This window comes from Halanaerocella petrolearia, assembly GCF_054657875.1.
Window position 1 is genome coordinate 921,124 of record NZ_BAAHXW010000001.1, and the last position, 115,343, is coordinate 1,036,466.

Here is a 115,343-nt window from a genome sequence, read left to right on the forward strand (position 1 = left end):
TTATCCTCCTAACTCCTCTAAAGTATCTCTAATCTTAGTCTCTGGTACATCAGAAGTAATAGTTACTTCTCCAATTTCTGTAGCTAAAATAAATCTAACTACTCCATTCTTTACTTTTTTATCCTTACTCAAAGCTTTAATAATTTTATCATTATCTAAACCTTTATAAGTAATCGGTAATTCAAAACCAGCCACTAGATCTTGTTGTTCTTTTAAATCAGCTTTATCTAGTAAATCTAATTTATAACCTAACTTAGCAGCTGCCACCATACCAATTGCTACTGCTTCTCCATGCCTATAACGTTTATAATCTGTAACTGACTCTAAAGCATGACCAATAGTATGCCCATAATTAAGAATAGCTCGTAACCCTTCTTCAGTCTCATCTTCAGCTACTACTGCTGCTTTAATTTCACAAGACCTTTTAACCATCTTAACTATAGATTCAGTTTCTAAGTCTAAAATTTTATTTTTATTCTTAGCTAAGAAATCAAAGAAGTCTTGATCCCAGATAACACCGTACTTAATTACCTCGGCCAATCCTGCTTTTAATTCTCTCTCTTCTAAAGTAGATAATACCTTTTTATCAGCCACAACTAATTTAGGTTGGTAGAAATCACCAATCAAATTCTTACCTTGAGGATGGTTAACAGCTACTTTCCCTCCTACACTACTATCAACTTGGGCCAACACTGTAGTTGGCACCTGGACAAAATTAATCCCACGCATAAAACTAGCTGCAATAAAACCAGCAATATCTCCTACTACTCCTCCACCTAAAGCAACAATAGTAGAAGTCCTATCTAAACCAGTTTCTACTGCTTGATCATATAAATCTTGTGCCGTATCTAATGACTTATATTCTTCTCCATCAGGAATTAGAGCCTTCTCTACCTTAAAACCAGCCTCTCGAATAGCCTCTTCTACTTCAGAGCCATATAAACTATCAACTAAGGAATTAGAGATAATCAGTACCTTAGAACCTATATCTAGTTCTTGTAGATAGTTGCCTAATTGAGGAAGAATATCTTCACCAATCTTAATTTCATAACTTCTAGCCCCTAAATCAACCTCAACAGTCTCCATACTCTCTCCTCCTAGTAATCAATTTACAGTTTACAATTATCTTTTCCACCACTTCATTAATTGATAATTCAGTAGTATCTATCTGATAAGGTGTACAATCATATTTTTCTTCTCTTACTGCTAACATACTCTTAATTTTAGCTAATGGATCTTCTACATCTAATAATGGTCGATTATCATCATTTTCTGTTCGCTCTAGTATTTCTTCTGGAGTAGCCTCTAGCAGAATAAGAATTCCATTCTGTTTAAGATTAGAAATATTCTCTTCACGTAAGACTACTCCACCTCCAGTAGCAATTACTTGATTAGCATCTTGAGCTACCTTTGCAGTTACCTCTGTCTCTAAATCTCTAAAAAAGTCCTCTCCCTCTTCGGCAAAAATATCAGAAATCTCTCTACCATCCTCTTCTACAATCTTATGATCCAAATCAACAAATTTATAATCTAATCTTGTAGCCAACTTCTGTCCTACAGCACTCTTTCCAGTCCCCATAAAGCCAACTAATACTATATTATTCATCTCCATCTACCTCTGTTCTAATCTCTCTAAATAATTAGTATAGTTATCTTTAACCTCTTCTATACTATCGCCACCAAACTTATCTAAAACAGCCTTAGCTAACTCAAAAGCCACTACTGCTTCTCCTACTACACTGGCTGCTGGCACAGCAGTAACATCAGAACGCTCTACACTAGCTTTAAATTCCTCTTTTGTCTCTATATCTACTGAAGACAATGGTTGATAGAGAGTAGGAATTGGCTTCATAGCTGCTTTAACAACTACTGGTTCACCATTACTCATACCACCTTCAATTCCTCCAGCATTATTAGACTGACGGAAGAAACTATCATCATAACTGATTTCATCATGGACTTGAGAACCTGGTAACTTAGCTGCCTCAAATCCTAAACCAACTTCTACACCTTTAATAGCCTGAATACTCATTAAAGAATGGGCCAACTTCCCATCCAACTTCCGATCCCATTGTACATGACCACCTAGTCCAACTGGTAACTTAGTCGTTCTAACCTCAAAAATACCACCTAAAGAATCTCCTTGTTCCTTACAATCATCTATCTCAGCAATCATCTCTTGTGTGATATCTTCATCTATACAACGTACTTCAGACTGGGTACTCTTACTCTTTATCTCGTCAAAATCAGCCTGATAATCTTCTAGTCCTACACTACCTAATTGAATAACATGACTAGTAACTTCAACTCCTAATTCACCTAACAATACCTTAGCTATAGCTCCAATAGCTACTCTAATTGCTGTCTCTCGAGCGCTGGCTCTTTCTAAGATATTACGCATATCATCTTGATTATACTTTAAAGCTCCTGCTAAGTCAGCATGTCCAGGCCGAGGTTTAGTTACCTTAGGCTCTACTCTCTTAATTTTATTTTCCTTCTTAATCTCTACCTCATCATGGTCATAACCACAATCACCAAAAGGTGCTAATACTTCTTCCCAGTTCTCCCAGTCATCATTTTTGATCTGTAAGGTTATAGGGCTACCTAAAGTCCTCCCCCCTCTAATTCCAGATAAAATATCTATCAAATCATTTTCAATCTTCATTCTTCCTCCTCGACCATAACCACCTTGTCGTCTAGTCAATTCTCTGTTAATATCCTCTGGTGTAATCTCTAAATTAGCTGGTACTCCTTCTAAAATTCCTGTTATTGCTTGTCCATGTGACTCTCCTGCTGTTAAATAACGCATATTTTGCCTCCTCTGCTAGTCTCTACTGCTAATCTTACTTCTTGATTTAACCTATAAAGTCCTGTTTTGATTGGTAATTAATATAAAGTCATACCTTATATCAATTATAATCATCTAACTTAACCTTTAATCTATAATATTTATCTTGTTTCTTAAATTTAATCTTCTCTTTAACTATTTTAATCACTTGATAACCTTTAATTTTATCTCCTCTTTCTATTAAATAACTCCTATTCTTATCTTGCACTACAGCTAAGTAATCATTCTGTCTCTTTAATAATCCAGTAACAATCAAATCTGCCTTTAAATTTATTATTTGAGCTTGTTTATTCTTAAGCTTATCTACTATTTCTTTATCATTCAACTTCTGATAACTAAATTCAGCTTGGTCTTCTTTACTAGTTAGAAAAGGGGACTTTCTATCTTCAGATAGAGTATTATATAACTTACTAGTTGTGAAATCTGAGTTAAAATTATCAATAGTTGGTTGAGACTCTGTTTGGTTTGGAAGTTTCTTATGGGCTATAGTAGATTCTCTATCTTTCTTATTAGGTCCCAAAAAAAGGATGTTGGCCCATAAAGTAATAGCTATCAACAATAAAAACACCATTATAACTTGTTTTAACCAACTAGTCACCTTTAAATTCTGGGAAAAATAGTCTTTAACTTTCTTAAACATTAATATCATTACTCTCATCAAGAGCATAAAGAGAGATCTTTAATTTAGCCTGTAATTTATCTTCATAAACATTTAATTTCATATCTTCTATTCTAATAACCTGCTGTAAACCTTCCAAATCAGTTAAAAATTTAATAAATTTCTGGTAGTGACCTACTAAAGAAAGACTGATAGGTAATTTAACAAATCCGCTTTTTCTCACTTTAGACTGAGGGGCCAACTCCTTTAACTCAACACCTGATTTAGTAATTAGCCTCTCTACATTAGATAAAAAACTGGTTACCTCTATTTGTTCTACTTTCACCTGGTTACTTCTTAACTGCCAACTATCTTCAATCTCTGATTTAGAAACTGAAATAGACCTCTCTATCTTATTTAATTGTTGTTTCTTTTCTTGTAACTGCTGTTGTAGTGATCTAACTTCAATTAATTGAGAAGCAACTAGACAACTACCGATAACTAAAACTAGAACAGGTACTAATTTTAGTAATCTATTTCTCTGCATAACCTAACCTCCCAGACATCTTAAAATTAACTTTCTTATCCTTATTAACAGTAGATAATAGATCAACCTTATTAAAGTAAGGATACTTAGCTAATCGCTCAAGAGTAGATACCACTTTTTGATTATCAGCTCCCCAGCCTATCCAAGATAATTCTTCTCCTCTGATACTAAATTTAGTCAACCAGACTTGATAAGGAATAATAATATTTAAATCATTTATAACTCTAACATAGCTAATTTGATTCTCTACCTTTTTTATCTTTTTTACTTGATCCAACAACTCTACTTTCTGTTGTAGCCTTTTATATTCCACCATTAACTCTTTTTCTTGTTTATTAAACTGATCTAGTCTCTTATTATACCTTCCAATCAACCTATGAAAATAGAATTCAACTCCTACTAGTAAGAGAACTAAAAATACTGTTAACAATAGAATCCACCTTATTATATTATCTCTTTTCTGTTTTAGCTTAATTTCTAATGGTAAAAGTTCAATCATAGCACTCTATCCCTCTTAAAGCTAGCCCCAAACTAACTGATAACTGAGGTAACTTCTGGCGTAATAAATGAGGGCTAATGTCTAATACATCAAACTGAATTAAATCTATAGAATCAAGAATTCCTACTTGAATATCAAGCTCATGGTCTAATCTCTTAACTAACGGATTTAGATTTGCTACTCCACCTGTCATTAATAACTGACTGATTTTTACTGAATTATACCCTAAAGAATGTTTTATTTTCTGCTTTAATCTAGTTGTTGATTGACTAACAGTATCTTCTTTTATCTGTTGATTAGATTTATAGTTCTTTGCTTCATACAAACTAAGCTCTTTCTTCCTACTTACTTCAACTGTAAAATCCCTGCCACCAATATCAAGACCCCTTCTAAATGAAAACTTTCCTTCTTTTAAAACAATGATCTCAGTAACCTTGGCCCCTATATCTATAACTACTAAGTCCTCTTGAGATATTTTCTCACTAGATAATATATGTTTTAAAGTTAGAGGACTAGCAGCTACTGATACCACCTTGAAACCTGCCTCTTCTAAAACTTTAATTTTATCTAATAGTGGTTTTTTCTTAACTGCTACTAGCATGACAACTAATTCTTCTTCTCTTCTCTCTAATATCTCATAATCTAACTCTACTTCCTCAATAGGCAACGGAAGACTATCTTCTGCATTTAAACTAATTACCTGATCTAAATCTTGCTCAGACATAACTGGAAAGGTTACTTGCCTAATAATTAAATCTGATCCCTCTACTCCAATTGTTACTTTATTAGTCTGAAAATCATATTCTGCTTTAATCTCAGCTAACTGCTTAATTAAATCAGATTGAACTTCTCTAATCAGATACTGATTTAACTTAGGTACAGGGTTAGCTGGTACTAACTCTACTATCTTTAGATTAGAACTTCCTAAATCTACTCCTAAAGGAGTTTTAGATGACCAAAGTGATAACATCATTTACCTCCTACTTTAAATTTATAATTTCCTTTTTCACTACCTTTACTTCTCGAGCTGGAATACGAAACTGAATTGAAATTTGAAAAGAATTAGAGTCAACTTGTACTAACTCATCTACTTTTTTATAAGTATCATCACCAATACCTGAAACTTTCTTTAACTGCTCCTTACTACTAAAAGGAACCTGACTAATTATTTTACCTGCTAAAGTCTCTCCTATCCCTGGTAAAGTTTCTAACATCTTTAAAGAAGCTGTATTAATATTAACTTTATTACTTGTTGAACTGATAGTCCCATACTGCTTAATATCTTGATAGGTTGCTGAACCAACTTCCTCTAATTGCTTAAGTTCCACTAAGTAATTATAAGGTCTATTATCTACTATTCGCTGACTTAAAGTTTGACTTAGACTAGGTAATTCTTCTAATCTTTCTTGAGTAACTAAATTAAGATTCAGCTTGCTACTTTCATCTATTATCTCTTTTACCTTATATTCTATTTTAATCTCTTCTGCCACATCAGGCCCTTCTAAACTAAAACTATCTATAACTTCTTCCTTCATAGCTAATTTAGTATCAGTTACATAATCTAGCTCCTCTAATTTAGACTTAACTTCCTGTTTAACTACTTTCATTGCTCCCTGCAATAAATAGTAATCTTTAATCTGTCGATTATAGTTATTATTAATTACCACTTCATTACCTACCATTCTTACTAAACCAGAAATTACAATCCCTAACCCTAATAAAATAATCAGTACCAAAACTAATACATAACCTTTATCTCTTCTAAACATTTCATCACCAACTATGGAAACTGTTTATCAGTTAATTTAACTGCTGTCTTTAAACTTAAATTCATATCCTGATCTGTAATTTTTAGCTCAACAACCAATAAATCATCTCTCACTAATTGACAATTAAAATTAGATATATGATGGCTGATTAGATTCAGATCACTATTAAGACATAATCCCACTCCGGATTGATAAAACAACTCTTTCTCTTCTAAATCTTGATCTATAAATTTAATACGGTTATCTGCTATCTGCTTTATATATAGAGCACGATCTAGATAATTAATAATACTATTCATACTTACTCTAAGCTCTTGTTCTAAATTAGTCTGTAATTTATTATGCTGCCAAACTTTAACTATTGACTGATTAACAGTTACTAATGTACTAAAGATAACCCCTATAATTGCTAGTCCAACCATAACTTCCAATAAAGTAAAACCAGTTTCTTGGTGCAAACTATCCTCCTTCACCTAGAAATAACTGTCACTAACTTGGCCTTTAACTTTCCTTGATAATAGACTTTACTAATTAACTCTTTTAGCTCTGAACTTAATTTATCCACTTCTATCTGATATTTAAAGTCAGCGTACCCACTAGCAAAAGAACGTCTATTGGTATCTTGAATCTGATTAAAATCTCTGCTCTGTTCTAGATTCAACTTCCATCTAGCTAAATTAATAGTTTCTGTCTCTAACCTAGTATCTGCTATCTGTTCAGTACTATCAATCAAATAAGTCAGCATAGGAATTAATACACTACCTAATATTCCAATTACAACAATAACTTCTAGTAAAACATATCCACTTTCTGACCCATTACTCACTGCTATATCACCTACTTTACTGTCAACTCTCCAGCATTAGAAGAAAAGATAAGCTCCCTAGTAGCATAATCTTCTAACTGCAATACTACTCGACCATTAGAACCATCTAAGTTACCTAAACTTTTAAAGAAAACTTCATTACCTGGAAAAGTAACCTCCTTAATGCTAACTTTCTGCAAAACTCTTCTCCTAATCACATGCAAATCTACTTTAGATTTAACTAATAAATATTGATTTAATTCTGGTTTGAAAACAATTCCGTATTTATCTTGTTTAGTAATTGAATACTGTCTAGCTAACTGCAAGTCACTAACCAGTTGATTTATTACAGTAGCCAACCTCATCTTTTTTAAATAATTATCTGCCGAAGGTAATCCTATACCTGCTATAATAGAGATTAATGAAATGACTAATACTATTTCTATTAATGTAAAACCAGCCTCTAGTTTCATACTACTCTCTCTAAATTCCATTCATCAAACTGAATAATGGTAATAAGACTGCAAACACAATTATTGTTACAACTCCAGATAATAATATTACAACAGTTGGTTTTAACATAGAAACTAACCTTTCTAAATCATACTCTAAATCTTGCCTATAATAGTCAGCTACTTCTAATAACATTCCTTCTAAATCACCTGTTTTTTCACCTACTTTAACCATCTGAATCAATAACTGCGGATAAAAATCATCACCTATTAATAATGAACTCAATGATTGTCCTTGTTCTACTCCAGTCTGTAACTTATCTAACCTCTTCTTTAAGACTTGATTATTTGATGCCTTCTGTAGACTCTTTAAACCTGCCAATAAGTCACTTCCTCCTTTAAGTATTACTCCTAAAATCTGACTAAATCTAATGATTAATCTTTTATTCAATAACTTTCCTATTACAGGACAATGTAAAACTATATAATCTAGCTGCCAGTGTCCTTTTTCTGTCTTATAATAGATAGTCAAACTAATTATTATAAATAAATTACTCAGCAATAATAACTCCCAATTTATTTTAATAAAATCTACAATCTTTAATAAACTCCTAGTAACCCAAGGTAACTTTAAACCATAGCTAGCAAATACTGTAGTAAAGGTAGGTACAATAAAAGTAACTAAAAATATAATTATTGCTATACTAGTAACTATTAAAATTAAGGGATAAGTTAAGACTGAACGTAACTGCTGTTTTAATTCTGCTTGCATTTCAAAATAGGTAGCTAACTGCTCTAATATCTTATCTAAAATCCCTCTATCTTCTCCTATAGATATCAGATTAATCATCAACTCTGGAAACAGATTATTATATTGAGATAAAGAGTTTGCTAGTCCTCTACCTGCTTGTACCTCCTGATTCACTTCAGATATAATTTCCTGTAATTGATTATCTATTAACTGCTCTTCTAGTACTGTTAGTATACTTACTAATGGTAAACCAGCATTTAATAAAGTAGCAAATTGCCGACTGAAAAGTGCTAACTCTTGACTACTTACACTCTTTAGACTAGTCAACCAATTACCTGCTCTTAATTTATTATCTTGACCAACCTTAACTACATAATAATTTTTAGCCTTTAACTTTTTGATTACTTCCTTTCTGGTTTCAGCTTTAATCCTTCCTTCTAGCTTATCTCCATTGTCTCTAATAGCTTGATAATGAAAGAACACTATCTACTCCTCCTAATTCAGATTACACTAAAATGTATTATTACCAATATTTATAAATTAATAAGCTGATTATAATTTTGTTAATATTCAAAATGTTTACATATAATACACTTTATATACATCTTTCTTTGTGATATAATAAGTTTTAGAAGGAAAAAAATTACTTTATAATTCAATTTATTTATTTATTGCATAATATTAAATCTAGACACATATAACATAATCATGTATATTATAATCATGTGCCTAATAAGTTAGATTTAGGAAAGGAGTTAGTAACTATGACCTGTCCATTATTATTTATGGCTAATAAAAGCTCTCAAATCAAAGAGAAAACTAACAACTATAATTGTCACCAAGAGGAATGTACTTGGTTTGATAATAAAGAGAGAAGATGTAAGCTAACAGAATCTAAATATATGAGTGATTATGTTAAGAAAACTATGCAATGTATCTAAAGTAATTCATAGAACTATTAAATTATTTAAAACTTTACTATCTGTTGATTTAAATTATAAATTAACATTTATCTTACCAATTAAAAAAAGCCAGGTTCCCCTGGCTTTCTGTTACAAATTATTCTTTTATTCCTTCTATTAACTCCTGTTTCATTACTTGTAAAGGTGGTTGTTGCCCAGTCCAAATTTCAAAGGCAATTACCCCTTGATAGAGTAACATACCTAAGCCACTTATAGTTTCAGCTCCTATCTTCTTAGTTTCCTCTAATAAAACAGTTTCTTCAGGATTATAAACTAAATCTGAAACTAATAAATCTGAATGAAGTAGATCAGCACTAACTACTGGCTCTACATCAATTTTAGGATGCATACCAACAGGAGTAGTATCTACTATCAAATCTAAATCACCAATTATATCAGCTAATTTATCATCTACTAAAGGTATTGGTTGAGCTTGATTTAGATCAAGGCTATTATTAACATCTTTCACTAATTTTTCTGCTTTCTCTATAGTCCGATTGGCAATATATAATTCACTAACCCCTTCTAGGGCCAACTGAAAAGCAACAGCTCTTGCAGCACCTCCAGCTCCAACAATTAATGCCTTCTTTCTTTCAGGATTAAAGTTAGCATCTTCTTTTAAAGATCTAATGTAACCTCTCCCATCTGTATTATGACCAATTAACTTACCATCTCGATTCTCAATAGTATTGACTGCTCCAATCAACTCAGCTTCCTCTGAAAGTTCGTCCAAGTAAGGAATCACCTGCTGTTTATGTGGAATTGTAAGATTAACCCCTTTAATATTTAATCCACGTATACCAGCTACTGCTTCTTCTAAACTGTCTGGTTTAACTGCAAAAGGTAGATAGACATAATTAAGTCCTAAATCTGAAAAAGCTCTATTATGCATAGCAGGTGACAAAGAATGTTCAACTGGATAGCCAAATATGCCTGTAATCTCTGTTTCTGCTAAATTACTATTTAACAACTGCTCCATACTATACTCCTCCTTTTTATTAATACTTATATTATTATGCCTGATATAAGTTATTTAAAGAATTGAAACTAAATCCCTTGTTAAATCTAAAAATATCTTAAACTAAAACCCTGCAATAATTGCAGGGTTAAAATTAGCCCTTAACCTTGAAATCATAAATTATACTTTATTCTTCAGCTTTCATATCTGAAATTTCTTGTTGTAAACTCTTAACTGCACTAGCCAATTCACTAATCTGCTTTCTTTCTTCCTGTAATTCATTATATAACATAGCTACATCTTGATTAGGCTGTTGCTGCTCTGTTGCCATTCCTTGAAACATACCAGCCATACCAGCCATCTTATCTTTACTTTTTCCCATAGCACCAGAGGCCATACCTCCTGCTGACATTGCTCCTTGCATTCCTTTAACTGCAGCCCTTCTAGCATTTCTTTTCAAAGTTGGCCCGAATAGATAAGTTGCAGCAGCAATACCAATTCCTATTACAAAGTTTTGGGTACCAAATGGTTTTAAAAATTTCACTTTTCCCACTCCCTTACTTTTTAAACTAATCTAATATTAATTAGATCTATCTCCTTGCAAATGATCAGTTGTAGTTTCATTATTCCACTCCCACTGGTTATTAACCATCTGCTCTTCCATTTTCACTTCACTGCTTTCTTCCATAAAACCAGTCTTATTTTTCATATTTTCATATTGGGCTTCAGCTACAATATCTTCAATACCTTCTTTTACATTATATCCTGTCTCTTTTGCCTTATCTACAGCACCAAACATTTGACTAACAGTCTTGACAGTTGCACTCCGCATAGGTCTTTTTAGCCTGTTCATTTTTTTCAATCCATAAAAAGTAGCAAAGCCATATATAATTCCTAAGGGAATCATCTGATCACCCCCCTAAATAATAGTATAGACAAGAACTTTTTAAGTATGCAATGTAATAAAGCTTAAGTTTATTATTTATCGTCCAAACATTAGCGTCTTTGTTATAGCCTTAATAATTCCTCTTTCTTTATACTTTTCACTCATTACAGTAAACTCTCTAAATAATCTTTTAATGTATGATTTCCAAAGGTTAATAATTTCATCTCTATCCTGCGGGTTACTTTTAATATGTCTAAAGCTCTCTTGCATATTATCTTTTATCTTAACAAAAGCTTCATTCAGTTCACTTGCTATCTCTTCTTTCTCTTTTAACTTCTCATCTACTTTCACTCTATCACCTCCTTCTATTCTTTAAAGTTCCGATTTAAATAGCCATTAGTGAGCTAATAAGTTGAGAACTAGTTACAAAAACTGCTCCTACTAATAACATTCTTAAAATTGACTTCACTTTATCACTCCTTTTTTAGTCTGTGCCTATGCTTAATAGCTAACAACTTATTGTTCATATAATAGTATTGTCTGAAAAAAAATAAAATATACAAAAATAATTCTTACATACTTAAAAGTCGTAAAACTCATAATATTAAGTAGATAATGCTAAAAATAAAGAAAGGAGGTAAAAAAACTTCAGTGAGAAAACAAGCAATTAATTATCAATTCTCAGTAAAATCAAATTTACCAGGCAGAATACGCTTTAAAATAAATAAACTTTATAAGAATAAAGTCTTGGCTAGACAATTAAAGAGTTCATTAATTAAACTAGATGGTCTATCTAAAATTGAGACAAATATTTATAGTAAGTCTCTTCTTATTTTATATGATAGACAGAAGATTTCAGACTATAATATCAAAAAGAAACTACAACTATTTTTGAATAACTATAAGATTGCTATAAAGCAAAGAAGAGAAACTATTAAATGTACTGCTTCTACTTCAGAAGAAGACTTAGCACTAAAACCTAATAAAGAAAATAAAAAATATAGTAATGATAATCAATGGTATCAACTAACTACCCAGCAAATCGTTGATCTTCTTAATACCAATCCTAAACAAGGATTAAGGGAAGAACAAGCTCAAGCACTTTTACAGAAAGTTGGCCCTAATAAATTTAAAGAAAAAGAAGAAGAAACTTTTATTTCAATCTTTCTATCTCAATTCAATGATTTCATTACTAAAATACTATTAGGTACAGCTGGTATTTCATTCTTTGTAGGCCAAATTGGTGATGCCATAACTATTCTAACTATTACTCTTGTTGAAGCACTACTAGGTACTTGGCAAGAATATAAAGCTGAAAAATCACTAAATAAGTTACAAGAGTATGCTACTTCAAATTCAAAAGTAATTAGAGATGCATCAATCAATCAGATTTCTTCTGAAAAGCTTGTACCTGGAGATATAATTTCTTTTGAAGCAGGCGATCTTATTCCAGCAGATGCTAAATTAATTGAAAGCTCAAATCTAAAGTTAAATGAAGCTAACCTAACAGGAGAATCAGAATCTATCTCTAAATCTCATAAGATAGAATACACTTCTCCCACTCCATTAGCAGATAGAAAGAATATGGTCTTTATGGGAACAACTGTTGTTAAAGGTACAGGAAAAGCTGTAATTGTAGAAACAGGAATGAGAACTCAAATGGGCCAAATAGCAGAAATGATGGAAGAGAGTCAAGATCAGCCAACTCCATTACAAAAAGACCTAAAAAAATTAGGGAAGGTTATTACCTGGTCTTGTTTAGGAATCTGTGGTGGAATTATGATTACTGGCTTATTAACTGGCCAACCTCTGGTTGAAGTTCTTAGAAATGGAGTTAGTCTAGCTATTGGAACTATTCCTGAAGGATTAGCTACAATGCTTACTATTGCTTTAGCTTTTGGAGTAAAACGAATGAGTAAGAAAGGTGCTATTGTAAAAGAGCTACCTACTACGGAAACTTTAAGCTGTGCTGATGTAATCTGTACTGATAAAACAGGAACACTAACTAAAGGGCAAATGACAGTAACAGACATATCAACTATTAATAGTAATTATGAAGTTTCAGGTAGAGGCTATTCTACAGATGGAGACTTCTTATACAATGGCCAAAGAATAGATCCAAACCAGAAAGCAGACTTAAAACAGATCTTAAAAATAGGTTCTCTATGCAACAATGCATCAGTTAATCAGAACTCTTGTACTGACCAATCAGATTCTTTAGAAATAGTTGGGGACCCTACTGAAAGTGCCTTACGTGTTTTAGCTGCCAAAGCAGATTTAACTAGGCAAGATTATGATTGCTATACTAGAGAAAAAGAAATTGCTTTTGATTCAGAAACAAAGAAGATGACTGTAGTCTGTAAAGAACCTTCAAATAAATATTCTATTAATGTAAAGGGAGCCCCAGATGTTATACTCTCAAAATGTACAAAAATTCTAGATGGCGACCAAGTAAGAAAACTAACTAACAAGGATACTAAACAGATTAAAAAATCTATTGATCAGATGGCAGACCAAGCTCTTAGAGTCATGGGCTTTGCCTATAAAGAATTAGATCATAAACCAACTAACGATTATGCTATTGAAGAAAACTTAGTCTTTGTAGGATTAACAGGGATGATAGACCCACCTAGACCAGAAGTCAAATCAGCAATAGAAAGATGTAACACTGCTGGTATAAAAACAGTAATGATTACTGGAGATCATAAAAAGACAGCTAAAGCAATTGGAAGAAAAATTAACCTTTTAGAAGAAGGAGATAAAGTTCTAACTGGTCAAGAATTAAATAAACTCTCTGACGAACAACTATTAGAAGAGATTGATGATATAGCGATATTTGCTAGAACTTCACCAGAACAGAAACTACGTATTGTAAAAAGTTTAAAAGAAAAGAAACATATTATTGCTATGACTGGAGATGGAGTTAATGATGCTCCTGCCATTAAAGAAGCAAATATCGGTATTTCAATGGGACAGAATGGAACAGATGTTACTCGTGATTCTTCAGCAATTATTCTTACAGATGATAATTTTGCAACTATTGTTAAAGCTATTGAAGAAGGACGAGGCATTAGTAGTAATATTAAAAACTTTATTAAATATGTTCTAACAGGTAATCTAGGTGAAGCTCTGGCAATCTTTATAGCATCTATAATAGGAGTGCCTATTCCACTTGCAGCAAGTCAAATTCTATTAATAGATCTTATTACAGAAGGAATTCCTGCTTTATCCCTTGGAGTAGATCCTCCAGCTAAAGAGAATATGACTCAATCACCAAGAGATGCTAATAAAAGCCTCTTTGACAAGCAACTATTACGTAATATCCTATCTAAAGGAGTTATAATGGGACTAAGCACTTTTGGATTATATATTAGTAGCTACCTTTGGACTGGTAACCTTGTCAAAGCTCGTACTATAGCTTTTGCTACTTTAATAGCCAACCAAATGTTTAATGTCTTTGACTGTAGTACTGGATCCTCATCTAAAAACAAATATATACTTCCTTCAGTAGTTACTTCATCTCTAATTCTACTAGGTAGTATATATATTCCTCTACTTAGCGGAATATTTGGTACTTGTCCTTTAAGATTTAGTGATTGGATTATTATTTTGTTTCTTTCTAGTTTCACTGGTAGGCTAAATCATCTAAAAGAAAAAGTGTCTCAGATAACAGTTTCACAACCAAAGCCTGCATTGCCATAAAGTTATCAGTCAACTAAAAATATTATCTAGTAAATACAAAAACCCTGCAGCTTTTACTGCAGGGTTTAAGTTTATAATTTAATAAAAATCAATTTAATTCTTTCTTATTTTGCACAAAAAACTCTTTTTTCTCCTTCTCTAATTGATAAAAGTCTTTTCTTTGTTCATTTGTTTCTAGCATTATCTCTTTTACCACAGGGCCAATTAAATAACCTGCTAAACTAAGTCCCAATGAAAATAACAAGTTCTGTCCTGTAAAAGTCTTTAATAATTTCTTCATAAACTCCCTCCTACTCTAAATCATTATCTTGTGAATCAATCTTTAGAATTGTTGCACTATTTAAGATAGCTATAATAGAGTTTATAGTATTTAATCCTTTAGCCATAAAAGGATTAATGTATCCTAACATAGATAATATACCAAAGACCCAATTATAAGTCTGACAAAACTGTATATTCTGTTCTATTCTTTGGTAACTTTTTTCTGTTAAATCTAATAAATCTGAAATTAAATCCATTCTTTTCTCTAATAATATACAGTCTGAATAGATTATTGCTTGCTTACAAGGATGGTCAAGATAAGAAATGCTTAAATCGGCTACTTCCATAGCTTCTAAATCATTAGTTCCATCTCCAACCATAATCATATTCTGATTCTTCTGTTTAGTATCAATTAACTCTTTCTTTTCTCTACTAGTAAGTTCAGCTCTATAATCTTTAATCCCCAGTTTATTAGCAATATATCTAACATTATTTTCTGAATCTCCACTAACAATTGAAATATCTTCTATCCCACTTGCTCTTAGTTTAGAAATCGCAGCTGGTGCTCTAGAAACTATTGCCTCAGTCAAGTCTATCCTTCCTCTTATCTGCTCATCAACTGCTATATAGATAGAAGAATGATACTCCTCTTTTGGAAACATATCCTGTTCAACAGGAAGAGAATCTTGACTCATCACTTCTCTACTTCCCATTATCATCTGGTAACCATTAGTAGTTGATTTAACAACTTTATCCTCTCTTAAACTTATTTCTTCTCCAGCCGCCTTATAATTTGAAGATAACTTTAGTAATTTTTCTTTAGAATAATTCTCATCAAATGACTCTACATTAACTATCTTTAATCTACCTTCTGTCAAAGTTCCAGTCTTATCAAAAGCAATACTATCTGTATTAATAATCTTCTCAATAGTATTTATATTTCTTAAAATAATCTTATTTCTTAATAATAACTTTAAATATTTATTTAATCCAGTATTTAAAGCTACTTCTGTAGCTAAAGGAGTCATAGCTAATAATACAGCCAAAGGACTAAAGAGAGTACCAGTAATAAAGTAACTACAAATAGCCATAATTGAAGCATTAAACAAAGCCTTTTCTTGATAAACAGATACTTGCTGATAGATTTGAAGATCTTCTAAAGATAGGTCAGGCTTTGATTGCTCTTGAGGAATTTCTGTTACTTTTACCTTTATCTCTCCTGACACTACAACCATACCTTTAGATACTCTATCTCCTGTTTGTAGCTCCTTTGTAACTGGTTTACCAGTATGATACATAGTATTTACTACTACTTCTCCTTGAATAATAATCCCATTTACAATAATTGATTCATTCTGATAAAAAGAAATAATATCTTCTTCTTCTACCTCTGTTAAAGGTAATAAATATTCTTCTTCTTGATGAGGATACCAAACTAATTCTTCTGGATTCTCTTTAGCCTGTAATAAAGAACTCTTGATCTGTAAATTAGAGTGGATATGTAAAGCATCCGTTATAGCCTTTAGAACTAAAAGAAAGACCCCTTTTCCTTCTCTTAATAGAGTAAAGATTAATCCTAATGACAGTAGAAACTTATTCATATCCATAGAGAAATAATTTTCTAACTTACTATAGATTTTATTCAGTGTAGGATAACCTTTTATCAAAGTGATAACAGAAGCAATTACTAAGGTTGTTAAGTTGCTACTAAAGATAGATTTTCCAAATAAAAATGACTTCAATTTATATATGATATATATTCCACCAAATAAAACTATCTTTTCTTTAGTTACTTGTAACTCCTTTTCTTTTTCGAAATAATCTTTATGTTGTTGATGAATGTATTGCAAATAGTTAGCTTTATTCTGGTCAAAATTAGTAATCTCTTGCATTAATATTTCAATATCTATTTTTTTAATATCATAAACTATTAAAATAGTTCCAACTACAGGGTTTACTCTACTATTTCTTACTCCGTGTAACTCTTGTAAATATAATTCCATAACCTGTGATTTATTTTTATCTTTATATATCTTACTATACTTTAATCTAATCCTACCAGGAACAGAACTTAAAACCTGAATCATTTTAATTGCTCCTCTAACCTCTTACCTTAATCTTATTATTCAATTCTAGTTTAAGTAAATGACTACTACACTATACATTGCAGACTTATTTCTAAAAATAAAAAAACATTTACCAGCTCTATAATCACTAGTAAATGCCTTTACTTAAACACAATTTTAATTATTTATTCAACTTTTAACAACAATCTGTTTCAGCCAATTTCTCTACTTCTAATTGATTCTCGTCTACAAAGTATTTAGCATATAAATAAGTAATGATAATTGCTAATACAACTCTCATTCCTAGCATAATCAAGCCGTTGGCCCCTACTGCTACAAATAAAAGAGTATCCTCAATTACAGCATGACAGATAACTAAAAAGATAGCTAAAGTCATTAAATCACTACTAGATAGTTCATCATTCTCTACACTACGTAAGATAACCCCCGCCCCATAGGTTAAACCAAATACTTGGGCTACAATTAATGGGATACTTGCTTCTTTTGGTAACTTAAAATATTTTAATATAGGATTGAACAACTGACAAAATTTATCTAAAATTCCTGTCTCATCAGCTACTTCAACACCAATCAATAAAGGAAAGATAATTAGGGCTATCTTCTTTAACATAGATAAACTTCCCCAAAATGTCTCTGTAACAAAAGCACTCCAGTTCATCTTTATACCTCCTTATAATATCAAATTTAAAATAATCCCTGCTAGAATAGATAAGACAACTCTTAAACTAACTAATGGGATTAATCTTCCTTTAATCTTTTTAATTACTGCTGCCTCAATAATCAAACTATGAGCTACTCCTAACATAGTTCCTAAAATTGTAACCTCTCTAACTCCTAAATCTAAGCTAGCTATTACTGCTAACGCACCATAAATATTCAAGAGATAACCTGTTAATAAAGCTAAAACTGCTTCTCCAGGCAAACCAACCCATTTCATTAAAGGACTAAAAACTTTAGCCAAATAATTAATCCCTCCTGTATAATCAATAAAAGTTACTACTATATAAACTGGAATTATTATCTTAACTAAAGATACATAACTAGATAATGCTTTCTTAAATCCTCGCTTAATAGTTTCTACCATATTTTCTGCCTCCTCAATCTTATCTTTAAAATTTTAGCACATAGCTAAGAAAAGAGACTCTCATTATCACAAGAGAGTCTCTTTTCTTACTTTATAGACAAATAAACTTAAAAAACTATCATTTATTATTACATAACTTCTTTAAGTAATCTTTAAATTGTATCCTATAATATCTTATCAACAATTTAACTTTGAAGCAATAAATAGATTGATCTCTCTTTTTATAATCTAGGGCAAGGTTTCTCATGATAAAATTATTTAAGGAGGCAGAAACTTCACTATTTAATTTAGTAACTGAAACTACAGGATCTTCAATAATTCTATTTTTAGCTTCAACTGGAATTTGTCTAGTAAAAAAGAAGTATAAAATTACAGTTAAACTATAAATATCAGAGTACTCTCCTTGCTCAGTTTTAGTAGAATAAAATTCAATTGGTGAAAAACTAGGAGTTAAGACTCTTTTAGTTTTGTTTGCTTTGTTATAATTTAATTTAAGATTAAATAAAAATTTCTTATTCCATGTTTAATTGAAACTTTTTAATTTTAATCCATTCATCTCATATATAAAAATCCTGGGTCATAAACACCCAGGATTTAACTGACTATTATATATAAATTTACTATCAGGCTTACTCTTTCTGAATCATTATCTGACTTTGTACAACTCCATCTGCTTTCGTAAATAGCTTTCGAGCCATTTGATAATCTTTAGGTATTATCTGATGTTGATCAATCTTTAAGTCAAGTTGAACTTTTATCTCTCTTCCTTGCTGACTATAATCAAGTCTAAGTCTTCCTATCTGATTAGCAAACTTTATATTTTGTGGTAAGTAACCAATTTTATATCCTTTTGGTATTCTTATATTAACTCTCCTGGTTATCTCTCTTTTAAATCCTAAATAAAGCGGATACTTTCTTTCTTCTGTAGCTACAAGTTTACTCAAGTTCAAAGGAAAACGCAATGGTTTAAAAGAAATTATATTACCCATTTTTTGAGCATAATTAGTTACCTTTAAATTAGAAACCTTTATGTTAAATACTGTAGCCAAATCTTCTACTCCACTAAGTTGAACTCCTTCAACTTGGGCATTAGAAAATCCTTTACTGACACTTCGCTTAATAATCTTTTGACGTTGTTGAGGTGTATACTTTTGATAACCTCGCTTATAAAAATACCCAAAAACTCCTGTATTTTTCTCTTGATATACCACCTTAGCATTACCAGTCTGCTTTAATTTTACTTGTTGTTTAACTGCTGATTTACTTTTTTTAGCCTCTCTAACTGGTGTTTTAGCCAACCTATTCTCTTCAGGTAGCAAGACATTCTTTCCTTGGTCACCAGGTAAGACTCCATACATTGTACCACTACTAGTAGGATCTAAATATTTATTATCTTTAGGTAAATATACAATTAAATGATTAAAGAGAGCAGGACTGGCTATATCTAAATCTAGTTTCCCAGAACCACGACGAATTAAGACTGGTTCTGCTTTAACTCCTATTTCTCTTAACATAGCAATTAATAAAGTAGCTTTTTCTTTACAGACACCATATTTGTTGGTAAAAGTTTCTGTAGCTGAATAGGGACGATATCCACTCTCACCAAATTGCAAACCAATATATCTAATCTGAGATGTTACATAATTATATAAATCTTGTATTTTTTCTTCTTTACTACTAGCATCTTTAGTAAGCTCTTTTATTTTAGATCTTAACTTACTATTTACATCATACTGATTATCAATTAAATTCTGATACCAATTACTTACTTCTGTCCAAGAATCTAAAGTGGAAATCTCAACCATAGGTGCAACATTAATTATAGATGCCATATTGTTTTCTTTTATTACTGCTGGTATATCCTTTTTAATCCAAGTATAAACTTTAGTAGTATTTTGTTCCTCAATCTTAGGTTTAAAATCTCCATTTATTACCTTATAATTTATTTCTTTATCTGCTGGAGTTTTTACTACTAACTTTCTTTCTTTAATTGGATCTGTATACTGAAATAATTGATAGTTCCAAAGTTCACCCTCAATAGCATATTGATCTTTAGTCTTAATATATTCACAGACTACAATGCTACCAGGTTCAACTCCTGGCATAGATATTACTTTAATTCGAGCATCAGAATAAATACTGGCATTAGCAGCTTCAGGAGGAGTTATTTCATTAATTGCATCTTTTTTAGGTTTCATTACTGATCCATCAGGCTTGATCGTTTTAACCTCAACTACTTTTATATCTTCACTAGCTTTATTAAATCTAATTTTAAATTCTCCATAATCTTTAACTCCCCGCTTATTGAATACTTTAATTACTTTTCGGCGCCTTATTTTATTTATTTGTCCAGTATAATCTGCTATTGTTTTATCTTCTAAAAAAATTGCTCCTGCATCAGAATAATCTTTTTTAGATGGTGCATCCTTTAACATCTGTTTAGGACTTGTTTCAGCCATTGCTGGTATTATAAATAATAAACTTCCCAATACAATTAAAAGGATTAGACTAAATCTCTTTTTATAACTCACATCAAAACCTCCTATAATTAATTTTATACTTTCCATTAAGTTTATATTACCATATTTATCCTAAAATGTGAACTACACGAAAGTATAGTCTAAAGTGAACATCATACTCAAAAAATAAAAAAGAGAGGCTTTCGCCTCCCTTGCTTTTTATTAATTTTTCATTTTAAATTATCTATTACTCTCTTATCTGTCCATCGCCAAAGACAATAAACTTAGTCGTTGTTAACTCATTGACTCCCATTGGCCCTCTAGCATGTAGCTTTTGCGTACTAATACCAATTTCAGCTCCTAAACCAAACTGACCTCCATCAGTAAATCTAGTAGACGCATTAACATAGACAGCAGCAGAATCAACTACATCTAAGAATTTATGGGCTTTAGTATAGTTTTCAGTTATAATTGCTTCAGAATGGCTAGTACTATACTGATCAATATGATCTAAGGCTTCATCTAAATCTTCTACTACCTTAATAGCCAAAGTATAATCCAAAAACTCTGTTGCCCAGTCTTCTTCTGTAGCCTCCTCTACATTAGAGACAATCTGTTGTACTTTCTCATCACCTTTTACTAAAGTATCTCGCTGCCTTAATTCCTCAATAATAGATGGTAAAAATTCTTCTGCTACATCCTGGTGGACTAATAATGTCTCCATAGCATTACAGACACCAGTCCGTTGTGTCTTAGCATTGATTACAATTGGCCCTGCTTTCTCTAAATCAGCTTGGCTATCAATAAAGGTATGACAATTACCTACTCCAGTCTCAATTACAGGTACAGTAGAGTTATTAACAACAGCCTGAATTAATCCTTCTCCTCCTCGTGGAATTAAAACATCTAAGTAATCATTTAATTCAAACATTACCTCTACTGCTTTACGTTCAGTACTCTGAATCAATTGAATAGAACCTTCAGGTAATCCAGCATCATAAGCAGCTCTAGAAATCACATTCACAATTGCTTTATTAGAGTGAATAGCACTAGAACTACCTCGTAATACAACAGTATTACCAGCCTTTAAACATAAACCAGCTGCATCAACAGTTACATTAGGACGAGCTTCATAAATGATACCAATGACCCCTAAAGGAACCTGTACCTTACCTATCTTCAAACCATTAGGTCTCTTCTTCATTTCTAACATTTCACCAATTGGATCAGAAAATTGGGCTACTTCTCTTAAACCTTGGGCCATCTTAGAAATTCTTTCTTCAGTCAATAATAGACGATCAAGTAATGAATCAGATAATCCATTATCACGACCATATTCCATATCTTTTTCATTAGCTACTAGAATTTCTTCATCTCGCTCTTCTAAAGCATCAGCCATAGCTAATAAAGCCTGATTCTTAACCTCAGCCCCTAAATTTGCTAAATCCTTCTCGGCTTCTTTAGCTTCTTTACACTGCTGAGTAATTTTTTCTCTTAATTCCATCTTCTCTCCTCCTCCTTTTTTATAATAAGACTAAATTATCTCGATGTACTACTTCATCATAAGCCTGATAGCCCAATTGAAACTTAATTTCATCAGAATGTAATCTCTTAATCTCTTCTACCTCTTTACGAGAATAATTAACTAAACCTCTAGCAATTGTTTCATCTGCTGAGTTTATAATATCAACTACATCACCAACTGCAAAATCACCAGTAGTCTTCATAATTCCACAAGACAACAGACTACTTCCATCATTAACTAGTGCATCTTCAGCCCCTTCATCTATAACTATCTGACCTGCTATATCTAAATTAAAGGCTATCCATTGTTCACGACTAGTCATACCTGATTCAGGTAAAAAGAGAGTACCTATCTCTTGACTATCAACAACTTTAGTTACCACTCGATTTAAACTTCCATTAGCTATAATCATTGGAAGTCCTGCTTTAGTAGCAACTTTAGCAGCTTCAATCTTGGTTGCCATCCCTCCTGTACCACGATCAGTACCAGCTCCACCAGCTAAAGATTCTATTTCTTCAGATATTTCATCAACTTCATTGATTATTTGAGCTGAACTATCAGTACGAGGATCAGCAGTATATAAACCATCTATATCAGATAGAATAAGCAATAAATCTGCTCCAATTAAACTACTTACCAAAGCAGAAAGGGTATCATTATCACCAAATTTAATCTCTTGAACAGCTACTGTATCATTTTCATTAATAATAGGAATTGTACCATAATCTAATAACTGTGATAGAGTATTTCTTGAATTTAAATATCTTTTTCTATCTGTTAAATCATTCTGAGTCAATAGAATTTGGGCTACTTGATAGCCATATTCACTAAATAATTTTTGATAGGTCTTCATTAAAACACCTTGACCAACTGCTGCTAAGGCCTGTTTCTCTGGTATTGTTGCTGGATCATCTTCTAGATTTAGCTCACCATATCCAGCAGCGACAGCACCAGAACTGACTAAAACTACTTCTTTACCCTGGTTCTTTAAATCAACAACCTCTCTAATTATTTTTTCAATACGACCTAAATTCAGTTTAGAATTCTGATAAGTTAAAGTACTACTACCAATCTTAATTACTATTCTATTAGCATCCTCAATAAGTTCTCTCATTTTATTCACCTAGTTTCTAAGAAGGTAAATTATATTGTGGTTCTTCATCATTCCGTCTATATAAAACTAAAACATTTCCAATTGTCTGAATCACTTCAGCATCACAAGCTTCAGCTAATTCATAAGCAGCCTCTTTAGCAGTATATAAACTATTGTCTAAAGCTCTTAACTTAATTAATTCTCTTGCTTCTAAAGCATTATCTACCTCTTCAATTACTCCTTCAGTAATTCCATTTTTTCCAATTTGAAATAATGGATTCATTTCATTAGCTTGACCTCTTAAATAAGCTCGTTGTTTTCCTTTCATTTATTGTCCCTCCTAAATAAATTATCCTTCATAATATTCGAATTGTAATCCTGCTAAATCTACTGTCTGACCTTCTTGAATTCCTTTCTCTTTTAAGGCATCCTCGATTCCTAGTCGCTTAAAGGTTTTAAGTAGTTGTTGTAAACCTTCATCAGTAGTTAAGTCAGCCATAGCTACTTCACGTTCAATTCTATTACCTGTTACCTTAAAGATATTATTCTCTCTTTCAATCTCAAAGTCTGGTTCATAATCATCAGGCTGTGGACCTCGAATAACAACTTCTTCTTCCCGTTCTTCTTCTAAAACAGGTTCTGGAGCCTCCTGTACCAATTCATAGACTCGATCCATTAACTCTTCTACACCTTGTCCTGTTGCAGCTGAGATTGCAAAGACTTCATATCCTTCTGCTTCTAATTCAGGTTTCACTTGAGCAAGATTATCTTTAGCATCTGGAAGATCCATCTTATTAGCAGCTACCACCTGTGGCTTATCTAATAACTGACCACTATATTCTTCTAATTCTTGATTTATTCTTTGAAAGTCTTCTAAAGGATCGCGTCCTTCCATAGCTGAAATATCTATTAAATGAACTAAGACTTTAGTCCTTTCTAAGTGACGTAGAAATTGATCACCTAGACCTACTCCTTCATGAGCACCTTCAATTAAACCAGGCACATCAGCAATTACAAAAGAATCAAAACCTTTAGTTTTAACTACACCTAAATTAGGTTCCAAGGTCGTAAAGTGATAAGCTGCTGTCTCAGCTTTAGCAGCAGATACACGAGAGATTAAAGTTGATTTACCTACGCTAGGATAACCAACTAACCCTACATCTGCTAATAATTTAAGTTCTAATTTAACCTCTTTCTTCTCACCTGGCTCCCCATCTTCAGAAAACTTAGGTGCCTGCCGAGTTGAGCTTTTGAATCTAGTATTACCTCGTCCACCTCGACCACCTTTGGCTACTACTAATTCCTGACCATCTTCTTTTAAATCAGCTATCACTTCTTCAGTTTCAGTATCGACTACTGTTGTTCCTGGTGGAACAGTAATTTTTAAGTCTTCAGCATCTTTACCATGCTGATTTTTACTCTTACCATTTTCTCCTGAATTAGCTTCAAATATATTCCGTTCTCTAAAATCAATTAATGTATTCAACCCTTCATCTACAACTAATATAACATCGCCACCTTTTCCACCATCACCACCATCTGGTCCTCCAGCAGCTACAAACTTCTCCCGGCGAAAACTGGTCATACCCGAACCACCATCGCCACCTTTTAGTTTAATCGTTGCTTCATCCACAAACACGAATACCAACTCCTAGCTTATGTAATAATTTACAAAGTACAATTAAATTCTAATTTTATATCAAAACCATATTAAGATTATCTAATAAAGTCTACTACTAGATTATATTACCACAATTTAAATTAATTAATTCAACCATACCTAAATTCAGTCTTTATCTTTAATTGTAAATTGTAAACTATTAATTGTCAATTACATAATATAAATAAAAAACTCCCAGTTAGACTGGGAGTTTTTGGTTAATTAAGTTACGCCATAATTTCAAGTTCTTCTTCTGTATAAACATTAACCATCTTTGTATCTCTACCTTTTCGTTCAAAAGCTACATATCCTTCTTCTTTAGCAAATAGAGTATCATCTCCACCTCGACCTACATTTAATCCAGGATGGAATTGCGTTCCTCTCTGACGAACAAGGATACTACCAGGCTTTACTTTTTGACCGTCATGTCGTTTAACTCCTAAACGTTTAGCAATACTGTCACGACCGTTGTTAGAACTACCAACTGCTTTCTTCTTAGCGAAAAGTTGCAAGTCCATTTTTTTAAGCATTATCTTCACCCCCTATAATTATTTTGAGATATTTAGAATGAACCTTAGCCGTCTCTTTCAGTCCAACTAACATTGTTTCCAAGATAGCCTTAACCTTTTCATCTCGGGCCAACTTAGGATCCAACTGACAACTTAGCCAGCCATTATTAGTATCTACAAGAGGCTCTACATCTAAATAGCTTTGTAGTCCAAAAACAGCAGTCTGCATAATCGCTGATACTGCCGCACAAATAATATCTTCACCCTGGGGGGCATATTCAGCATGGCCCTGAGCAGAAAACTTATATATATTTCCGCGCTTATCGCGTTCAATATTAATCTTTATCATTAAGCATCAATACTCTTAATTCTTACTCGAGTATATGGCTGTCGATGACCTTGCTTCTTACGATAATTTGTCTTTGCTTTATACTTAAAGACAATAATCTTATCGCCTTTTGTCTGTTCTACAACTTCAGCAGTCACCTTAGCATCATCTACATTAGGTTGGCCAACCTGTAGTCCTTCATCAGTAGATACAACCTTAACCTTATCAAATTCAACTGTATCTCCTGCTTGAACGTCTAGCTTTTCAACATCTAACTGCTGACCTTCCTCTACACGATATTGCTTACCACCTGTTTCAACAATTGCGTACATAACTTGCACCTCCTCTACCTTAGACTCGCCGGCAACTAGGCAATCTTAGATAGATTTTTTAAACCCGCACCGTGCGGTTTTGGTAGTGGCGATTAAACCACTTACGAATATAGATTGTAGCATATAATCAATTCAATGTCAAGAAAATGACCACTAAATTCATAGTACCCACAAGTCATACTTAGTGTAGTCTGTATTTAATATAGTGTGACTTAATTGATATAAGGGGGCACTTTTATGACACAGTCATGAGCTATGTGCTATGTGCTATGTGCTATGTGCTAAGTCAAAATCATTTAATTTAAAATCTAAACCAATACAGTTTTTATATTTTAAGTGGTTAAATTGTATTTAACATTTTGATGTTGATTAGGCTGACGACTTATAGCTCATAGCACACGACTCAAAACTCACAACTTGTATTTGATTTCAATTACTCAGTAACTAAATTAACTCAATAACAAGTTCTCGAATATTATATGACCAGTAGAACAAAAAGTCAAGAAAAAAATTATTAAAAACTAACTGTCAAGTGTTCTAATTATCTTAGCCTCAGCATATGTACTACCTAATTTAGTTATCTCTACTTTAACTTTACTATCTATTAACATTGCTCCCTCTAGTACTTTAATCAAATAACCACCAAAGCAGGCCAGCCCATCTGTTTCATTAAATCTTTCCTCGACTTTAACTACTACTTGCTCTCCTACTTCAACAGGCAATAGCTTTTCAATTCCTTTTTTAGCTCCTGCTTCTATTTTCATTGATCTCTGCTCTAACTTAGCATTACCTAGTAAATAAATTTCTGTCTCTAATTCTGTGGCTAACTCTTGTAGCTTTTTTTCTGCTAGGTCAACTAACTTACCTACTATTATTGGATGTAAAGTTAATAAAATAGCTTCCTTATCCTCTTGCCAATACTCTGTCTTCAATTTAGTAAATGCTTGTTGAATAATAGTTTCACTAGTTAATACCTTACCATAACCATGACAACATGGACATTCTTCTTGTAATAGCTGACTAATACTATTCTCTTCTCGTTGTCTAGTTACTTCAACTAAACCTAATCTAGTCATCCCTTCTAAGGAAGTTCTTGTCTTATCTTTGTCCAACTCTTCTTGTAAGACATTTAATAATTTAGCTTCATCTTCATCTCTTTTTAGCCCAATAAAGTCAATAATGATAATTCCACTGATATTTCTTAACCTTAATTGTTTAGCTATCTCTCTAGCAGCAGCCAAATTAGTCTGAAAAACAGTATCAGCAATATTATCCTCACTATAAGCTCCAGTATTAACATCAATAGCGGTTAAAGCTTCAGTATCATCAATAACAATATAACCACCATCATCTAACTCTACTTCTCTATTCAATAACTCTTTTATCTGTTCTTCAATCTTATAATAAGCAAAAACAGGCTCTGGTTGTTGATAATAAGAGATCTTCTCCTTTAAATCAGGAGCTAAATATTCTACAAACTCCATTACCTGCTGATAATCCTGATTAGTATCAACTACTAACTTATCCACATCTTCATTAAATCGATCTCTAATAACCTGATTAATTAAGTCTAATTCTTCATAAATTAAAGTTGGATTAGTAGTAGTTTCAGCCTGTTCTTCAATCTGATCTCTTAAATCTAATAGATAATTTAACTCTCGTTGTATCGCAGATCTAGCTTTATAAGCTGCTTCAGTTCTAATGATTGCTCCATTATCTTCAGGAACCATCTCTCTGGCTAAGACTCTTAAGCGACCTCGCTCTTCTCCATCAATCTTACGTGAAACTCCAATATGTCCTGGTTCATCTAGTAAGATTAGATATCTGCCAGGCAATTCTAACTTACAACTCCCTTTAGGCCCTTTAGTACCTACTGGATCTTTATCAACCTGAATTATAACCTCTTGACCTGATTGCAAAACTTCTTCAATCTTAGCCTCTTGATGATGAAAAATCACACTATTAATTGGTAAAAAGACATTCTGTTCTTCACCTATATCTACAAAAGCAGCTTGAATTCCAGGTACAATATTCTCTACTCGACCTTTATAGATATTACCTACTAACTGAGTAGTAAAGTTTCTTTCAAATAGTAGATCAACTAATTCTCTATCTTCTAAAATAGCAATCCGTTTTTCTAAACTCTGACCATTAATTACAATTTCCTTCCCAAATCAACCACCTCCCTTATTAATTGATAATTTATAATTAACAATCGCTAGTTAACATAAAGAATGAATGGATTTTTAATTATATTTTCTTCTCCTATATTAGTTTATAATTTACAACATAAGTATTTTATATTAAAAAACAAAGAATGAAACTAGTTGTAAGTCATGTATCATGTGCTGTGAGCTAATTCAAAACCATTACATTCAAAATCTAAACCTTTTATGAATTTGATCTAGCTCACGACTCATAGCAGATAGCTAATAACTGTGACACGAAAGTGCCACTTTATCTCAATTATCAATCAGCTCTTTTACTGGTAATTCCAGATTATCATCAAGTAGAGTATTAATCAATTTATCCTCTGTTACTAATCCTAACTGATTAAATTCATCATCAACTACTAATACAGTATGAAACTGGTTAGGTACTAACCGATCAATAATTCTCTTCAGTGGAGTATCAGCAGATGCCACAAGTTGTTGTACTTTAACAACATCTTGCTCTAAAACTTGGCCCTTCTTTTTAGCTATATACTGCATTAAAATATATGGTGTATACTGCCCCTCTTTAAGAGCTGTAAAATAAATAAAGAAACAGATAACCAACAAAGTAATATTTACATATCCATAATAAAGACAGGCGCCTGCTAAAATAAAAATTAATACAGCTATCCTTTTACTCCACTTTAATACTTGATGAGTTGCTTCTTTAAAACCAACTTTAGTTGTTAACTTAGCTCGCAAGATTCGTCCTCCATCTAAAGGAAAAAGAGGTACCAAATTAAATAGACCAATAGTCAAATTTATCCTAAGTAAAAAGAAACCCAACTGGGCATTAATAATTCTATACCTTAATAATAATAGACTAATAGCTACGAAAATTAAATTAAATATTGGCCCAGCTATAGCTATTTGAATCTCTAGTTCAGGAGTTAACTGAATTAAATCACGAAATTTAGCTACACCTCCAAAAGGTAATAACTCAATTTCATTAACTGTAACCCCCTTCTTATAAGCTACTATTGAATGGGCCAACTCATGTAATAAAACAACAATAAAACTCCAGCAAGCCTTAACAAATAATCCTGAAATGGCAAATAAAAAGAGTACAACTAGAAATAATAGATTTAACTTGAATCTAACTCCAGCTATTTTAAACATAGTGCCACCTTCCTTCTAAGACATCTACCACTATAATGGTATTAGTAGCACTAGTTTAATATGTAAAAGATATGAGCTTAAGACTAAGCTTAAGTCTTAAATTTCTAGACTTAAACCTAAGCTTAAACTCAATTAAAACAGTAACTTCTTTCGTCTCATATTAACATTCAATAAGAGACCAATACCAATTAAATTAGTAACTAAAGAACTACCTCCATAACTTAAAAAGGGAAGAGGAATCCCTGTAACTGGCATAATTCCAATTGTCATTCCCACATTCTCTAGAATATGAAACAGAAGCATAGATAGAACTCCTACTACAATAAATCGCCCAAAACTATCTTTAGCCTCTTGAGCTATCTTGATCCCACGCCAGATTAAAATGAAATAACATAATAGAACAACTGACACTCCAATAAATCCAAATTCTTCACCTAAGACTGAAAATATAAAGTCAGTATGGCGTTCAGGTAAAAAATTAAGTTGATTTTGAGTTCCAGCAAACAGTCCTTTTCCTATTAAACCACCTGAACCAATAGCTACTTTAGATTGAATTACATTATAACCAGAACCTTGTGGATCTAACTGAGGATTAATTAGTACTAAAAAACGATTCAGCTGATAATCCTGTAGTGGAATAGGAACTCCTAAATACAGATGAGCTGATATCCAACTAGCAGTAGTTGCAATTACTCCTCCAATACTCCCCACTAAGAACTTAGCATTGGCCCCAGCTACATAAACCATGCCAATAAATATAGCTAGTAAAACTAAAGAGGTTCCTAAATCATTCTGTAATAGAATCAACATAAAAGGGAGCCCAACATATAACCCTGGTGCTATTAACCCTAAGATATACTCTATATTATATTTTTTCTTGGCCAAAAGATCTGCTAAACAGATAATTACTACCAATTTAGTTACCTCGGAAGGTTGAAAATTAAAAGGACCTAAAGAGATCCAACTCTGACCTCCTTTAATAGTCTGTCCTAAAATAAGCACTCCTGCTAATACTAAAACATTACCCCAATAAATAATATTTACATAATCACGTAACACCCTATAATCGAAAAAAAGACTAATAACCGCTATCATACTACCAATTAAAGCTGCTATAACCTGTTTTTTTAAAAAATTATTCTGCCAAATAGAACCATCATTGACATGAGTAGCACTACCAATTAACATTACTCCTATTGCTATCAAAACTAAAATAATCAAAGGGATGCTGTAATCAATATTTTTAACTAACTTCTCCATTAAAATCACCCCTGTTATAAGCTCTACTTAAAAATTATATAACATCAAGAAAAATTAGTCCAATTCAGCTTACTATTTTTTGAATAAAAATAGACCAGGGTCTACTTCCTGGTCTCAACTTACTTACCATTATCATTTTTTGCTTTTCTAATTCCCTTAACTGGAATATTCGCTACTAAAGCCATTGAGTCTTCTTCTTGTTCAAATTCCATTTCTAGGCCTTCATTTTCAATATCTAAATACTTTGAAATAACTTCCATAAGTTCTTCCTTCATATCATCAAGTATTTCTGGAGAGACCCCAATCCGGTCATGAACTAATACTAATCTCAACCTCTCCTTTGCCACATCTTTACTGGAAATATCATCATTACCTAGAATCCCTTTTACTAAATCTAACACCTTTGGTGCCTCCTTCACTAATTAAGTCCAATAAACTTCTTTAAGTGATCTAATAGACTCTCTTCTAGAGAAATATATGGTACCTTTTCCCCTTCAACCCGTCTTGAAACATTCCAGAAAGATTGACCAGCTTTAGTATCATCTAATAAAATAATAGGTTCACCTTTATTAGTAGAGATAACAATTCTTTCATCTTCTGGAACAATCCCTAGTAATTTAATAGCTAGAATATCTTTCATATCTTCAATCTCCATCATATCTCCACGCTTTACCATATCCATTCTAATTCTATTAACAACCAATTTAGGATCAGATAAACCTTCTGCTTCTAACATACCAATAATCCGATCAGCATCTCTGACTGCTGATACTTCAGGAGTAGTTACAACAATAGCTTCATCAGCTCCAGCAATAGCATTCTTAAATCCTTGCTCAATCCCTGCTGGAGAATCAATAATAATATAATCATACTCTTTCTTTAATTGGGTACATAACTTATCCATCTGTTTAGGGGCAATAGCTGTTTTATCTCTAGTTTGAGCTGCCGGTAACAAATGTAAGCTACTATATCTTTTATCACGAATTAATGCTTGTTCTAAGCGACAATTATCTTCTACTACATCCACAATATCATAAACAATTCTATTTTCCAATCCTAAAACTACATCTAAATTTCGCAGTCCAATATCTGCATCTATTAAAGCCACTTTTTTACCTAACTTAGCTAGACCAATACCTAAATTAGCAGTAGTAGTAGTCTTACCAACACCACCCTTACCTGAAGTTACAACATATACTTTACCTACCATGAAAATTCCTCCTTATTTCAAATAATCAATTACAATCTTCTCCTCTTTTACAAAAGCAATCTCAGCCTCATTAGGAGAATGTAGAGATTCATCTGGAGCTCGTCCAATATAATTAGCAATCCTTAACTGCAAAGGGTCTAAACGAAAAGCTGAAATAGTAGAGTCTATATCTCCATTTGATCCAGCATGAGTAATCCCTCTTACTTCTCCCATTACTAATATATCTCCCCCAGCTATTACTTCACCACCTGGATTAATATCTCCTTCAACTACAACATTACCTTCATAATTAATTGACTGTCCGGATCTAATTGTTTTCTTGAGCAATAAAGTATCTATCTCTTCATCATTACTAATATCTGTTTTAAAATTATTATCAAATTCTAGTACAAAGGAGCCAGATTGTCTTTTAAATATCTCTAGCAATTCCTTTTTTTGTTGAATTGATAGGCATCTATTACCTAATTTAACCTTTACAATTACATTTCCAGTAAAAAAATTACCACCTTGCTTTAACTTATCATCCAATTCAGATTTTACTCTCTTAAAATTAGTTTCATCATTTAATAGGATGACCAATCCATCCTGGTCAGCCTTAAATATGACACTCCTTTGCATCTTACCTCCCCCTAAAAATTTAGCCCGTTTCATCATCTAAACTACTTTTCTCTGATTTAGCTTGTATATCAAAATATTCTTCAATAATCCCTTTAGCTATAGGTAATGTATTACCACTTGATACTCCATATTCAATAAAAACTACAATAGAAATCTCTGGTTCATCAACAGGTGCAAAACCAGCAAACCAACCATGATTAGGTCTATTCCCACCTGTTTGAGCAGTTCCTGTCTTACCAGCTACAGTAATAGGTATATTTTTAAAAGAGTCTCGTGCTGTTCCGTAAGTAGTAACCCCTTTCATTCCTTTAGTAATCGTTTTTAAATGAGATTTAGAAACTGGCAATTCATTTAATAGTTTAGGCTTTAAATTTTTGATAACTTTACCTTCTGACTCAACTATTTTATCAACTAATAAAGGTTGATATAACTTTCCTCCATTTGCTACTGCAGATACTAAGTTGACTAACTGAATAGGAGAGGTTCTTAGGTTACCTTGACCGATAGAAAGATTAATTGTATAACCTGGATACCATATCTGATTCTTTCTTTTTTTAAAATAATTCTTTCTCCAAGCAGGACCTGGAACTAACCCTTTAGCTTCGTTAGTCAAATCGATTTTAGTCTTACTTCCTAATCCGAACTGTCTAGCATAGGACTGTAGTAATGTTTTATCTTTCTTATATAGTTTATGACCTAACTCAAAAAAAACTGTATTGTTAGACCAAGCAATTCCATCTAAAAAATCTATCTCACCTTGACCTCCTGGATACCAGTTTCTAAATTTAACTCCACCAGTTTCATAATAACCTGGATCATAAAATTCTGTATCAGCTTCAACCCCTAACTCTTCCATACCAGCAGCTGAAGTTACTAGCTTAAAGATAGATCCAGAAGGAGCACTAGTACTTACTGCTCTATTTAATAAAGGCTGACTATAATTATTATTTAATCTCTGCCATTCTTTATTGGAGATACCAGTTAAAAACTTATTCGGATCATAACTAGGATAACTGGCCATAGCTAAAATGCTACCATCATCTGGATCAGTAATAATAACTGATCCACCTTTAGGGGGCTGATTTATTTCCTCATCCTCTTTAGCCTCTTTAGTCAACTGTTTTATCTTTTTGGCCAATAATTCTTCAGCTGTCTTTTGTAACTCATAATCTAAATTAAGAATCAGATCATAACCAGGAGTTGGTTCTTCGACACCTAGAGTCCTAACTTTCTGTCCGAGATTATTTACTTCTATTAATTTCTTTCCTTTATTCCCACGTAAATAATCCTCATAAACCAACTCTAAGCCTGTCTTCCCAATTAAATCTCCTATTCTATAATCTTTATCTCTTCTTTCCTTTAATTCTATAGCAGATATTTCACCTACATAACCTAATACATGACTGGCTAAATTATGATTTACATACTCTCGCATAGGTGCCTTTTCAATAATTAAACCTGGAATTTCACTTTTATTTTCTTCTAACTGTATTAATTCTTTTCTTGTTATATTTCTTTTAACCATAACTGGTTTGCTAGATTTATTATTCTCAAACTTACTTTTTATCTGCTTAGGATCTAGATTAAGAATTTGACTCAATTTTACTACCTGCTCTTCTAAATTATCGATTTTAGAAGGAATAATGGATACAGTGTAAGTTAATTTATTAGAGACTAAAAGTTCTTTATCTCGATCATAAATTCTTCCTCTAGGAGCGTTAATAGGAATAATAGAGGTTCTATATCCTTCAGATAACTTTTTAAACCTTTGACTACTATAGATCTGTAAATAATAAAGTCTCCCTAATAAAATCAAAAAGATGCATATAATTACAAACCTAAATAAAAAAAGCCTCCTATTCTCTTCTTGTCTTTCTTTCATCACTACTTCCTCCTAGTTTATAAAGTATGGGATGAATAACTACTGATAAGGCTGAATTACAGATTGCTAATGGAATAATTACTACTTGAAAAATCTCTTCTAGTGACATAGCTAATACTAAATAATTAGCAAAAAAGACTATTAAAAGTTGATTAATTATAGTAGCTAAAAAAGAAAGTAAAGGAGGCACCAATAATTTATCCTGATAAATATTATCTTTTAAAAAACCAAAAAAATAGCCTACTATTGCCTTACTGATAGCATTAATCCCAAATAAACCACCTGAAAATAGATCCTGTAAGATACCAATTACAAAACCTGTTATTCCTCCAGTTGTTCTTCCATAATTAACAGCCAAAAAAGTAAGTAAAACTAATAGCAAATCAGGTACAATACCATAAAACATATGCTGAAAAACAGGTAGCCCTTGTATAACAAGAAAGATTAAAATTATAACTATATAACCTAAATAAAGCACTATTCTTCCTCCTGATTGAGCTTAGGATATTTATCTAAAGATGGCAATAGTAGATCAGTTTTTGTATCAAAGTCCTTAATTATTAATACTTCTTCAAGTTTCCTTAAATCTACAAAAGAAGTCAAAGTAGCCTCCTGGGTAAGACCATAATCATCTGGACTAACTGATATAACTTCTCCAATTGGTATCCCTTTGGGATAATGTTGGGATAAACCTGAAGTTGCAATAGTATCTCCTATTTTAATGTCTGCGTCCCAAGCTATATTATCCATTACCAAATTATCTTCTTTAGGTTGGCCTTTAACTATACCTAAATCTCGCGATTCTTCTCTTCTTACTAATCCACCTATTAAAAAATTAGGGTCATTAAGTAAAATAACTTGAGCGGTATATTGACTAGTTCTTTGAACTCGACCAATTAAGTAACCATTTTTAGCTACTACAGCCATTTTAGAACTAAGTCCAGCTTCTTCTCCTTGATTAATTATTATAGAGTTTGACCAATTATCTGTACTATAACTGATAACACTTGCTCCTACCACTTGATAAGAAGTATATTTCTTGAAGTTAAGTAACTTTCTTAACCTTTGGTTTTGTAGCATAACCTTTTCTAACTGTTGCTGATTGTAAAGCAAAGTAGCTACTTTCTTTCTTAACCGTTCATTCTCTTCCTTAACCTGTTTATAACTTAAAACGACTCGTAAACTCTTGCTTGTCCAGTCCTCTACAATATCAGACACTAAAAAAATAGGATTTAAGAGATCTACAACAGTTCCTTCTAATAGGTTATAATCTTCGTCTATCCCCATTAGATTAATAAACAAAATTATCAAAGCAATTAAAACAATGACTGAAATTTTTTTATAATGTTTACGTAATATTTCTAGCACCATTTACCACCTTACCTGAGGCTAAGATAACCGTTTAGGCGTAATCAATACATTCTTTAGATTGTTCAACTCCTCTAATACTTTTCCTGTTCCATTAACAACACAATCTAAAGGGTCATCTGCTAAATAAACTGGCATACCAGTTTCTTCTGCTAACAACTTATCTAAACCAGACAATAAAGAACCTCCACCTGCCATTACTATTCCTCGATCCATTATATCAGCTGATAACTCAGGAGGAGTTCCTTCTAAAGTACTCTTTACAGCTCGAACAATATCATTTACTGGTTCTTCTAAAGCACCTTGAATCTCTTTAGCAGTAACATTTATAGTCTTAGGCAGACCATTTACTAGATCCCGACCTCTAATTTCCATAGAATCTTCTGGAGATACTTCAGTATTACTAGCAAAATAGGCGGATCCAACAGCCATCTTAATCTCTTCGGCCGTTCTTTCTCCTACCATTAAGTTGTATGTATTCTTAATATGGTGTACTATAGATTCATCTAACTCATCTCCACCTACTCTAATTGATTTTTTATTTACTATTCCACCTAGAGAAATAACAGCAACTTCAGTAGTTCCACCACCAATATCTACAACCATATTACCAGTAGCTTCATGAACAGGTAAGCCAGCTCCAATTGCTGCTGCCATTGGTTCTTCAATTAAGTATGCTTCTCTAGCACCAGCATGTAAAGCAGCATCAATTACTGCTCTCTTCTCCACTTCTGTTACTCCTGATGGAACACAGACAATAATTCTAGGTCGTACCAATCTTTTGCGTTTATGAGCCTTAGTAATAAAATAACGTAACATTTTTTCTGTAACCTCAAAATCAGCAATTACTCCATCTTTCATTGGTCGAATAGCAACAATATTACCTGGAGTCCGTCCAATCATCTTTTTCGCTTCATCTCCAACTGCTAAAACATCTTCTGCTGACCCATCTTTAATTGCTACTACAGATGGTTCCCTAATTAAGACACCCTTACCTTTGATATAAACTAAAGTATTAGCTGTACCTAAATCTACTCCCATATCCCGTGAGAAGGGAGCAGTTAAAAAGTCCATTACCATAATTTATTCTCCTTTCTTAAAACAATAATTTCTCTATTTAAAATAAATTTTCATTCTTTAAACTAATATAATCTGTCCCGCCTACAATTAAATGATCCAGTACTTTAATGCCAATAATATTCCCTGCTTTAGATAAACGTTTAGATATCTTAATATCCTCTTGGCTGGGAGTTGTATTTCCACTAGGATGATTATGGGCCAAAATCACTGCTGCACTACTTCTTTTAATAGCTGCCCGAAAGACCTCTCTAGGATGAACGACTGAACTATTTAAACTACCTTTAGATACTTCTTCAACAGCTAAGATTTCGTTTTTAGTATTTAATAATATAACTAAAAACTTTTCTTGATTTTCATATCTTAACTTGGGAATCAAAATATCCGCTACCTCTTCTGGAGAACTAATCCTTGTCAACTGAGAACTAGCAACTACTATCTTCTTACTCAATTCAACTACTGCTTTCAGTTGAGTAGCTTTAGCTATTCCAATCCCATCTAACTCTTGCAACTCAACAGTACTATAATCAACTAGTCCTGTTAACCCATCACAGATACTCAATAATTCATTAGCTAAATCTATAGCCGTCTTTTTTTGTGAACCTGTCCTTAAAATTAAAGCCAACAACTCAGAAGTAGAGAGGCTAGTTGGCCCGTACTTAACCATTTTCTCCCGTGGACGTTCCTCATCAGGTAAGTCCTTAATAGTTAAATAATCAGCCATTAAGGCTAAACTCCTCTCCTACTTCTCTTAACATTTCTATTAGTTTTACTATAGGCAATCCTACTACATTATAAAAATCGCCTTTAATCTGCTCAACAAAGATAGCTCCTTTGCCTTGTATACCATAGGCTCCAGCCTTATCCATCGGTTCTTCAGTAGCAATATAATCATCTATCTCTTTATCAGTCAATTGTCTAAAAGTAACTTCTGTTTCTTGATAATCAGTTAAACTTTTATCTGACATAATAATTGTGATTCCAGTTACTACCTGATGGCTTGTACCACTTAACTGCTGTAACATTTTATATGCTTCGGCTTTATTATTTGGTTTTTCCAAAACTTCTCCTTCTAAAGTCACTACAGTATCAGCAGCAATAATAATCCCTGATTCTTCTCTAGCAACCTCATCAGCCTTCAAATAAGATAGTTTCTGCACTAAACAGATTGAATTTTCTTCTTCTATTTTAGATTCATCAATTCTACTAGGCTGAACTATAAAATCCATATCCAATTGCTCTAATAATCTTCTTCTACGTGGAGAAGAGGAGGCTAAAACAATTTTTTTCATTATTATTCCCCCTAGTAGGCCCTAAAAAAGGCCTCTTATACTCAATTCGTTAATTACTTACAAAATCCTCCCTATTTCAAGAATTTTCATTAGAATAAAAGATACCATCTTTAAAACTATTTAGATATTTCTTTAATTTAAATACAATAACCCCAACAAAAACACCAGTAGGTAATGATAATAATAACAAATAAGGTAAATATATTATAATGCCCCAGTTATTAATCAGAAAATAAGCCGTTAATATTTGACCTAAATTATGAAAAGTAGCTCCTAGAACACTAATTCCAATTATACTAAATTTATTAAAATAATAATAGGTTATAGCCATTATTATTAAGCTAACTAACCCTCCTGCTAAACTAAGCCAGAAACTAGGAGTAAATAAAGTACCTACTAATAGTGAAGAAATTAATATTCTTAATCCTAAGACTTGTAAACTAGCTAAAAAACCATAAGTAACTAATACTAATAAAGTAATAATATTAGCTAAACCCAATTTAGCTCCCGGAAAGATCAATGAGATAGGCAGAGAAGACTCTACAATATGTAATACAATTGCTCCAGCAACTAATAATGATAAAAACAACCGTCTTCTTATCATAATAATCCTCTCTTTCTGTATTATACCAAACAATACCTGTTAATAAACACTAAATTAAAATTAGTCTCTACTGCTGTAAGAATAAAAAATCAGGTGCTAGAATGCACCTGACTTCTACGATACATATTTTATTTTATCATAGATTATTAAATCTACCAACAATATTAATTAGTCAATTTACTTAACAATTTAAAAAGATCTATCTACTACTTTATCTGCTAATTTAAATAATATATCTTGATAAGGATTAGAAGATAACTTAGCTACTCTTTTCTTTGCTTTTGTTATATAGTTGTTGGCTAATTCTAAAGTATAGTCTAAAGCACCAGACTCTGTTACAACCTTTTTAATCTGCTTATTATTCTTTACTGGTTCTTGTAATAATTCTTTTAAATCATCAGCAGATTCAGTCTCATGAATTACATATAGAATTGGTAAGGTATAGATTCCTTGGGTGAAATCATTAACATTTGGTTTACCTAATATATCAATCTCTTGACTAAAATCTAATACATCATCAGTCAGCTGAAAAGCCATTCCTAAATAACGTCCATACTGACCTAAATATCTCATCTTTATTTTACTTAATTCAGCTATTCCTGCTCCTAATAGACAACTGCTTTCAAATAAAAGGGCTGTCTTACCCTTAATTCTATTAAAATACTCTTTATAAGAAACCAATAGATTATATCTACTTTCGTGCTGTTCAATCTCCCCTTCACAAATACTTTTAATTGTTTCAGCAACTTTTTCTAACTGTTTTTGAGTCGCCTCACCAGATAACATACTAAAAGTTAAACTAAATAAATAATCTCCAGTAAAGACTGCTGTATCTTTACCATATTTACTTTGAACACTTTTAGCTCCTCGTCTTAATTTAGATTCATCTATAATATCATCATGAACGAGAGTAGCCATATGTAACATTTCCATTGCTACAGCTATATCCCAGACCTGCCGACGATCATATTCCCCAAAGTGAGCAGAAGTGATTAATAAAGCAGGCCTAATTCTTTTCCCTCCTGCCTTAGCTAAATCAGTAATAGCTTCTTGAATTAGTGATTGTTTACTAGCTAGATTATCAATTAAATAGTCCTCAAATTCAATCATTTCTTCTTTTATATATGGAAATTGATCCCAAAACACTATATCACCTACTTTGCTAATTAATTACTTTATACTCTTTATTCTTAATAATATTTACTTTTTCCTTTAAACCAGGAGTTAAATATAATTGTTGATCATCTGTTATAACTAAAGCTTCCACTTGAGAAAGTTCTCTAATCAATTTTAACCCCTTCTTGATTCCTAGTACATAAATTGCTGTAGATAAAGTATCTGCATCAAAAGAATTATCAGTAACAATAGTAGAACTAATAATTCCTTTTCTAGCAGGTCTTCCAGTCTGAGGATTAAGAATATGATGATATCTCACTCCATCTTTCATAAAATAACGTTCATAATTTCCTGATGTAACTACTGTCTTATCTTTTACTTTTATAGTAGCCATTACATCTCCTCTTGGCTGTTTTGGATCTTGAATTCCAACTTTCCAAGCAGTTCCATCAGTTTTAGATCCTAATACCGATACATTCCCCCCTAAACTGATAAATCCACTTTTTACCCCTTTTTCTTTCCATAACTCAATTATCTTATCAGCTGCATATCCTTTAGCAATCCCACCTACATCCAATATCATATCTGCTTGTGCAAGAAAGATTTCATTACTCTCAGGAAATAACTTAACTTTATTATAATCAACTAAAGCTAATTCGGTTTTTATCTTATTTTTTTTAGGAACCTTGGCCTCTTTAGTACCTATCCCCCATAATTCAACTAAAGGTCCAATAGTAGGGTCAAAAGCCCCTTTAGTCAATCTAGCATACTCTAAACTCTTCTTAAGAACTTGATAAGTATCATCACTTACTTTAACTTTTTCTCGTCCAGCCGCCTTATTAACTTGATTTATTTCACTCTCTCTAATTCTTGAGCTCATCTTTTCTTCCAAATCTTCTATAATAGAAAAAGATTCTTTTATTATTTGATCTGGTTGAGAATGATATACCTTCATCTTAACTACTGTTCCCATCATATAATCTGATTTTAAACTCGATTTTATGTTCCTTTCTCTTTTATCACAGCCTATTGCACTTAATAATAGAATGAAAATTATACTCAATACCAAAATTTTGTGGTATTTTCTCATAATTCCCCCCAATAGTTTAATTATATTCTCTTATTTACTTTCTAATAAATCCTACTCATAATTAACATCGTAATATATTATTTTACTACATTTTGTTTTAGTTGACAAGGAGATATAAATATAATAAGATGATAATGAGAGTACACCCTTATGGTATATTCTTTCTAGTATAAATTGTATTCTCCTGTTTTTATTTTAATCAGCTGTGAAAGATATATCTTTCACCTTATTGCAAAGGAGGGAAATTATGGGAAAAAGAGTTGTTATTCTTGGTGCTGGTTATGCAGGTATCAAAGCTGCTAAAACCCTTAATAAAAAGTTTAAAAAGGATGATACAGTAGAGATTACCTTAATTGACCAGAATAAGCACCATACTCTATTAACAGAGTTACATGAAGTTGCTGGTAATCGAATTGGACCTAATGGAGTTAAAGTTTCTTTAGAGGATGTATTTGCTAAGACTAAGGTAAATCTAGTCCAAGATAAGATTACAGATGTTAATACAGAGCAACAAAAACTAACATCTGAAACTAATGATTATCAATATGACCATCTGGTATTAGGTATTGGTAGCGAACCAACTTACTTTAATATTCCAGGTATGGAAGAAAACGCATTCACCCTTTGGTCTTTAGATGATGCTAAAGACATTAATAATCACATTCGTAACATGTTTAAACTAGCTGCTAATGAAACTGACTTAGACAAAAGAGCTGAAATGTTAACTTTTGTTGTTGGTGGAGGTGGCTTTACAGGAATTGAAACTGTAGGTGAAATTGCAGAGTGGACAGATAACTTATGTGAGCGATATAACATCTCACCTAATGAAGTCAGTATTAAAGTTGTAGAAGCTATGGATAATATCCTACCAGTTCTCAGTGAAAGAAGAATTAATAAGGCTAAGCAATACTTAACTGAAAAATTAGGCGTAGAAATACTTACTGAATCCAGTATTTGTGAGGTTACTGACAATAGTGTAGTCATCAATACTTGCGAAAAAGAAGACGGTTACATTGTTAGTGATGAAAGCTCTAAAGTTGAACAAGAGATTAAAACTCAAACTTTGGTCTGGACTGGTGGCGTAAAAACTAAGAGTCTAGTTAAAAAACTAGGTTTAGATTTAAATCGTAGAGATAGAGTAGAAGTTAATAAATACTTACAGACTTCAATTGATAATATTTATGCTATTGGTGATAATGCTTATTTTGAAAATGAAGATGAATGGGTACTACCACAATTAGTTGAGGCTGCAGTACAGGCTGGTGAATGTGTGGCCTATAATATTCATGCTCAAATTACAGGCTCTGAAATGAAAGAATTTGATCCTCAATTACATGGAGTCATGGTTTCTATTGGCTCTAATTATGCTGTTGCTGAACTTGAACCTATGTCAGGAATTACTATTCCTTTAATTGGCTTTTTAGCAATGATAACCAAACATCTTGTTAATATGCATTATCTCTTTGAAGTTAATGGTTTTAGCTTAATCTGGGACTATATTGAACATCAATTTAAGGATGTTAAAGGAGGGATTGGAATGCTAATCAATCATTTAAGCAAAAAATCAGGTACTTTCTGGTTAGTACTACTGAGAGTCTTCCTTGGTGTTAGATTTTTATTAGAGGGTGTTACTAAATTACAAGAAGGATGGTTGACTGGTTCAGAAGAACATCTTATTTCTGGTGCCTCTTCTATGCTTTGGAGTGACGGCACACCTCAATTATATATTGACCTAATGAAATCTATTGTTGGCCCTAACCAAGTAATATTCCAGAAAATAATGGTATTAACTGAACTAGGAGTCGGCTTAAGTCTAGTCTTTGGCTGTTTAACTATCCTAGGTGCTTTAGGAGCTTTAGGACTGAGTGCCAACTTCATCCTAGGTGGTTTAGGATCAGATGCCGGTATTTGGGAACAAGTCTGGTTATTCCTAATCTCAATTACTATGCTTTCTGGAGCAGGAAAAGCCTTTGGGATTGATTATTATCTAATTCCTTGGCTTTTAAATCTATCTAACAACTCAGTAGACTTTAATCAACGAGATTTATCAGCCTAAATAGAATAATTAATAAGAGCGGTCACTTGATCGCTCTTATCTTATTTATAGCTTAACTCAAATCCCAAAATTCAATCATCTGATCTATTAACTGCTCCCAATTAGCCTGACTAGTATTTAATATCAGACTTGGTAAATTACTTTTAGTTACTAGTTGTTTTTTTCTTTTCTGTCTTCTAATGTAATGTTCAATTATCTCTTCTTCAGTCGAACCATAACGAGAGATATAATTTCTCCATTTTTGACCACGACTATAGATTATTCTTTTACGCATAACTTTTGGCTCTATCTCCAAAAAACATAGCTTAGTATTTAACTGGGCCAACTTCCTATCAATCTCTGCTAGATCATCCCAACACAAGTGATCAAAGTAAGTGGCATGAGTAATATGAAATCGTTCAAGTACAAAAGCATACCGATGTTCTGATTCAGTACCTACCCAACCTCGTTTTTGATAGTAATCTTTATATTTCTCTAATGGTTCTATAATATCAAATAACAACTCTAGGTTATCTTCTTTAGTAAGTTGGCCCTGATTATACTTCTTTTCCAATACTCGTTGAGTAATATCTTCACCATAAGTTAAAAAAGGCATGAATTCTCGCTCTAAAATTTTTGGAGACTTTAATAAACTACGAATAATTGTTGATTTACCAGTAGCAGGAATTCCTTCAAATATAATTCCTGTAGATGGAACTGTCATTCACTTCATCCTTTCTTTGGGCATTTTATATTAATTCTTCTCTACTATCTCATTAACAAAGGTCTCAACTAATTGCGGATCAAATTGACTTCCAGCTCCTGCTTTTATCTCCTCTAAAGCCTCTTCTTTACTCATTGCTTCTTTATAAGACCGTTCATTAACCATTACGTCATAAGCATCTACAATAGAAATTATCCGAGCATTAAGTGGGATCTCTTTTGCTGCTAATCCTTGTGGATATCCCGTGCCATCCCACCACTCATGGTGACTTAAAATACTCTCAGAAATATCTGCCAATTCAGGTGATGATTTAGCAATTTGACTTCCTATTTCACTATGTCTCTTCATTTCTTCCCATTCTTCTTTGATCAAAGGAGTTGGCTTATTAAGTATCTCTTCTGAAATACCTACTTTGCCTAAATCATGTAGTTCGGCTAATAGACTCAAATCAGTCAATTTAGCATCAGATAAATTTAGCTTTTTACCTATTTTTAAGGCAAGTTTTTTCAGCCTATTACCATGTTCTACAGTTTCATTAGTTTTTTCTTTTAATGTTCTTAATAAAGAAGAGAGAACACTATTATGAAAACTCTTACTTTCAGTCAACTTCATCTTATACATCCAATCTTCTGCTTCTTTAAAAATATCATCAATATCTTCAGTAACTTTTCTCTTAGTAGCATAACCTAAACTAATACTAATCTCTAATAATTCTATATTTTGTTCTTCGCAGTTTTCCTTTATTCTAGAATATACTTTTTTAGTATTCTTCTTATTAGTTTTAGGTAATAAGACTACAAATTCATCTCCACCCCAACGTACAACGATATCATCTTCTCGACAAGAATCCTTTATTACTTGAGCCGCTTCAGATAATAATTTATCTCCTAATTGATGACCAAAAGCATCATTAGTTAATTTTAGGCCGTTAATATCTCCTACAATAATACTTAATGGTAACTGATTCTGCTGATCTAATAAATCAAGTTGCTCTTCTAAATATCTTCTATTGTATAGACCAGTTAAACTGTCGTGATAATTCAAATATTCAATCTCTTCTTTAGTCTTTCTCTCTTCAGTTATATCTTTAGCAGTACAGATTAAAGATTCAACTTCATTATCTTTATTTAACTTAGGAACTTTACTAATTAACAATACTCTCTCTTTTCCATGCTGATTTTTAATAGAATACTCAAACTCCTCTTTCTCTTGTTTGCTAAAAACCTTTTTATTATTAGTAATATACTCTTCAGCTACTTGCTGATCAAATAAATCTTCTATATTTGTATTTCTAATATCTTCTTTTTCTAAACCTAAAAAATCAGCATGGGCTTGATTCACTTCTCCATATAGATTAGCATCTTTTAAATACCAAATCTGAGTCTCACTATTATCCAATAACATCTTCTGTTTCATATAAAGGTCTTGATATTTATCCTTACTTCTTTTTAACTTATTCTGAAGATCAATTTTCAAACTATGAGTAATATAAGATAATAAACTAGTTAATATAGTAAATATAATAAATATTATTTTACTTATAGATGGGTTAACAGTAAATAAGAGCGACAAGATAACTAAAGAAATTATAATCAAATTATAATTTCTTAACTGGGGAGTTGTTTTAAATATAAAATTTGTAACTATAATCACTACCAAGATACCAATAGCATAATTAATTGAATAATTATTTAAGTAAGCAAAATAAATAAGATGAATATTAATAGTATATAACACGAAATAAATAATAGTTACTAAATTATTTCTTATCTTCTCACTTATAAAAGATAAAATAAAAAATATCAGAAGTATAACTGCTATAACTAACCTATGCTTAAAAGAAAAAGGATCAATGGCATGATTACTTAGCTTATATATTATTCCAAATGACAGATACAAAAACATAACAATTATTAAAAACCCTCGATAGGCTACTACCTCATAATCTTCATTAAAGAATCTTTTCATAAAATTTATCAATTTAGCCTACACCAACTTTCTTATTATTCAACTAAATATAAAACCCACCTTATTTAAAAATAAGGTGGGTTCACCACTAGCTCCATATAATCCAGGTGACCAATTACAGATTATACTTCACAGCTCTTAATAAATATACATTTTTATTAAAATCACTAATTTAAACTACATTATAATACATACCCTGTAAAATAATTTTAATATAAGACCATAATTTCCTCCTTAAAATTAAATTTTCTCATAAAATTATGTAAATTAAAAAAACTATGTTATAATATTTAAGGAAGGTATAGATAATTATACTATAATTTAATATCTTTGTCGTTAAGTGTGATTTATATCATATTAAATTACAACAAATTATCTTACAATAAAGATAGAATTAAGATTTAAAAATAATAAAGGAGGGATTGTTTATGTCAATGTTTTGTTATCAATGTCAAGAAACAGCAGGAGGCAAAGCTTGTACAGTTAAAGGAGTCTGTGGAAAAGAAGATACAACAGCTAACTTACAAGACCTTTTAATCTATTTACTAAAAGGAGTTTCTACTTATAGTACTAAAGCTAAAGATTTAGGAGTTGCAACGCCTGACATAGATAAGTTTGTCATGAAGAGCTTATTCATGACTATTACTAATGCCAATTTTGATAATGATGCCTTTGTAGAACAGATTAAAGAGGCATTAGAAGTAAGAGCTAAAGCTAAAAAGAAAGCAAAAGAAGCAGGAGCAGAATTTAATGATCTATTTGCAGGAGCTACTTGGACTGCAGGTACTAAAGAAGAATTTATTGCTAAAGGTGAAGAGGTTGGCGTGCTAGATACGGAAGATGAAGATGTTAGATCTTTAAGAGAACTTATTACTTATGGTGTTAAAGGAATGGCTGCTTATGCTGAACATAGCTATAACTTAGATTATGAAAGCCAAGAAGTCTATGACTTTATGCAAGAAGCTTTAGCAGCTACAACTGATGATAGTCTGTCAGCTGATGACTTAGTAAACTTAGCTATGCAGACAGGTGAACATGGTGTTCAGGCTATGGCTCAATTAGATCAAGCCAATACAGACACGTATGGTAATCCTGAAATTACAGAAGTAAATATTGGTACTAAAGATAATCCAGCCATCCTAATTAGTGGTCACGATCTAAAGGATATGGAACAATTACTAGAACAGACTGAAGGTACTGGAGTAGATATTTATACTCATTCTGAAATGTTACCAGCTAACTATTATCCTGCCTTCAAAAAGTATGATCACTTTGTAGGTAATTATGGTAATGCTTGGTGGCAACAGAAAGAGGAGTTCGAAAGTTTCAACGGGCCAATTCTATTTACAACTAACTGTATCGTGCCTCCAAAAGATGATGCTAGCTACAGTGATAAGATCTTCACTACAGGTTCAGCTGGTCTAGATGTAGCTACTCATATTGAAGCAGATAAAGACGGAAATAAAGACTTTAGCCAGCTTATCGAAGTAGCTAAAGAATGTGACGCTCCAGAGCAGATTGAAGACGGTACAATAGTTGGTGGCTTTGCTCATAACCAGGTCTTAGATCTAGCAGATAAAGTAATTGAGGCTGTCAAAGAAGGTGCTATTAAGCAGTTCTTCGTGATGGCAGGTTGTGACGGAAGAATGAATAGTAGAGATTATTATACTGAATTTGCTAAAGAACTACCTGAAGATACAGTAATCTTAACAGCAGGATGTGCTAAATATAAATATAATAAGCTAGACTTAGGCGACATTGGAGGTATTCCAAGAGTCTTAGATGCGGGACAATGTAATGACTCTTATTCTCTAGTAGTTATTGCCCAGGAGTTAGCTAAAGCCTTTGAACTAGAAGATATCAACGATCTACCTATCTCTTATAATATTGCTTGGTATGAACAGAAAGCAGTAATTGTACTACTAGCATTATTATATCTAGGTGTTAAGGATATTCACTTAGGGCCAACATTACCAGCCTTCTTATCTGACAATGTAGCTAATGTATTAGTCGATAAGTTTGGAATTGCAGGTATTGATAATGTTGAAGATGACATTGAACAATTTATGGCTTAAAGCTTAATTAATAAAAAAAAGCTGGCTCCTTAAAGGGCCAGCTTTTTTTATATTACAACTTATTAATTTTTAGTGAAACTTAATCATATACTGTGTCATTACTCATACTCAATTGTCTCCTTAGGACAAACTGAAATACACTGCTCACACTGAATACATTCGTCTTGGTCTATTTCATGCTGTCCGCCCTGTTCTCCAGAGATAGCATCAACAGGACATTCATTAGTACAAAGTGTACAACCTACACATTCATCACCGATTACAATCTGACTTCCTTTATCAGCATCTTTAGTTGGATTATCCTCTACTTCAAATGGAGTATCTACCATAGCATCAGTAGGACAGACCTCTACACATTGACCACAACCAATACATTCTTCTGCATCAACAACTGGTAGGTTATCTTCCATTTCAATAGCATCTACAGGACATTTTTTAGCACATAGAGTACAGCCAATACAACCAACTTCACAGTCATCTTTAACTTCTCCACCTTGTAAGACTGATTTACATCTAGTAAATACTTCTTGCTCTTGACTGAACATAGAAATAATATTGCGAGGACATTCTAAAACACATTTCTCACAACCAGTACATTTATCTGGATCAATTTTAGGAAGCCCATTATCTGTCATCTCTATAGCATCAAAAGCACATACAGCCTCACAATCACCAAAACCTAGACAACCATAGCTACAAGACTTGATATTTGACTCCATATTAGCAGCTTGACAAGTAGCTACTCCTTGATAATCAGCCTTCATACTAGTCTCTTGGTTACCACCTTGACATAGAACTTGAGCTACTTTAACTTCTGTAGAACCTCCAGCATCTACACCCATAATTTCAGCTACTTTATCGGCTACTTCTGCACCACCAACAGGGCAGCCATCGACTGGTGCCTCTCCTTTGACTACTTCACCTGCAAAACTTGAACAACCAGGCTGACCACAAGCACCACAGTTGGCCCCTGGTAATGCCTCTTCTATCTTTTCCTTTCTAGGGTCTTCATCAACTGCAAATTTAACTGAGGCATAAGCTAAGCCACCAGCAAATAAGGCTCCTAAAGCCCCCATACTAGGAACTGCACTTTTAAAAATACTTAAATTCATATTTAGTCGCCTCCTTTAAATTCCCGAGAAGCCCATAAAGGCCATAGCCATCATTCCGGCAATTAATAGAGTAATTGGTGCTCCTTGTAAAGGTTTAGGTACATTAGCAAATTCTAATTTTTCTCTCATACCTGCCATTAAAACTATTGCTATAGTAAATCCAACTCCAGCTCCTAAACCAAAAATAGTACTCTCAATAAAGTTATACCCATTGATAGGAATCTGTAAAGCCAATCCTAAAATAGCACAGTTAGTAGTAATTAAAGGTAAAAAGATACCTAATGCCTTATATAAAGGAGGGCTGATCTTCTTAACAGCCATTTCAGTCAACTGTACAAAAGAAGAAATAACTAAAATAAAAGCTACATATTTCATATACCCTAACCCTAAAGGAATTAAGATAAATGTATTAATAGCCCAGACACAAATTGCAGAAGTTGTCATTACAAAAGTCGTAGCTAAGCCCATACTAAAAGCTGTTGGAATCTCTTTAGAGACTCCCAAGAAAGGACAAATACCTAAAAACTGAGATAAAATAAAGTTATTAGTAATCGATGCAGTTAAAAATATTAAAAACAAATTTCCAATATCATCCATTCTGCAACCTCCTTACATTAAATGCTTTTTGTTCTATCTTGAGTCGTCTGACTATCAGAGCTACCTAATAGATCTGTAAAACTAATAGATTCATCCTGAATTGCATTAAAGATACCTAAAATAAAGCCTAAACTTAAGAAAGCTCCAGCAGGCAAGACCATAATACCCCAAGTCTGGAATGAGTCTCCCATTACCTGTAGAGTGAAACTTGTTCCTTTAAATATAGTTCCAAAACCAAGTACTTCTCGAAAGATACCTAAGAAAGTTAAAGCCCAAGTAAATCCAACTCCCATGCCTAAAGCATCAGCTATTGAACGATGAACAGGCATCTTAGAAGCAAAGGATTCTGAACGTCCTAAAATTAAACAGTTAACTACAATTAATGGAATAAATAACTTTAATGAAGCTGCAATAGCAGGAAAGTAAGCTTTAGCTGTATAATCAACAATTGTTACAAAAGTAGCAATCACAACAATAAAACTAGGAATCCTAACTTCATCAGGAATTATATTCTTTAGTAGAGAGTTGACTATTCCTCCACCTAATAGCACAAAGCTAGTTGCTAATCCCATAGCCAAACCATTAGTTGCCGTATTAGTTACTGCCAAAGTAGGACACATACCTAACAGTGCAACCCAGACTGGATTCTCTTCCCATAAGCCTTTAATAAAATCTTCCCATAATTGTTTCAAATTACTCACCTCCACCATATGCTTGCTCTACTTTATCGATTGCATCACTTAAAACATCACTTAATGCTTGAGAAGAAATCGTAGCACCTGAAATAGCATCAACATCTTCCTTAGCTGTATAGGAATCAGAAAAAGACTTTCCTTTAAACTGAGACTTAAATACTTTCTCAGTTATTCTAGCACCTAAACCTGGTGTTTCTGCTTGTGAAAGTATATTTATCTTAATTATTTTCTTCTTTTCTAAATCCATTCCAATCATCAACTTTAACTTACTTTGAAAACCTTGGCCCGAATTTTGAAATGAATAGCCTACTACATTTCCCGACTCATCAATTCCTTTATATAAAGTTAGGCCATCTTTAGTTACCTTTTCATATTTTTTGGCCCCAGGCAATACTTGCAAAATAGCCTTTTCTTTCTTTTGCTTAGCATGAGCCTCAATTACAGGAAGTGTCATCTGATAAACAAAACTTAAAACTAAAGCAGAAACAATCATGATTGTAGTTAAAACAACAATTAATCGTGGCTTAATCTTATTAGCCATTTGCTTTCACCTCACCAAAAACCTGTGGTTGAGTATACTGATCAATTAATGGTACACACATATTCATAAGCAAAATAGAATACATAACTCCTTCTGGATAACCAGCAAATAATCTAATAATTACAGTCAAAAATCCACAACCAATACCAAAGATTAAACGCCCTCTTTTAGTCACAGGACTAGTTACCATATCTGTAGCCATAAAGAAAGCACCAATCATTAATCCACCTGCTAATAGATGATATACTGGCCCTCTAGAACCTAGAACAGTAGTTAAAATAGCTACTGTACCTAAGAAACTTGCAGGTATTCTCCAATCAATATAACCTTTATATAACAGATATAAGCCACCTGCAACAATAGCTGCTACAGAAGTTTCTCCTAAGGAACCACCAATTCTTCCTAAAAACATATTAGTTATAGATAATGCTTTTTCACTTGCCAAGGGTGTTGCTTGTGAAGTAACATCAACTGGAATCTTCCAAGTTGTCATTGCAACTGGAAAAGAAGCCATTAAAAATGCTCTCCCTACTAAGGCTGGATTAAAGAAATTATATCCTAAACCTCCAAAAACATGTTTTCCAAGTAAAACAGCAATTATAGTTCCCAATACAGCCATCCATAAAGGTAATGCTGGGGGTAAAGTTAGAGATAATAAAAAGCCTGTTAATAAGGCACTATTATCTTTAATTGTAACTGATACACCACGTAATTTCTGCCAAACTGCCTCAGTTACAACTGCTGTTAAAGAACAAGCAACCATTAATAATAAGCCCTCAGAACCAAAGTAATAAATTCCAGCTAAAGCTGCTGGTAATAGAGCCAGAATTACATTGAACATAATTTCAGATGTTGTTTCCTTACTTCTAATATGTGGAGCTGAAGAAACTGTCAACTGCACATCTTTAGCCATAACCTTCCCTCCTAATTAATCTCTATTTTGAGCCTGTAATTTTGCTTTACCTAACTTAATCCACTGTACCATTTCAATATTTGCTGGACAGACATAAGTACAGGAACCACACTGAATACAATCAGAAATATTATAGTCAGCTGCCTCAGTAATCATATCTTCTTTAACTAACTTAACAATATTAGTTGGAATCAATTTAACTGGACAAGCATCAACACAACGAGCACATCTAATACAAGGACTAGCTTCAGGATGCTGCTTAACTTCTTCTTTAGTCAATACTAACACACCAGAAGTCCCTTTAGTAACTGGCATATCTAAGTCACTTTGGGCTTGCCCTGTCATTGGCCCGCCTAAAACAACTTTTCCTGGTCGTCCTCTAAAGCCACCAGCCTGATCAATCAACTCTTCTACTGGAGTACCAATTCTAACTAACAAGTTCTGTGGTTTGTTAACTGCTCCAGTAATTGTAACTGCTCGTTGAATCAAAGGTTTTGCTTCAGTAATTGCTTCTGCAATTGCAGCTGCAGTACCTGTATTATTAACTACTACCCCAATATCCAATGGCAATCCACCTGAAGGTACTTCTCTGCCTAAGATAGCATCAATTAACTGTTTTTCTCCTCCCTGAGGATACTTAGTCTCTAAAGCTACAACTTCAATTTCTGGATAATCTTTAGCTACTTCTTGTAACTTTTTAATAGCATCAGGTTTATTGTCCTCAACACCAATATAACCTTGGTCTGCATCTGACATCTTCATTAAAGCTTGCAAACCTGTTACTACCTTTCTAGCTTCTTCTAACATAATCCGATGATCAATAGTTAAATAAGGTTCACACTCTGCTCCATTTAAAATAACTGTATCCACACTCTTATCATCTGGAATCGACACTTTTACATGGCTAGGAAAAGTAGCTCCCCCTAAACCAACAATTCCTGCTTCCTGAACAATACTTCTCAACTCATCAGCTGTCAAATTATCAACTGTTTCTTCTTCTAATGCAGTAGCTAACCTATCTTGGCCATCATTCTTAATTCGAACTGATAAAGTACCATCAACTCTTTCAATAGCAATTACCTCACCAGAAACACTAGCATGGATATTAGCTGACACAAAACCAGCAGCTTCACCAATTTTTTCTCCTAATGCTACTTGGTCCCCTGACTCAACTAATACTTTAGCTGGAGCACCAATATGTTGTTGAAGAGGAATTACTACTTCTTTAGGTACTTTAGCCACTTTTAACTCTTTATCCTGAGTCAATTCTTTATTGTATCTAGGATGAATTCCCTGTGCAAAAGTTCTAGTTTCCATTTTTTCACCCCTTTGTCAAAAATTATAAGTTGTCAATTTAATTCTATCAAGTCTTAAATAGTCAATTAAGTCATCCTATTTTTAAATATTTTATATTAATTTGTACTCTACTCTATCTACTAATCACCTCCAGACAGTACTAATTATTAATATATAGAAAGTGTTATAATATTATAAAGTCATTACTCTGAACTAATGTTAACATAACTTTTAAACAATTACAATAATTGTTCATTTTATCACAAGGCAACTTTTATATCAAGTCTATTTTCAGAATTTTTAGCTAATTTTTAACTTTTCTGGTTTATTAATATAATAAGATTGAGGCTCTATCTGTTACTGACTCTTGTAATTCTAAAATTCTATTTTCTTTTACCTTTACTTTAATACTTTGGCGGATGTCCTCTATATAATGGGCATCAGAACTAGTTATTATAGCATAATCTTCAAGTTGTTGAAATCTAGCCTCTGCATCTTCTAAATTAATACTTGGAGAAATCTCTATAGTAGATAGGTTCAAATCTGAAGGAATAAATCCTAAGTTAGAAAGTAAACTATAATTCTGTTTATCAACATGGGCTGGAATAACTATCCCATCTAGTTTTTTTACTTGTTTTATTACCTCAGAAACTGTTAATTCAGTAGCAGTTAGTAGTAATCTATCTAACTTTTTTACATATTGATCATTAAGGTCTGTTATTATCTGCGGGCCAAATACCTCTTCATTATTTTTCAAATCAGGTAAAGCATGATAGACTATCTCTTGCCATTCTAAAGCCTGTTCTATATTAGCAAAGAGACAGATTAAATGCACCTCCTCAACTGTAGTAACCTCCATACCAGGAACCACAGTCAAAGGTTTATTCTGGGCCAACTGGACTGCAACCTCTACATTTTCAGCTGAGTTATGATCAGTAATAGCAATTATATCTAAACCAATCTCTAGAGCGTGATCAATAATATTTCCTGGCGTCATTAATAAATCACCACAGGGAGATAAAACAGTATGGAGGTGCAGATCAGCAGTAAGTTCTTCCACTATTATTCAATTCCTAACTGGTATAATTGTCCAGCTAATTCATAGGATGATTGAGAACTCTGTAAGATAGTAACTCCCTTCTCTTTGGCCCTAGCAATAGCATCTTCATCAATCTCTAAATCTTCTACTACTACAATAGCTGCCACTTCTACTAATAAAGAAATTGCTACTATATTCTGGTGACCTTGAATAGTAAACCATAAATCACCTGCTTGAGCTTGAGCCATAACATTACTTAATAAATCACAGACATAACCCCCTGTTACCTCTCTATCTAAATCACCTTCTACAACTACCTCTAACTTTAACTCTTCAATAATCTTATTAAGTTTCATTTTTATCCTCCTTTTGCATAACTGGTGGTAAAGAGTGAGCCAGTGAAGCCATCTGATCAGTTAAATCAGCCAACTTTTGACGTAAAATAAAGACACAATCACTTTCTGAAGCTAACCCATTAACAATATCTTCAGCTAAAGTTTCACAATTAGGTGCTCCACAAGCAGCACAGTCCAGCCCTGGTAAATCATCTCTCTTCTCTTCTAACTGGGTCAGCTTAGCTATTGCAGAGTCAAAATCTTCATCTAAAGAACCAACACTTTTAGGGTTAAAATGACTATCTAACTGAAAATTATATTTAGCTAAATCTTGATTAACAAACTTATTCTTACCACTGATTAATTTCTGCAAATTAAAATTGGCTAAAAAAGGATTCTGAATATTTAAAGCTCCCCCTACACAACCAGGCTCACAAGCCAATAACTCAAAAAACTTAATATGTGATAAATCTCCTCGATCAAGTTCTTCTAAAATAGAGATTACATTATGAATTCCTGCTACAGAGACTGTATCTTCTTCAGTCAGCAAATTACTTTCTCCACCACTATTCCCCCAACCAATACCTAAATAAGGTATATTATCCTCTTTTAATTGATTATGGTCTACTTGTTGTACTTTCTGTAATAATAAACGATAGATCTTATCAACAGCTATAGCTCCAGTAAAAAAACTATCTTCCATACCTAAGGGATTTTTAATTGCTGTCGCTTTAGCAGGACAAGGAGTAATAAAAAAGACTCCTATCTCACTTTCAACTATACCTTCTCTTTTCTTTATCTCCTCTCTAGCTAATTGAGCTACTAACTCTACTGGTGGTTTAAATGGTAATAGATAATCAATCAATTCTGGATATAATACCTTTACTAACCTAACTACAGCTGGACATGCAGAAGAAATTATTGGCCCTTCATTTTTAGATAAATAATCCCTAGTAGCTTTAGTCAAAGCTTCTGCTCCTAAAGCAGCATCTAAAACCTTATCAAATCCTAATTCTTTAAGCCCAGTTACAATCTGAACTGGTTTAATATCTCCTCTAAATTGTCCATAAAAACTAGGAGGTACAACAGCTACTTTATAATTATAATCTTCAATCTCCTTTAACTCATCAGTAATAGCATGCTTAGCATGATGTTCACAACTTCTAATGCATTCTCCACAGTCAATACAATAATCTTCTTTAATCCAAGCTTGCCCTTGATGTACTCTAATTGCCTTAGTTGGACAGTTTTGAACGCAATTTGTACACCCTTCACACTTATCCTCTTTAAGATGGACAGAATGAGACTTACTCACTAATATCCCCCACTTTTGTTAGTAACTTATTAAATAACTATACTCTATAAAGCAATAGTAGTCTCAATAATAGTCCCTACATCTACCTCAGTATCTACCTCTAAACCATCAGAATAGCGCTTTATATTACATAAACCCATACCTGCACCAAAACCCATTTGTCTTACAGAGTCACTAGCAGTAGAAAAACCAGGCTGAAAAGCCTTATCTAAATCTTCAATCCCTGGTCCCTCATCAGCAGCAATAACTCTAACCTGTTTAGGGCTTACTTTAGCTTTTAAGTTTCCTCCTAATGAATGAATTATGATATTCATCTCTAATTCATAAGTTACAATTGCTACTTTCCTAATTTTTTTCGCTGCAATACCTAATTTTCGTAGAATCTCCTTCAAATTACTAGAGGCTTCTCCACCACTACTAAAGTCACCAGCTTCAATTTCAGCATTTAAAATAGTCTGCAACGAATCATTTTTTTCCAAATCAATCCCTCCATTAATAGCTTGTCTATTTATAACTCAGATAACTTCTCAGGAGCCAAACCGGCCGAATATAATAGTCCACAAGCCTCATATAATGGCTTATCAGTAACTAATAAAGGAACTTCTTTCTCTTTAGCAAGATCAATGGTCTCTTGAAGCGGTCTTTTCCCTCTAACAAAGATAACTGCTATTAAATCAATCATTTCTGCTGTTCGAACTACTTGTGGATTAGTCAATCCTGTCAATAATAAAGTTTTCTCCTTAGTAAAAGCTAAAACATCACTCATCAAATCAGCCCCACAAGCAGTTGAAACAACTTGATTTTTCAATTTATCATCTTGTCCAAGATAAATAATCTGGGCAGATAATAAATCTTTTATTTTCTGCAACTTCATTATTATCCTCCCTTATAAATGATAGAAAAGACCCACTTAAAGGTGGGTCTAAAATTAATGTTTAATATATACTGAGAAACCATTCTCTTTAAGCTTAGAACTCAATTCTTGAGCAGCTTTTTCAGTTCTAAAGGCACCTGTCTGAACTCGATAAGGATCATCACTAGTAATATAAGCACTAAAGCCCTTCTGCTGTAATTTACTTACCATTCCTTGAGCATTACTCTTCTTAGCAAAAGCTCCTACCTGCACAACAAATAAGTTCTGATCATTCATTGATTGGGCAATAGTTGGTGAATCAGAGCTAGATTGACTCTTCTCTTCTTTCTTCTGTTCTTGCTCTTTTTGAACTTCCTTCTGTTTTGACTTTGATATCTGCTGAGGTTCCTTAGGTGTCACCTTTTCCTCCTTTACAATTTGATCATTATTAACTTGCTTAAGTTCTTCTTGTGGAGCAGCAGTATAATCAAAGAACCAATTAATAGCTAAATAACCAAGTGAAACAGCAATCCCCCCCATTACAACCAACATGACTAATAAAGAAGCACCACTCTTGAGTTTTCTATTGTTTCTGTTCATAATATCCCCCTCCCAATTTGTTTGTCGGGAGTAAAGGTGACTCTCCTCCTTCCTAGCTAAATTAATTAATTTCATTTCCTATTTTTAGCTCTTTTCTTAATAGATATTATGCAGTTTATTATCTATTTATTAACAAAAATCTGTTTTGATTCAGCTACAGTATATAATGAGCCACTTACTAGAATAAGGTCATCTGTTTTAGCTAATTGATTTACATATTCTAATGCTTCAGCCAATTCAGGCTTTGACTTTACATTAGAGTTATATGGCACTACTTCCTCTTTTATTTTGGTAATATCTGCTACCCGACTATTTTTATTTTGAGATAAAACCACTTCTTCTGCTTGTGGGGTCAATTCTTTGACAATGCCATCAATATTCTTATCAGCTAAAATACTAATTACTAAAAATAGGTTATTATACTCCCATTCTTGTAAAGTATCTTTTATCTTATTAGCTGCTTTTTGATTATGTGCTCCATCAAGAACAACAGTAGGTTTCTTAGATAATACTTCTAACCTTCCTGGCCATTCTACCTGCAATAATCCAGATCTAATCTCTGCTTTAGAAAGAGGAAAGTCATCTAGCAACTCTTCTACTACTGCCACTGCTAGAGCACTATTAACTAACTGATGATTACCTAATAGCGGGAGTTTTAAATCATTATACACCCTCTTATCTCCTTGTAATTTAAAGGACTGATAATTCAAGTCACCTTCATCTTTCTCCCAGTTAAACTTATTATGAACATTAATTAATTTACTATTCCTTTTTTTACATATTTTATTTAAACATGATAAAACTTCTAGATCTTGACTAGCAGTAACTACTTTTTGATTAAATTCAATAATCCCAGCCTTCTCTAAAGCTATCTCACTTATTGTCTCACCTAGATAATCTGTATGATCTAAACTAACATTGGTAATAACAGAAATCAAGCTACCTCCTACATTAGTAGCATCTAATCTCCCTCCCATTCCCACCTCCAAAATAGCTAAATCAACATCTTCATGATCAAAATACAGTATAGCTAGTACAGTTACTACTTCAAAAAAAGTAGGATGTTCTAATTCAGTTGCAACCTGATCAATGGCAGGTTGCATCTCGACTACTAACTCTTCTAATTTCAAATCACTTATATTATTATCATTAATTCTAATCCGCTCATTAAATTCTATAAGATGTGGCGAGTTATAGGTTCCTACTTTATAACCTGCCTCTTTATAAATAGCAGTTAAGATCGCTGAAGTAGAACCTTTACCATTAGTACCTGCAATATGAATTATATCTAAATTATCTTCTGGATTATCTAAATAATCTAATAATAACTCGACTCTTTCCAATCCTGGTTTAACTCCAAATTTATCTAAATTGTTTAAGTAATTTATAGCTTCCATATTCTCACCTCGTTGTAATATTTCTAGATTTATCTTTAAATCCCTTTGTCTCTAGTTGTCAATTGTTAGTATGTATGTTATCATGGGCTAAACAAATATAAAAGTAAAATTTAATTGATATAAAGTGGCACTTTCGTGCCACAGCTATGTGCTGTGAGTCGTGAGCTAAATCAAAGTCAAAATCATAAGTATATATCAAACCCTTGAAACGCAGGTATTGTAAGAATTTAGTTTTTGAACTGGCTGACAGCATACAGCACACGACAGACGACTGTGTCACCTATGGTGACACAATATATCAATAATGCCCAAGAATAGGAGAGATAGACTATGAAAGGATTAGCTATCCTAGGTAGCCCACATAAAGCAGGAAATAATGCTCAATTATTATCAGAAGTAATAACTGAAGTTAAAGAAAATCAACCTAAAATTACCTTTGAAGAAATATGGATTAAAGACTTAAATTTAGCTCCATGCCAAGCCTGTGGTAGTTGTGAAATCAATAAAGGATGTATTATTAATGATGACATGGCTAAAATTTATAATAAATTTAACCAATCTAATTTGATAATAATAGCTTCCCCACTCTATTTTAATACAGTATCAGCTCAGATTAAAACTTTGATTGATCGTTGTCAGGCACTATGGGCCAGTAAAATTATTCTTGAAGATCCACTAGTTAATGCAGATAAGAAAAGGGTTGGTGGCTTTATCTCCACTGCTGGTCAACCTTTAACAGATAATAGGTTTAAGTATGTTACTGGAACTATTGACTTATTCTTCAAGTCGATTAATGCCGAATATAATAGTAATCTTTTTGTAGGGAATATTGATCAAGAGCCTCTAACTAATAGAACTGAAATAATACAGAAAGCTCACAGATGGGGAGAGAAACTAGCCGAGCAACTCCCTACTTAAAAGATTATACTAACGTGATAAAGATCACAGTTTTTGTTTTAGAATCAGGTTATAATAATAGTAAATTTGATAAATTATTACAATAGAGGAGGCTGAGTTATGAGAGAAAAAAGAATTATTAGAATAAATGAGGATAAATGTAATGGATGTGGCAATTGTATCACTAACTGCCATAAAGGTGGTATTAAAATTATTGATGGTATAGCTAAATTAGTTAAAAGTTCATTCTGTGGTTCTTTTATTGACTGTATTGGAGAATGTCCTACAGGGGCATTAGCTATTGAGACTAAAAGGTCATCAACTGATGAAGAAGTAGAGACTCTATCACCTAATGCTGGTTGTCATTTTAGTGGTAGGTATGATATTAATAATTGGGTAAGTTAAAATATAACCTTAACATTGCTACATAATTAAAAACCTTTTAAAAATCAAACAAAAAAGACCCAGCTTCTAAAAGAACTGGGTCCTTTAAATATATTACTCTCTTAAATCCGCTAATCTATCTTTTAATTGGTCTAACTTAGCAGTATACTCTTCCTTCTTCTCTCTTTCTTCTTCTACTAAATGATCAGGAGCATTATTAACAAATCCTTCATTAGCTAACTTACCCTTGGCCCGCTCAATTTCATACTCTACCTCATCAATCTCTTCTTCTAATCGAGCAATCTCTTTATCAAGATCAACTAAATCTGCTAGTGGTAAAATAATCTCTATCTGACTAGTAATAGCTGTAGATGCTTTATCTGGCCGATCTTCAACTTCATCAGTAATTGTTAAGTCACTGACCTTAGCTAAATCAGCAATATAATTCTTACCTTCTTCTACAACATCTAACTTATCCATTTGGTCAGAAATCAAAATAGCTGTAATCTCTTTACCAGGATTAACCTTCATCTCATTTCTAATATTTCTGATATTTTTAATTATATCCATAATTAATTCCATCTTGGACTCAGCTTGATCATTAATAGCTATACTATCTGGTTCTGGCCATTGAGCAGAGATTAAGCTTTCATCTACACCAGGTAAGTGCTGCCAGATTTCCTCTGTAATAAATGGCATACATGGATGTAATAATCTTAAAATATTATTTAAAGTATACCAGACTACATATTGAGCTGTCTGATAGGCAGCTTCATCTTCATCCTGATATAAACGAGGCTTAATTAACTCAATATACCAGTCACAGAATTCACTCCAGACAAAGTCATATAACTCTCCTGCTACTTGACCAAACTGATAATCATCTAATAGATCAGTAACCTCTTTAATCTTCTTATTTAAACGACTTAGCATCCACTGATCAGCTAAAGTATACTTTAAGTTACCATGGTCTACTTCATCTAAATCAAAATCTTCTAGATTCATTAATACAAATCGAGATGCATTCCATAACTTATTAGCAAAATTACGGCTAGCTTCAACCCGTTCCTCTCGATAACGAATGTCATTACCAGGTGTATTACCAGTGATTAAAGTAAATCGCAGAGTATCAGCACCATACTGATCAATAACTTCAATTGGATCTACACCATTACCTAAAGACTTGCTCATCTTTCGTCCTTGTGAATCACGAACTAGTCCATGAATATAAATATCAGAGAATGGTTTTTCATCCATGAATTCTAAAGACATAAAGATCATTCTAGCGACCCAGAAGAAGATGATATCTCTACCAGTAACTAATACATCAGTTGGATAAAAGTAATCTAAATCATCTGCATCTTCGGGCCAACCTAAAGTAGAAAATGGCCATAATCCAGAACTAAACCAAGTATCCAACACATCTTCATCTTGTTTTAGCTCTTCAGAACCACATTCAGAACACTCTGTTGGCTCTTCATTAGTTACAATTACTTCATCGCAGTCTTGACAATACCAGACTGGAATCTGATGCCCCCACCATAACTGACGAGAAATACACCAGTCTCTAATATTCTCCATCCAGTTAAAGTAGACTTTATCAAACCGCTCTGGTACAAAATTAATATCATTATCTTTAACTGCTTCAATAGCTGGCTTGGCCAACTGTTCCATATCAACAAACCATTGTTTAGATACTAATGGTTCAATTGTAGTATCACAGCGATAACACTGACCTACTGAATGTTCATGTTCTTCAACCTCTTCTAATAAACCTGCAGATTTCAAGTCATCAATTAACTGCTCGCGACACTCATAACGATCCATAGCTTCATACTTACCAGCTTTAGCTGTCATATTAGCCTGATCATCAATTACTTTAATGATCTCTAAATCATTACGTTGGCCCATCTCAAAATCATTAGGATCATGAGCAGGTGTTACCTTCACCATACCAGTACCAAATTCAGAATCTACATATTCATCAGCAATAATTTCAATCTCTCGATTAACAATTGGCACAATTACCTTTTCACCAATTAAGTCCTGATAACGTTCATCATTAGGATTAACAGCTATCGCTGTATCACCTAACATTGTTTCAGGTCGAGTGGTAGCTACAACAATGTAATCATCTCTACCTTTGAAATTATACCGCAAATGATATAGTTTTCCAGGTTGATCTTCATGCTCTACCTCAACATCTGATAGAGTAGTTTCACAGTCTGGACACCAATTAATAATATAGTCTCCTTGATAGATTAACCCTTTCTCATATAATTCAACAAAGGCCTCTTTAACTGCTTCATTACAGCCTTCATCCATTGTAAATCGCTCTCGACTCCAATCACAGGAAACCCCTAACTTAGTCAACTGGTTAGTAATTGTATTCCCATACTCTTCTGTCCAATCCCAAGCTCGGTCTAAAAACTCTTCTCGAGTAATATCTTCTTTCTCAAGCCCTTCTTCTCTACGCATCTTATCAACTACTTTAACTTCAGTAGCAATACTAGCATGATCAGTACCTGGTACCCATAAAGCTTCATAACCTTGCATTCTCTTCCAACGGATTAAGATATCTTGAAAAGTCATATCTAACGCATGTCCAATATGTAGTTGACCTGTTACATTAGGTGGTGGCATCATAATAGTAAATGATTCTTTATCCTCATCTACTTCAGCTTGAAAATAATCATTCTCTTGCCAATACTCATACCATTTTTCTTCTACTTGATCTGGATTATAAGTTGTTGATAATTCTTCATTACTCAATTTAACTCCTCCTTTTATTATTATTAATATCCAGGCTATCAAAAAATAATTTTGATAAAGAATTAAACTTAATTAATATTAAGTATCACTATTGTAACACAGTCGTTAGTCGTGTGTCGTGATCTATGAGCAAACTTTCACAGAAAATCCGAAGGATTCATAAAAATTCAAAATCACAAAATAGTTCAAATACTTAAAGTAAGAGCTTTGGTAAAGACTAGATCTTAAATATAAGAATTTTTAGCTCATAACACACAGCACATAGCTGATAGCTGTGCCACTGAAAGTGCCACTTTATATCAACATGCTACTGACAAAGAATAAATCTATCTAATAATTTAACTATAAATTAAAAAATCCCCTTCCATCCTATTTAAGGACGAAAGAGGAGTTCACTTTCGCGGTACCACCTTAATTCCTAAAGGCTCTTAAGCTGGATAACGACCAGTTCCGACTAAGTCTAGCTTTAATTCAACTTAGCAGCTCAGAAGCGACTTCAATTAATATCCCTTAGAGTACTTTTCAACCTAGAGCACTCCTCTCTAAAAGGGAGAAAACTAATCTACTACTCTTCTTCATTGCTTTTACCCACTCTTAAATTATTAACATTTATAATCATACAATTATTTTTCTAAATTGTCAACTAAATTTCAAATTATGCTTATCAAAAAGGGAATAAAATAAAAACTAATATATCCCATAGGGCATGAGAAATAATTACTAACATTAAATTATCAGTAACCATAATTATATAGCCCCAGAATAATCCTGCCACCAAAGCAGCTAAAATTAATAATAAATTACCTGTCCCAATATGTAATAAAGTATATAATATTGTTGTTACCCAATAACCCTTTTGTAGACCAATCCTTTGCATCAATTCTTCCTGAATAAATCCTCGCCAAAATATCTCTTCTGCTGGGCCAACAACTAATAATAATAAGAAACTAATTAGAGGAAGACTTAGTTCTTGCCGATGTCTATAAACAGCAGATATACTTGTTTCTGCATAAGGTAGAATAATCAGACTTAGCTTTTTACTCAACCAAAAAATAAAGTATAATAAACAAGCTGTTAAAAGACCTCTAAACAAATCACTAAATTGATAGGAAAGATCAAATTTAGTATATTGCATAGCAATTAACACCTGAATAATAGCTACTAAACTTAACCTAAACCAAAAATTTAATAAACTAGACCTAAATACTAACCACCATAAAATATTAACTACTATCAATATAGAGCATAATTCAAAACAAGAGATTTTCTGTTTCATCTACTAACTCCTAAATTAAGAAATGGGCTCCTATTATCGCCAAAATTAATAAACTTCCAAAACTAAAGTGTAATTGAGCAGTCCTAATATCAATCTTCTTAACATTAAATCGAGGGTTAGTTGTTGCTTCTCTTACTAAGATAATATTCTTTAAAGCATAAGGAAGAGTAAGTAAAGTAGTAAGGGCCAACTTTGTAATAACCCCTTTTAAAACCAATGTAATCAAAATTAAATAGGCTAAAGAAACTAACATTAAGTATAATCTAGCTGCTCCTTTTCTCCCTAGTAATATAGATAAAGTCTTAATCTCTACTTGCGCATCATGCTCAATATCTCGAAAGTCATTCCCTTGCAGAATAGCACTTACTAACAAACCTAACGGTAGAGATATCAATAAAACCTGTTGATTATATTGAGCTGTTTGAACATAATAAGCACCTATTACTATTAATGGGCCTAATAGAAAAAAGACCATAGGGACTCCTAAAGCATAATACTTATAATTAATAGGACTAGCAGTATAAAAATAACCTCCAAAAATCCCTACTATAGATAAAATAGCAACTATAATACCTCGCAAATAAATCAGATAAGAAATTAAAGGAACGGCTAAAATAAAACAGACTATTCCTATTCTTTTAATTAATTTAGCCGGCAATAAACCTGCCACCAGAATGCCACTTGAGCCATAAGAATCTCTGGTATCAACTTGGGCTTGATAATCATAATAATCATTCAATAAATTAGTTCCACTATGCAGCAACAATATTGTACAACTAGTTAATAAAAAGAGCTTAAAATCAAAATAGCCCTCTTTACTGGCTAACCCAACTCCTAAAAAAACAGGCAATAAAGAAGCAGTAAAAGAAAAAGGACGAAAGGCCCTTAACCATAACTTTAAATAAGCCATCTCTTCACCTCTTTAATTCTTTTACCAACATTATTCCCTGCTTTCTAGAATAATATACCATGTTTAATCAACAAATTGATCAATAAACTTAAATACCTCTTTCTTACCTTCACCAGTTTCAGCTGAAAAGAAAGTAAAAGAAGTAAAAGGAGTTAACTCTAATGTCTCCTTAATTAATTTCTCTTGTGGTTTCCGTTGGCTTCTCTTCAACTTATCTACTTTAGTAGCAGCTACTAGAGTAGGAACTCTCATCTCTAACAACCAATCATACATCATCAAATCATCATCAGTAGGCTTATGGCGAGAATCAATTACTAAGATGACACCTTCCAGATGAGAGCGGTTAAAAAGATAATTCTCAATCATTGTAGCCCATTCTTCTTTTACTTTATCCGGCACCCTAGCAAACCCATATCCTGGTAAATCAACAAAGTAAAAATAATTATCCATTTTATAAAAATTAAGAGACTGGGTCTTACCTGGCTTAGAACTAGTAAAAGCTAATTTATGACGATTAATTACCTTATTTATCAAAGATGATTTACCTACATTAGATCTACCTGCCAGGGCAATCTCTGGCAGGTGATGATAAGGATAACCTTCTCTATCATGAGCACTACAGGTAAACTCTGGATTATTAATCTTCATTTCCATCATCCTTTAAAACAACTTCATCTAAAACTTCATCCATATCTTCTACTAAAATAATTTCTAAATCTCTCTTTACATTATCAGGCACTTTTTCTAGATTCTTTTCATTCTCTTTACATAGAATTACTTTTTCAATCCCTGCTCTTTGAGCAGCCAACACTTTACTCTTAATACCACCTACTGGTAAGACTTTACCACGTAAGGTTACCTCTCCTGTCATTGCTACTTTACCATTAACTGGTCTGTTAGATAAAGCAGAAACTAAAGCAGTAGCTAGAGTAATACCTGCTGATGGCCCATCTTTAGGAATAGCTCCCTGTGGTACATGAACATGAATATCATACTTTTTATAAAATTCATCTTCAAAGTTAAATTCATCTGCTTTACTGCGTGCATAACTTAAAGCAGTTTGAGCCGACTCTTTCATTACATCTCCTAATTTACCAGTTAAAATTAAATTTCCTTCACCTGGTACTATAGACACCTCAATATTAAGAATATCTCCTCCAGTAGAAGTCCAAGCTAAGCCAGTTACTACACCTACCCTCTCTTTAGCTTCCATCTTACCATACTTATATTTAGGTATACCTAAATATTTCTTTAAATTACGCAAATCAACTCTAGTAGTACTCTCTTTTCCTTCTACTACTTTTTTGGCTGCTTTACGACAAATAGAAGCTAATTTCCGCTCTAAATTTCTAACTCCTGCTTCACGTGTATGATTTCTAATAACCTTACGTAAAGCATTTTCTGATATTTTAAGTCCCTCTTCATCTAAACCGTGATTTTCAAGTTGCTTAGGTAACAAATATCGATTAGCAATCTCTAATTTATCATCTTCAGTATATCCTGAAATTTTAATTACTTCCATTCGATCTAATAATGGGCGAGGAATAGTATCAGTAGTATTAGCAGTAGTAATAAACATTACATCAGACAAATCAAAAGGTAGCTCTAGGTAATGATCACTAAATTCATCATTCTGCTCTGGATCGAGAACCTCTAATAGAGCTGCAGCTGGATCACCTCTAAAGTCACCTTTAACTTTATCAATCTCATCTAATAAAAAGACTGGATTATTAGTTCCTGCATCACGCATAGCATTAATAATTCTTCCTGGTCTAGCCCCTACATAAGTTCTTCTGTGACCTCTAATTTCAGCTTCATCTCTTAATCCACCTAATGAAAGTCTTACAAACTCTCTCCCGATAGATTCAGCTACAGATCTACCTAAAGAAGTCTTTCCTACCCCTGGCGGGCCAACTAAACATAAGATTGGTGTCTGCATTTCATCACTTAATTTTCTAACTGCTAAATATTCTAGAGTACGCTCTTTAACATCTTCTAGACCATAGTGATCTTGATTTAACTTCTCTTCTACTTCATCAATTATTAACTTATCCTCACTATAATCATTCCAAGGCAGATCTAAAATGCAATCTAAATATTTTCTAACTACAACTGCTTCATTAGCATTTGGCGGCATTTTCCCTAACTTTTCTGCCTCTTCAATTGCTTTTTCCTCTACCTCTTCTGGTAAATCTGCTTCTTCAATTTTGTCTTTATATTCTTCAACTTCATCACTAGGAGCATCTCCTTCACCTAACTCCTTCTTAATTGCCTTCATTTGCTCTTTAAGATAGTATTCTTTCTGTCTCTTTTCTACCTGCTGGCGAACTTCTTGATTAATCTTATTTTTAACCTCTAAAATCTCTAATTCTTTATCTAAAATACTATATATATTCTCCAAACGTTTTCGTTCAGAAATAGCTTCTAAAATTTCCTGTTGTTGCTGAACCTTTAGTGACATATGAGAAGCAATAACATCAACTAACCGTCCAGGCTCTTCAATATTACTAACTGTCATCATTGTTTCTGGAGGTAATTTCTTATTACCCTTAACATACTCTTCAAATTTATTAATCACACTTCTCATTAAAGCTTCAAGTTCTGTTTCATCAGCTTGTTCTTTTTCTAAAGTTACTACTTCAAATTCAGCTTGAAAGTAAGGCTCTTCCTCCACAAAGTTCTTAATCTCTACTCTTTCTAAACCTTCTACTAAAATTTTAATTGTTCCATCTGGTAATCTCATTAACTGTTTTACTTGAGCAATAGTTCCTACTTTATAAATATCATCTTGAGTTGGTTCTTCTACTGTTTCATCTTTCTGAGCAGCTAATAAAATTTGTTTATCATCTACCATTACATCTTCTAGAGCAGCTACTGACTTATCTCGTCCTACTAATAGAGAAGTAATCATATTAGGAAAAACAATTAATCCTCGTAAAGCTAATAAAGGCTTGTTACCATCATCAATTTCTACTTCTTTTGTATTTTCTACAATTCTTTGTTTATTATCTTCTTCCATTCTCACACCTCCATATCCAACACTTCACAATATCTACTTTAAATTGCTGAAGCAGAGAAAGAATCTAAATCTATATTAAATTCAAGCTCCTCATCATTTTCTAAAGCTTCATGAGCTATTGCTTCTTCTAAAGCTTGTTTAAGACTTTCAATCTTAATGATTTCAACTTCAGCAAATTCATCACTTACAAATAAATCTTGCCAATTGGCACTAGGTATTAAGATTCTCTTAGCCCCAGCTCTTACTGCAGCTCTTACTTTAGGAATTACTCCTCCTATAGGCCTAATCATACCATTTACTGATATTTTTCCAGTCATAGCTACTTTATTATTAACTGGTCTATTAGTTAGAGCAGAGTAAAGGGCTACTGCCATTGTTACTCCAGCTGACGGACCATCAACTACTGTATCACTAGTAAAATCAATATGAATATCATACTCATTTAAATCTATTTCTAAGATCTTCTTTACTACTGTCATTACATTCTCAGCAGAATCCTTAACCATACTCTTTCTTCTAATTTTACGATGACGATTTCCTTGTTCTTCTTCTTGAGCTACTCCTGTAATATTAAGACTACCATCACGATTTTTTATCTTCGTAGCTGAAACCTCTAGTTGATCAACAATTCCTCTATTGGCCCCCATAACTGCTAGTCCATTAACGACTCCTACTTGAGGTTGATTTGGAATATCATCCAAAGGACGAGGCGAGTATTGCCCATTAACGACTACTCGTTCTATATCCTTACGCTTAATCTTTTTACGATTATCCGTTAAAGCTATACCACCTGCAGTCTGAACCATATTAACTGCTTCTCTACCATTAGTGGCATACTTCTTGATTACCTCAATAACTCCTTCTTCAACTACAAAATCTATCTTTTTAATTGCCTTCTTTACAATTTTAACTATCTCTTGAGGCATTAATGGATTAAAAAAGATCTCTAAACAGCGGGAACGAATAGCAGGAGGTATCTCTTGAGGTGTTCTAGTAGTAGCACCTATCAATCTAAAATCCGCTGGTAGTCCATTCTGAAATATCTCATGAATATGACGAGGAATATTTTTATCACTTTCCTGATAATAAGAACTTTCCAAAAACACTTTTCTATCTTCTAATACTTTAAGTAGCTTATTCATCTGAATATGATGTAATTCTCCAATTTCATCTATAAATAACATACCACCATGAGCCTTAGTTACTGCTCCTGGTTTAGGTTGAGGAATACCTGCTGATCCCATAGCCCCTGCACCTTGATAAATTGGATCATGTACAGATCCAATTAAAGGATCAGCAATACCTCGTTCATCAAATCGAGCAGTAGTAGCATCTAATTCTATAAAATCTGATTCATCATCAAAAGGTGAATCTTGACGACTTTTAGCTTCTTCTAAAACCAGTCTAGCAGCTGCTGTTTTACCTATTCCTGGTGGTCCATAAATAATTACATGTTGGGGATTTGGCCCACATAGGGCTGCTTTTAAAGCTCTAATCCCATCTTCTTGACCAACTATATCAGAAAAGTCACTAGGTCTTATTTTTTCAGCTAAAGGCTTAGTCAATGATCGTCGTCGCATCTTATGTAGCTTTTCTAACTCTCGTTTAGAATCTTTATTAATAGCTTTTTTATTATTTTGCTGTTTCTTTAACAAATTCCAAAAATAAATACCAACTACTACAGCAAAGAAGAATTGGACTAAACTAAAAATATTAATAGCAAAGTTCATATTAACTCCCCCTTAGTCAAGCTTTATGAATTATTATAACCTAAGAGGGAATTTTTATCCTTAAATAAAGAAGAAACTGCTTAGAATTAAGCAGTTTCTTCTCTCTGATCATCAATCTTTACTAATTTTGGAGTAGCACCTTCATTTACTACCTCTTCAGTAATAATACATTTCGTAACATTATTATAAGAAGGTACATCATACATAATATCTAAAATTGAATCTTCAATTACTGACCGTAATCCACGTGCTCCTGTCCCACGGTCTAAAGTCTTTTGAGCCATAGCAACTAAAGCTTCTTCTGTAAACTCTAGCTCAACATTATCTAATTCAAAGAATTTAGTATACTGCTTAACTAAAGCATTACGAGGCTCAGTTAAGATTTGAACTAAGTCTTCTTCTCTTAATTTGTCTAAAGTAACAACCACTGGAATTCGACCTACAAATTCAGGAATTAATCCATACTTCAATAAATCTTGAGACATAACATGACTTAGAACTTCTCCTAAATCCTCTTCTTCTTTACTCTGTACATCAGCTCCAAAACCTAGTACTTTATTACCAATTCTTGATTTAATCATCTTATCTAAACCATCAAAAGCTCCACCACAGATAAATAAAATATTAGAAGTATCTATCTGTATAAATTCTTGATGAGGATGTTTTCTTCCACCTTGTGGTGGTACACTAGCTTCAGTTCCTTCTAATATCTTAAGCAATGCTTGCTGTACCCCTTCACCAGAAACATCACGTGTAATAGAAGGATTCTCGGACTTACGAGCTACTTTGTCTATTTCGTCAATATAAATAATTCCTTTTTCAGCTTTTTCAACATCATAATCAGCAGCTTGAATTAGTTTAAGTAGGATATTCTCTACATCCTCTCCTACATAACCAGCTTCAGTCAAAGAAGTAGCATCAGCAATAGCAAATGGAACATCTAGCATTCGAGCTAATGTTCGCGCTAATAATGTCTTCCCTGAACCCGTTGGTCCAATCATGCAAATATTACTCTTTTCTAACTCTATATCATCAATCTGCATACCAGAATTGACTCGTTTATAATGGTTGTAAACAGCTACTGATAATGCTCTCTTAGCTCTATCCTGACCAATTACATACTCATCTAAAAAGTCATTTATTTCTTCTGGTTTAGGAACACTATCTAAGTTAGTATCTATATCTTCTTGTAGCTCTTCTTCAATAATTTCATTGCATAATTCAATGCATTCATCACAAATATAGACTCCAGGTCCAGCTACAAGTTTCTGTACTTGATCTTGAATTTTACCACAGAAGGAACACTTCAGCTGACCTTTTTCCTCCCCAAATTTAAACATTATATCACCTCTTTAAAGAAAGATCTACTCCTTGTCCTCAGCATTAGGGTCACGAGTAATAACCTCATCAATAATACCATACTCTTGGGCCTCTTGAGCTGACATAAAGTAGTCACGTTCTACATCTTCATCAATCTTTTCTACTGGTTGACCAGTATGATCAGCTAAAATATCATTAATGATACTTCTTAATTCCAAGATCTCATTAGCTTGAATTTCAATATCTGTAGCTTGACCCTGAGCACCACCCATTGGCTGATGAATCATAATTCGAGCATATGGTAAAGCATATCGCTTACCAGCAGTACCACCAGCCAATAATAAAGCAGCAGCACTAGCACCAAGCCCCATACAAATAGTAGACACGTCAGGCTTAATATACTGGATTGTATCATACATTGCTAAAGCAGAAGTAACAGATCCACCAGGACTATTAATATATATGTAAATATCTTTATCAGGATCTTCAGCTTCTAAAAATAATAACTGAGCAATTACCGTATTAGCTACCTGGTCATTGATCTGACTGCCAATGAATATGATTCTATCCTTTAATAATCTAGAATAAATATCATAGGCTCGTTCTCCACGATTAGTCTGCTCTACTACCGTTGGCACTAAATTCATATTTTTACCTCCTCTTCTCTTTATATTTATACCCAACTTCCCTAACATTTACACTCTTTTTAATTATTTTCAGCTAAAAAATCAATTGCTTTCTGCATTTGCAAATTCTCTTTTAACGAAGATAACTGACCTTGCATCTGTAGGAAGGCTTTAACTTGTTCTTCATCTTGACCTTGTTGCTGAGCAATCTCAGCTACTCTTTCATCTAATTCTTCTTCAGTTACTTCAATTCCTTCTTTCTCAGCAATTGTTTCTAAGACTAAGTTAGATTTTGCTCTACTTTGAGCTTCTTCTCTATGTTGCTCTCTTAATTCATTTTCACTCATACCTGTCATTTCTAGGTATTGGTCAAAATCTAACCCTTGTTGCTGAGCTTGCATCTTAAATTGTTGTAGCATATTATCGATTTGGTTCTCAACCATTGTTTCTGGGACATTAACTTCTGACTTCTCTGCTACAGCATCAACTAATTGGTTCTGATATTCTCGTTCTACTCTTTGTTCTTCTCTTTCTACTAATTCATTTCTAACATTTTCTTTTAGTTCGTCTAAAGAATCAAATTCTAAATCTTTAGCAAATTCGTCATCTAATTCTGGTACTTCTTTTCCTTTTATTTCTTTAACAGTCACTGTAAAAACAGCGTCTTGACCTGCTAAATCTTCCTGTTGATAATCTTCTGGAAAAGTAACTTCTACTTCTGCTTCTTGTCCTACTTTAACACCAACTAACTGATCTTCAAAACCTGGAATAAACTGTCCTGAACCTATCTCTAAATTATAATCTTCTGCTGAACCACCTTCAAAAGTCTCTCCATCTACTCTACCTTCAAAATCCATAGTTACATGATCTCCGTTTTCAACTGTATCTCTATCAACTGCTACTAGTTGAGCATGTCTATGTCGCCGAGCGTCTAACTCTTGTTCTATTTGTTCATCTGTTACTTCAATTTCTTCTTGTTCTAGATCTAAATCTGTATAATCACCTAATTTAACTTCTGGTTTCACTTCTACTTCAGCAGTAAAAGTAGCTGGCTTTCCTTCCTCAATAAAGACATCAGTTACATCTGGTCTAGCAATTGGTTCAATATCTATCTCCTGTACTGCTTCTTGATATCCTTGTGGAATTAAAATATCTAATGCATCTTTATGTAATACTTCTTTACCATATCTTTTTTCTAATAATTTACGTGGCACCTTACCTTTTCTAAACCCTGGCATATCCACTTCTTTAACTACTTTTTGATAAGCTTGATCTAATGCTTCATCTACCTTTTCCGTACTAAGTTCAACTTCTAATAATACTTTATTACCTTCTAATTCTTCTGTATCTACTTTCATTATATATATCCTCCTTAAAAATAGTTACTTGAAATATGTAAAGTTATAAATAATTTTATAACTCTTTACCTTATATTATGTTTATTCAATGCAATAAATAACCAATTTAATCTTAAATTAACAATTCTATTAATAAAACTGACGAAAAAACATTTTAAGTACTAAATTAATATAAAACCATAATAATAAAAACAATACCTCGGAGTTGTCCGAGGTTTATAATCAACTTAATCTAAATTGGTGCGAAGGGTGGGAGTCGAACCCACACGCCTTGCGGCACTAGATCCTAAGTCTAGCGTGTCTGCCAGTTCCACCACCTTCGCGCATTTAAATATTTTTGGAGCGGGAAACCGGACTCGAACCGGCGACACCCAGCTTGGAAGGCTGGTGCTCTAGCCAACTGAGCTACTCCCGCAGAATGGTCGGAGCAGCAGGATTTGAACCTGCGACCCCCTGGTCCCAAACCAGGTGCTCTGCCAAACTGAGCCATGCTCCGCTTTTGTCAATTGCAACGTCTAATAGTATAACTCAAAAACCAAATCAGGTCAAAAAAGAATAAATATCATTTAGATAAATTAAAGCAAAATAATGTGTTTATTCTATTAAATACTCTTGTTTTCTCTTTAATTGGCATTATTAATATTGTACATCATAAGCTGTGAGCTATGAATATTAAGCTAAACTTTATTTCTTGTGATTATAGCTCATAGCATATGACCCACAGCTTTATATCTAAATCATAAGAATTTTTTAATAATCTAAATAAAAATTACTTATCTAATTGATAATGTTGATAATTTATCTTTCCATCTTTAATATCAATTAAGCCATAACTACCCTTGTCTCCATCACGAGGTAAAGCAATACTACCTGGATTAAAGAATAATATTCCATTCTCTTCTTTAGCATACCTAGTATGTGTATGCCCAAAGATAACTATATCAGCTGCTACTTCCTTAGCTTTATAGTATAATTTATCTAATCCCCATTTTATTTGGTAATTATGTCCATGAGTCATAAATATTTTCTTATCAACTACTTTAATTATCTCTTCTTTAGAATAATCAGTTCTAAAATCTCGATTACCTTGTACTGTTACAATTTTTTCCTTGTCTAAGAAATCATTTTCTAGTAAATCTTTAGCTCCATCTCCAGCATACAATAAATAATCAATTGAAGATAATCCTTCTAAAGCTTCTTTTACTTTTTCACTACGACCATGAGCATCACTAAATATTGCTAATTTCACTTCTACCACCTACTCTTCTACTAAAATTGGTTTCATTTCTGCTAATGCTTTAGATCGATGACTAATCTGATCTTTTATATTATTTCCTAGCTGTGCAAAACTTACCTCATAACCTTGCGGAATAAATAATGGATCATAACCAAAGCCTGATTCACCTTGAAACTCAAAAGCTATATTTCCCTGACATTTACCAATAGCTACTTCTTCTTGACCATTAGGAGTTACAAATGCTATAGCACAAGTGAAATGAGCCTTTCTTTTTGACTGTGGAACATCTTCTAATAACGTAAGTAGTTTTTGATTATTCTCTTGATCACTGGCATCTTTTCCAGCAAATCGAGCTGAATAGACTCCAGGTCGTCCATCTAAAGCCTCAACAACTAAACCAGAATCATCAGCTATAGTAGGTAATTTTGTATATTCACAGAGCTCATTCGCTTTCTTTAATGCATTACCAGTAAAGGTATTAGCATCTTCAATAACCTCAGGCACCTTATCAAAATCATATTTGGATACTATTTCTATATCTGTATCAGATAATAATTTTGTCATTTCTTCAATTTTATGATCATTTCCAGTAGCCAAGAATAATCTCATTCCTAATCCTCCTTAAATAAATCAGCTTTATCTCCTAAGGCATCTTTTTGGTATGTAATTAGTTGTTTAATTCCATCTTCTGCTAATTCTACTAATTGCCACATATTATCTTGAGAAAATGGATTCTCTTCACCAGTTCCTTGAATTTCAATTATAGAACCAGCTTCAGTCATAACTAAATTCATATCTACCTGTGCATTAGAATCTTCCTCATAACATAAATCTAACAATAGATCATCATTTACAATTCCTACACTAACTGCCGCCACAAAATCATTCATAGGAAATTCACTGATCATAGACTCTTTTAACATATAATCTAATGCATCAACAAGAGCAACAAAAGCACCTGTAATAGAAGCAGTCCGGGTTCCACCATCTGCCTGAATAACATCACAGTCAAGCCAAATGGTTCTTTCACCTAACAAATTCAAATCAACAACTGATCGTAAAGCTCTGCCAATTAAGCGACGAATCTCTTGCGTTCTACTACTTAATTTACCTTTAGCCGCTTCCCGAATATTTCTTTCTTTAGTTGCTCGAGGTAACATTGAATATTCAGCAGTCAACCAACCTGTTCCTTCTCCACGCAAAAAATAAGGCACACTATTTTCTACAGTAGCATTACAGATGACTTTAGTATCACCAGTTTCTATTAGTACAGATCCTTCAGCATACTTGGTATAATCTCTAGTTATTTTAATTGATCTTAGTTGGTTATTTTCCTTTCTTCCATCAGCCCGTAACATATTTATCTCTCCTTTATCTAAATCTTTAAGTCGATCTCCAATATTCACTGAAAATCCCACTTTTTATTTTCACCTCTACTTTTTAATTCGTAGTCTTTATTTATCCCCTAGGGCCAACTTTAATATGTATCACTACTACAAACCATTTAACTAGCAGTATCCCTTTTATAATTCTTCTTCCTAAAATAAAGTCCTCCCTAAAGTAACTCCTCTTTTACATAATCAACTGCTTCAACTCGATTATCAATCTTTCCTGCGGCCTGTGCTGCTTCAATCTTACCCAAGATCTCTCCAATTTTTGGCCCTTCTGAAAGTGAAAATAGCTCCATTAAATCAGTACCATTTAATAACCTTTCTGCTGTATCCTCTTCTAATTTTTCTGACTCTTCTACAAGTTGCTTTAAAAAAGATAAACTAGTTTCAATATCTTCATTTCGCTTATTTAATCTCCTTGTACTCAACATATCTGCAGCTGCTAACAAACAGATATCTGCTACTAAACCATCAACCGCCTTAAAGAATCTATATTTTCCTTTAAAAGTTAAGTTATCTGCATAAAACAAAGATAAAGGTCGCATATGATATCTAATTAAAGTAGTTATGTAAGAAACCTCCTGATTACTAAAAGTTAACTTCTTTAAAATCGATTTGAAGTAAGTAGCTCCTTCTTTATGATGACCGTAGAAATGAACTTGACCATCAATCACCTCTTCAGTTAATAGCTTACCAATATCATGAAATAATAAAGCAAATTTAAGCCTAGGTAACTTATCTTTTTCTATTCGATTGGCCCAAAAACTATCTTTAAATAACTGTTCTAACTTTTCTAAAGCATATATACTATGAGTCCATATATCCTCACTATGATACTTACACTGTCCTTTCTGCTTTAACTGATTTATATCAGGTAATAACGTAGATAATAATGAAGTCTTTCCTTCTAAATAAGCAATATTAGTTGCAGCATTATTATAGGATAAAATTTTAAATAGCTCATCCTTAATCCGCTCATTAGCTATCTGCTTTATTCCTTTAGCTGCTTGTTTCATCATTAATTCAGTATCTTTATATATAGTAAACTCTAATTGAGCTTTAAAACGTAAAGCCCTTAGAACACGTAAAGGATCAGCCAATAAATTACCTTTACTAACTGTTTTAATCATTCCATTTTCTAAATCTAACTTACCTGATTTAGGATCGATTAAATCAGATTCTAAAAAGTAATATTCCCCTTGCTCTATATCTATCTTAGATAAAGGTACTGCCAAAGCATTAATGGTAAAATCTCGTCTCAATAAATCATCAATAATAGTATCTCCTTCTAATAAAGCAAAATCAAACTCTAATTCATCTACTATTACTCGATAAACATCTCGATTTTGATCTAATACTACTAAAGTACCTCCTGTTTTAGTAGCAAATTCTTTAGCTATATCTCTCACTTTTCTAGTAATTATTAGATCAAAATCATTAGCCTTTCTGTCTAATAGATGATCTCTTATGGCTCCTCCAACTAAATAGCTTGTTACTTGATATTCAGTTACTAATTCTTTTAAAACAGTTAGTTTCTTCATAAACACTTTCTCCTTTATAAAATAGAATTCACTTACTAGAAAGAAAAAGATTCCAGAATAAACTGGAATCTATAACTTAACTTATGTTAAATTTACTGGCAGTCTTGACAATGACCATAAAATTTAATACGATGCTCTGTTACATTAAAATCATGCTTTTTTTCTAAGTTTTTTTCAAACTCTTCTAAAATTTGATCATTAAATTCTATTACTTGACCACATTCTTCACAGACCAAATGATGATGATGATTATGTTTTTCATTCTCCAATTCGTAACGTCTTCTATCTTCATCAAAATTTAATTGCTGAATAATACCCAAGTCACAGAAAAGCTCTAAAGTACGATAAACAGTAGCTAAACCAATTCCAGATTCTTCTTCTTTAAGAATCTGATAAATCTCTTCTGCACTTAAATGTTCACCTTGATGTTCTAATAAAATCTGTAAAATCAACTTCCGTTGTGAAGTCAATTTATAATTCTTAGCCGCTAATAGTTCCTTTAAATCATTTAATTCTGTTGACATACTATTCACCCACTACTATGTTTTACCTTAATTATACATTACCCTCCCTTCTACTGTCAACTTAACAGACCAGTAACTACATTATAGACTTTATCTAATATTTCAGACATATGCTGAGAAATAGTTTCAGACAACTTTTTTCCCCAGTCATCACTAAGAATCCCAATAGTCATCACTAATAGTTCCTTAAATGACTTCCCTTGTTTAGGAGTTATCTTTAGATAATCAATCTTACCTGGAGTAGTCAACTCTCTATCTGTATTTAAAATCAATACCTTTTCTGCTTCTATAGTAGATAACAATTCATATAGCTCTTCCCCAGCTGAAGTAATCTGTTTAAAAGATATATCATATTTAGAGAATAAATCTTTTAATTTATCTAATAAATGGATAGTAAGCCCTTTATCTTGTTTACGAGTATCTCCAATACCAATTACAGCTAGTTTTTTAAACATAGAGCATCACCTACTAACCTCCTTTTAAACTTGAAGAATCAATTCAGTTCAACTAACTATAAGCTCAACTATATATTATAGAAATAATCTTTTATTCTACTATACATTATTTTCAAGGTTAAAATGCTTTATTCATCAATTAGTAGGTAATATTTAGTAAATAGAAAAGATAGCACCTAATAATAGGGCTATCTTAAAATAATTATTCAGACAATTCTTTAATTGCACTTAAAGCTGCTACTTGTCCTTCACCTGCTGCTTTACTAATCTGTAAAGGACGACCTATACAATCTCCAGCAGCATAAACCCCATCTACACTAGTCTTAAAATCTCTATCAACAGCAATATACTGTCCTTCTAGCTCTAGACCAGGCACTATTTCAGATGGAGGAAGAGTCTCTCTTAAAATAAAAATACCATCTACTTCATAGTCTTCAGTATCTAACTTGACCTTATTAGCTAGATCATCTCCGGTTATCTCTTCTACTTCTCCAGCAACTACTTCAATTCTATCATCTAAATTATCTATCTCATCATATTGGGCTACATAATAGACATTACTACAAATATCAGCTAAAAAATTAGCTTCTTCTTCATGATGGCTACTATCACTAATGACTACTACATCTTTATCTTGATATAGCTTTCCATCACAAGTAGCACAATAACTAATCCCCTTACCTAAATACTCTGCTTCTCCGTCAATCTTAGCTTCTTGAACAACACCAATAGCTAAAATCAGCTTCTTAGCTTCATAATTCTCTCCATTAGTTGTAATCATTACTTTATCTCCCATAGGATAAGCTTTAACTACCTTCTGCTTGATGATTGGTATTTCTAAATCTTGAACATGAGAGATAAACTGTTGGGCCAACTCTGAGCCAGTAACATTACTAAAACCTAAATAATTATTGACCTCTGGTGCCCAATCAATCTTTTTAGCTAATTGACCACTATTGAAAATTACTGCGCTTTTATTTCTAGCATAAGCATTAATTGCTGCTGACATTCCAGCAGGGCCTGCTCCCACAATTGCTAAATCATATACTTCTTCTGCCACTAATATCACCTCTGGTTTTTAGTTTAACCTTTTTTTAATCTATATAATTATGTAGCTTTATCTACATTCTCTGAAGAATATCGTATTTTTCTAATATGATTATATAATGAAACTTATCCTCTGTCAAAAAGTCCTCTATACCCACTCAATAATTCGCTTACTCTCTACTTTACTCTTGATTTGGGCTAAACTTTTACCTAAATTAGCTTCTACAGCAGCTATCATTGCCCCTTCTACTAATGGAGCACCACTAACTGATACATGATCATAACCATCTAATTCTAAAATATTAAGTGCTTCTTTAGCATTAATTAATGAACTACCTACATCACCAATAACTAATACCCCTTGGTCAGTATAAACTTCTTTCACAGCTTCTATAATTTGATCTATATCAGTTCCTATTCTCCCCTCACTATCTCCTCCAATAGAAACTAAAGGAATTTCCCGTGGTACCATCTCTTGAGTCAATTCTTCTATACCTTCAGCTAACTTTGGACTATGAGAAACAAGTACAATCCCAATCATCTTACCCCTCCCTTTATAACAAATCTAACCCTGTTTTTTATTATTTTAACAGATTGTGTCTTGATTTTCATGTCTATTTGAAAAAGAATTAAAAAGAGTCAAAAAGGTTATTATTAACATGTTTATTATTGAATTATAGTAAGTATAACCTTTTGACTGCAAAAGTGTAGCTTAATTGATATAGTGTGTCACTTTCAGTGACACAGCCGTCAGCTGTCTGCTATGTGCTATGAGCCAATTCAAAACAATTAAATTCTAACCAAATCTTTATAATTCCTATATTCTAAAAAAAGTCTTTCTATGGCTTTGAATTTGATTTAGCTCACGACAGATAGCAGTGACACAAAAGTGCCACTTTGTATCGATAGAAAATAAAAACGCCATATATAGCTTAGACCATATATGGCAGAGATATTTAGTTTTGGCGGGCCAAATCTCTAGTAGCTACTATATTAACCCCTGTATCTAGTATGTCTTCAATTACTATCTGACCCAACTTAACTGGTGCCTTTAATTCAACCTTTGCTATCTCTTTCATTGCTTCTTCTAATAATTCTTTAGGAATTGCTTCTTCACTCTTAACTGGTACTAATGGTAATACTCCATCTTTAACTCTAGCCGTAGTAGGTAAAATCCTAGTCGGATTATAGTATTCATTTCTAACATATTTTTCACCAGCAGGACAGCTATTTCCATTCATCTTTTTTATTTTATCATTCTTATCAACTTCCAATTCTACTTCACAACCCATTGGACAACTAATACAAGTGATCTCTACTCTTTTTCCCATTACTCTCCCTCCTTCACAATATCAACTTCAATACTATTACTATCTATACTGCTAAGCATCTGCTCAGGAACTGGTAGAGTAATCATCTCGCCAGGTTCAACCCGTCGTTCAGTCTTATCAAATAGTTTCTTATCTCCAGCCAATAAATTAATTGTTACATCTTCCATTGGCTGTTTAGCTCTCATATATAAATCGACTCTCTTTCTACCTTCAACTTCATTATTTATCTTATGAGGAACTATATAACCTACATTCTCTCCTGGATTTACTTCAACCTCCTCTTCTTTCTTGGCTAACTCATCTTGTAAGTATAAAGCTGCTGTCTTACCTGCTATCATACTTTCTTCTGTTACCCAGTCTACTAAATCATGAACATGAAGTACATTACCACAAGCAAAGATACCTTCAATATTAGTCTCCCGACCTTCATTTACTATTGGGCCGCCTGTTGTATCATGTAACTCAACTCCTGCTTCAATTGACAATTCATTTTCAGGAATTAAACCAACAGATAGAAGTAGTGTATCACATTCAATTTCATATTCTGTATCTGGAATTGGCTTGAAATTATCATCAACCTCAGCTACTGTAACTCCTTCTACTCGATCTTTACCATGAATCTCTGTTACAGTCTGTTGCATCCGTAATGGAATATCAAAATCATCTAAACACTGTACAATATTACGTGTTAGCCCACCAGAAAAAGGCATTATCTCTAATACTGCTTCTACATCTGCACCTTCTAAGTGCATTCTTCTTGCCATAATCAATCCAATATCACCAGAACCCAAAATTACAACCTTTTCTCCTGGCATACGTTGTTCCATATTAATATATCTTTGAGCTGTTCCAGCACTATAGACTCCAGCTGGTCTGGAACCTGGAATATCAATTGCCTCTCTTGTTCTTTCTCGACAGCCCATTGCTAAAATTACAGCTTGAGCATTGATCTCTAACATTCCTTCATCAGAATTAATAGCATAAACTCTCTTATCTGGAGTAACTTCTAAGACCATTGTATCTAATTTAATATCAACTCCACGCTCTTTAACATTTTCCATAAACTGTTGAGCATATTCTGGTCCAGTTAACTCTTCTCCAAAATAGTGTAAACCGAATCCATTATGAATACACTGTTGTAAAATACCACCTAACTCAAAATCACGTTCAATAATTAATATATCTTCAATACCTTGATCATAAGCTGATTGTGCAGCTGCTAACCCTGCTGGCCCGCCACCAACTACTACTAATTGGTATTCCTGTTTATTCATCCGTTCCCACCTCTTTCAATAAAGATTCTTTAGTCTTCTCTACTAAAAGTTGAGACTCTTCACTTTCAAGCTTGACTTCTGTTTTAGGAACAGCTAATTCTTCAGCCAAAATCTCAACTACTTTAGGTTCGCAAAATCCACCTTGACATCTTCCAGCTCCTGGTCTAACTCTTCTCTTAATTGCATTAACTGTTTTCGCTCCTACTGGCTCTCTAATTGCATCAATAATCTCTCCTTTAGTTACACTTTCACAGCGACAGATAATCTGACCATAATCTGGGTCTTCTGCAACTAATTTAGCCTGTTCTTCATGATTCATATGTCTAAATTTAGGTGGTCCATGATAATTAGGATCAAAATCTGGATCAGTAGTTAATCCTCCCAATTCCTCTCCTACAATCCCTACTACCATTTCAGCAATAGCTGGTGAAGAGGCTAAACCTGGCGATTGAATTCCAGCTACATTAATAAATCCTGCTACTTGATCACTAGCTTCAATTAAGAAGTCCTCTGTTTCCTTAATAGCTGCCCTTAACCCTGCAAATTCTTTAATTACACCTTTTTTGTTTAAACCTGGAATAGTCTTTTTAGCCCCCTTTATTACCTTATCTAAACCCTCTCTAGTAGTTGACTTATTTTCTATATCTTCTATCTCTTCAGCATTAGGACCAATTAATAAGTTTTCTTCATCAGTGGGGGTAACTACAATTCCCTTACTAACCTCAGTTGGAACAGGAAAGACTGTTCGTTGCACATCTATCTCCATCTTTTTATCATATAGGTAATACTCTCCTCTACGTGGAGTAATTTCAAAATTATCTATCCCTACCATATTAGCTACCTTATCAGCATATAATCCAGCTGCATTAATAACTAACTTAGCATCAATTTCTCCTTTGGAAGTCTTTATTGTCTTATAATCTCCATGATCTTTAATATCATATACTTCTGTTTCTAATAATACCTTAGCTCCACTTCTGACTGCATTATTTGCTAATCCTACAGTTAATTCAAAAGGATTGACTATCCCAGCAGTTGGAGCAAATAAAGATGCTATAGCATCTTCACTTAAGTTTGGCTCTAACTCGAATAATCTATCTCCAGTAACAATCTCTAAATCTGGAACACCATTCTCTTTACCATTTTCTAATATTTCTTCTAGCTTAGGTATGTTATTTTCATCCTCTGCTACTACTAAAGCCCCTACCCATTCAATTGGCACATCTAATTCATGCTGTATTCTTTTACGATATAGTTCATTACCTCTAACATTTAATCTCCCTTTCAGTTTATCAGCATCAGCATTAAATCCAGCATGTAGCAAAGCAGTATTAGCTTTAGTTGTTCCAGTACAAATATCAGGTTCCTTTTCTACCAAAGTCACATCTAATTTATATCGAGATAACTCACGAGCAATAAAACAGCCAGTTATTCCACCACCAATAACTAAAATATCAGTTTTATCTATCAAAAAGACCCCTCCTATAATAGTAAAAACCACACCTAAGTCCTAAGAAGTAAACATAGTACTCCCTAGTTACTTAAATGTGGTTTCTTTTATTTCTCCACCAACTTTATATTTTATTTTATCTTATTCTACTATTATTATAACATACTATTATATGCTATACAATAATTTATTGTATTATTTTCATAATTTTGACTCATGACTTATCACTAATCTACTCTTCAGCCCAGTCTTTAGCTCTAGCAACAGCCTTCTTCCATCCAGCATAAAGTTCTTCTTTTTTAGTTTCATTCATTTCTGGATTAAATGTCTTATCTACTTTTCGTTTTTCTAATACTTCCTCTTTATTATCCCAATATCCAACTGCTAACCCAGCTAAATAAGCAGCACCTAAAGCAGTAGTTTCTGTATACTTAGGTCGCTCTACTCCAGAACCTAAGATATTAGCTTGAAATTGCATTAAGAAGTCATTAGCTACTGCTCCACCATCAACTTTCAACTCCTTAAGTTCAAGCTCAGAATCAGCCTCCATAGCCTCTAATACATCTCTAGTTTGATAAGCCAATGACTCTAGAGTTGCTCTAATAATATGATTTTTGTTAGTACCTCTAGTTAGACCTATAATAGTACCTCTAGCATACATATCCCAATATGGTGCCCCTAAACCAGCAAAAGCAGGTACTACATAAACTCCATCTGTACTATCAACTTTTGTAGCAAAGTATTCAGAGTCTTGAGCTTCTTCAATTAAGCCCATTTCATCTCTTAACCATTGAATTGCTGCTCCAGCTACAAAAATACTTCCTTCTAAAGCATAATTAACTTCATCATCAACACTAGCAGCAATAGTAGTTAATAAATCATTCTTTGAAGTTACTGCTTCTTGTCCTGTATTCATGAGCATAAAACAGCCAGTTCCATAAGTGTTCTTAGCCATACCTTTACTATAACAGCCTTGCCCAAATAGAGAAGCCTGTTGATCTCCAGCTATACCAGCAATTGGTATATTCTCGCCAAAGAAATGGTAATCAATAGTCTTACCATATACTTCACTACTAGATTTAACTTCTGGTAACATAGACTCAGGTATATCTAAAATATCTAGCATCTCCTGATCCCACTCAAGATTATGAATATTATAGATCATAGTTCGAGAAGCATTAGTATAATCAGTAACATGCACTTGCCCACCTGTCAACTTCCAGATTAACCAACTATCTATTGTACCAAATCTTAATCTTCCAGATTCAGCCTTCTTACGTGCCCCTTTTACATTATCTAAAATCCATTTGATTTTGGTACCAGAAAAGTAAGCATCAACTACTAGCCCTGTCTTCTGCTGTATCTTATCTTCTAATCCTTGTTCTGTTAAGCCATCACAAATATCAGCAGTTCTCCTATCCTGCCATACAATAGCATTATGAATTGGTTTCCCAGTCTCTGAATCCCATACTACTGTAGTTTCACGTTGATTAGTAATTCCAATTGATTTAATCTGATTAGGTTCTATATCTGCTTTACTTAAAGCATCAGCTATAACTCCAATAGTTGTCCCCCAGATTTCATTGGCATCATGCTCTACCCAGCCTGGCTGTGGGTAATGTTGACTAAATTCCTTTTGAGCTACACTAACATCATCTCCATCATGATTAAAGATGATTGCTCTAGAACTAGTTGTTCCTTGGTCAATAGATAAAATATACTTTTTCATGTTTGCCCTCCAATCTATTAAATAAAGTTTATATTATACAGATTCAGCAACTTCACTACCTTCAATAGATTCATTACTCTGTTTCTTAACCAATACTTCTGGTAAGTATGGTCTAATAGCCTTTTTGTAAACAATAGCACCTAATACTCCACCTAATAACGGGCCGACTATTGGAACCCAGAAGTAATAATTATGAGCTGTGAAAGGAGTTGTACCCCAACCTGCTAAAGCTGTAAATAATTTTGGCCCAAAATCTCTAGCCGGATTAATAGCAAATCCAGTTAACTTACCACCAACCCCACCAATTCCAGCTACTAAAATACCAATTGCTAAAGCAGGACCTAACCCTTTAGGAGCTGAACTATTTAACGGTTCAGTCATGGCCAAAACTCCCATAAGTAATATGGCAGTTAAAATCAATTCAATCATCATAGCTTTAGAATTAGGGATATTACCCATAGCAATTGTATGAAAAATAGTCATATTAGCGGCTGTTTTATTAACAAATTGTTCAGCATAAATGAAATAAGCTCCTGCAGCACCTAAAAAAGCTCCAATAATCTGAGAAACACAATAAGGAACTACCTTCTTCCAAGAGAAATCACCTACAGCAGCCAATCCAACTGTTACTGCTGGATTAATATGAGCTCCAGATACTCCACCTGTAATATAAACTGCCATTGCTACTCCTAGTCCCCATAATAAACATAACTCCCACCAGCCAATACTAGCCTCAATTAGAACTAGATTTGCAACTACTCCTGCACCAAAAAATAGCAAAATAGCAGTACCAATTACTTCTGCAACACACTCACCAAATAGATTATCCTGTTTCAAATTGACAACCCCTTTCTAATTTTAAATCAATTCAAAATATAAAAAAGAGCTTCTTAGTTAAATAATTTAAAACTAAGCAAGCTCTTATAATCTTATTACTTATGTTATAAATAACTTATTTTATAAAACAATTATCAGAATTCATAACTAAAACTTATAAAATTATATAAAATAACAAAATCCCTACTCAACTATAATAGACAGACATACCTTGCCTAATAAAGTTAAGTAGGGATTCTCTTTTTTCTACCCTATAGTTATATATTTGATTTTCACTAGTTATATAATAACATATTTGTAATCTTTTTTCAAGAAAATATATGAAATCCTTTTGATTATAATTATTTTAACAGATATCTAATACTTAAATAAAGATATTAATATGTCATCTAATTACTAAAATCTTCATTCCATAATTCATTCTTACTAGTAGAGATACCAACCACATCACAATCTAATATATTCTCAACTTGTTTTCTCTCTTGCACCAAACCTCCAGCAATAATTGGAGTACTAATCTTAGACCTTAATTCACCAATCAATTCAGGAACAACTAATCCTGGTAAAACTTCAATTAAATCTGGCTTAGCATTATCAATAATATTAACTCCTGTCCTCAAAGACTCAGAATCAAGTAAGAAGAGACGTTGAATCGTAATTAAATCTTCTTTCTTAGCCGCTTGTATTAAATAACTTTTAGTTGTCATAATTCCATCAATACCTATCTCTCTAGCCAAGTATCTAATCGCTTCTTTATCATTACCAATTCCTTTAACCATATCAATATGTAAAAAAATCAAGACATCTAACTCTTGAGCTTTAGCTACTACCTCAGTTAAATTAGACAACTTACTACGCAGAATAAATAAAACATCTATCCTATCTTGAGGTATCTTCTCTAAATCTTCTTTACTCTTAATAGCAGCTATAATTGGGTTCTTTTCTAAGATATATTCGATATACATAATCTCACCTCCACTCTTTTAAATTAATGTTAATCAACTAATAATCTACCTTCTTCCATCACTACTTCTCCATCAAGCTCTAAAGTAGGAGACTCAATAATTCCATCTAAATGACTAGCTACTGAAACTTCACCACCCATAGCAGAATTATCACCAATAGCAATATGTATTGTACTCATTACCTTTTCATCTTCTAAAATATTACCTCCTATTTTAGCTTGGTCATTAGTTCCAATACCTAACTCTGCAATATTTAAAGCTGATTTACCATAAGGTTCAATTATTTTTTTTAAATTTTTAGCTGCTTTCTTACCGTTAATTTCAGTTACATATCCATCTTTAACAATCAATTCTATCTTTTCAGTCCCTACTTTACTTCCAGCCATAGAACCATCAACTATAAACTTCCCAGAAGTTATCCCCTCTAAAGGAGCTATATATGCTTCTCCAGCAGGTAAATTACCAAAATCACCTGCTTGATGATAGATTCCTGTGTCAGGATATCCTTCTCTATCTTCTAAAGACATCTTAATATCTGTTCCATTATTAGCAATTACTCTTGCCTCAGTAGCTTGACTTAATTTATCTGCTACTTTCAAACTACGTTCTTTAATCTTTTCATAGTCTGCAGTCAAAGTCCTTTCCATAATTTCTTGAGTAATCCCTGGTAGAGTAGCAGCTCTAGCTCCAGCTCGATTAGCCTCAATTCGTGCTTGGGTATGAGATAGGGATTTGGAAGTAGGCATAATTACTACATCAGCCTCCTTCATAGCTTCAGCAATTAACTTTGGTGGTTCCACTCCGTTATTCTCTCTGGGAATCATCTGTATCAAAATAGCTTCAGCTCCTATTTTTTTAGTGGCAGTAAAGATAGCTTTACCAATTTCAACTAAAGGTTTATCTACAATAATTAATACCTGTTCTTCTTCCTTAACAGCTAAACAATCTTCTACTACTATTTGAGCTGCTTTAGCTAATTTTTTCATATATAAATTCCTCCTTTAAATAATAAAATTAAAGTTAAATCTTAAATAACCTGCTTCAAATTGTAAATAACAGACTTAATAGTAAGTTCTATTAAGTATAGTTCCATAGTCATCATTATTTATAATTAATTTTTGATACTTAATTTCAAAGCACTTTAGCCTTTCAAAAAATAAAAAAGAGTTAGGCTTTTAACCTAACTTACTTAGTTATGTAGATGGTGCCGGGGGTGGGATTCGAACCCACACGGGCACTAAAGGCCCATCGGATTTTAAGTCCGATGCGTCTGCCAGTTCCGCCACCCCGGCTTATTCAATTGATAGTTTACAGTTAACTTTAAAACTATAACCTATTAAAACTAAATAGTTTTTTATTGATTTTGACTTTTAATTTTCAATTCTACATTGTCAATTTAAATAATGGTGCCGGGGGTGGGATTCGAACCCACACGAGCACTGAAGGCTCATCGGATTTTAAGTCCGATGCGTCTGCCAGTTCCGCCACCCCGGCTGGAGGTGGCACCCGGACTCGAACCGGGGAATGGAGGATTTGCAGTCCTCTGCCTTACCAACTTAGCTATGCCACCTTATGGTGAGCCATGGAGGATTCGAACCTCCGACACCCAGATTAAAAGTCTGGTGCTCTGCCAGCTGAGCTAATGGCCCATATTAGATGATTTAGATGGAGCGAAAGACGAGATTCGAACTCGCGACCTTCTCGTTGGCAACGAGATGCTCTACCAACTGAGCTACTTTCGCTCGCTTATCTCACGCTTATATATTATATGTTATATTCTTTATATTGTCAAGGGAAAGGTGAAAATGATTAAATTAATTTGTAGTGGTATATCTCTTCTAGTATAATACACCACTACAAATTATAAAATATTAAATTATTCTCTTTCAAATAAACGATCTAATGCTATTGCTAAAATAACTACTCCTAAACCAGCTTCGAAACCTAAACCAACATCAACTGTTGATAAAGAACGTAATACTGGTTTACCTAATCCACCAGCACCAATCATAGCAGAGATTACAACCATTGATAGAGATAACATAATACATTGATTAATCCCCATTATAATTGATGGTAAAGCCCGTGGTAATTCTACCTTATATAACATTTCTAGTGGAGTACATCCAAAAGCTCTTCCTGCCTCTTTTAACTCTTCAGAAACCTGTTTTATTCCTAGATAAGTTAACCGAATAGGTGGAGCAATAGCAAATACTACTGTAGCAATAACTCCTGAAACATTACCTAATCCAAAGAACATTAGAGCTGGAATTAAATAAACAAAAGGAGGAATTGTCTGCATAAAGTCAAGCATAGGTCGAGTAATCAAATCTACAATCTTACTATGAGCCTTTAAAACTCCAATTGGAATTCCTATTACTAAACAAACAGATACAGAAGTAAGAATAGAAGCCATTGTTGTTACCAATGGATCCCACATCTCTAAATTTAAGACTAATCCAAACCCTAATATAACAAAAGCAGTTATCTTTATATCTTTACGTACTAACCAAGCAATTAAGGCCAAAACTCCAATTAATAATACAGGATGTCCAAAAGATAAAATAGCTTCAAAACCACTGACCAAAGAACTAATTATATTAGAAAAACTCTCTAATGGTCCACTGAAATTAGCAATAATAAAGTTAACTAAAGCTTCTATCCAATTTCCTAAAGGTATCTTAGCCATTACTATTTTATACCTCCTTTAATAATTTAGGTATAATAAGCGACATTCTAAGATTAGAATGTCGCTTAAAATATTGATACATTATTAAAATTGTTGCTGTACTGCTTCTACTGCATCTTTACCGTCTACTGTCTTCATACCTTTAACCCATTTTTTAACTACATCTAGATTAGTTGCAATCCATTCTTGAGCAACTTTATCTGTAGGACGTCCCTTTTTCTGATATTCTAAAATCCACTTATCCTGAATTTTAGAATTAACTTTTAATTGTTCTAGAAACTTATAGAAATTTGGCATGTTGTCTTTAAGCTCTGGACGAGCAGTAGTATAAACTGTACTTGAAGCACCCCAAATACCTTCAGGATCTTTCAAATACTTAATATCATATTTAAGATTCATCCAGTGCGGTTGCCAACCATTAAATGCAATCCATTCTTTATTTCTAGTAGCCTTACCCACTGCTGATAACATAGCAGCTGTACTACCAGTTACAACTTTCCAATCTTTTAAGTTATAAGTGTTATTGTCAATTGCTTTCTTAACAGTTACATTTCCAGAGTTTCCAGGTTCAATTCCAACTATTTGATGATCAAACTTATCAGCATACTTATTCAAATCAGCCATCGATTTAACGCCAGCATCCCAAACATACTTTGGAACAGCAGTCTTAAAAATAGCTTCTTCTAGATTAACTGTTACATTTTCTGCTACACCTTTCTTCTGATAAGGTTCAAATCCAGCCTTCATAGAAGGATACCAGTTACCCAAGAAAGCATCTATTTCATCATTTTTCATTCCTTCAAATAAAACATTTTGCGTTAATGCTTTTGTCTTGACATCATAACCTAAAGATTCTAAAACTTGTACAGCTACTTCTGTCTTAACAGTAACACCAGGCCAATTTATATAACCAAATGTAACTTCTTTCTTCTTTTGATCTTTAGCTTGCTTTTGATTCTGTTGGCCACATCCAGCCAATAAAGTAAAAACTAATGCTACACTAACAACTAGTAAAATACTTTTTTTACTCAATCTCATCATTTAATATTCCTCCTTAATTTTATTAATGTTTAAATTACATCCTCACCAGCTAAGTTGGCTAACACTCTGCTTTTAACAATAATTCCCAATAATTTATCATCATCATCAACTACTGGTAAAGGATAGTTTAAGTCAGCAATTTTAGCAAATAACTCATCCATATTCTCTTCTGGACTAGCAGTTACTGTCTCTTGAACTAAGCCTGATAGATCCTCTTTTTCTTCTTTAACTGCTTCTAAAGCATCTTCCATTTTTACTATACCTTTTAACTTCTTATCTTCCCCTACTGCAAAAATACTAGAAATTTCGTTATGCTCCATCTTATGCATAGCGGCTCGTGGACCATCTTGTTTATAAACATAAACTAAAGATAATGGATCAACCATTACATCTTCAGCAGTTAAAAGACGAGAACGATTAACATCTTGTACAAAGTCTCTTACATAATCATTTTTAGCATTAGTTAATATTTCTTCATGGCTTCCAATCTGAACAATATCGCCATCTTTCATAATAGCAATTCTATCTCCTAACTTTAATGCTTCATCTAAATCATGAGTAATGAAGATAATTGTCTTATTCATCTCTTCAAATAGATCCAATAATTTATTCTGCATCTCTCGCTTAATTAAAGGATCTAAAGCACTAAAGGGCTCGTCCATAAGTAAAATATCTGGATCAACAGCCAAGGCTCTAGCTATACCTACTCGCTGTTGCATTCCTCCACTTAATTCATCTGGTTTCTTATCTTCCCAACCATCTAATCCTACCTTTTCTAAAGCATCTTTAGCTCTAGCTGTACGCTCTTCTTGAGGTACATTCTGCATTTCTAAGCCAAATTCAGCATTCTCTAATACTGTTCTATGAGGAAAGAGACCAAAGTTTTGGAATACCATTCCAAATTTATCTCTTCTAATTTCACGTAGCTCTTGCTTATTAAAGTCCATTAAATCAGTACCATCTAATAAAATCTCACCACTAGTAGGCTCAATTAATCTATTTAAGCATCTTAATAAAGTAGATTTTCCACTACCAGATAACCCCATAATGACAAAAATTTCTTGAGAATTAATTTCAAAATTAACATTATTAACTCCAACAGTTAATCCTGTCTTGTCTAATACTTCTTCTTTGGAATAGCCCTGACTAACTAAATCTAAACCACGTTTAGGCTTATCTCCAAAAATCTTAGAAAGATTATTTATTTCTATTTTTTCCATCTAGATCCCTCCTAGATTTAGTTTCTCTAAATAATATAACTTAATACTTCATTCATCCTATATCTTTCTATATTTACATTAGTATCTGTACTCATCTTTATTAATAATAAATTTTTAACCCTCTAAAATAAAAAAATCTTTGAAATAAATCATTTCATCAGATTTATTCCAAAGATCAATCTCTGTTGAATTCTAGATATTATACTATCTTGGAAAGACCACTATAAGTATAGGATACTCTACTTTTTTTGTCAAACTAACTCGAATATTATTTTGGTTTTATAAAAATCTTATTACTTCTTTAGTGATAAAAATATAATTTAACTAATACAAAATCAGCTCTAGGTTTAAATCCAACATCAAATAACTCATATTCCTCTAACTTAGGATTCAATTCTTTGGCTCGCTTGACAAAAGATCTTAATTCTTCTATTAAATGTATAGAATCATCTAATTTTAGGTAACGATTTATAGTAAGTAATTGTTTACTCATTATTCTTTAGCCTCCTAGTAATTTTAACTAAACAAATTTATACTTTACTATAATATAATATGCAATTACCTTAAATTTTGTGAGGAATAAATATAAATTTTACCAATGATTTGACCAGCAATAAAGAGTTTTTATATTTGATAAGATTAATTTCAAGTAAACATCTTATGCAACTTACTTACTGCCTTCTTTTCAATTCGTGAAACATAAGATCGAGAAATACCTAGCTCTTGAGCAATTTCACGCTGAGTTTTACATTTACCATCCTCTAGACCATATCTCATCTTTATTACTTTTTGCTCTCTTGTTTCTAATTGGTTTAATCTTTCATATAACTTCTCTTGTTCTAAAACTAATTCTACTTTTTCACTAACAACATCAACTGCTGTACCTAAGATATCAATCAAACTAATCTCATTGCCCTCTTTATCTGAACCAATTGGTTCATACAATAGTTTTTCATTCTTTAACTTTTTAGTCTTTCTTAGATACATTAAAATTTCATTCTCAATACATCTTGCAGCATAAGTTGCTAATCGAGTATTCCTGGCAGGATCAAAGCTTTCAATTGCTTTGATAAGACCAATTGAACCAATAGAAATTAGATCTTCATTGCTTACTCTAGCATCATCATATTTTTTTACTATATGAGCTACTAATCTCATATTATGCTCAATTAACTTATTTTTAGCCTTGGCATCACCTTGGCTTACTTTTTCTAAACACCTTTGTTCTTCTTCTTTATCTAAAGGCTGAGGAAAAGTAGTACCATCAGAGATATAAGAAACTAATAACATTAGTCCATCTAATACTTTAGTAGCTACTTCAGACAAAAAAACAGGCACCATAGACTGGTCACCTCCTAACTCTTACTAATATCTATATGAGAAGTGCAAGCCTATTGTGCCTGTCCAAAAGAGCTTATTACTTTTTAACTATCTCCAAATCGACCTCATTCTGTAAATTATACAATATTTTTAATACATCATCTCTAGTTCCTGGAGTTACTTCTAACTTTAATAATCCAATCTTTCCTTCAGTTCCTACTACTGTTACCATAGCTAACCCTTCGTAGGCTTTAATAATCTTATCTACAAAGGACAACTCTTCTTTAGGAACTGTAACCTTAATAGTAGAAGTTTTCACCATTCTAATTTAACTCCTTAATTAAAGCTTTAATTTTAGTGATTAACAAATCAACTGCTACTTTATTATAACCACCTTCAGGAATAATTACATCAGCATACTTTTTAGTTGGCTCTACAAATTGTTGATGCATTGGTCTTACTACATCAAGATATTGATTAACAACTGAATCCATAGTTCTTTCTCGTTCTTCAATATCTCTTAATAGACGTCTGATAAAACGAACATCATTATCTGTATCAACATAGACTTTAATATCTAATAGATCTCTAATTGCTTCATTCTCTAAAATTAAAATACCTTCCAAAATAATTACTTCTTTTGATTCAACTGGTATTGTCTTATTAGTTCGAGTATGACGCTTAAAACTATAAACTGGCTTATTAATTCTTTCTCCATCTAATAACTGATTAAGATGTTCTAATAATAGATCAGTATCGAAAGCAAAAGGATGATCGTAATTAGTCTCTTTTCTTTCTTCAAAATCTAAATGGCTCTGATCTTTATAATAAGAATCCTGTTGAATCATAGAAATATTCTTATCTCCTAACTCTTCCATAATTGTTTCTGCTACAGTAGTTTTACCTGAGCCAGTACCGCCTGTAATTCCAATTAAAACTGGTTTGCTCATTATTCTTCCTCCTTCTTCCTCCTAACTAAATCATTTATTTCAACTTGTTGTCCTACTTTTACTGTTATTAATTGATGAGGATGGGGAGCATCTGGTATCTCTTTCCCTTCTTCATTCTTTATATATTCTAATTTGGTAGCAAAAGTATCTGTCTCTGGGCCAAAGATCTCAACTACATCTCCTTGGAAGAATTTCGTTCTAACTTCAATAACGGCTTCTTCTGTCTCTGGTAAATAATCACGTACAATACCCATAAAATCATAGTCACGTGAATAACCAGATCCATCGTAGTTCTGTTCACTACCTGCTGGTCTCTCAAAATAGAACCCTGTTGTATATAAGCGATGGCTAATCTTTTTTAACTCAGTCCACCATTCTTCTTTAAATTCATACCCTTCTGGGTCTTGGGCATAAGCATCTAAGGCTCGACGATAGACATTAGTTACTGTAGCAACATAATGTAAGCTCTTCATTCGACCTTCAAGCTTTAGACTATCTAGCCCTGACTCAACTAATTGAGGAATATGTCTAACCATACATAAATCCTTAGAGTTAAAGATATAAGTTCCTTGGTCATCTTCATAGATTGGATAGTATTCACCTGGACGTTGTTCTTCCATTAGTGTATACTGCCAACGGCAGGAATGGGCACATTCACCACGATTAGCATCACGATCAATCATATAGTTACTAAGTAAACAGCGACCAGAATAGGAGATACACATAGCTCCATGAATAAAGGCTTCAAGTGAAATATCGACTTTATCTCTAACTTCTGTTATCTCGTCAAAAGATAATTCCCGGGCCAATATCACCCGCTCTGCACCTTGATCCTTCCAAAACTGAGCACTGCGCCAGTTAGTATTATTAGCTTGAGTACTAATATGAATCTCTAAATCAGGAGCAACCTCTTTGACAATAGAAAAGACACCTGGATCGGCTACAATAACTGCATCAATACCTAACTCAACTAGTTCTTCAATATATTCATCTAGTCCTTCTAAATCTTCATTATGAGGAATTAAGTTAATAGTTACATAAACTTTGACTCCCTCTTGATGGGCATACTCAATACCTTCTTCCATCTGTTCTAGAGTAAAGTTTTTGGCTTTGGCCCGTAAACCATAGTGTTGGCCGCCTAAATAAACAGCATCTGCTCCATACTGGACAGCAATCTTTAATTTTTCTAAACTTCCAGCAGGGGCAAGTAATTCAGGTACTTCCATTTATTTCTCCTCCTTTATTTTATCTTTTACACTAATTGCTACTCCATCTCCTAGGGGAATAATAGATGAACTAAGACGTTGGTCATCCATTACTGTAGTTACATACTCTCGTAATCTTTTTGTTAAGGTACTATAACGTGGATGATAGAAACGATCATCAGCAATCATTCCTTTAAATAAAACATCATCAGCTACAATTACTCCACCATCAGTCAATAACTTTAATCCTTCTTCTAAAAAGTTCATATACTGTCCTTTAGCAGCATCAATAAAGATAAAATCAAATTTGCCTTCTAGATTAGGCATTACTTCTAGAGCATCTCCAACTAATAATTCAATATTATCATAGCCAAAATCAGTAAAAAACTTCTCTGCTACCTTAGCATCACGCTCTTTTAGTTCAATAGTTACTAGTTCATTAGAATAGTCTTCAGCCATCCAGAGAGTAGAATATCCAACTGCTGTACCTAACTCCAAAATTCTTTGGGGTTGATGTAACTTGATTAATAACTGTAGTAAATTACCTACTTCTCGTTCAATAATAGGAATATTCTTCTCTTGGGCCAACTCCTCAACCTCTTTGATTTCCTCAGATACTGGTTGTTGTTCTTCTCGTAAATAGTCAATAATCCAGTCCTGAATAATATTACTCATTACAATCCTCCCTATATTTCTAGTTAAGTTTAATCCTAAGCTTATTATTTACTGATTAATCCTCTTTTAATCTTTCTTGCACTTTAAGATGTTGTTGATATGTTTTAGTAAACTTATGTTTGCCATCTTTAGTAGCAACATAATATAAATAATCTGTATCTGCTGGATCCAAAGTAGCCTTAATAGCTGCTAAACCTGGATTGTTTATTGGCCCAGGTGGCAAATCAAAATATTGATATGTATTATAATAAGAATCCACCTCTAAATCACTATATAATAACCTACTCTTTCTCTCTTCTAGAGCATACTGTACTGTAGCATCTAATTGTAACTTCATTCCTAATTCTAAACGATTATAAATTACACTAGCTATCAATCTCATATCTTCTTTCAACTTTGCTTCACCTTGAACCAAAGAGGCAATAGTAATTATTTGTCGTAGACTATACTTACTCTCTTTAATTTGAGGTTCTAAATCTGTTATTTTTTCTTTAAACTGCTGTAACATAATCTCAATAATCTCCTGCTCTGAACTACCATAAGGCAGATGATAAGTTTCAGGAAATAAGAAACCTTCCAAATTATATAATATCTTCTTCTTTCTAGATAACCATTTTACAGTACCTTTCTTAACTAACTGCAAAAACTTACCCCTATCTAAATCATATTTAGTTAACTTTGTTCCAATCTCTTCTACTGTCATCCCTTCAGGAATAGTAAACTTATAATTAGCAGTCTCACCTTTGATTAACTTATCAATAATACTTAACATTGACATTCCTGAGTTTAATCTATAATATCCAGCTTTAAGTTCTTTTTCTAGACCTCTAATCTTTAAGTATAGTTTAAATATAAAAGAATTTCTAATTAAATTCTTCTCTTCTAAACTAGTTGCAATACTTCCTAATGACCTGCCAGATTTAATAACTATAACTTCTTCTTTTATATCTGATTGATTCTTAGGTTGGAATAATTGATATCCTATATAGAAAGATCCAAGGACAGTTATTAGTATAATTAACCAAATAGCAACTCTTGAAGTATATCTTGTAGTAGTCATCCTACGACAACCCCTTTTAAATATTTCTTCCTCTATTATAAAGTATATTATTTCATTTAGCAAATAAAGTAATAATAAAAACACCTTGGACCATAATAGATCCAAGGTGTTTTTTTAAGCTATTTCTTCAAGTTGAGTACCATCCTTGATATGTATATTAGACTTATTAATCACAGTAATTACAACTGCTTTAAATTCTCTAACTTCAATAATAATAGCCAAGTCATGCTCCTGATCGATAATAGCCACTTCTTCTCCTGTATCATTATACTCTAGTAGTTTCTCATCTAAACTCAGAACAAGAGCAGCTACTAATTCTTTATCGACTTCTCTTTCTTCCATTCTTTCTAAAGCGTGAGTAGTTCCTTCAACTCGAAAGTTTTTATCTTCTAAAATAAACTCGGACAATAACATATCAAGCCCCCCTAAATTTTATTCTTCTATCAATAGCATTGCCTAAATAGACTATTTCTATACTCTCTAGGGGGTAAATTCAAATTAAAAAATCTACTTTCTTTAGATTTAGTCTTCTGCTAATTCCTCTTGTAATCTGACTAATTCTTCTTCATCTACTACAGGTCGGTAAGCCTTATTTCCTTCTTTATCTTTAACTACCTTTAGAGCATATCCTTCTCCTGTTTCATCATCTTCTTCCATCAAGATTAAATAAGAATTATCTTCAACATCCAAAATAGTTACTACTTCGTATCTCCTTTGTTCCCCATTATCCTCTTCTAAGACTACTATACCATCTTCCTCATCAATTAATTTAATTAATCCTTCTTCTGCCATAATAATCACCTCTTGTTTATTTTAGTCGTGAGTCATGTGTCGTGAGTTATGAGCTAATTCAAAACCTATCCTTATAAAATCTACTCATAACTCATAGCTAACAACTTGATATAAAATGATACTTTATATCAGTGTATAGTTTACAATTTACAGTTAAAACCACAAAACCAAACTTTTTTAATAATTAATATATATAAAATTACAGAGATTTTGAATTTAACCTAGATTTTAACTGTCAACTGTATATTGTACACTGTTAACTATTAATCGTCTTGACTATCTAAGTAATTTTGTAAAATTACTACAGCAGCCATCTTATCAATAACCTTCTTTCTCTTTTGTCGACTCATATCTGCATCAATCAAAGTCTTTTCTGCTGCTGCTGTTGAAAGACGCTCATCCCAAGTAATAACTGGGATGCTAAGTCTTCCTTTCAATTTGTCTACATAAGATAGAACCTTTTGGGCTCTAGGACCTAAGCTACCATTCATATTCTTAGGTAATCCCACTACTACTTCGTCTACATTATATTCTTCCACTAATGAAATTATATAATCCAGTTCTTCTTTTAAAGTTTCATCTTCAATTACAGTCTTACCTTGAGCAGTCCACCCTAGTGGATCACTCATTGCTACCCCTGTTCGTTTATCTCCTACATCTAAGCCCATAATTCTCATAAATTACTTCACTCCCTAAGTGGCTCCTTAATTACTAAATCAATCCCAAATTTAAATTCAGGAAGATTAACTTGATTGTCTGGTTCAATCTGATAATCAGCTATTTCTTCTTCCTTCTTTAATAATTTTTTAGCTACTACAGCCTTCTTACCTCTAAGCTGCTTAATAATCTTTTCTTTATCTATAGATCCTGTTACTTGGCCCTTGGTTTTTATCTTGAATCTAACCTTTTTAGGATTTATATCTTCCACTTCAATCTCTTTAATTGCAATTTGAGATGATTTGAGTTTATACTTACTACCTAATTCCCTTTTATATAACTTAAAGACTAAATCCTTTAGTCCTTCCTTTTTAACCGCAAAACTTTTAGCTTTAATTCTTCCTACAACTGATAATTCTTGGGCCAAATCTCCAACTTCTCTATTAGGCTTTAGTACTGGTTTGCTAAATTCAATATTATCCTTAAAATAAATTAAATTAGAACCAAACTTATCAATTAATCTCTTTCTTCCCTTAACAGATAAATCAGCTTTAGCTTTCTTTAAAGCTCGTTCTATGTCATTTCTAGTAATAACACTAACTAAACGGTCTTTACCTCCTTCAGTAGGCTCAGGATTAACAATTTTGACTGGGTAAGATTCTTTAGCAAACTTAACAATTCTAGCCCTACTAATATTTCCTACTACTCCTTTATGTATGGCCTCAATATTTACTTCTGCTTTACCAGCCTTCATTCCTACTACCATATCCATAAATTTATTCACTTGGGCTTCAGGTACAGTTACTTGCTTTAATGTTCTAAATTGAACTCCATTTCTAGTACTAACTACTGTTCCTCTAGGAATCTTAATATCTTTACGCTGGTTATTAATCAATGTTAAAACACCTGTGGCTCGAGCCACCCCCATTTTTTTACTACCTGTAGCTTGTACCTTAGTTTTCTTTTCTACTTCTACTGCTTTGTTTATTAAAGGAATAGTTTTATTTTGGATATCAATATTAGTTGCTTTGGTTACTCCTGTAATCTGATTGACCACTATCTTATCTTTGAGTATAGGAGTAATCTCTACAGTGATAAAAGGAAGAGCAAAGTAAAACCAAACTCCTCCAGCTACTAAAAATAAAGTTAAAAGAAGAGTTAATCTCTTCATTATGCTTTTCCTTTGTTCAGAATCTTTATCTGCTACTGCTATTATTTGTCCTTCTTGGCTAGCAGCAGATTCTACAGTAGGTAGCTGATTATTTTCAAAAACACTTAAGTCTGAATATACATCAAAACCAGAATTAATTAATAAATTCCTAGTCTTATCTATATTAGTTATAAAAATCAGTTCTTTTTCTACCCTATCTGCATAATTTTTTATTAACTTAATATTAATTTGCCCACTAAAAATTGCAGAACTATCATGAATAATAATTACCAATTTATCTTTAGGATCAGTTTTAATCTTCTCTAATAAAGCATTTAATGATTCTTCAGGATCAATATAAATCTTACTATAATCTTCCAGATTGCTCACCTCCTATCCTAAAGTAACTGCTATCTTATCCCATAAGCTAGTTTCATAACTCTCTTGAATCATTGTTGCTTGCAAGGCTAAACACTTAGGTGTTACATTCTCTGTTCCAACTAACTTATCTGTTCTATCATCAACTCCAGTAATATCTTTAGCAGTCAACAGCTTAATATCTGGTTTCTTAAAGAAAGGAAGATTTTCATACATCTTTCGCTGTTGAATGCCATCAAATAAACCACTTAAAGCACTCCCTCCTCCACATAAATATATCTTTTGTGGTAAGGCTTCAGCTTGGGCCAATTCATCTAATGCAACTTCAACTCCTTCATATAATAGATTTAAATCCTTCTGCAGCAATTGTTCTATTCTATCTGTTTCTTCTAGATTACCCGCTGAATACTCTAATTTTAACTCTTCAGCTTTTTCTAAAGATAAATTAAACTCTCTAGCTAATGTCTTAGTAAAGGCTCGTCCAGCCCAACTAAACATCTGAGTTCCTTCAATACCTCCATTTCTAATTAGAGCAATATCTGTCGTTCCACCACCAATATCAATTACTATTGCCCCAAACTCATAGGCTTCATTACTCATAATACTTTTAGCAATAGCAAATGGTTCAGCAACAATACCTACTAATTTATAATTTAACCTATCTGCTATTGTCTGCAAAGCTCCTACATGAACTAAAGGAGCAAAGGTACTAAATACAGTCAACTCTAGATTTTTACCTTGAAACTCTTCAGGGTTAGTAATCTTATAACCATCTAACTTTATTTCAACTACTGACGAATTAATTAGCTGCATCTTAACATTATCTAAACCTGTATCAGCCAGTAATTTGTCTTCTGCCTCAGATAATGCTTCTTTTTGAGCCTGCTGAACCAAACTATCTAACTCTTTTTTCTTCAATTTTCTCTTTGAAAGAAAGCGTTTATGTTCTAAATTAGTTACTACTCCTTTAACAAATTCTCCTGCTATACCAATTACAATCTCCTCTGGTTCTACTTCTGCCATCTCTGTTGCTACTTCGATTGCTTCATAACTTCTCTTGATTACATCTTCAATATCAGAAATAGCTCCTCCTTCCATATTAGTGTAAGCCTGCTTTACCCGTCCATAACCTATTATTTCGCAGATATATCCATCATCAAACTTAACAACTACTGCTTTAATATACTCTGTACCAATGTCTAAAGCAATCCGGTAATTAGGTCCTTCTTGTTCATCTTTAAAAATATTATTTAAGATTGAAAAAATTAAAACCACCTCCTACTATTACAGAATTATCCATTTGTAAATAAATTCCTGCTTTATAGGAGTGAAATCAAGAACTTTTTAATTGAATTCACAATTAATTACTAGATATAAAAGAGTAAAGATTGGAAATAATAGCAAAGTAGCTGCAGCAACCACTCCTGAATCATTGACTAACATAGTTACTATACTCCCTACTATTAATCCTCTAAAACCAGCAGTTAATTTAGAATAATTATTAACTAAAGATCTAATTCTACCTTGTGGCCATTTAAATAGAATGACTAAAATGATAACGAAAGCAAGTAATACTCTACTCCAGATTGTCCAACGTAATAATTTCAAATTCATCTGTAATTTACGGTAAATAATTAAGAATAACTTACTGATCCCCTCTTCTTTTATAGAAGATAAAGTATGGGCCAAATGGGTCTCAGTCTTTAAGCCACTAGATAGGTCTACTATAACAACTATTAAAACTACTAAGGATACAATTAATCCTATCTTTAATAAGATTTGCCAGTTAAGTTCATAACCTTGTAAGTAAAAATAAGTAGCAGTAACTACTATAGTAGCTGTAATTAATCCGCCAAAGTTGGCCCCTAACTTAGGATAACCAACTGTTCCAACCAATAATAGAAAAAATAATAATAGATATCTATTAAATAACTTAAAGTTTAACTCCTGTAGACCAGTTAAGCCAATAATACCTGCTCCAATTATAATACCCATAAATTCATTTCCAATACCATAAAATCTAGCTCCAATGACTGGAGAATATCCTAATACAGATAACTTGATCCACTTACCACCTTGCCATAAATCAACTACTAATAATCCAGCAGTCACTAAAGCTGGAACTAAAAAAGGAATTAATTCATTATCTAACTGTAAGGTATAATGGGCCAATAACAGACTAACTCCTAACCAAATTATAATTGTTAACTCAATACTAAGCTCAATAAATAAACTTGAAAGAAGAAATAAAGAGGGAATCCATAGTAAACTAATTAAAAGATAGGTAATAATCTTCTCTAATAAACTATTCTGTAACTTATAAATCCAACTAACTCCTACTAATACTAGAGTAATAATCTGTAGTAATATAAATCCCTTAACTACAATAGGACGCCAAGCAAAAGTCCTTCTAATCATTCTATTTAATTTAGTCAGATAAGAAAGTGATTGATTACTAGTAACACTAGAAATACTACGTCCAGTAAAGTCTGGAACAGAAGAAGTCAAAGCCTGATAAATAGTAGGAGCTATATCTAAGTTAGTAACTAATCCTAAACGTCTTGTAGTTGCCGAAGTCAATAACCCATTCTTGACTTGTGGGCCAACTAAGGTGGCCAAAGTTAACTTATTACCTCTCCTTCTGGCTTTTTTAGCTGGAGTAGGAGTTACTACTAATAAATAATCAGTAGCTAAATCAATCTCTTCTAAAATCTGACCTAATAATTTATCAGCTCTATTGATTGCTGATCTCTTAGTTTCTTTAAATTTTTTATCAGTCAATAGATGATCAACTGCTTCAATACGTGATGTATCACCAGACTCTATAACTAACAGATCACTCTGCCTCCAAAAAGATCTAAATTGTTTCATTAAATAACTTTGGTTAGTTATATAACCAGAGGGATGCTGATCAGCTTGACGGTACATTTGCTGACCAACATCCCCCTGTTTAACTACTCCATATTTGTTTATACCAATCAAAGCTATTTGGCGCCGTGGTTGTCCTTTAACATCAGCATTACCTAATACTGTTACTTGTAAATCAGCCTCTTGCAATGAATTAGCTAAGTAACCAACTTGAGCTTGATAATCACTAGTACGATTAGTAGCTTTTACTTTAGTCAATTGTAAATTAACAATATCTCCTATAGGAAACTTATCTATTCGCCTACTATATATATCTTCAACTGCAGTCTCTTGATAGTCTACTCCTACATTGAAATTTAAATAACCTGCTCTACCAGCCCTAGCCCGATCTCCACTACCAATAGTTAAATAAGCATCTTTAGGTTCTAAACCACCAGCAGTCTTGACATTCATCAGCCCTACTGCACCTTTAGCTATTACTTCATCTAAATTTGGAGTTGTAACTTCTTGAATTTCATTTATACTAACTCCATCTAAAATAAATAATACAAACTTACTATCATCCTGAGCAATAGCTAAATTAGAAATTAAGACTATAAACAGTAATATAAGTAGGCTATAGATAAATTTCTTCATCTAACCACTCCAAGTTATAATCTAATCTTGTAGATAACTCTTAACTAATTCCTCAATAATTTCATCTCTTTCAAAACGTCTAATTTTACTTCTAGCATCTTGATGACTGGTAATATAAGCTGGGTCTCCTGACAATATATAACCAACAATCTGATCAATAGGCTTATAGCCTTTCTCTTCTAAGGCTTGATAAACCTCTTTTAATATCTTAGCTACTTCGCTCTCTTCTTCCTTATCTACTCTAAACATCATTGTTTTATCAAAATCATTCATTTATCTCACCCCAGACTTAGTAATAGTCTACTAAATTTAACATTATTTATGCATTAGACTTAATAATTTCTTCTGCTTTCTCTAAAGCTGCAGATAATTTTTCTGGCTTACTACCACCCGCTTGGGCCATATCTGGACGACCACCACCGCCACCACCAGCAACTTTAGCTACTTCACCAATCATTTGACCAGCCTGATAACCTTGCTCAATTAGATCTTGGGTAACCATTGCTACAAATAATACTTTATTCTCTAATTTAGAACCTAAAATAATGATTCCTGAATCTAACTCTGCCTTTAATTCATCTCCCATTTTACGTAATCCATCAGCATCTAAGCCTTCTACACTATGTAAAATAGTTTGAACTCCATTAATCTCTTGGGCTTGACCTACTAAATCATCAGTTTGAGAAGCAGCTAGCTTATCCTTTAGACTAGCAATCTCTTTCTCTAAATCCTTTATTTGGTTTTGTAATTTATCTACATTGGCTACTACTTCATTGGGATTAGCCTTTAACTTATCTGCTAGAGTAGTAATTGTATCTTCTTTTTTCTTTAAATAATCTAAAGCTGCTTTGCCAGTTACTGCTTCAATTCTCCTTACACCAGCAGCTACCCCTGATTCACTGACTATCTTAAAGAGACCAATCTCACCTGTAGCATCAACATGAGTACCACCACATAGTTCCTTACTATAATCCCCAGCTTTAACAACTCGAACCTGACTATCATATTTATCACCAAATAAAGCAGTAGCTCCTACTGCTTTAGCTTCTTCTAGAGCCATCTCATCAGCCTCTACACCTAAATTATCTAAAATAAAGTCATTGACCTGCTCTTCTATCTGGGCCAACTCTCCTTGAGTCATAGCTTCAAAGTGAGTAAAGTCAAACCTTAAGCGAGTAGGCGTTACTGAAGAACCAGACTGGTTCACATGATCACCTAAAACTTCTTTTAATGTCTTATGTAATAAGTGAGTAGCTGTATGATTTCGAGCTGTAGCTGCTCTTAAATCTTCATTAATAGTAGCTGTCACTCTCTCTTCTACAGTTAGACATCCTTCTTCTACTTCTATCTGTTGAACAGTCAACTCAGCAATTTCTTCAGTATCAACTACCTTAGCTTGACCAGTATCCCAAGTAACTCTACCTTGGTCTCCAGCTTGACCTCCTCCTTCAGCATAGAAAGGTGTTGTAGCTAAGATAAGTTTTGCTTGTTGACCTGCTTGTACTGTCTTAACTTCCTTTTCATCTTGGACTAAACTTAACACTTCAGTCTCTACTTGATGATCATCATATCCAACAAAGTCAGTCATTTCAACATTCTTTCGAATTGACTTAAATAACTCAAGCTCACTATGTCCCTGATCATAATCTTCTCTTGCCTCTCTAGCTCGTTGTCGCTGTTCTTCCATAGCTTCTGTAAAGCCTGATTCATCAATAGTTAATCCTTTTTCAGCAGCAATCTCTTCAGTCAATTCCTTAGGAAAACCATATGTATCATATAAAGTAAAGACCTGCTTACCTGGAATTTCAGTCTTGTCTTCTTCCTCTAATTCAGAGATTAGATCCTCTAAAATATTCATACCTTGCTCTAATGTCTCTTGGAAACGAAGCTCTTCTTGTTCAATAACTTTCTCAATCTGATCTTGCTTATTAGCTACCTTATTATAATGTTGGCCCATAATGTCAACCACTATAGAGACAAGTTGATGCAAAAATGGAATCTCTAAATCCAACATTTTAGCATAACGAACTGCTCTTCTAATCAATCTTCTTACTACATAACCTCTTCCTTCATTAGAAGGTAAAGCACCATCACCAATTGCAAAAGTTACACTACGAATATGATCAGCAATCACTTTAATAGCTACATCAGTCTCTTCTGATTGACCATATTCTAGCTCACAATGTGAAGTTATATACTCAATTAAAGGCATAAATAAATCAGTTTCAAAATTAGTTGGCTTATCTTGTAATAAAGAAGCTAGTCTTTCTAATCCTACTCCAGTATCTATATTTTTCTGTGGTAGATCTAAATATTCACCATCTTCAGTTTTATTATACTGACTAAAGACTAGATTCCAAATTTCCAAATATCGATCACAGTCACAACCTAATTCACAGCCATCTTCACAACCATACTCTTCTCCTCGATCATAATGAATCTCAGAACAAGGTCCACAAGGGCCAGTTCCAATCTCCCAAAAATTCTCATCCTTATCCATTCGCACAATTCTATCAGCTGAAATTCCTATCTCTTCTCTCCAGATTTTATAAGCCTTATCATCATCTTTATAGATAGAAATCCAAAACTTATCTACATCAAGTTCTAATACTTCAGTTAAAAATTCATAAGCCCATTTAATAGCATCTTCTTTGAAATAATCTCCAAAAGAAAAATTTCCTAACATCTCAAAAAAAGTCTGATGCCTTGCTGTTTGACCTACATTCTCAATATCATTGGTTCGAATACACTTTTGAGAAGTAGTTACTCTACTTTTAGGGGGAGTAGCACTTCCAGAAAAATAATCTTTAAAAGGAGCCATTCCAGCATTAATCCATAATAAAGTAGGATCATCTTGTGGAACTAATGAAGCGCTAGGTAGAATCTTATGTTCTTTCTCTTCAAAAAAAATCCAAAAACTTCTGACGTATCTGACTACTATCCATTATTCATAACCTCCCGAACATTAAATTGCTTTATTATTTATAAACTATACATTATTGCTATAGCGTGTCACTAGAAGTGACACAATCATGTGCTGTATGCTATCAGCAGATTCAAAACCGTTAACTTCAAAGTTGAAATCCTGATAATTCCTATATTTTAGGACGTTAAAATATATCTATGGTTTTGAATTTGAATCGGCTCACCCTACGAGTTTCATAGAAACTCTTCGTGATAAAGAACATCTACACACAGCTCACAACTTGATATAAAGTGCTACTTTATATCAGTAACATTCCCTATTTAAAGTTACATTTACTTAATAATATACTCTATCCATTATAAATAACAAGTAAAGAAACTTACCTTATATGATACTAGAAATACTATCTATTGTCAACAGAAGTCAATATCTCAACTAGTAGGTAATGAAGTAACTCTTTAACAATAATAGCTACTGGAATAGCAATTAACATTCCAATAATACCCAACAACTCACCTCCTGCCAATAGAGAAAAGATAATAATAATTGGATGCAACCCTACTTCTTCTCCCATAATCTTAGGAGAAATAATATTCCCTTCTACCTGCTGAATAACAAAGAATAACAAAACAACCTTTAGCCCTAATTTTATAGACTCCCCAAAAGCAATTAGACCAGCTATAAAAGCAGCAAAAAAGGGCCCAAAGTAAGGAATTACATTAAAAATACCAGCTAACACCCCAATTAATAAAGAGAACTTTACTTCTAACCAATAAAGAATAACAGTTGATAAGACCCCTACCAATAGACTAACTATTAACTGTCCTTTAAAGAAACCGACTAAACCTTGATCAATTCTAGTCATCAGCTCTTTTATCTCAGATTGATACTGGTGAGGAATAATAGACCAAAAATAATCAGTGATCAAATCTAAATCTTTAAGTATATAAAATGATAAAATAGGTGCCATTATTAAACTAAACAACCTTGATAATAGCTCTAATATAACCTGGCTAGTACGGTCAATAAAATTCAAACTAAACTCCTTTATCCTTAACATCATTCGCTCTAAAATGTCATTTAAAGCTGGTGGAATATCAAACTGTTGGTAACGTTGGTTGACTAGATTTATTATCTTATCTATTTTACCTATGTAAGAAGGTAATCTATTTGTTAAAGTTTCTAGTTCATTGATCATAGTTGGTATAATGGTTATAAAAACAAACATAAATAGAGTAATTAATATCCCAAAGACAAAAACTAATGCCCCTAATCTAGGCATCTCATGATTGACTAATTTATCAATTATTGGATTCAATAAATAAGAGAGTAAAATAGCTAATGAAAAGGGAAATAAAATACTCTTAACCTGATATAAAAAATAAAAAACAACAGTGACTAATAATATAATAATTGCTCTCTTCTCTTTATTATTCAGTCTCCCCACTCCTAAAAACTAGTATTTTCTTGATAATCTTATTATTTATCATTAGCAAATAACCTATTACAAATACTTATCAAAAAAATAAAAGAGCAAGCTAATTTAGCCTGCTCTACTACTATTTCTATTTCTTATTATCAAATAATCCTTTCTCTACCCCAACATATACTTGAGGTACCTGCCCTACAATCACAGCTTCTGTTAACGGCACATCAGTACTAACCTTAATATCAGTGCTTATCATAGGAACAATTACCTGAACTCTAGAAGTAATCTTTAAATAAATTTTATGCTTAGTTTGATTGATTCCTACTGATTCAAATTTATCAATTAAGTTACTTTCTACCGAACCAAAAGGAACTATTTTAGCCTGTAAGGAAGGTATAAATTTAGATAAAATTTCTACCCCAAAAATTTGAGAGATAGGTATCTTTACAGATCTATCATTTATACTTTCAATAGCTCTCTGCACAGATAAAGTAATATTAGAAGATAGATCATTAACTATTTGTAAGTTAGGCTGCATTAAGATAACTTCTCCGGCTCGATTAGTCTGAATACTGACTAAATCATTATAGGATAAGGTATCTGTTTGTTGATTAATTGCTTCATTGATAACAGTAGTTACAATTCCTGTTACTGTTGTCTTACAGATACTATGTAATACTGGCTGTAAAGTTGTTTCAATAACTACAATAATTATAATAAAGAGAACTAAAAATATTATTAACATAATTTTTATCCAACGGTAAAGACTAGAAAACATATCTACCACCCCTTAACATTCTATTAGTTAAGGGCGGATTTTGTGCATCTATTTTATAATTATTTTAGCAAAATTCTTCTTACCTACTCTAACTACCATACCATCTTCTACTTTTAAATCTATATTAATCTTCTCATACTTTTCATCATCAATTCTAACTGCACCTTGTTTAATCATACGACGAGCCTGACTATTACTATCTACAAATCCAGTAGCAGCTACCAACTTAACAATCCATATTTCACCATCTTCTAATTGATCTTTACTAATTTCAATCTCAGGCATATCGTCAGGAGTCCCTCCTTGCTTAAAGACTTTTTCAAATTCCTTCTCTGCCTGCTCTGCATCCTCTTGATTATAATACTCTGTTACAATCTGTCTAGCCAACTTCTTTTTCGCTTTCATTGGATGTAAACCACCATTAGCTAGACTTTTTTTAATACTTTCTAACTCTTCTAAAGAAGTGTCAGTTACTAATTCAAAATAACGAACAATTAAATCATCTGGTAAAGACATTGTCTTACCATACATATCTTTTGGTTCTTCATCAATACCAATATAATTATCTTTACTCTTACTCATCTTATTAACGCCATCTAAGCCTTCTAATAGAGGCATCATAATAATTACTTGTGGGTCCTGACCATATTCTTTCTGTAATTTCCGACCTGCCAATAGGTTAAATCTCTGATCTGTTCCACCAAGCTCTACGTCTACCTCCATTGCTACTGAATCATAACCTTGTAATAATGGATAAAAGAATTCATGAATACTAATTGGCTGATTATTCTGGTACCGATTAGCAAAATCATCTCTCTCTAACATTCTAGCCACTGTATATTGAGAAGATAGCTCAATAGCATCAATAAAGTCCATATCTCCAAACCACTGACTATTAAAAACCACTTCTGTCTTATCAGGATCTAGAATCTTAAACATCTGTTCTTTATAGGTTTCAGCATTTACCTTTACTTCTTCTTCTGACAACTGATTTCTAGTTTCGGACTTACCTGTTGGATCTCCAATCTGACCAGTAACATCTCCAATTAATAAATAAACTTTATGTCCCATTTCTTGAAACTGTTTTAACTTCTGTAACACAACCGTATGACCTAGATGAATATCAGGTGCAGTGGGATCTAATCCTAACTTTACCTTTAGTGGTCGCTCTTCTTCTGCCGCTTCCTTTAACTTCTCTACTAAATCTTCTTCTCCAATTAAATCTGAAACACCACGCTTAATAACTTCTAACTGCTTTTCAATTTTCATTACTTTACCTCCTAATTTATTTAAAAGTTTAAATCCAAAATAAATATAATAATATAAAGTTATATTCATTGCCAATTAGCTTTAAGTACCTGCAGCAATTATAACACATTAAAAATAGAATATCAATTATAGAAGATTATATAATATATGGGTATTAATACCATTAATTTGGAAATAATATGTTTAGTTTTAACTTTAATAAAACTTTCTAACTTAGCAAATATTTTGTGTAACTCTCTATATTTCTATACTATATATAATTTTCTTTTTATGTTATAATAATTGAGGAAGGAGGTTAAGCAATGGGAAATAAAAAACAAAAAATGAAACAATTAGCTCTTATTGCAACTTTTTTAATTATAGCCATTGGTATGGGAACTGCCATTGGAGCTATAACTTGGGTAATTAAAGAAAGTCCTGATATATCTGATTATGGTCAGTGGAAGACTAGTGAAAGTACTATTGTCTATGCAGCAAATGGAGACGTACTGACTAAATTATATCGTGAAAATAGAGTCTATGTTCCTCTATCAAAAATTCCAAAAGATCTAGAAAATGCTGTAATCTCTATTGAAGATACCCGATTCCGTAGTCATTATGGTATTGACCCCAAAGGAATTTTAAGAGCTATTTGGGTTGATTTAAAACATATGGCTAAAGTTGAAGGGGCTAGTACTATCACTCAACAGTTAGCTAAAAATGCTTTATTAACCCATAAAAAACTTTTCACTCGTAAGCTACAAGAAATGTATATAGCTTTACAATTTGAAAGAATGTACACTAAAAACGAAATATTAGAATTTTATCTTAATGAGATATTCTTAGGATACAATGCTTATGGAGTACAGAGTGCTGCTAATTATTACTTTAATAAAGATGTTGAAGATTTAACACTATCAGAATCAGCTTTAATAGCTGCACTAATTAAAGCACCTAATTATTATTCTCCTTACCGAAATAAAAAAGTAGCCCGTCAAAGGAGAAATATTGTCTTAGAAAAAATGGCTGAACAAGGCCATATTACAGTTCAAGAAGCTAAAAAAGCAAAAAAAGAACCTATTAAGTTAGAAAAGCCAGAAAAGGATAATGAAGAAACTGCTCCCTACTTTGTTAGATATGTCCGAGATAAATTACTTGATAAGTTTGGAGCTAAACAAGTTTACACAGGAGGATTAAAAGTCCATACTACTCTTGACCCTACAATGCAACTTAAAGCTGAAAAGACTGTAGATAATGCTATTAAGACTGGTTATATTCCAACTGTTAGTAAAGAAGCTGGACGAGGAGAGAAACAACCACAATTAGGATTAATTACTGTAGAATCTAATACTGGACATATTAAAACAATGATTGGTGGTCGAGGCAATGATAAATTTAACCGAACTACACAAGCTTATAGACAACCTGGTTCGTCATTTAAGCCTTTTGTTTATGCTACTGCAATTAAACAAGGTATGAGTCCTGGTTCTATTGTAGATGATACACTTAAAGAATATAAAACAGGTCTTAACAAAGAAGAAACTTGGACACCAAAAAACTATAATGATAAGTATCTAGGGCCAACTACTTTACGAATTGGACTAGCCAAGTCAATTAACGTTATGGCCGTCAAATTATTAGATAAAGTCGGTATTGATAATACTATTAAACTAGCTGAAAAATTAGGAATTGATAGTATAATCAAACAAGATGAAAACCTAGCTTTATCCTTAGGTGGTCTAACTAAAGGAGTTACTCCTTTAAAAATGGCACAAGCTTATAGTGTCTTTGCCAACCAAGGACTTAGAGTTGAGCCAATTGCTATCACTAAAGTCTATGATAACTATGGTAATCTAATTTGGGATCATGAGTCAGAAAAGGAAGCTCAAAAAGAGTTAGTACTAGATGAAAAAGTATCTTATCTAGTTACAGATATGCTCCAATCAGCAGTAGCTAGAGGACCTTTAGTCTGGGGTACTGGCTGGCGAGCAAAATTGGATAGACCAATGGCTGGTAAAACAGGTACCACCTCTAATTATAGTGACGCTTGGTTTGTAGGTTATACTCCTGACTTAGTAACTAGTGTTTGGATTGGAGAAGATCAACCTACTAAAATGGAATATCCTAAGGTAGATGACTCTGGTAAAGTTCAAACAGATGAAAATGATAAAATAATTAAGGAAATTATTTCTAGTGGAGAAGCAGCTAAATTATGGGGCGACTATATGGAAAAAGTAGTTAAAAATAGAGCTATTAAAAGCTTTAAAAAACCAGATGAAATTATTACTAAAGCAATCTGTACTGAAAGTGGTAAACTACCTAACGAATATTGTTACGAAAAAGGTACTGTGCGAGAAGAATTATTTATAAAAGGTACAGAACCAACCGAAAAAGGCACTCTTCATAAAGAAACTGCTACAATTAAAATTGATACTTCTACTGGTTTAATAGCTACTAAATACTGTCCGCAAGATAAGGTTAAGACTATTGAATACCAAATAGAAACTGGTATCATTGTTGATAAAAATGGCGTTCCAGTTAAAAAGTATCAAGAAGACACTAAAATACCTGCAACTGATGAAAAAGGGAATTATATTTATAAGAAGATTCCAGAACAAAAATGTGCTGTTCATAAACCAAAGAATGAATCAGATAAAATAAAAGATAAAATCTTAGACTTTTTTAACATTTTGGGAGAATAAAAAAAGGCGAGGGCAACAATGCCCTCGCCTTTTTTTATTTACTTTTCTACTTTAAACTAGCAATAGTTACTCCCGTTCCACCTTCTTTAGGTCTACCTAACCTAAAGTCCTTAATGTTACGATACTTATCTAACATTTCATGGACTACATTTCTTAAGACACCTGTCCCTTTTCCATGAATAATCTCTATTTGATTTAAATTAGCCAATAAAGCATTATCCAAGTATTTATCTAATTTACTTCGAGCTTCTTGGGCCCTTAAACCTCTTAAGTCTAATTCTGGAGATATATTCTTTGTCTTATTCCCTTTAACTTGACTAATACTAACTTTAGATTTAGAAACACTCTGCTTTCTTTCTTCATCAGTCTTTTCTAACTCTCTTAAATCAACTGTTACCTTCATAATTCCTGCCTGTACCAATGCTTCTTCTTTATCAGAATAAATCTCTAAAACTTTACCTTTTTGATTTAAATTTTTAACCTTAACTCTATCTCCTTCTTCTAGTTCAGGAATTCCTTGCTCTGCCCTTTTTTCTTCTATTAAATCTTGACGATCAGAACTAATATTCTTTCTTTCTTCTCGTAATTTACTTCTAGCCTCTTGAATATCTCGATCAGATAACCTATGTTTTTCTTTTAACTCATCAATAATTTTCTCTGCTTTATTTTGAGCGCGCTTAACAACTTTTTTAGCTTCTCTATAAGCTTCTTTTAATTCTCGCTCTTTTTGCTCCTCTAATTTCTTTAATTTAGTTTCATATTCTTCCTTCAACTGTTGAGCTTCTTTTTTATCCGCTTTGGCTTGCTCTTTATTTTCTCTATATTTCCGCCTATCCTCTTCAATATCCTTTATAATGCTATCCATCTCTACATTATCTTGATCTAAAAAGTCATCTGCTCTATTAATAATATCATCATTTAATCCTAAGCGACTAGCAATCTGAAAAGCATTACTTCGACCTGGTAGTCCCATCTGTAGATTATAAGTTGGTTTTAAGGTTTCAACATCAAATTCAACTGAAGCATTCTCTACTCCATCATGATTATAAGCATAAGTCTTTAACTCACTATAATGAGTAGTAGCTACTGTTTTAACCTCTTGCTGATGTAGATAATCAAGAACCCCTCGTGCTAAAGCTGAACCTTCTACTGGGTCTGTCCCTGCCCCTAATTCATCTAATAAAACTAAAGAATCAACGCTAGCCCGTTCAACTATCTTAATAATCTGAGTCATATGTGAAGAAAAAGTACTTAAATTCTGTTCTATACTCTGTTCATCACCAATATCAGCGTAAATCTGATTAAAAATTGATACTTTAGAACCAGATAGAGCAGGAATATGTAGTCCTGACTGGGCCATAAGAGTTAATAGACCAATAGTCTTTAAACTAACTGTCTTACCACCAGTATTTGGCCCTGTAATTACTAAACTATTAAAGTCTTGTCCCAGACTAACATCAATAGGAACTACATCTCCTGTCAATAAAGGATGATAAGCTTTTGTTAAATTAAGTTCTCCAGTTGTATTTAATAGTGGTTCAGAAGCTTTTAATTCAATACTATATTTAGCCTTAGCAAAAATAAAGTCTAAAATAGCTAACAGTTTAATAGTTGATTTTATTGGTTCTAATTTTTTAGTAACTTCAATTGATAGCTCTTGTAAGATTCGTTTAACTTCTTGTTCTTCCTCTGATCTTAACTGCTGCAAGCGATTATTGATCTCTACAACAGGCATAGGCTCAATAAAGACAGTTTGACCACTAGCTGACTTATCATGGACAATACCTGGAAAATCTCCTTGATTAGCTGCTTTAACAGGAATAACATATCTATTATCTCTAATAGTCACTACTGATTCTTGAATATAAGATCGATAACGATTTGAATTAAGAATAGAATTTAACTTCTTCTTAATTTGGTTACTTGTATTTCTAATCTTTCTTCTTAAATCAGCCAACTTAGAACTAGCAGAATCTTTAACTTCACCTTGATTATTAATTGCTCCTCCAATCTTCTTTTCTAAGCCTTTGAAGACTTCAATCTGACTGCTAATCCTTAACAACCTTAGATACTCATCATCTTCATCTTCTAAACCCAAAAAGTAGCTTCTTAATTTTTTTCCAGCTCGCAAAGTAAGCAGAATATCTAATAACTCTTCTCCACTTAAGATAGCACCTTTTTCTGCTTTATTCAAAGAAGATCGTATATCATAAATTCCACCAAAAGGAGGTGCACTTTCTCGACTAAGAATCTTCTTCGCCTCAGTAACCTCTTCTTGTCGAGATTGAATATATTCTAAATCATTCTTAGGGGCCAACTTATCAACTAAATGAGATCCTATCTTAGAGGTTATATGATTCTTGAGCTGTTCTTTAATCTTATCAAACTCTAATACCTCTAAAGCATGCTTATCCATTAATCAAATCATCCTCCTAAAATTATCTTTTATACAATTTCTATTAAAAAAAGCCTTTAATCAGATTAGATTAAAGGCCTCTACAATCTTATCTATTAACTCTAATTAATCCAGAACAAGGAATAATTTCTATACCCTTCCCTACAAGCTTGTCAGCAAAGTGATTCATACCAATAGAGTCACTAGCTATATGTCCAGCAATTACTACATTAATATGATGTTCTTTCGCTTTTTTAAGATGCTCTTCTCCAATATGCATACAGACTAAAGTACCTACTCCTGATTGAGCTAATTTTTCGTATTCCTCTTTAGAACCACCAGTTCCACCAGTCATTTCAACTACTACTCTTCCAGCTCGATTACTTTTAGAACTAGCTACTACAGTTGGCCCAGCCTTTGTCTTAGTAGCTTCTTGATATTCAGGAATCTCCATTAATAGATCAACTATATCCTCTACTTTATTAATATCTGTCTCATCAATCTGCTCCTGTAAGAAGTTAACGACTAAATTATCAGCTGGCGTATGAACTGACATTAAAGGAATATCAAAAATACGAGCTGCATCACGAGCTTTATTATGATTTACAGGCATAACACCTCGTTCTACTTCACTAATTCTATCGGCTAAAATTCCTTCTGCTACGTTAACTGGTACTCCTAGCTCATGTAGA

112 protein-coding genes, 8 tRNA genes, 1 riboswitch and 2 other annotated features (1 of these 123 running past the window's edge) are annotated in these 115,343 nt (G+C 32.9%); of the genes, 7 read left to right on the forward strand and 113 right to left on the reverse strand.

The features are described from left to right. The 12 genes from aroB to ACYQ39_RS04765 all read right to left on the reverse strand — a co-directional run bounded on the left by aroB (position 1) and on the right by ACYQ39_RS04765 (position 8,752). A complete protein-coding gene (gene aroB / locus ACYQ39_RS04710; RefSeq protein ID WP_459840765.1) occupies positions 1 to 1,086 on the reverse strand; it encodes a 3-dehydroquinate synthase in 1,086 nt (361 codons plus the stop codon). Beyond that, positions 1,073 to 1,606, reverse strand: coding sequence for a shikimate kinase (locus ACYQ39_RS04715; protein ID WP_459840767.1), 534 nt, complete (start codon positions 1,604 to 1,606; stop codon positions 1,073 to 1,075). The genes aroB and ACYQ39_RS04715 overlap by 14 nt, the downstream gene beginning before the upstream one ends. A gap of 6 nt (positions 1,607 to 1,612) precedes the next feature. Further along, on the reverse strand, positions 1,613 to 2,809 hold the full coding sequence (gene aroC / locus ACYQ39_RS04720; protein WP_459840768.1) for a chorismate synthase: 1,197 nt from the start codon (positions 2,807 to 2,809) through the stop codon (positions 1,613 to 1,615). 100 nt (positions 2,810 to 2,909) lie between these two features. After that, on the reverse strand, positions 2,910 to 3,488 hold the full coding sequence (locus ACYQ39_RS04725; protein WP_459840770.1) for a hypothetical protein: 579 nt from the start codon (positions 3,486 to 3,488) through the stop codon (positions 2,910 to 2,912). Further along, a complete protein-coding gene (pilO, locus tag ACYQ39_RS04730) occupies positions 3,481 to 3,993 on the reverse strand; it encodes a type 4a pilus biogenesis protein PilO (RefSeq protein ID WP_459840772.1) in 513 nt (170 codons plus the stop codon). The genes ACYQ39_RS04725 and pilO overlap by 8 nt, the downstream gene beginning before the upstream one ends. Continuing rightward, a complete protein-coding gene (locus ACYQ39_RS04735) occupies positions 3,980 to 4,492 on the reverse strand; it encodes a PilN domain-containing protein (protein ID WP_459840774.1) in 513 nt (170 codons plus the stop codon). The genes pilO and ACYQ39_RS04735 overlap by 14 nt, the downstream gene beginning before the upstream one ends. Beyond that, positions 4,485 to 5,462: a type IV pilus assembly protein PilM gene (pilM, locus tag ACYQ39_RS04740; protein WP_459840776.1), complete on the reverse strand. Its 978-nt coding sequence runs from the start codon at positions 5,460 to 5,462 to the stop codon at positions 4,485 to 4,487. The genes ACYQ39_RS04735 and pilM overlap by 8 nt, the downstream gene beginning before the upstream one ends. 10 nt (positions 5,463 to 5,472) lie before the next feature. Then, positions 5,473 to 6,261 carry a helix-hairpin-helix domain-containing protein gene (locus ACYQ39_RS04745; RefSeq protein WP_459840778.1) on the reverse strand — a complete coding sequence of 263 codons (789 nt, stop codon included), beginning with the start codon at positions 6,259 to 6,261 and terminating at the stop codon, positions 5,473 to 5,475. 11 nt (positions 6,262 to 6,272) lie between these two features. Beyond that, positions 6,273 to 6,719, reverse strand: a complete 447-nt coding sequence (locus tag ACYQ39_RS04750; RefSeq protein ID WP_459840779.1) for a PilW family protein — start codon at positions 6,717 to 6,719, stop codon at positions 6,273 to 6,275. Positions 6,720 to 6,730: 11 nt separating this feature from the next. Then, entirely contained in the window at positions 6,731 to 7,087 is a 357-nt protein-coding gene (locus tag ACYQ39_RS04755; protein ID WP_459840781.1) for a type II secretion system protein, read from the reverse strand. An 11-nt stretch (positions 7,088 to 7,098) separates the two neighbouring features. Further along, complete coding sequence (locus tag ACYQ39_RS04760; RefSeq protein WP_459840783.1) at positions 7,099 to 7,539, reverse strand: pilus assembly FimT family protein; 441 nt, start codon at positions 7,537 to 7,539, stop codon at positions 7,099 to 7,101. A 10-nt stretch (positions 7,540 to 7,549) separates the two neighbouring features. After that, complete coding sequence (locus ACYQ39_RS04765; protein WP_459840785.1) at positions 7,550 to 8,752, reverse strand: type II secretion system F family protein; 1,203 nt, start codon at positions 8,750 to 8,752, stop codon at positions 7,550 to 7,552. 281 nt (positions 8,753 to 9,033) lie between these two features. Between ACYQ39_RS04765 and ACYQ39_RS04770 the strand changes: the two genes are divergently transcribed. Next, positions 9,034 to 9,210 (forward strand): hypothetical protein, encoded by a 177-nt coding sequence (locus ACYQ39_RS04770; RefSeq protein WP_459840787.1) that lies wholly within the window; start codon positions 9,034 to 9,036, stop codon positions 9,208 to 9,210. Positions 9,211 to 9,328: 118 nt separating this feature from the next. Here the strand turns inward: ACYQ39_RS04770 and aroE are convergent, their stop codons facing one another. The 4 genes from aroE to ACYQ39_RS04790 all read right to left on the reverse strand — a co-directional run bounded on the left by aroE (position 9,329) and on the right by ACYQ39_RS04790 (position 11,426). After that, positions 9,329 to 10,210, reverse strand: coding sequence for a shikimate dehydrogenase (gene aroE / locus ACYQ39_RS04775; RefSeq protein WP_459840788.1), 882 nt, complete (start codon positions 10,208 to 10,210; stop codon positions 9,329 to 9,331). A 166-nt stretch (positions 10,211 to 10,376) separates the two neighbouring features. Further along, positions 10,377 to 10,733 carry a hypothetical protein gene (locus ACYQ39_RS04780; protein WP_459840789.1) on the reverse strand — a complete coding sequence of 119 codons (357 nt, stop codon included), beginning with the start codon at positions 10,731 to 10,733 and terminating at the stop codon, positions 10,377 to 10,379. Between the two features lie 36 nt (positions 10,734 to 10,769). After that, positions 10,770 to 11,096 (reverse strand): hypothetical protein, encoded by a 327-nt coding sequence (locus ACYQ39_RS04785; protein WP_459840790.1) that lies wholly within the window; start codon positions 11,094 to 11,096, stop codon positions 10,770 to 10,772. A 75-nt stretch (positions 11,097 to 11,171) separates the two neighbouring features. Further along, on the reverse strand, positions 11,172 to 11,426 hold the full coding sequence (locus ACYQ39_RS04790; RefSeq protein ID WP_459840791.1) for a hypothetical protein: 255 nt from the start codon (positions 11,424 to 11,426) through the stop codon (positions 11,172 to 11,174). A gap of 300 nt (positions 11,427 to 11,726) precedes the next feature. Between ACYQ39_RS04790 and ACYQ39_RS04795 the strand changes: the two genes are divergently transcribed. Continuing rightward, complete coding sequence (locus tag ACYQ39_RS04795; RefSeq protein WP_459840792.1) at positions 11,727 to 14,777, forward strand: cation-translocating P-type ATPase; 3,051 nt, start codon at positions 11,727 to 11,729, stop codon at positions 14,775 to 14,777. Positions 14,778 to 14,865: 88 nt separating this feature from the next. Here the strand turns inward: ACYQ39_RS04795 and ACYQ39_RS04800 are convergent, their stop codons facing one another. From ACYQ39_RS04800 to ACYQ39_RS04930, 27 genes are all read right to left on the reverse strand, one after another. Further along, positions 14,866 to 15,057: a hypothetical protein gene (locus ACYQ39_RS04800; RefSeq protein ID WP_459840793.1), complete on the reverse strand. Its 192-nt coding sequence runs from the start codon at positions 15,055 to 15,057 to the stop codon at positions 14,866 to 14,868. Between the two features lie 10 nt (positions 15,058 to 15,067). Next, positions 15,068 to 17,125 carry an HAD-IC family P-type ATPase gene (locus ACYQ39_RS04805; RefSeq protein WP_459840794.1) on the reverse strand — a complete coding sequence of 686 codons (2,058 nt, stop codon included), beginning with the start codon at positions 17,123 to 17,125 and terminating at the stop codon, positions 15,068 to 15,070. A 175-nt stretch (positions 17,126 to 17,300) separates the two neighbouring features. Then, complete coding sequence (locus tag ACYQ39_RS04810; protein WP_459840795.1) at positions 17,301 to 17,783, reverse strand: nucleoside recognition domain-containing protein; 483 nt, start codon at positions 17,781 to 17,783, stop codon at positions 17,301 to 17,303. A gap of 12 nt (positions 17,784 to 17,795) precedes the next feature. After that, positions 17,796 to 18,209: a nucleoside recognition domain-containing protein gene (locus tag ACYQ39_RS04815; RefSeq protein ID WP_459840796.1), complete on the reverse strand. Its 414-nt coding sequence runs from the start codon at positions 18,207 to 18,209 to the stop codon at positions 17,796 to 17,798. Positions 18,210 to 18,838: 629 nt separating this feature from the next. Further along, positions 18,839 to 20,740: a DUF3857 domain-containing protein gene (locus ACYQ39_RS04820; RefSeq protein ID WP_459840797.1), complete on the reverse strand. Its 1,902-nt coding sequence runs from the start codon at positions 20,738 to 20,740 to the stop codon at positions 18,839 to 18,841. 175 nt (positions 20,741 to 20,915) lie between these two features. Then, positions 20,916 to 22,172: a glutamate-5-semialdehyde dehydrogenase gene (locus tag ACYQ39_RS04825; RefSeq protein WP_459840798.1), complete on the reverse strand. Its 1,257-nt coding sequence runs from the start codon at positions 22,170 to 22,172 to the stop codon at positions 20,916 to 20,918. A 19-nt stretch (positions 22,173 to 22,191) separates the two neighbouring features. Then, complete coding sequence (gene proB, locus ACYQ39_RS04830) at positions 22,192 to 23,307, reverse strand: glutamate 5-kinase (protein ID WP_459840799.1); 1,116 nt, start codon at positions 23,305 to 23,307, stop codon at positions 22,192 to 22,194. A gap of 16 nt (positions 23,308 to 23,323) precedes the next feature. Continuing rightward, positions 23,324 to 23,614, reverse strand: a complete 291-nt coding sequence (yhbY, locus tag ACYQ39_RS04835) for a ribosome assembly RNA-binding protein YhbY (RefSeq protein ID WP_459840800.1) — start codon at positions 23,612 to 23,614, stop codon at positions 23,324 to 23,326. A gap of 21 nt (positions 23,615 to 23,635) precedes the next feature. Beyond that, the gene (obgE, locus tag ACYQ39_RS04840) at positions 23,636 to 24,925 is read right to left on the reverse strand and encodes a GTPase ObgE (RefSeq protein WP_459840801.1); all 1,290 of its coding nucleotides are present in this window, start codon (positions 24,923 to 24,925) and stop codon (positions 23,636 to 23,638) included. Between the two features lie 248 nt (positions 24,926 to 25,173). Beyond that, positions 25,174 to 25,476, reverse strand: a complete 303-nt coding sequence (gene rpmA, locus ACYQ39_RS04845; RefSeq protein ID WP_459840803.1) for a 50S ribosomal protein L27 — start codon at positions 25,474 to 25,476, stop codon at positions 25,174 to 25,176. Next, entirely contained in the window at positions 25,469 to 25,804 is a 336-nt protein-coding gene (locus tag ACYQ39_RS04850) for a ribosomal-processing cysteine protease Prp (protein ID WP_459840804.1), read from the reverse strand. The genes rpmA and ACYQ39_RS04850 overlap by 8 nt, the downstream gene beginning before the upstream one ends. Further along, positions 25,804 to 26,115 carry a 50S ribosomal protein L21 gene (rplU, locus tag ACYQ39_RS04855; RefSeq protein WP_459840805.1) on the reverse strand — a complete coding sequence of 104 codons (312 nt, stop codon included), beginning with the start codon at positions 26,113 to 26,115 and terminating at the stop codon, positions 25,804 to 25,806. The genes ACYQ39_RS04850 and rplU overlap by 1 nt, the downstream gene beginning before the upstream one ends. Before the next feature lie 11 nt (positions 26,116 to 26,126). Next, positions 26,127 to 26,204 (reverse strand) — a sequence feature (ribosomal protein L21 leader region). Positions 26,205 to 26,636: 432 nt separating this feature from the next. Next, a complete protein-coding gene (locus tag ACYQ39_RS04860; protein WP_459841652.1) occupies positions 26,637 to 28,277 on the reverse strand; it encodes an Rne/Rng family ribonuclease in 1,641 nt (546 codons plus the stop codon). 300 nt (positions 28,278 to 28,577) lie between these two features. Further along, positions 28,578 to 29,447, reverse strand: a complete 870-nt coding sequence (locus ACYQ39_RS04865) for a site-2 protease family protein (RefSeq protein WP_459840806.1) — start codon at positions 29,445 to 29,447, stop codon at positions 28,578 to 28,580. A 132-nt stretch (positions 29,448 to 29,579) separates the two neighbouring features. Continuing rightward, complete coding sequence (rodA, locus tag ACYQ39_RS04870; protein WP_459840808.1) at positions 29,580 to 30,707, reverse strand: rod shape-determining protein RodA; 1,128 nt, start codon at positions 30,705 to 30,707, stop codon at positions 29,580 to 29,582. Positions 30,708 to 30,826: 119 nt separating this feature from the next. Beyond that, positions 30,827 to 31,108 (reverse strand): cell division topological specificity factor MinE, encoded by a 282-nt coding sequence (gene minE, locus ACYQ39_RS04875; RefSeq protein WP_459840809.1) that lies wholly within the window; start codon positions 31,106 to 31,108, stop codon positions 30,827 to 30,829. Positions 31,109 to 31,125: 17 nt separating this feature from the next. Beyond that, entirely contained in the window at positions 31,126 to 31,917 is a 792-nt protein-coding gene (minD, locus tag ACYQ39_RS04880; RefSeq protein ID WP_459840810.1) for a septum site-determining protein MinD, read from the reverse strand. 12 nt (positions 31,918 to 31,929) lie between these two features. Continuing rightward, the gene (locus ACYQ39_RS04885; protein WP_459840811.1) at positions 31,930 to 32,535 is read right to left on the reverse strand and encodes a septum site-determining protein MinC; all 606 of its coding nucleotides are present in this window, start codon (positions 32,533 to 32,535) and stop codon (positions 31,930 to 31,932) included. A 19-nt stretch (positions 32,536 to 32,554) separates the two neighbouring features. After that, positions 32,555 to 34,417, reverse strand: a complete 1,863-nt coding sequence (mrdA, locus tag ACYQ39_RS04890; RefSeq protein WP_459840813.1) for a penicillin-binding protein 2 — start codon at positions 34,415 to 34,417, stop codon at positions 32,555 to 32,557. Next, entirely contained in the window at positions 34,392 to 34,895 is a 504-nt protein-coding gene (gene mreD, locus ACYQ39_RS04895) for a rod shape-determining protein MreD (RefSeq protein ID WP_459840814.1), read from the reverse strand. Before mreD ends, mrdA begins: the two co-directional genes overlap by 26 nt. After that, positions 34,895 to 35,788, reverse strand: coding sequence for a rod shape-determining protein MreC (mreC, locus tag ACYQ39_RS04900; protein WP_459840815.1), 894 nt, complete (start codon positions 35,786 to 35,788; stop codon positions 34,895 to 34,897). The genes mreD and mreC overlap by 1 nt, the downstream gene beginning before the upstream one ends. 18 nt (positions 35,789 to 35,806) lie before the next feature. After that, entirely contained in the window at positions 35,807 to 36,865 is a 1,059-nt protein-coding gene (locus ACYQ39_RS04905) for a rod shape-determining protein (RefSeq protein WP_459840816.1), read from the reverse strand. A 37-nt stretch (positions 36,866 to 36,902) separates the two neighbouring features. Then, the gene (gene radC / locus ACYQ39_RS04910; RefSeq protein WP_459840818.1) at positions 36,903 to 37,586 is read right to left on the reverse strand and encodes a RadC family protein; all 684 of its coding nucleotides are present in this window, start codon (positions 37,584 to 37,586) and stop codon (positions 36,903 to 36,905) included. Next, on the reverse strand, positions 37,579 to 38,154 hold the full coding sequence (locus ACYQ39_RS04915) for a Maf family protein (protein WP_459840819.1): 576 nt from the start codon (positions 38,152 to 38,154) through the stop codon (positions 37,579 to 37,581). The genes radC and ACYQ39_RS04915 overlap by 8 nt, the downstream gene beginning before the upstream one ends. A gap of 76 nt (positions 38,155 to 38,230) precedes the next feature. Beyond that, positions 38,231 to 38,758, reverse strand: a complete 528-nt coding sequence (locus tag ACYQ39_RS04920) for a Gx transporter family protein (protein ID WP_459840820.1) — start codon at positions 38,756 to 38,758, stop codon at positions 38,231 to 38,233. A 189-nt stretch (positions 38,759 to 38,947) separates the two neighbouring features. Beyond that, positions 38,948 to 39,904 carry a polyprenyl synthetase family protein gene (locus ACYQ39_RS04925; protein WP_459840821.1) on the reverse strand — a complete coding sequence of 319 codons (957 nt, stop codon included), beginning with the start codon at positions 39,902 to 39,904 and terminating at the stop codon, positions 38,948 to 38,950. A gap of 16 nt (positions 39,905 to 39,920) precedes the next feature. After that, a complete protein-coding gene (locus tag ACYQ39_RS04930) occupies positions 39,921 to 40,964 on the reverse strand; it encodes an FAD:protein FMN transferase (RefSeq protein WP_459840822.1) in 1,044 nt (347 codons plus the stop codon). A 247-nt stretch (positions 40,965 to 41,211) separates the two neighbouring features. Between ACYQ39_RS04930 and ACYQ39_RS04935 the strand changes: the two genes are divergently transcribed. Continuing rightward, positions 41,212 to 43,020 carry an FAD-dependent oxidoreductase gene (locus ACYQ39_RS04935; protein ID WP_459840824.1) on the forward strand — a complete coding sequence of 603 codons (1,809 nt, stop codon included), beginning with the start codon at positions 41,212 to 41,214 and terminating at the stop codon, positions 43,018 to 43,020. Positions 43,021 to 43,072: 52 nt separating this feature from the next. Here ACYQ39_RS04935 and ACYQ39_RS04940 read toward each other — a convergent pair whose 3' ends face one another. Next, on the reverse strand, positions 43,073 to 43,723 hold the full coding sequence (locus ACYQ39_RS04940) for a hypothetical protein (RefSeq protein ID WP_459840826.1): 651 nt from the start codon (positions 43,721 to 43,723) through the stop codon (positions 43,073 to 43,075). A 30-nt stretch (positions 43,724 to 43,753) separates the two neighbouring features. Continuing rightward, the gene (locus ACYQ39_RS04945; protein ID WP_459840827.1) at positions 43,754 to 45,703 is read right to left on the reverse strand and encodes a diguanylate cyclase; all 1,950 of its coding nucleotides are present in this window, start codon (positions 45,701 to 45,703) and stop codon (positions 43,754 to 43,756) included. Between the two features lie 53 nt (positions 45,704 to 45,756). Then, positions 45,757 to 45,840, reverse strand: a riboswitch (cyclic di-GMP riboswitch). A 279-nt stretch (positions 45,841 to 46,119) separates the two neighbouring features. Here ACYQ39_RS04945 and hcp point away from each other — a divergent pair. Beyond that, positions 46,120 to 47,766: a hydroxylamine reductase gene (gene hcp / locus ACYQ39_RS04950; protein ID WP_459840829.1), complete on the forward strand. Its 1,647-nt coding sequence runs from the start codon at positions 46,120 to 46,122 to the stop codon at positions 47,764 to 47,766. 98 nt (positions 47,767 to 47,864) lie between these two features. On the opposite strand, the gene ACYQ39_RS04955 is transcribed toward hcp, so the two are convergent. From ACYQ39_RS04955 to ACYQ39_RS05015, 13 genes are all read right to left on the reverse strand, one after another. Continuing rightward, positions 47,865 to 48,878: an RnfABCDGE type electron transport complex subunit B gene (locus tag ACYQ39_RS04955; RefSeq protein WP_459840830.1), complete on the reverse strand. Its 1,014-nt coding sequence runs from the start codon at positions 48,876 to 48,878 to the stop codon at positions 47,865 to 47,867. A 15-nt stretch (positions 48,879 to 48,893) separates the two neighbouring features. Continuing rightward, positions 48,894 to 49,475, reverse strand: a complete 582-nt coding sequence (gene rsxA / locus ACYQ39_RS04960) for an electron transport complex subunit RsxA (RefSeq protein ID WP_459840831.1) — start codon at positions 49,473 to 49,475, stop codon at positions 48,894 to 48,896. 17 nt (positions 49,476 to 49,492) lie between these two features. Beyond that, the gene (gene rsxE, locus ACYQ39_RS04965) at positions 49,493 to 50,167 is read right to left on the reverse strand and encodes an electron transport complex subunit RsxE (RefSeq protein ID WP_459840832.1); all 675 of its coding nucleotides are present in this window, start codon (positions 50,165 to 50,167) and stop codon (positions 49,493 to 49,495) included. Between the two features lies 1 nt (position 50,168). After that, positions 50,169 to 50,711 carry an RnfABCDGE type electron transport complex subunit G gene (locus ACYQ39_RS04970; protein ID WP_459840834.1) on the reverse strand — a complete coding sequence of 181 codons (543 nt, stop codon included), beginning with the start codon at positions 50,709 to 50,711 and terminating at the stop codon, positions 50,169 to 50,171. Then, entirely contained in the window at positions 50,704 to 51,624 is a 921-nt protein-coding gene (locus tag ACYQ39_RS04975) for an RnfABCDGE type electron transport complex subunit D (RefSeq protein ID WP_459840836.1), read from the reverse strand. The genes ACYQ39_RS04970 and ACYQ39_RS04975 overlap by 8 nt, the downstream gene beginning before the upstream one ends. A gap of 15 nt (positions 51,625 to 51,639) precedes the next feature. Beyond that, positions 51,640 to 52,941 (reverse strand): electron transport complex subunit RsxC, encoded by a 1,302-nt coding sequence (gene rsxC, locus ACYQ39_RS04980; protein ID WP_459840837.1) that lies wholly within the window; start codon positions 52,939 to 52,941, stop codon positions 51,640 to 51,642. A 307-nt stretch (positions 52,942 to 53,248) separates the two neighbouring features. After that, the gene (locus ACYQ39_RS04985) at positions 53,249 to 53,980 is read right to left on the reverse strand and encodes a PHP domain-containing protein (protein ID WP_459840839.1); all 732 of its coding nucleotides are present in this window, start codon (positions 53,978 to 53,980) and stop codon (positions 53,249 to 53,251) included. Between the two features lie 2 nt (positions 53,981 to 53,982). Beyond that, complete coding sequence (locus ACYQ39_RS04990) at positions 53,983 to 54,315, reverse strand: DRTGG domain-containing protein (protein ID WP_459840841.1); 333 nt, start codon at positions 54,313 to 54,315, stop codon at positions 53,983 to 53,985. Further along, positions 54,305 to 55,609 (reverse strand): [Fe-Fe] hydrogenase large subunit C-terminal domain-containing protein, encoded by a 1,305-nt coding sequence (locus ACYQ39_RS04995; RefSeq protein WP_459840843.1) that lies wholly within the window; start codon positions 55,607 to 55,609, stop codon positions 54,305 to 54,307. The genes ACYQ39_RS04990 and ACYQ39_RS04995 overlap by 11 nt, the downstream gene beginning before the upstream one ends. Before the next feature lie 44 nt (positions 55,610 to 55,653). Beyond that, complete coding sequence (locus ACYQ39_RS05000) at positions 55,654 to 56,088, reverse strand: ATP-binding protein (RefSeq protein ID WP_459840845.1); 435 nt, start codon at positions 56,086 to 56,088, stop codon at positions 55,654 to 55,656. Positions 56,089 to 56,117: 29 nt separating this feature from the next. Then, positions 56,118 to 56,483, reverse strand: coding sequence for a DRTGG domain-containing protein (locus tag ACYQ39_RS05005; protein ID WP_459840847.1), 366 nt, complete (start codon positions 56,481 to 56,483; stop codon positions 56,118 to 56,120). Between the two features lie 54 nt (positions 56,484 to 56,537). Continuing rightward, positions 56,538 to 57,062 carry an SPOR domain-containing protein gene (locus ACYQ39_RS05010; RefSeq protein WP_459840849.1) on the reverse strand — a complete coding sequence of 175 codons (525 nt, stop codon included), beginning with the start codon at positions 57,060 to 57,062 and terminating at the stop codon, positions 56,538 to 56,540. Positions 57,063 to 57,184: 122 nt separating this feature from the next. Further along, positions 57,185 to 58,459: a bifunctional folylpolyglutamate synthase/dihydrofolate synthase gene (locus ACYQ39_RS05015; protein WP_459840851.1), complete on the reverse strand. Its 1,275-nt coding sequence runs from the start codon at positions 58,457 to 58,459 to the stop codon at positions 57,185 to 57,187. 330 nt (positions 58,460 to 58,789) lie between these two features. Between ACYQ39_RS05015 and ACYQ39_RS05020 the strand changes: the two genes are divergently transcribed. Next, complete coding sequence (locus tag ACYQ39_RS05020) at positions 58,790 to 59,377, forward strand: flavodoxin family protein (protein WP_459840853.1); 588 nt, start codon at positions 58,790 to 58,792, stop codon at positions 59,375 to 59,377. 99 nt (positions 59,378 to 59,476) lie between these two features. Continuing rightward, the gene (locus ACYQ39_RS05025; RefSeq protein WP_459840855.1) at positions 59,477 to 59,761 is read left to right on the forward strand and encodes an ATP-binding protein; all 285 of its coding nucleotides are present in this window, start codon (positions 59,477 to 59,479) and stop codon (positions 59,759 to 59,761) included. Between the two features lie 93 nt (positions 59,762 to 59,854). Here ACYQ39_RS05025 and ACYQ39_RS05030 read toward each other — a convergent pair whose 3' ends face one another. The 53 genes from ACYQ39_RS05030 to tyrS form a co-directional block, all read right to left on the reverse strand. Next, entirely contained in the window at positions 59,855 to 62,512 is a 2,658-nt protein-coding gene (locus ACYQ39_RS05030; protein WP_459840856.1) for a valine--tRNA ligase, read from the reverse strand. A gap of 372 nt (positions 62,513 to 62,884) precedes the next feature. Next, positions 62,885 to 63,100 (reverse strand) — a binding site (T-box leader). A 76-nt stretch (positions 63,101 to 63,176) separates the two neighbouring features. Next, entirely contained in the window at positions 63,177 to 63,788 is a 612-nt protein-coding gene (locus ACYQ39_RS05035; RefSeq protein WP_459840857.1) for a CPBP family intramembrane glutamic endopeptidase, read from the reverse strand. Positions 63,789 to 63,798: 10 nt separating this feature from the next. Beyond that, entirely contained in the window at positions 63,799 to 64,698 is a 900-nt protein-coding gene (menA, locus tag ACYQ39_RS05040) for a 1,4-dihydroxy-2-naphthoate octaprenyltransferase (protein ID WP_459840859.1), read from the reverse strand. A 63-nt stretch (positions 64,699 to 64,761) separates the two neighbouring features. Then, positions 64,762 to 65,346, reverse strand: coding sequence for a ribosome biogenesis GTP-binding protein YihA/YsxC (gene yihA / locus ACYQ39_RS05045; RefSeq protein WP_459840861.1), 585 nt, complete (start codon positions 65,344 to 65,346; stop codon positions 64,762 to 64,764). After that, positions 65,336 to 67,717, reverse strand: a complete 2,382-nt coding sequence (gene lon / locus ACYQ39_RS05050; RefSeq protein WP_459840863.1) for an endopeptidase La — start codon at positions 67,715 to 67,717, stop codon at positions 65,336 to 65,338. The genes yihA and lon overlap by 11 nt, the downstream gene beginning before the upstream one ends. A gap of 38 nt (positions 67,718 to 67,755) precedes the next feature. Continuing rightward, positions 67,756 to 69,447: an ATP-dependent protease LonB gene (gene lonB / locus ACYQ39_RS05055; RefSeq protein ID WP_459840865.1), complete on the reverse strand. Its 1,692-nt coding sequence runs from the start codon at positions 69,445 to 69,447 to the stop codon at positions 67,756 to 67,758. 86 nt (positions 69,448 to 69,533) lie between these two features. Further along, complete coding sequence (gene clpX, locus ACYQ39_RS05060) at positions 69,534 to 70,787, reverse strand: ATP-dependent Clp protease ATP-binding subunit ClpX (RefSeq protein ID WP_459840867.1); 1,254 nt, start codon at positions 70,785 to 70,787, stop codon at positions 69,534 to 69,536. A 24-nt stretch (positions 70,788 to 70,811) separates the two neighbouring features. Beyond that, on the reverse strand, positions 70,812 to 71,414 hold the full coding sequence (gene clpP / locus ACYQ39_RS05065) for an ATP-dependent Clp endopeptidase proteolytic subunit ClpP (RefSeq protein WP_459840869.1): 603 nt from the start codon (positions 71,412 to 71,414) through the stop codon (positions 70,812 to 70,814). A 59-nt stretch (positions 71,415 to 71,473) separates the two neighbouring features. Continuing rightward, on the reverse strand, positions 71,474 to 72,751 hold the full coding sequence (gene tig, locus ACYQ39_RS05070) for a trigger factor (RefSeq protein WP_459840870.1): 1,278 nt from the start codon (positions 72,749 to 72,751) through the stop codon (positions 71,474 to 71,476). A 238-nt stretch (positions 72,752 to 72,989) separates the two neighbouring features. Further along, positions 72,990 to 73,074: transfer RNA gene (locus ACYQ39_RS05075), tRNA-Leu, on the reverse strand. Positions 73,075 to 73,089: 15 nt separating this feature from the next. Continuing rightward, positions 73,090 to 73,166, reverse strand: a tRNA-Gly gene (locus ACYQ39_RS05080). Between the two features lie 4 nt (positions 73,167 to 73,170). Then, positions 73,171 to 73,247 (reverse strand) — tRNA-Pro (locus ACYQ39_RS05085). 273 nt (positions 73,248 to 73,520) lie between these two features. Next, positions 73,521 to 74,000 carry a metallophosphoesterase family protein gene (locus ACYQ39_RS05090; protein ID WP_459840872.1) on the reverse strand — a complete coding sequence of 160 codons (480 nt, stop codon included), beginning with the start codon at positions 73,998 to 74,000 and terminating at the stop codon, positions 73,521 to 73,523. Positions 74,001 to 74,009: 9 nt separating this feature from the next. Further along, on the reverse strand, positions 74,010 to 74,597 hold the full coding sequence (locus tag ACYQ39_RS05095) for an XTP/dITP diphosphatase (RefSeq protein ID WP_459840874.1): 588 nt from the start codon (positions 74,595 to 74,597) through the stop codon (positions 74,010 to 74,012). Positions 74,598 to 74,599: 2 nt separating this feature from the next. Then, positions 74,600 to 75,346 (reverse strand): ribonuclease PH, encoded by a 747-nt coding sequence (gene rph, locus ACYQ39_RS05100; RefSeq protein WP_459841654.1) that lies wholly within the window; start codon positions 75,344 to 75,346, stop codon positions 74,600 to 74,602. A gap of 197 nt (positions 75,347 to 75,543) precedes the next feature. Continuing rightward, positions 75,544 to 76,920, reverse strand: coding sequence for a CCA tRNA nucleotidyltransferase (locus ACYQ39_RS05105; protein WP_459840876.1), 1,377 nt, complete (start codon positions 76,918 to 76,920; stop codon positions 75,544 to 75,546). 92 nt (positions 76,921 to 77,012) lie between these two features. Continuing rightward, a complete protein-coding gene (locus ACYQ39_RS05110; RefSeq protein ID WP_459840877.1) occupies positions 77,013 to 77,444 on the reverse strand; it encodes a Fur family transcriptional regulator in 432 nt (143 codons plus the stop codon). A gap of 56 nt (positions 77,445 to 77,500) precedes the next feature. After that, entirely contained in the window at positions 77,501 to 77,899 is a 399-nt protein-coding gene (locus tag ACYQ39_RS05115; RefSeq protein ID WP_459840879.1) for a hypothetical protein, read from the reverse strand. Between the two features lie 202 nt (positions 77,900 to 78,101). Further along, positions 78,102 to 78,959: an NAD(P)/FAD-dependent oxidoreductase gene (locus ACYQ39_RS05120; RefSeq protein ID WP_459840881.1), complete on the reverse strand. Its 858-nt coding sequence runs from the start codon at positions 78,957 to 78,959 to the stop codon at positions 78,102 to 78,104. A gap of 135 nt (positions 78,960 to 79,094) precedes the next feature. Then, positions 79,095 to 79,487 carry a dihydroxyacetone kinase phosphoryl donor subunit DhaM gene (dhaM, locus tag ACYQ39_RS05125; RefSeq protein WP_459840883.1) on the reverse strand — a complete coding sequence of 131 codons (393 nt, stop codon included), beginning with the start codon at positions 79,485 to 79,487 and terminating at the stop codon, positions 79,095 to 79,097. A gap of 415 nt (positions 79,488 to 79,902) precedes the next feature. Further along, complete coding sequence (locus tag ACYQ39_RS05130) at positions 79,903 to 80,277, reverse strand: DUF1667 domain-containing protein (RefSeq protein ID WP_459840885.1); 375 nt, start codon at positions 80,275 to 80,277, stop codon at positions 79,903 to 79,905. Then, positions 80,277 to 81,551 (reverse strand): NAD(P)/FAD-dependent oxidoreductase, encoded by a 1,275-nt coding sequence (locus ACYQ39_RS05135; RefSeq protein ID WP_459840886.1) that lies wholly within the window; start codon positions 81,549 to 81,551, stop codon positions 80,277 to 80,279. The genes ACYQ39_RS05130 and ACYQ39_RS05135 overlap by 1 nt, the downstream gene beginning before the upstream one ends. Next, entirely contained in the window at positions 81,544 to 83,019 is a 1,476-nt protein-coding gene (locus ACYQ39_RS05140) for an NAD(P)/FAD-dependent oxidoreductase (protein WP_459841656.1), read from the reverse strand. The genes ACYQ39_RS05135 and ACYQ39_RS05140 overlap by 8 nt, the downstream gene beginning before the upstream one ends. 214 nt (positions 83,020 to 83,233) lie before the next feature. Next, positions 83,234 to 84,730 (reverse strand): glycerol kinase GlpK, encoded by a 1,497-nt coding sequence (gene glpK / locus ACYQ39_RS05145; RefSeq protein WP_459840888.1) that lies wholly within the window; start codon positions 84,728 to 84,730, stop codon positions 83,234 to 83,236. A 33-nt stretch (positions 84,731 to 84,763) separates the two neighbouring features. After that, positions 84,764 to 85,567, reverse strand: a complete 804-nt coding sequence (locus tag ACYQ39_RS05150) for an MIP/aquaporin family protein (RefSeq protein ID WP_459840890.1) — start codon at positions 85,565 to 85,567, stop codon at positions 84,764 to 84,766. Between the two features lie 389 nt (positions 85,568 to 85,956). Next, positions 85,957 to 86,532 carry a glycerol-3-phosphate responsive antiterminator gene (locus tag ACYQ39_RS05155; protein WP_459840892.1) on the reverse strand — a complete coding sequence of 192 codons (576 nt, stop codon included), beginning with the start codon at positions 86,530 to 86,532 and terminating at the stop codon, positions 85,957 to 85,959. Positions 86,533 to 86,561: 29 nt separating this feature from the next. Further along, positions 86,562 to 87,518, reverse strand: coding sequence for an aminopeptidase (locus ACYQ39_RS05160; RefSeq protein ID WP_459840894.1), 957 nt, complete (start codon positions 87,516 to 87,518; stop codon positions 86,562 to 86,564). Between the two features lie 216 nt (positions 87,519 to 87,734). Further along, positions 87,735 to 87,824, reverse strand: a tRNA-Leu gene (locus ACYQ39_RS05165). Positions 87,825 to 87,936: 112 nt separating this feature from the next. Beyond that, positions 87,937 to 88,026, reverse strand: a tRNA-Leu gene (locus ACYQ39_RS05170). Beyond that, positions 88,027 to 88,102 (reverse strand) — tRNA-Cys (locus tag ACYQ39_RS05175). A 3-nt stretch (positions 88,103 to 88,105) separates the two neighbouring features. Further along, positions 88,106 to 88,181, reverse strand: a tRNA-Lys gene (locus ACYQ39_RS05180). 17 nt (positions 88,182 to 88,198) lie between these two features. Beyond that, positions 88,199 to 88,274 (reverse strand) — tRNA-Gly (locus tag ACYQ39_RS05185). A 134-nt stretch (positions 88,275 to 88,408) separates the two neighbouring features. After that, positions 88,409 to 89,221, reverse strand: coding sequence for an ABC transporter permease (locus ACYQ39_RS05190; RefSeq protein WP_459840896.1), 813 nt, complete (start codon positions 89,219 to 89,221; stop codon positions 88,409 to 88,411). 84 nt (positions 89,222 to 89,305) lie between these two features. Next, positions 89,306 to 90,262, reverse strand: coding sequence for an ABC transporter substrate-binding protein (locus tag ACYQ39_RS05195; RefSeq protein ID WP_459840897.1), 957 nt, complete (start codon positions 90,260 to 90,262; stop codon positions 89,306 to 89,308). Positions 90,263 to 90,291: 29 nt separating this feature from the next. Further along, entirely contained in the window at positions 90,292 to 91,482 is a 1,191-nt protein-coding gene (locus ACYQ39_RS05200; RefSeq protein ID WP_459840899.1) for a quaternary amine ABC transporter ATP-binding protein, read from the reverse strand. Positions 91,483 to 91,783: 301 nt separating this feature from the next. Then, positions 91,784 to 91,975 (reverse strand): hypothetical protein, encoded by a 192-nt coding sequence (locus tag ACYQ39_RS05205; RefSeq protein ID WP_459840901.1) that lies wholly within the window; start codon positions 91,973 to 91,975, stop codon positions 91,784 to 91,786. Between the two features lie 152 nt (positions 91,976 to 92,127). Beyond that, positions 92,128 to 92,823, reverse strand: coding sequence for an RNA polymerase sporulation sigma factor SigK (gene sigK / locus ACYQ39_RS05210; protein ID WP_459840903.1), 696 nt, complete (start codon positions 92,821 to 92,823; stop codon positions 92,128 to 92,130). Between the two features lie 76 nt (positions 92,824 to 92,899). Then, positions 92,900 to 93,124: a DUF4911 domain-containing protein gene (locus ACYQ39_RS05215; RefSeq protein ID WP_459840905.1), complete on the reverse strand. Its 225-nt coding sequence runs from the start codon at positions 93,122 to 93,124 to the stop codon at positions 92,900 to 92,902. A 1-nt stretch (position 93,125) separates the two neighbouring features. After that, positions 93,126 to 93,752, reverse strand: a complete 627-nt coding sequence (udk, locus tag ACYQ39_RS05220) for a uridine kinase (protein WP_459840907.1) — start codon at positions 93,750 to 93,752, stop codon at positions 93,126 to 93,128. Then, positions 93,752 to 94,978, reverse strand: coding sequence for a peptidase U32 family protein (locus ACYQ39_RS05225; RefSeq protein WP_459840909.1), 1,227 nt, complete (start codon positions 94,976 to 94,978; stop codon positions 93,752 to 93,754). Before ACYQ39_RS05225 ends, udk begins: the two co-directional genes overlap by 1 nt. After that, the gene (locus ACYQ39_RS05230; RefSeq protein WP_459840911.1) at positions 94,979 to 95,632 is read right to left on the reverse strand and encodes an O-methyltransferase; all 654 of its coding nucleotides are present in this window, start codon (positions 95,630 to 95,632) and stop codon (positions 94,979 to 94,981) included. Positions 95,633 to 95,687: 55 nt separating this feature from the next. Continuing rightward, positions 95,688 to 96,692 (reverse strand): endolytic transglycosylase MltG, encoded by a 1,005-nt coding sequence (mltG, locus tag ACYQ39_RS05235; protein ID WP_459840913.1) that lies wholly within the window; start codon positions 96,690 to 96,692, stop codon positions 95,688 to 95,690. A 114-nt stretch (positions 96,693 to 96,806) separates the two neighbouring features. Next, positions 96,807 to 97,106, reverse strand: a complete 300-nt coding sequence (locus ACYQ39_RS05240) for a DUF4258 domain-containing protein (protein ID WP_459840915.1) — start codon at positions 97,104 to 97,106, stop codon at positions 96,807 to 96,809. 108 nt (positions 97,107 to 97,214) lie between these two features. After that, positions 97,215 to 97,484, reverse strand: coding sequence for a DUF1292 domain-containing protein (locus ACYQ39_RS05245; protein ID WP_459840916.1), 270 nt, complete (start codon positions 97,482 to 97,484; stop codon positions 97,215 to 97,217). A gap of 263 nt (positions 97,485 to 97,747) precedes the next feature. Beyond that, positions 97,748 to 98,161: a Holliday junction resolvase RuvX gene (ruvX, locus tag ACYQ39_RS05250; protein ID WP_459840918.1), complete on the reverse strand. Its 414-nt coding sequence runs from the start codon at positions 98,159 to 98,161 to the stop codon at positions 97,748 to 97,750. A gap of 8 nt (positions 98,162 to 98,169) precedes the next feature. After that, positions 98,170 to 99,681 (reverse strand): baseplate J/gp47 family protein, encoded by a 1,512-nt coding sequence (locus ACYQ39_RS05255; protein WP_459840920.1) that lies wholly within the window; start codon positions 99,679 to 99,681, stop codon positions 98,170 to 98,172. A 3-nt stretch (positions 99,682 to 99,684) separates the two neighbouring features. Then, positions 99,685 to 100,944 (reverse strand): cell division FtsA domain-containing protein, encoded by a 1,260-nt coding sequence (locus ACYQ39_RS05260; protein ID WP_459840922.1) that lies wholly within the window; start codon positions 100,942 to 100,944, stop codon positions 99,685 to 99,687. 69 nt (positions 100,945 to 101,013) lie between these two features. Further along, positions 101,014 to 103,173 (reverse strand): hypothetical protein, encoded by a 2,160-nt coding sequence (locus ACYQ39_RS05265; protein ID WP_459840924.1) that lies wholly within the window; start codon positions 103,171 to 103,173, stop codon positions 101,014 to 101,016. Positions 103,174 to 103,194: 21 nt separating this feature from the next. After that, positions 103,195 to 103,446, reverse strand: coding sequence for an IreB family regulatory phosphoprotein (locus tag ACYQ39_RS05270; RefSeq protein ID WP_459840926.1), 252 nt, complete (start codon positions 103,444 to 103,446; stop codon positions 103,195 to 103,197). A gap of 46 nt (positions 103,447 to 103,492) precedes the next feature. Next, positions 103,493 to 106,114 (reverse strand): alanine--tRNA ligase, encoded by a 2,622-nt coding sequence (alaS, locus tag ACYQ39_RS05275; protein ID WP_459841658.1) that lies wholly within the window; start codon positions 106,112 to 106,114, stop codon positions 103,493 to 103,495. Positions 106,115 to 106,502: 388 nt separating this feature from the next. Further along, complete coding sequence (locus tag ACYQ39_RS05280) at positions 106,503 to 107,546, reverse strand: AI-2E family transporter (protein ID WP_459840927.1); 1,044 nt, start codon at positions 107,544 to 107,546, stop codon at positions 106,503 to 106,505. Positions 107,547 to 107,664: 118 nt separating this feature from the next. Next, positions 107,665 to 108,306: a sporulation protein YunB gene (gene yunB / locus ACYQ39_RS05285; RefSeq protein ID WP_459840929.1), complete on the reverse strand. Its 642-nt coding sequence runs from the start codon at positions 108,304 to 108,306 to the stop codon at positions 107,665 to 107,667. Positions 108,307 to 108,354: 48 nt separating this feature from the next. Beyond that, on the reverse strand, positions 108,355 to 109,575 hold the full coding sequence (gene tyrS / locus ACYQ39_RS05290; protein WP_459840931.1) for a tyrosine--tRNA ligase: 1,221 nt from the start codon (positions 109,573 to 109,575) through the stop codon (positions 108,355 to 108,357). A gap of 302 nt (positions 109,576 to 109,877) precedes the next feature. On the opposite strand from tyrS, the gene ACYQ39_RS05295 reads away from it, so the two are divergent. Beyond that, a complete protein-coding gene (locus ACYQ39_RS05295; RefSeq protein WP_459840933.1) occupies positions 109,878 to 112,256 on the forward strand; it encodes a penicillin-binding protein 1A in 2,379 nt (792 codons plus the stop codon). A 46-nt stretch (positions 112,257 to 112,302) separates the two neighbouring features. Here the strand turns inward: ACYQ39_RS05295 and ACYQ39_RS05300 are convergent, their stop codons facing one another. After that, entirely contained in the window at positions 112,303 to 114,672 is a 2,370-nt protein-coding gene (locus tag ACYQ39_RS05300; protein WP_459840935.1) for an endonuclease MutS2, read from the reverse strand. Between the two features lie 88 nt (positions 114,673 to 114,760). Next, positions 114,761 to 115,343: the 3' portion of an NGG1p interacting factor NIF3 gene (locus tag ACYQ39_RS05305; protein WP_459840937.1), read on the reverse strand. The gene runs 368 nt beyond the window's last position; 583 of the gene's 951 nt are visible here — the last part of the coding sequence; its start codon lies beyond the right edge, outside the window — the gene reads right to left on this strand; the stop codon is at positions 114,761 to 114,763.

Coding starts and splice junctions, on each gene's coding strand:
- aroB (WP_459840765.1), bottom strand. CDS start 1,086: ATGGAGACTGTTGAGGTTGATTTAGGGGCTAGAAGTTATGAAATTAAG.
- ACYQ39_RS04715 (WP_459840767.1), bottom strand. CDS start 1,606: ATGAATAATATAGTATTAGTTGGCTTTATGGGGACTGGAAAGAGTGCT.
- aroC (WP_459840768.1), bottom strand. CDS start 2,809: ATGCGTTATTTAACAGCAGGAGAGTCACATGGACAAGCAATAACAGGA.
- ACYQ39_RS04725 (WP_459840770.1), bottom strand. CDS start 3,488: ATGTTTAAGAAAGTTAAAGACTATTTTTCCCAGAATTTAAAGGTGACT.
- pilO (WP_459840772.1), bottom strand. CDS start 3,993: ATGCAGAGAAATAGATTACTAAAATTAGTACCTGTTCTAGTTTTAGTT.
- ACYQ39_RS04735 (WP_459840774.1), bottom strand. CDS start 4,492: ATGATTGAACTTTTACCATTAGAAATTAAGCTAAAACAGAAAAGAGAT.
- pilM (WP_459840776.1), bottom strand. CDS start 5,462: ATGTTATCACTTTGGTCATCTAAAACTCCTTTAGGAGTAGATTTAGGA.
- ACYQ39_RS04745 (WP_459840778.1), bottom strand. CDS start 6,261: ATGTTTAGAAGAGATAAAGGTTATGTATTAGTTTTGGTACTGATTATT.
- ACYQ39_RS04760 (WP_459840783.1), bottom strand. CDS start 7,539: ATGAAACTAGAGGCTGGTTTTACATTAATAGAAATAGTATTAGTCATT.
- ACYQ39_RS04770 (WP_459840787.1), top strand. CDS start 9,034: ATGACCTGTCCATTATTATTTATGGCTAATAAAAGCTCTCAAATCAAA.
- aroE (WP_459840788.1), bottom strand. CDS start 10,210: ATGGAGCAGTTGTTAAATAGTAATTTAGCAGAAACAGAGATTACAGGC.
- ACYQ39_RS04785 (WP_459840790.1), bottom strand. CDS start 11,096: ATGATTCCCTTAGGAATTATATATGGCTTTGCTACTTTTTATGGATTG.
- ACYQ39_RS04800 (WP_459840793.1), bottom strand. CDS start 15,057: ATGAAGAAATTATTAAAGACTTTTACAGGACAGAACTTGTTATTTTCA.
- ACYQ39_RS04805 (WP_459840794.1), bottom strand. CDS start 17,125: ATGATTCAGGTTTTAAGTTCTGTTCCTGGTAGGATTAGATTAAAGTAT.
- ACYQ39_RS04810 (WP_459840795.1), bottom strand. CDS start 17,783: ATGAACTGGAGTGCTTTTGTTACAGAGACATTTTGGGGAAGTTTATCT.
- ACYQ39_RS04815 (WP_459840796.1), bottom strand. CDS start 18,209: ATGGTAGAAACTATTAAGCGAGGATTTAAGAAAGCATTATCTAGTTAT.
- ACYQ39_RS04825 (WP_459840798.1), bottom strand. CDS start 22,172: ATGGAATTAAGAGAAAAAATTACTCAGCAGTGTAAAGAAGCTAAAGAA.
- proB (WP_459840799.1), bottom strand. CDS start 23,307: ATGAGAGAACTTATTGAGGATGCTAATAGAATAGTAATTAAGATTGGT.
- yhbY (WP_459840800.1), bottom strand. CDS start 23,614: ATGAAAGGAAAACAACGAGCTTATTTAAGAGGTCAAGCTAATGAAATG.
- rpmA (WP_459840803.1), bottom strand. CDS start 25,476: ATGCTTAAAAAAATGGACTTGCAACTTTTCGCTAAGAAGAAAGCAGTT.
- ACYQ39_RS04850 (WP_459840804.1), bottom strand. CDS start 25,804: ATGATAAAGATTAATATTGAACGCGATAAGCGCGGAAATATATATAAG.
- rplU (WP_459840805.1), bottom strand. CDS start 26,115: ATGTACGCAATTGTTGAAACAGGTGGTAAGCAATATCGTGTAGAGGAA.
- ACYQ39_RS04865 (WP_459840806.1), bottom strand. CDS start 29,447: ATGTTTAAAATAGCTGGAGTTAGATTCAAGTTAAATCTATTATTTCTA.
- rodA (WP_459840808.1), bottom strand. CDS start 30,707: ATGGAGAAGTTAGTTAAAAATATTGATTACAGCATCCCTTTGATTATT.
- minD (WP_459840810.1), bottom strand. CDS start 31,917: ATGGTAGGTAAAGTATATGTTGTAACTTCAGGTAAGGGTGGTGTTGGT.
- ACYQ39_RS04885 (WP_459840811.1), bottom strand. CDS start 32,535: ATGCAAAGGAGTGTCATATTTAAGGCTGACCAGGATGGATTGGTCATC.
- mrdA (WP_459840813.1), bottom strand. CDS start 34,417: ATGAAAGAAAGACAAGAAGAGAATAGGAGGCTTTTTTTATTTAGGTTT.
- mreC (WP_459840815.1), bottom strand. CDS start 35,788: ATGGTGCTAGAAATATTACGTAAACATTATAAAAAAATTTCAGTCATT.
- ACYQ39_RS04905 (WP_459840816.1), bottom strand. CDS start 36,865: ATGGTAATGGACTTTTTAACTGCTCCCTTCTCACGGGATATGGGAGTA.
- radC (WP_459840818.1), bottom strand. CDS start 37,586: ATGGCTGATTATTTAACTATTAAGGACTTACCTGATGAGGAACGTCCA.
- ACYQ39_RS04915 (WP_459840819.1), bottom strand. CDS start 38,154: ATGAAAAAAATTGTTTTAGCCTCCTCTTCTCCACGTAGAAGAAGATTA.
- ACYQ39_RS04920 (WP_459840820.1), bottom strand. CDS start 38,758: ATGATAAGAAGACGGTTGTTTTTATCATTATTAGTTGCTGGAGCAATT.
- ACYQ39_RS04930 (WP_459840822.1), bottom strand. CDS start 40,964: ATGAGAAAATACCACAAAATTTTGGTATTGAGTATAATTTTCATTCTA.
- ACYQ39_RS04935 (WP_459840824.1), top strand. CDS start 41,212: ATGGGAAAAAGAGTTGTTATTCTTGGTGCTGGTTATGCAGGTATCAAA.
- ACYQ39_RS04940 (WP_459840826.1), bottom strand. CDS start 43,723: ATGACAGTTCCATCTACAGGAATTATATTTGAAGGAATTCCTGCTACT.
- hcp (WP_459840829.1), top strand. CDS start 46,120: ATGTCAATGTTTTGTTATCAATGTCAAGAAACAGCAGGAGGCAAAGCT.
- ACYQ39_RS04955 (WP_459840830.1), bottom strand. CDS start 48,878: ATGAATTTAAGTATTTTTAAAAGTGCAGTTCCTAGTATGGGGGCTTTA.
- rsxA (WP_459840831.1), bottom strand. CDS start 49,475: ATGGATGATATTGGAAATTTGTTTTTAATATTTTTAACTGCATCGATT.
- ACYQ39_RS04970 (WP_459840834.1), bottom strand. CDS start 50,711: ATGGCTAATAAGATTAAGCCACGATTAATTGTTGTTTTAACTACAATC.
- ACYQ39_RS04975 (WP_459840836.1), bottom strand. CDS start 51,624: ATGGCTAAAGATGTGCAGTTGACAGTTTCTTCAGCTCCACATATTAGA.
- rsxC (WP_459840837.1), bottom strand. CDS start 52,941: ATGGAAACTAGAACTTTTGCACAGGGAATTCATCCTAGATACAATAAA.
- ACYQ39_RS04990 (WP_459840841.1), bottom strand. CDS start 54,315: ATGAAACTTAATAAGATTATTGAAGAGTTAAAGTTAGAGGTAGTTGTA.
- ACYQ39_RS05005 (WP_459840847.1), bottom strand. CDS start 56,483: ATGAAGTTGCAGAAAATAAAAGATTTATTATCTGCCCAGATTATTTAT.
- ACYQ39_RS05010 (WP_459840849.1), bottom strand. CDS start 57,062: ATGAACAGAAACAATAGAAAACTCAAGAGTGGTGCTTCTTTATTAGTC.
- ACYQ39_RS05015 (WP_459840851.1), bottom strand. CDS start 58,459: ATGGAAGCTATAAATTACTTAAACAATTTAGATAAATTTGGAGTTAAA.
- ACYQ39_RS05020 (WP_459840853.1), top strand. CDS start 58,790: ATGAAAGGATTAGCTATCCTAGGTAGCCCACATAAAGCAGGAAATAAT.
- ACYQ39_RS05025 (WP_459840855.1), top strand. CDS start 59,477: ATGAGAGAAAAAAGAATTATTAGAATAAATGAGGATAAATGTAATGGA.
- ACYQ39_RS05035 (WP_459840857.1), bottom strand. CDS start 63,788: ATGAAACAGAAAATCTCTTGTTTTGAATTATGCTCTATATTGATAGTA.
- menA (WP_459840859.1), bottom strand. CDS start 64,698: ATGGCTTATTTAAAGTTATGGTTAAGGGCCTTTCGTCCTTTTTCTTTT.
- yihA (WP_459840861.1), bottom strand. CDS start 65,346: ATGAAGATTAATAATCCAGAGTTTACCTGTAGTGCTCATGATAGAGAA.
- lon (WP_459840863.1), bottom strand. CDS start 67,717: ATGGAAGAAGATAATAAACAAAGAATTGTAGAAAATACAAAAGAAGTA.
- lonB (WP_459840865.1), bottom strand. CDS start 69,447: ATGAACTTTGCTATTAATATTTTTAGTTTAGTCCAATTCTTCTTTGCT.
- clpX (WP_459840867.1), bottom strand. CDS start 70,787: ATGTTTAAATTTGGGGAGGAAAAAGGTCAGCTGAAGTGTTCCTTCTGT.
- clpP (WP_459840869.1), bottom strand. CDS start 71,414: ATGAATTTAGTGCCAACGGTAGTAGAGCAGACTAATCGTGGAGAACGA.
- tig (WP_459840870.1), bottom strand. CDS start 72,751: ATGAAAGTAGATACAGAAGAATTAGAAGGTAATAAAGTATTATTAGAA.
- ACYQ39_RS05095 (WP_459840874.1), bottom strand. CDS start 74,597: ATGAGATTATTCTTGGCTACTGGAAATGATCATAAAATTGAAGAAATG.
- rph (WP_459841654.1), bottom strand. CDS start 75,346: ATGTTACGGGCTGATGGAAGAAAGGAAAATAACCAACTAAGATCAATT.
- ACYQ39_RS05105 (WP_459840876.1), bottom strand. CDS start 76,920: ATGAAGAAACTAACTGTTTTAAAAGAATTAGTAACTGAATATCAAGTA.
- ACYQ39_RS05110 (WP_459840877.1), bottom strand. CDS start 77,444: ATGTCAACAGAATTAAATGATTTAAAGGAACTATTAGCGGCTAAGAAT.
- ACYQ39_RS05115 (WP_459840879.1), bottom strand. CDS start 77,899: ATGTTTAAAAAACTAGCTGTAATTGGTATTGGAGATACTCGTAAACAA.
- dhaM (WP_459840883.1), bottom strand. CDS start 79,487: ATGATTGGGATTGTACTTGTTTCTCATAGTCCAAAGTTAGCTGAAGGT.
- ACYQ39_RS05130 (WP_459840885.1), bottom strand. CDS start 80,277: ATGGGAAAAAGAGTAGAGATCACTTGTATTAGTTGTCCAATGGGTTGT.
- ACYQ39_RS05135 (WP_459840886.1), bottom strand. CDS start 81,551: ATGAATAAACAGGAATACCAATTAGTAGTAGTTGGTGGCGGGCCAGCA.
- glpK (WP_459840888.1), bottom strand. CDS start 84,730: ATGAAAAAGTATATTTTATCTATTGACCAAGGAACAACTAGTTCTAGA.
- ACYQ39_RS05155 (WP_459840892.1), bottom strand. CDS start 86,532: ATGTATATCGAATATATCTTAGAAAAGAACCCAATTATAGCTGCTATT.
- ACYQ39_RS05160 (WP_459840894.1), bottom strand. CDS start 87,518: ATGAAAAAATTAGCTAAAGCAGCTCAAATAGTAGTAGAAGATTGTTTA.
- ACYQ39_RS05190 (WP_459840896.1), bottom strand. CDS start 89,221: ATGGCTAAGATACCTTTAGGAAATTGGATAGAAGCTTTAGTTAACTTT.
- ACYQ39_RS05195 (WP_459840897.1), bottom strand. CDS start 90,262: ATGATGAGATTGAGTAAAAAAAGTATTTTACTAGTTGTTAGTGTAGCA.
- ACYQ39_RS05200 (WP_459840899.1), bottom strand. CDS start 91,482: ATGGAAAAAATAGAAATAAATAATCTTTCTAAGATTTTTGGAGATAAG.
- ACYQ39_RS05205 (WP_459840901.1), bottom strand. CDS start 91,975: ATGAGTAAACAATTACTTACTATAAATCGTTACCTAAAATTAGATGAT.
- sigK (WP_459840903.1), bottom strand. CDS start 92,823: ATGGTGCCTGTTTTTTTGTCTGAAGTAGCTACTAAAGTATTAGATGGA.
- ACYQ39_RS05215 (WP_459840905.1), bottom strand. CDS start 93,124: ATGGTGAAAACTTCTACTATTAAGGTTACAGTTCCTAAAGAAGAGTTG.
- udk (WP_459840907.1), bottom strand. CDS start 93,752: ATGAGCAAACCAGTTTTAATTGGAATTACAGGCGGTACTGGCTCAGGT.
- ACYQ39_RS05225 (WP_459840909.1), bottom strand. CDS start 94,978: ATGGAAGTACCTGAATTACTTGCCCCTGCTGGAAGTTTAGAAAAATTA.
- ACYQ39_RS05230 (WP_459840911.1), bottom strand. CDS start 95,632: ATGAGTAATATTATTCAGGACTGGATTATTGACTATTTACGAGAAGAA.
- mltG (WP_459840913.1), bottom strand. CDS start 96,692: ATGACTACTACAAGATATACTTCAAGAGTTGCTATTTGGTTAATTATA.
- ACYQ39_RS05240 (WP_459840915.1), bottom strand. CDS start 97,106: ATGTTATTGTCCGAGTTTATTTTAGAAGATAAAAACTTTCGAGTTGAA.
- ACYQ39_RS05245 (WP_459840916.1), bottom strand. CDS start 97,484: ATGGCAGAAGAAGGATTAATTAAATTAATTGATGAGGAAGATGGTATA.
- ruvX (WP_459840918.1), bottom strand. CDS start 98,161: ATGAGAATTATGGGCTTAGATGTAGGAGATAAACGAACAGGGGTAGCA.
- ACYQ39_RS05265 (WP_459840924.1), bottom strand. CDS start 103,173: ATGAAGAAATTTATCTATAGCCTACTTATATTACTGTTTATAGTCTTA.
- ACYQ39_RS05270 (WP_459840926.1), bottom strand. CDS start 103,446: ATGAATGATTTTGATAAAACAATGATGTTTAGAGTAGATAAGGAAGAA.
- yunB (WP_459840929.1), bottom strand. CDS start 108,306: ATGTTTTCTAGTCTTTACCGTTGGATAAAAATTATGTTAATAATATTT.
- tyrS (WP_459840931.1), bottom strand. CDS start 109,575: ATGAAAATTGAAAAGCAGTTAGAAGTTATTAAGCGTGGTGTTTCAGAT.
- ACYQ39_RS05295 (WP_459840933.1), top strand. CDS start 109,878: ATGGGAAATAAAAAACAAAAAATGAAACAATTAGCTCTTATTGCAACT.
- ACYQ39_RS05300 (WP_459840935.1), bottom strand. CDS start 114,672: ATGGATAAGCATGCTTTAGAGGTATTAGAGTTTGATAAGATTAAAGAA.